The organism is Aliirhizobium wenxiniae (genome assembly GCF_019511445.1).
GTDB classification, from domain to species: Bacteria; Pseudomonadota; Alphaproteobacteria; order Rhizobiales; family Rhizobiaceae; genus Neorhizobium; species Neorhizobium wenxiniae_A.
This window is the reverse complement of the sequence record NZ_JAEUAN010000015.1, coordinates 56,216-167,139: the sequence shown is the minus strand read 5'-3', so window position 1 is coordinate 167,139 and position 110,924 is coordinate 56,216. Positions and strand designations below refer to the sequence as shown.

The following is a 110,924-nucleotide window of genomic DNA, read 5'->3' as shown; positions in this document are numbered from 1 at the left end:
CCCCCAGACCCCCACCCGGGAGCCCGTGTCTACGGAAGGTGCTAGAGCCGCCGGCACTCTCCAGGCCGGCCTCCGCCAGCTATTTGGGAGCGCTGCGTCCGGCCTGGAAAGCGCCTTCCCTCAGCATGCGCATCGACGTAGCCAAGGTCGGTAGAGTCGGTGCAGACTGTCAAGATAAGGCACGAAGTTCTTCGATCTGGCATTCGAGTTCGTAGGTCATCGTCTGATCTCCTATGTGAAAGACGATCAGCGGCGCCGGATAGGGAATGACGTTGTCAGGGATCGCGAGAGCGACCGGCAGCGCCGGGGAGTGGGGGAGCCGATTTCGTGTTGGCCGCTTCGCTGCCAATTCGAAATTGGGGGCACCGCTCATCCTTGACGACGGCGGGCCCGTCGGCATCATCACCGGATACTGAGCAGGTTTTCCTCCTCTCGGTATTGCACCAAAAAAGCCGGACCCGGCTCGATGCCTGGTCCGGCTTTAGTTGCCGGGAATAGGAAAAGGCTCCGCCGGGGGCGGAGCCTCGTGGTATCAATCAGTCCCGGTTCGGACGGGACCAGATGAGCTGGAGACCATCCTCGCCTTCGACCTCGGCGAGCGTTGCGTAGATCGGGGCCGGAAAACTGGGATCGTCGAGCTTGACCGAGAGATAGTCGCGGCCCTCGCCGGAGGTCTTCTGCCAGGCCGCGCCCAGTTCCACGCTACCCGCGTAGACCCGGAACTGCGGGCCCTTGTCGGAAGGGTTCTCGACCCGGGCGATGCGGGCTTTGACGTTGAGGGCGAGAGTGCGGATGGAGCCGGTGAAGCCGTTTTCGGTGGAGGTGAAGGTGCCGATGGTTGCCATTGTCGTATTCCTTTTCGTGTTCGGGCCGCGCCCATCGCGGTCTCGATGGCTGTCGCAAAGACCGGTGACGATCGGACCGCACCCATTCGGGCCGCAATGAAATGGAGGGCGGAAAGTCGCAGATTTGTTAGTGGGAGAGGAGGAGGGCGTAGCCGTCCGGGGTAAAAAATTTGCGAGTTGTCGTTGCGGGAAGACGATCGAGGCGCAGCCGGTCTCCGGTCAGACATGCCTCATCGAGCTCGCAGATGGGTTGCCGGAAACTCTGAAAGGATATGGCAATGGCGTTCCGCGGCATTCGCCTCGGGCACGAATGGCATCCTATAGCACGCCCACTTCAACCGCCGTCGTTGCCTGCATTTCATCAGGGGATAAGCGTCCCTGCCAAAACGGGCTCGGTTGCTGACTGCGCACAGTGGGCTATCGTTACGCCCGCGAATCTGGAGAACCAATGCGTCAGCAGACCAAGCCCTTCATCGTCGAACGCAAACCGTCCCGTAAGCCCAAGCCCGACACTGCAAAACCGTCGATCTGGGGAAGGCTTGACGCTGACATCGCACAGGGTCTCCAAGATCAACGAAATGGAGACCAGCGGGATATGGACCACGCGGCCACCGCCGATGGCGACGACCGCGCCTAACCCTCAGGCCGCAGCCTGCAAAACCGTTTCCGGCTGTAGGGAATGCAGGAAGCTCACGGCGCGCTGCGCATGGGCTGCTGCCTGGAAGATGGCCCGCTTGTCGTTGGCAAGCACCGATAGCCACGACTGCAGGTAAGATGCATGATCCGGCCTCGGCTTAAGCTCCGGCGCGATACCGAGATCTGCGCAGAGGAAGCAACTGCCCAGTTCCGCGATGAGTTCTTCCCTTGCCCGCTCGGTGCGGTCCCTGGCATAGCGCGACAGGTCACGTCCTACGCGGTGCTCCGCCGCCGTCCAGTGGGTTGCTTCGTGACTAAGGACGGCTGCGTATCCGGCAGCATCACGAAACGCCTCAAAGGGGGGCATCTGGATGTAATCCATCACGGGGGAGTAGTAGGCCTGATTACCGCCATGCCGAATGACTGCGCCGGTATTGCGGAAGAAGCGATCGGCGCTCTCGATCCGGTCGATCGGATCAAGGATCTTGGCCGGCGGCGCGTAATAGCCGTCCGGCAAACCGTCGATCTGCTCGACGTTGAACACTGAATAGGCCTTCAGGAACGGGATCTCCCGATCAACCTCATTACCGTTCCCGTCCGCTTCAGATCTGGTGAAGCGGCTGGCGAAAACAACGGTCGAGCCGGTCTCGCCTTTCCGCACGGCCCCGCCAAGTTCGACGGCCTGCTTGAAGGTCATCCACATCGAGGAGGCGAAGCCACGCGACATTTGCTCCGACCACAGGAGCAAAACGTTCATGCCCGAATAAGGAAGGCCGTTGTGGCGCAGCGGCCGCGAGATACGACCATCGGTATTGGCTGCGCTCCACGGTCTCATCCAGGGGCGGACGCCGCCTACCAGATCCTCGACAATCCGGTCGGTAATCCGCGTATAGATGTCCGCGCGCCCCGCTTCTGATTTCTTTGTCATGACTTCTTTCTCCTTTTCATGAACCGCGCCGATCGCGGTCCGTCACGGAGGTCCGAAGTCAGGGGCCGAAGGTGTGGCCATGCACCGTAGGCCGCAACAGCGTGGAGGACGGCAAAGCCGTTGCATGGCCGCCCGGCTCCTGCAGGACCGCCGAGCGGGACGGGCCGTGCTCGGCGCGTCTCCGCTTTTCATTTCGACATGAGAAAAGGCCGGCGCCCGTCGGCACCAGCCTGAAAGGAGGAGAATGGCGGGGTGCGACCCCGCCAAGTTCGTCATCCGAAAGCGGCCATCTGAACCTCGGCCGCCTTGCGGTCCAGCGATGCGCCAGGGTTTTCGACCGGCCGGTCGAAGGGCTTCCAGGTCTCGCCGACGACCTGCTCGTAGGCGGCCACCGCGCCCTCGGCTGCCATGCGCAGCGCATGGGACTGGATACCCATGTCGGCCGCGAATTCCCGCTTGCGCTGGGCGGCACTATCGTAACCCACCGGACCATCGAGATCCTCGTCGCGGGCATCGTTGGATGCCTTGGCAGTTGCGTCGCGCGCTTCGGTGACGGCGCGGGAGTAAAACTGCCCGGCGCCGTGCGCCGATCCGACGAAGGCCCCGACGATGCGCTGCAGGTGGATTTGCATGGCTCTCTCGCCCAGACCTTCGGAGAGGCTGTCGGCGGTCTCGACGATCAGTCGCTCATGCAGGCTGCGGATGCCGTCGCTGTCGACGACGGTTGTGCCGAAGCTTTCCGCGATCTTGAGCGCCTGGGCCGCATCAGGGCATGAAAGGCGGACCATTTCGAGGGTTGCTCCTTTGCGCAGTTGCGATACACGTGCGTTGGAGCGGTTGGGAGTTGCGGGCTTTGCCATAAGCTGTTCCTTCCTTGGCTGGCGAAGTGGTTCCGGCCCGTGCCGGTCTGCCCTTCGATGCGGACGACTAAGAACCGGCAAAGGACGGGCGGCTTCAGAGGTCCGATCCGGCTGAACCAGCAGGGCAGGCTTGCGGGCCAGCAGGTTTCGACCTGCGTAAGGCCCGCGAGCCTGCCGTTGCGCAGAGAGGCTGGGTCGGCCGCCCCGCGGCGCGACAGCGGCCTTGAAACGCCCGGCCGCCGGTTCAGACCGCAGCAAACAAGAAGGGCTGTCCAGCGCGGGTCCGATATCTGTCTCTGGCGGGGAGGAACAGACATCGCCAAGCCCGCCCATGCCGATGACATCCGAGCAGGTAAGCCCATCGCTATCACCACACTCTCGCGCGTCTGCCTATGTCGCCGGATGATGCAGAGGTCGCTTATCGCGATGGCTCAGTTCACCGATGTCACTCTCTTGCGTCGCCAGCCTGCGGTGGATCATATCGAGTTCGACCCAACGCTCGAAGGTGAGGCGGTCGACAAGCTCCTGATGGCAGATACGTGGACCTGATCGGCGACGCGCCCTGCTCCGGGCTTTTACTGTCGTCGCCTGCCTTCCCGCGCGCGCTGTGATTTGGCGGGTCAGACATTCCAGATGCCGCTGGATCTCTCGCCGGGCGACGATTGCTTTTGCCAGCGGTTTCGAAGCGCGGACGCTGATCATCGCCGATCCCCCGAGCTTCGCCAGTTGATGAAGGAGGCCGGCGAGTCGACGGATAATCCGTCCGCACCGGTGGCAAACTCCCCCCCCGAGAAATCGGGGGTGGGTGTTGCCATGTTCGACTGGGAAGACGGCGGTCACGCTGCGTCCCTCTGGTCGAAGCCGGCGTCGTCCTCTTCGTGGTTCGAAAGGTCCGCAGGATGCAGATCGTCCTGGTCCGGAGCCCCGTCGAAGTGCTCTTCCTGACCATCGGCTGGGTCGTCAACATGATCGGGTTCGTCGTCTTGCAAGGCCCCGCCGCGAATATCCGTAATTGAGCTCGCCCGGATCCAGCCGAGCAACTCGTCGGTTGGCGGTGCGAAGCGCGCCGAAGCATGGACGAAGTGTTCGTTCGCGAAGTGCTCGACGAGCGCAGCACGGGTTTCACGCACCTTGGGCCGTGGCTGCACGGACGCCTCGGCGCACGACACTTCCAGCGCCTGACGGGACAGGCAAAGGAGGAAGTCCTCCGAACCCATATTCGGCAGGTACTCGTCAGCGCCGATAGCCTCGCCGGCGATGCGCGAGACCATGCCGCTGTTCGACATGCCGCGGCGGCACGACAGAACATCGATCAGCACCGAGCGAACGGCGACCCGAAGCGTGTCCTGGTCAAAGGCGAGCTTGCCGTGCTCGTCGAACAGTGCGACGGCATGGCGCGAGAAGCGTTTGCCGCCATAGAAGCTCCCATCTGCACCAGAGTCGACGCGGACATTCTGTCCGGCGAAGGCCAGCACCAGCAGCGCCATCAGCATGTCATCCTCGATCGGCGCGTGGCCGAGAGCATCGTGAAGCGCATCGGTGCGGAAATCACCGATCATGTCGAGGCCCTTCTGGGTCACGTCGGGGCGGACCTTCGGCAAGGCAATCGCGTCGCCCTCATCGCTGCCAAAGGCAGATCCGTCGCCGTCCGCGCCCTTGGGCTTGGACGCCTCGGGCATGCGGTAGTGCACGGTCTGCACCTTACCATCACGATCGAGGTAGAGCGCCGTGTGATCGGACTTGGACGGCTTGCCGTAGACTTGGGCGGCCTTCTTCGGCAGCTCTGGCTGCCCCCAGTTGTTGACTTCGACGATGGCCCCACGCTTCGGCAGGTTGGCAGTCATCCACTCATGCTGGGCGCCGAGGAAGCCCTCAACATTCGTCGTGTAGCGGCCGTCCTGGTCGGCCGGCGCGAATAGGTCCTCGACCCACTCGACACCGTAGGCCTGAGCCAGATCGTCACCAAAGCTCGCATCTCGGGCATACATGCGCTTCTTCGTGAGAGCATTGGCGATCTGCCACCATGGAGCGGTGTCGCCCTTCTTCGGCTTATGCGCCTTCCAGACCTCCTTCTGGTCAACCTGACCGGCCGCAGCGATGATCCGCAACTGCTGCTCTGACGGCATATCGCCCAGCGCCATCTGCTCAAGCATCGCGGGAAGGACATTGGCGAGCAGCCGCAGCTTGCGAATCTGACGGACGGGAAGCGCGAGGGCAACCGCAATCGCCTCCTCCGTCCAGCCGAGAGCAACGAGACGCTCGATGCCGCGCCACTGATCGACCGGGTTCAGCGCCTCGCGTACCGAGTTCTCCACCATCGAGCGCATCGCGCCGTTGTCGTTGGCGGCATCCACGACGAGGATCTCAATTTCTTCCAGGCCGGCGGCGATGGCCAGTCGCACACGGCGATGACCTGCGTCGATGATATAGCCATTTCCGCCATCGCTCTCGGGGGCAACCACCGGCGGCTGGACGATGCCGACGGCCTTGATCGTCGCCAGCATCAGCGCATCGGCCTGCGGCGAGGATTTCGACTGGCGCATGCGGTCAGGGTTCTCCTTCAGTGCACGCGGGTCAACCTTCATAATCTGCATGAGATTTGTCCTTATCTAGAGGGTTCGGGACCAGCGCCTTGCCAGCCCTTCCTGTCTTCATTTTTTCTCGAAGACACCTCCCGGCACGCCGAGCGGCCGGACTGCCGCAACTGCGGCCGAGCATCCCTGCTGCGCGGGACAAGCGGGGCTGCCAGCCCTGCGAAGGACAAGCGGCCGGGACCGCGTAGGCGGTGGTTGAGCGACAGCGTCGGCAGGAGGACCGATCTGCGAACACCCCTACCTTCTTCTTCCTCAGGGAACAGCTTCCTCTCCTACCTCCCGGCTAAACGTCGACTGTTCAGAAGAATCCTCCTCACGGTCACCCACCATCACGACCTTCGCTTGGGGCCGATGCTGAAAGCCGGTTCGACAACATCGGATCATCTTCCGCGAGACTGTTTTGAGGCCTCACGTTGCTTCCATCCGGGTAATTTGCGAATATGTGGGAGATAAAAGGGAGCTCCGACATGCAGAATGAGCAAATTCACAGATCGTCGGATCGCAGACGATTACGCATGGTCGAGCTTATTGCATTTCCGTTGAGAACGATGCTCGTCCTCGTTCCGTTGTGGCTCACCTACTGGCTGTTCCAAAGATTTTCGGCCGGGGATGTATCTGGTCTCTACGATTTCACTATATGGCTGACTGTCGGATTAGCATTGCTCAGCGTCGCACGAACTGTTTCAGGGATGCGCGGACTGCCAAGTGGTTCTGTATTTGGCAGCGTCGACCACTCGGGTCGTTTCCTTTCAAACTTGCGACGGCCTTTTGCGGCGTTCCGCGAACATTTTGTCGCCGTTCATTTCTCCGATCCCCTGCCAGACGGGGACCTAAAAGTGCTACGCAGGCTGGAACTGTTCCTCTTAACCCCATTGCGTATTCTCGTGGGCGGCCTTTTTTTCTGGATCGGGAACAGCATCGTGACGGGGATTTTGGTCAATGGAATCGGTTCAGCTCTTCTGTTCAACATACTTTGGGTCACCATTGTTGTGCTTTATGTGATTTATGTTCTGTCTCAGGCCTTTGTCTCAATTTTCGCGCGCGGCGAGACATCGTTTGCTGAGGCACTGAGAGTGCGAGAATGGTTCAGGCGCGTCCGAAGAAAATTCATTTTATAGCCTTGAAGTTTCGCGGCTTCAGATAACTTCCCACAAGGGAAAATGGCGACGCTGCGGCTGCGTTGATACTCAGTCCAGATCTGCCGACAGGTAGGTTTCAATTTCTCGAAGCTTCATCCGCTTTTCCTTCAGGTCATCTGCGAACGCGAAAGCGCCTCCGTCTCGGGAACGGTACGAAACCAATCGCCTCTCGGCCTCTTCCAGACGCCGGCGATACTGCCGCTGTTCGTCGTCGAAGCCCTCAAGAGCATGCTCCAAACGCGAGATGGCGCCGAGCGGTGTAACCGTGATCGCCAGATCGATCTCGTAGTCTGCGCCGGTTCGCTGGAGGAGGGTCTCGTAACGATAGCCGTCGCCCTTGCCGAACCGCTCACCCTCATAGACCAGATCGAAGCCGCCGATCGTCGCCAGATTCACCTCACCTTCTTGCCGCAACTGCAGGAGCGTAAGGATCTCCTTCATCAGTGCGCGCCCGGCATCCTTGCGCTCGGCAAATTCCTGACCGAGCAACATCATCGTAAAGGCATCGCCGCCTGTCGGCTTAAGCCGCACCATGTCTTGGCCGACCTCGCCGATGCGCCGGGTTGAGACCTCGATCTCACGCTCGGCATCGCGAATCTGCCGACGGACGGCATACTGATCGTCTTCATGGGCAGCCCGCAGCCGCTCGAGGCGGGCGATGTCCGCCTCCAAGCCAGCCTTCTGCATAAGGCGCTCGTCGCCAGAGGCGATCGCCTTCGCCATGGCGAACTGATTGGCAGCACCTTCACCGATATCCTCTAATCGCCGGATCGAAGTGTCGCCAGAGAGGGCGGCGGCGATGAATCGCGCCTTGCGCTCATTGTTCTGCCACATGGAGGCGTCCAGCGAGCCTTCCGTGGCATAGGCGTAGATATCGACCTCGTCGTGCTGATTGCCCTGGCGGACGATGCGACCCTCGCGCTGTTCGATCTGCGACGGCAGCCACGGGACGTCGAGATGGTGCAGCGCCTTGAGCCGAAGCTGCGCGTTAACGCCAGTGCCCATAGTCTCCGATGAGCCGATCAGGAAGCGGACCTTTCCGGCGCGGACATCGCCGAACAGACGCTGCTTGGCCTCGGTTTTCTTGTAGTCCTGCATGAAGGCGATTTGCGACGCCGGCACACCAAGCCGGATCAGCTCGTCGCGGATGAAGCGATAGGCTGAGAAGCCTCGTGATTTCTCGACATTGACCGTGCCGAGGTCGGAAAAAATCATCTGGGCGGCACCCGGCAAATCGAAGTCCTTGCCGTCGGGGCGACGATAGGTGGCTTCGCCGGTCTCCTTCCAGATCCGGTGTGCATTGCGGACCAGCAGATTGAGCTTGTTGTCATCCTCATTGTCGGCTGCCGGCATGACGAAACGAAGATCGATGGCCGCATGGCGCCCATCGGTGATGACCGAGAGCAGGATGTCGTCGCCCGGCTTGGCCGGCCCCTCCCTCTGTTCGATCGCCTTGATGCGCGCGTCGAGCACCTGCTGATAGGATTTGAACAGATCCGTCGGCTTGGCCGTCAGGATCTGACGGCGACCGGTCGAGAGGTTGGGCACCCTCACATACTGGCGAAGGTCGTCCGGCATGACGACGTCAGCAAACGAGCGGAACATGGCGATCAGTTCCGGGACATTGACGAAGGAAGCGAACCGCGACACTGGCTTGTATTTGCCTGAGGGCTGGATTTCGAGTTCGGTCGATGTATCGCCAAAGCAGGAGGCCCAGGCATCGAATTCGTGCAGGCCGCGCTCGCTAAGGGCTGCATGGCCGAGCAGGCGCTGGATCGAGAACATCTCGCCCAGCGTATTGGTGATCGGTGTGCCGGAGGCAAGAACCAGCGCCCGGCCGGGGTTCTTCGTTTCGATGTAGCGGGATTTGACATAGAGATCCCAGGCACGCTGTGACCCGTTTGGGTCGATGCCCTTTAGCGTCGACATGTTGGTGGCGAAGGAGAGTTTTCGGAATTCCTGTGCCTCGTCGACAACGATCTGATCGATACCGATCTCCGAAATGGTGAGAAGATCGTCCTTGCGGGTGGCTAGGCCTTCGAGCCTCTCCTGCAATCCCTCCTTCAGCCGCTCGAGCCGCTTGCGCGAAACGCGATCTTCGCTGTCGACCTTGGTCAGCAGGTCCTCGTAGAGCTGCAGCTCATCCTGGATCATCTCCTGTTCAAAGGCCGCCGGCACGCCGATGAAGCGAAACGCGGAATGCGTGATGATGATCGCATCCCAAGTCGCGGTGGCAGCGCGCGACAGGAAGCGAGCCCGCTTGTCCTTGGTGAAGTTGGTTTCGTCGGCGACGAGGATCTTCGCGTTCGGGTAAAGCGCCAGGAATTCGCGGGCGGCTTGGGCGAGGCAATGGCCGGGCACGACGAGCATCGCTTTGGCGATCAGGCCGAGCCTGCGCTGCTCCATGATGGCCGCTGCCATGGTCATCGTCTTGCCGGCGCCAACGGCGTGCGCCAGATAGGTCGAGCCATCCGCGATGATCCGCCAGATGCCACGTTTCTGATGCCCATAAAGAACAAAGGCGCCTGAGGCGCCGGGAAGTTTGAGATGGGAGCCGTCGAATTTGCGCGGCGCGATGTTGTTGAAGCGGTCATTGTAATCCCGCGCAAGGCGGTCGGTGCGATCCGGATCGGTCCAAACCCAATCCTGGAATGCTTGTTTGATCCGCTGCAGCTTGTCGCGCGCCGCCTCGGTATCGACGACGTTCAGCACACGCCGCTCGCCGTCGACATCCTTAAACACGTCGAAGATTTGCGGGACTCGGCTGTTGAGCGCGTCAGCAAGCAGCTCGCCGGCATGGCGGCGGCTGGTGCCCCATTCTGAGGTGCCGGCTGCGGAATAGCCGAGTTGCCGCGCTTCCACCGTCCAGGAGCCGAGTTCCGGCATATGGTGGATGCGGATGTCAGCCTCCATCCTCTCTTTCACAAAAGCGACAACATCGGCGGCCGGGATCCACGGTGCGCCGAGGCGGGCGGTTATATCGGAGGGTCGAAGATCGGCCGGCTGCACATCCTGGAGCGCCCGCACGTTTCCCTCATAGGCTGGATCGAGTTCGGCTGCGGCCTGCGCGGCGGCGAGCTTGGTGCGGACAGCCCCTGAAAGATAGGCATCGGCTGTCTGCCAGGATCCGTCGATCGGGTCGCGAAAAACCTCGTTGCCAAGTTCGTTGCGCACAGTCGCGGGATCGCTGTGGAGAAGCTCCGCGACATGGTCGATATCGACGTGACCACGTTCATTCAGCACGACGGCGAGCGCATCTGAAGAAGATGTGATGTTCGGCGTAGCTGGCGGGGCAATCACGCGTTCGGAAAAGATCGGACCCGGCTTTGCCGTATCGGTCTCGAGATCGTAGTCCTCGATTGAGGCAACCAGCCAGCAATCGAGGTCGTCGCGGAAGGGCGCGAGGTTCGGTTGGCGATGGGTTTCCCTGACCTCGCCGGTCTCGGCATCCTCCTGGATAGACACGGTAGTATGATTGATCGGCCCGAAGTCCCGCACGAAACTCGACCAGGCAATCCGCAGGCGGACCTGGAGGTCTCGCCAAGGCCGGTCGACCTCCTGTGCCTTCAAGACCTCGCGCACGGCGTCTCGGATCGGGATCAGCTTCGAAATGATCCGAACATGTTTCTCAGAGATCCCGTCGCGTGTACGGCCCTTCCGGACCGTCACCGGCACGGCCGAACCGTCGAGCATCTGCATCAGCCCTTTCGACCGGTCGAGGGAAAAGCTACCCTCGCGGATAGCACTGTCCCTCGGCTGCAGATCAACGATCTCGCAGAGCTCGTCCTCCAGATCGACATCGACGGGCATCGGCTCGCCGTCATAGAGGTCAGTCGGCAGGAGATTGATTGCTGAGGTGAGGGCCGCGTCGAGATCGTCTCCGGCGCGGGGCCGGCATGTATGGGTCTCGCCGAACGGTCCAGAGGTCGTCGCATGGGTGCCGAGAACGAAATCGGGGTGCCGGGCAAACCAGCTGTTGACGCGGATCGGACCTTCGTCATCCGTCGCCGGTATGACCTCATCGACATCGAGCCATAGCTGTTCGCCTTCCGGTTCACCGGGCTTGCGCTTGCGGAGGAACAGGATGTCGACGACGACATCCGTGCCGGCGTCCCGGCGGAAGCTGCCTTCGGGCAGACGGATGGCGGCGATCAGGTCAGCCGACTTGGCGATATGCTCCCGCGCCGTCGTATCGGCCTTGTCCATTGTGCCATGCGAGGTGACGAAGGCAGCGAGCGCGCCGGGCTTCAGCAGATCGATGGAACGGGCGATGAAGTAGTCGTGCAATCGCAGGCCGAGTGACCGATAATTTCGGTCTGAGCGGACCGTACGATCGGAGAAGGGCGGATTGCCGATGGCGAGATCGTAGACCGGTGAAAGGTCGGTACGGGAAAAGTCGCGCTCGATGATCCGGGCTTTCGGCTGCAGCAGCTTGACAATCCGCGCGGTGACCGGATCGAGCTCGATCCCGGTCACACAAGCGGTGTCGCGATATGTCTCCGGCATCAGCGCGGGGAAGAGGCCTGTACCGATGCCTGGCTCCAGCACCCGGCCGCCGCGCCAGCCAAGCCTCTCGATACCCGACCAGATCGCCCGGATGATGAATTCCGGGGTGAAGTGGGCATATTGGGTGCAGCGGGCAAGCGACGCATAATCGGCCTCGGAGACGGCGGTCTCGAGCGAGGAGCCGATCTCATCCCAGCCCTGCCGGAAATCGTTTTCACCCGGCCGTCGGAATACGCCGTTGGCCAGCTCGCCGGCGCCGAAGCCGGTGAAACGGATCAGCTCCGCCTGCTCCTTTGGCGTCGCCGGCCGGTCCTGCCTGGAGATATCATTGGCAACGAGGATCGCCGCAACGTTGGCGCGGGCACGATCCTTCCAGGAGGAAGGTAAGCCGCGGTCACCCTCGAGATAGAAGTTTCCCCGAAGCCTCTTGGCTCGGGAGGGTGCGGCCGCCTTCGGAAGTACGGTTGCCGGCGTTGGCGCGGGCGGCGTGGGATCCGGATCGTCGTCATTGGCAGGTTCAATGACTGCCTCGGGCGCGAAGCTCCCAAAGGACGTGACGCCCAGGCCAAAGCCGGACGAGAGTGCGGTATTGCCGAACATGTCGAGCGTGAAGGGATCGTTGCTCATGATAAAAATCTCCTTTTGGAAGCGCGCGTCATCGTTCCGCCATGACGATTGGCGGCGAAGGGACACTGGTTGAGGTTGGGAATCCCGCTGAGGCGGGAGCGTTACGACCACTCGATGACGAAGAGTTCCATCGAGTCTTCGTCAAAGGTGATACCGAGATGCCTGGCATTGGGGGCGGCGGCGATCATTGCTTCCAGCTGCACGGCGTCGATGAACTCGACACCGTCATCTCCGCCAAAGGTCTTCCGCTTCACCTCGAACCAGTCGTCGTTGGTGCGGGGATCGCATTCGAGTGCATAAGCAACGAACGGCTTTTCTCCATCCGGCAAATTGCCGTTCGAGCAAAGGTAGACACCGTGATCGCCCACGAGCCATACACCCGGCAGCTCGTCGCGACCGGGGTGGAGGCCGTAATGGGGATTGCGGTAGCCGCCGTTCGCTTCGGCGTCGGCGCGGCCGCGGGCGATCACCGCCCGCACGGATTCAATCGGAAAGGAAAGCATGGAAATTGCCTCCTCACGCTGCGACTGCAGTATCAGGGAGATGGCGCAGTTGGACGGGCAACTTGATGGCGATCTCGTCGTCGGTCAGGTCGTCGAGCAGCTTCAACCTGGCCGATCCAGCCCCGGTGTAGAGAGCGATGACGCGCTGGCCCGGCAGAAATTGCGGCGCGGTTTCATCCGAGTAGCCCCGATAGGCGTCCGCCGTGGCACTCCAGATGTGCTCAAGACGTTCATCCCGCGTCATCGCTCGCACCGGCCGCGTTTCCCGCTCGATGATCGCCAGCCGCATGTCTTCCACCGACCGCCCGTCGGAGAGATCACAATATCCATGGAAGTGGCGGATGATTCCGTCGATCCGCAGCGCGAAGAAAACCGATGTGACGGATTGCGTCAGAAATTCGCGCATTGCAAACATCGAGCCCCGGATCCACAATGGCGGCAGGATCTCGAACATGTAATCATGCTCACGCTCGGTGATTTCGAACCATTCGCCGGCATAAAGCGCGCTCGCGTCACCGTCGAAACGGTGAGGACGCTGTGCATGCCGATCGAACAGCCGGAACATCTGATGGCGCTCAGAGATGCCCTGGTAGACTTTACGGATTGCGGAAGGGGTGCTCATTGACGGCTCCTTTGGCCCTGTCCGAACCGAAGCGCGGTGGTGCCTGCTGGCTCACCATCCTCTTCAATCCTTCATGACCCCTCCCCTCACGCCGCCTCTCCGTCCGGGCGGGTCAAGGGCCGCTCTTGAGCGGGCGAAGCTTCACCCTTGACGCGGTCGGCGGGCATGCGGCAGACCTCCTCTTTCTGTCCTCATCCTGCTTTCCTGCTTTTCTTCTTTCCGCGCTTTCAGCGCTTCATTCCAGTCCTCGGTCGGCGGCTTCAGGCGGAGCCAGTCGCAGCCGACCTCATCGGCAATGGCACGGAGGCGGCCGGCAAAGGTCTCGCCCTGGCTATTGGCGTCGGTGGCCGCAACCAGAACAGTACCGGGACGCGCGGCCAGTGTGCGGACCGCGGCGTCCGTGGTTGGCGACCACCCACCGCCGGTGCTGAGATAGAGGCTGCCCTCGCGAAGCCCCTCGAATGCCGCAAGGCTCATGGCGTCGATCGCCGCTTCAGTGACGCAAACACGCTTGGCGTCGGAAGAGCCAAAGCGAAAGAGAATTTTAGAACCGCCTGCCGAAAAGCCGCGCCAATCGGGACCGCGCTCCTCCCAGCCAGTAACAACACCATCGTCATTGACATGCGCGGCCCACATGCTGCCATAAGGGCCTTCCCGAACGACATCACTTTGGATGGCCTCCCGGATGATCGTTGCCGGTAGGCAGCGCTCGCTGCGCAGATAGCGCCAGGTCATTGACCCCTGCCACGCCCTACGTCGTGTTGCCCAGCGTTCTGAGATGGAACTGCTGTGAGCGGTCTTTCCGGCCGGTCGAGACCAGGCAGGATCCCTGGCGACGATGCCGACAAGAGCGGCCACCCGGTCGAGTGCCTCGACGAAGCTCACGCCGTCCAGATGCTCCGCGAGACCGAAGACGTCGCCTTTCGCATCCGACAGTGGATCGAACCATCCCCGCCCCCCATGGATTACGATGACGATTTCCGCACCGCGCCTGTATTTCACCGCCTTGCGGGTGCTTTCCTTGACGTCGATGGCAAAACCGGCCTGTTCCAGCACTGCTGCGCACAGGACGCGGTCCCGAAGTTCCTCAAGTTTCTGTTTTTCCATTATTTTTCTCGGCGCTTGGCGCCGCCCTTCTCTCCAGATTCATGTCTCCCGCAATTTGCGGGACCGTTTCTGGCGACCGCGAAGAGCAAAGGGGGCAAGGGCGCGGCTGGCAATCTGCAGATTTGCACCCGCTCCAGATGACATGCTAGCAGCGGCACAGCTTCCCTTGCCGCCTGCCGCTCGCAAGCGGCACCCAGGAGATGAAGGGTCTCAATGAGACCCGCCCGGAACATATTCATGCACGATCTCCAGATCGTCTTCGTCATCGAGTTCGTCGCTCGGCAGAACGCCGAACTCGTCGCCGGACCTGAACAGCGTGACCGGAACCATCAGGGTGCGGGAAAGCTGGAAGGCATGGTTCTGCGCAAGCGAAAGATCGGTGTTCATCTGAGGCTCCATCTTTGGAGCGGGCCATTCCCGCTCGATGGCAACCGTCAGTGTCCGGAACCGGTCGCGATCACCGTGGAGGCGCAGCCGAAGCGGCCGCAGCTTGCTAGCGGACCCCGTCAGCGGGTTGATCGAAGGAGATCCGGGGCTGGACCAGGAAGCCATCCATCAAGAGCGGGATTGGCAAGCCTCCTTAGGTCACCTCCGAGAAACAATGATAATTCTGATGCGGATCTTATCGTCGTCCCGATCCCTCGGCCGTTTGTTCAGCCTTCAATCAGGTCCGAGGACGCACTCGCCTGCTGGGACCGTGTCCGACGTGACTTGACGACAGCTCGACCACTCGTGTGACCATGATCGAGAACGCATGGACCCATCGTGATGCCCGGGCGAGCAATGGAAAGTTCTCGCCCACACCTTGATGATCGACATCGCATGATGACAATCCCAGGATCGACAGGAAGAAGCTGCCACTAAAGCAGCAGCCGCGCCTCGGATGCAGCCTTCTTCTTCGCCCATAGCTCCGTTGTCCGCTCCATCGTCACCAACTCGGACGGAAATGTCCGCTTCTGGAATGCGAGCGCATCATCAAAGCTGCCATGGAGCCATTGTTCGTATTCATCGGCGTGCAGCAGGACGGGCATCCGGTTGTGCACGGGCTGAATGGCCTCGTTGGCGTCCGTCATAACCCCGGAATAAACCGGCCCCCACTCGTCGCTGATACGCCATAATCCTGCCCAGGCGAAGACCGGTTGGTCCTTCAGCGAAAACCAGGTGCGTGTCATCCTGCCCTTTTCACCCTCAGCTTCGGCAAAACCCGTTACGGGGATCAGACAACGCCATTGCGGTTTACGTGCCAGGCCGATCCACATGCCTTTCGAAAGATCCGCGATGTTATTGACAGGCTTTGGCTTCGCTTCCGGTTTCATACCTTTCAGGCGTAGCGGAAAACCCCAGACCATCGAGCGGAGCTCGCGAACACCTTCATTTTCCGTCACCACCATCCCGGGCGTGCCAGGATAGACTTCCTCGGGAGCGTTCGATTGCATAGGGTTCGCCACGCGAAAATGCGCAGCCACTTCCGCGGCGGAAAGACGGACGGTGTACAAATTGCACATATGACAGGCCTTTCAACAGGAAACTCCAACACGAAACCTAGGTTACATAAGCATGTTGTCCCGACGCGGTGAAGCCTTGGAGGGCGAAACGCCGCTTTGCCAGCGATCGCGCGTATGCAGGATTTCGAAGTCATCGGATGACGGTGGATCACGAAACTGGAAGGCGATGACGTCTTCAATCGAACCATGAAGCCAACGATCGTATTCGTCTGGCTCGAGCAGAACCGGCATGCGGTCGTTGAACGGCCTGATCTTCTCATTGGCGGTCATGGTCATGCCTGCGAACACAGGGCCGAAGTCCGGGGTATTCTTGCAGAACCCCGCCCACGCCATCAATGGTTGGCGGTTTTTCGAAAACCACGATCGGGTTTTTGCCCCTTTGACACCGTCGGGATTTGCGAAGTGCGTCAGAGGGATCAGGCAACGATATCTGGGATGCACGACGATGCGGTCCCAGAGCGGGTTGATGAGATCGGCGACCAGACCTATTCTGCTCGGGGGCTCGCCCTCACGTCGCATGTCCCGGGTCTGCCGCGGAAAGCCCCACGGGATTGACTTCAACAGCCTCAACCCATCTTTCTCAAGAACGATCAGTCCGGGGGTGCCTTCGATAGTTTCGCTCGGCACCTCGATCGCCGGCGCCATGTCGACCGCGAATTGCGCGACAATCTCGTCCAGGCTTTTGGTGACTGCAAACAGGCGTGACACACCGGTCTCCTCAGTGGAAGTTTCTGGATTTGATCGTCAGATTATCGATGTGCAGGTCTGGAATATAGATATCCCTGACTTGCGTAGCGGGCTTCGGATTATCACGCGGATCCGGCCCTCCTCCGTGCTTGACCTGGTCGCCGCGACCATGGGGCAGGGGGAAGTCACCGAGTCCGCCGTCACGGTTCCCAACGCTTGCCAGGTCAGTCGAGAAATCGAACAGGCGCTGGGCAACGAGGTGAACGACCTCACCTTCCCGCTGGATGCGGCCGTTGATCGCCATCATGCTCGCCGTCATAAGGACCCGCCGCTGGCGCTCGAACAGCGATGGCCAGACCACCGCATTGACGATACCCGTCTCGTCTTCCAGCGTGAGAAACATCACGCCCTTCGCCGATCCCGGCCGCTGTCGCACGAGAACCAGGCCGGCCGTCCAAAGCCATTTTCCGTCGCGCTGTCCCATCGCCTCGGCGCAGGTGACGATGCCTTTGCGGTCGAGGTCTTTTCGGAGAAACGAAACCGGATGGGCTCGCAGCGTAAGACCGGTGTGTGAGTAGTCCTCGACGACCTCCCTGCCCTCGGTCATGGATTTCAACGCGACTCCGGGCTCCTGCATCTCGGCGATCACCTTGGCTTCGCGCTCAGCGGCCGCCGCCCAAAGCTCCAAGGGTTCATTACGGAGCGCCTTGATATCCCAGAGTGCCTGACGTCGTTCCAGTTGCAGCGATGGCAGGAAAGCATCCGCTTCGGCAAGCTTGACCAGCGAGGACGGTGAAACACCGGAGCGTCGCCACATGTCGTCGGCCGAGACAAATGGATGCTCGGCGCGCGCCAGGATAATTCGTGCGGCGTCGTTGGTGGACAATCCCTTCACGACACGCATTCCGAGACGAACGGCGAACCGGTCGGAATTGCCGATCCGCTCCATCGTGCAGTCCCAGCGGGAGTGGTTTACACAGACAGGTCGAACTTCGACACCGTGGTTTCGAGCGTCCTGGACAATCTGGGCAACACTGTAGAAGCCCATGGGCTGACTGTTGAGCAGGGCCGCACAAAAAACGTCTGGGTGGTGGCATTTCACCCACGAACTCGCATAGGCGATCAACGCGAAGCTGGCGGCATGACTTTCGGGAAAGCCATAGGAGCCGAAGCCTTCGAGTTGGGTGAAGGTTTTTTCCGCAAACTCCCGGCTGTAGCCGTTCTTGACCATGCCCTCGACGAGCTTGTCCTTGAACTTGCTGACTCCGCCGGTGAACTTAAACGTTGCCATGGCGCGCCTGAGTTGGTCCGCCTCGCCGGCGGTAAAACCCGCGCAGGTCATCGCAACCTTCATCGCACTTTCTTGAAACAATGGGACACCGAGCGTCTTACCCAGGACCGCTTCGAGTTCGGGGGTCGGGTACTCGACCTTCTCCTTGCCTTCACGCCGCCTCAGATACGGGTGCACCATGTCGCCCTGGATGGGTCCCGGCCGGACAATGGCCACCTGCACGACGAGATCGTAAAATGTCCGAGGTTTCAGTCGCGGCAGCATCGCCATCTGCGCGCGGCTTTCGATCTGGAACGTACCGAGCGTATCGGCCTTGCGGATCATCGCGTAGGTGGCCGGGTCCTCCTGCTCGACATCGGCAAGGCCCATTGAGATGTTCTTGTATTCCTTCAGCAGCTCGAACGACGACGCCATGCAGGTCAGCATCCCGAGTGCCAGCACGTCCACCTTCATGAATTTCAGCGCCTCGATGTCGTCCTTGTCCCATTCCACCACCTGGCGGTCCTTCATGGTCGCCGGTTCGATCGGCACCAGATCGTCCAACCTGTCCTGTGTCAGAACGAAGCCGCCCGGATGCTGGCCGAGATGGCGGGGCGCTCCCATGAGTTGGGCGCTAAGATCCAATGCCAGCTTCAGGCGGTAGTCGGCGGTGTTCATGTTGTTGTCTACGAGCTGCTTCTCGCCGACACCTTCAGACCAGCCCCAGACGCCGGAGGAAAGTTGGGTAATCAGGTCTTCCGGCAACCCTAGGGCTTTACCGACATCACGCAGCGCACCCTTGGCCCGGTAGCGGGTGACGGTGGAACAGAGCGCCGAGCGTGACCGTCCGTAGGTCTCGTATATCCACTGGATGACTTCCTCGCGGCGGGCGTGTTCGAAATCGACGTCGATGTCCGGAGGCTCGTCGCGTTCCATCGAGACGAATCGCTCGAACAGCAGGTCACCCGTTTCCGGGTTGATGCTGGTGATACCGAGGCAGTAGCAGACGGCCGAGTTCGCCGCCGAGCCCCGACCCTGACAGAGGATACCTTTCGATCGAGCAAACCGGACGATGCTGTAGACTGTGAGGAAGTACGGGGCGTATTTCATCACCCTGATCAGTTCGAGCTCGTGAAGGATCGCCTTGCGGACTTTGTCGGGGATCCCCTCAGGGTACCGGCTTGCTGCGCCCTCCCAGGCAAATTTAGTTAGCGACTGCTGGGCATCGAGGCCCGGCACAAGCGCCTCTTCCGGGTACTGGTATTGCAGCTCACTCATGTCGAAACGACAGCGCTCGACGATTTCGCGCGTTCGAGCCAGCGCCTCCGGATATTCCGAAAAAAGCCGGTGCATTTCTTCCGTTGCTTTCAGGAACCGATCGGCATGCCGCTCGCGATCGAAGCCGACGCTGTCTATGGTGGTGCGGTTGCGAATGCAGGTGACGATGTCCTGCAGCTGCCGGCGGCTGGGATCATGAAACAGCACATCATTGGTGACGACCGTTTTGACCTTGTGTCTCACCGCCATGTTGGAAAGATTGTGAAGCCGCAGTCGATCGTTCGGACGACGGCGCAGGCATAGCGAAACGTAGGCCCTGTCGCCGAACATCGCGGCGATCTTCCTGAGCTGGCCCGCGGTGGTCTCATCGGCCTCATCCGGGACAAGGACGGCAATCAGGCCAGCGCTATAGGCTTCGACATCAGACAGATCGAGGATGCACTTGCCTTTACCTCCCCGGCTTTTTCCGAGCGACAGCAGGCGTGTCAGTCTCGAATAGGCTGGCCGGTCGGTCGGATAGACCAGGATAGACATGCCGTCGGAAAGGTCGAGCCGACAGCCGACGACCAGTCGGATGCCAGTGGTCTTCGCCGCCTCCCATGCCCGCACGATTCCGGCAAGCGAATTGCGATCAACGACGCCAAGAGCGTCGATGCCAAGCGCTGCCGCGGCGGCAAACAGCTCCTCAGCGGAACTTGCCCCTCGCAGGAACGAGAAATGCGTGGTGACCTGAAGTTCAGCATATCTCATCCGAACACCCCATGCAGAAACCAGAGGTGCGACCCTGTGTCGGCATCCACTCCGTCACCGGCGCGATAAACCCAGTAGCGTTCCCCTGCCTCGTCCTCGACGACAAAATAGTCGCGAACGGCGGCATGTTCTTTCGGACGAAGCCACCATTCGCCGAATATCCGCTCCGGTCCGTCTGCCCGCTTCACACGGCGGCGTTTGCCGCGCCAGGTGAACACGGCCGGCGGCTGGTCGGGGAGCAGAGCGGTTACGTCGATCCGTTCGGGGTTTGCCAGTAGCCGCGACGGCCTCGGCCATTTCGCGGCCCATGTCGCTCCGGTTTCGTCGGCCGTCGGCCCAATCCGCTTCACCGACCGCTCGGGAACGTCGGAGGCGACGGGCGTCACGCGGTAAAGCCGCTGGCCACGATTGCCGAGAATGTCGACAAGCGGTGTGACGTCGACCACGGTTTCTTCGATCAGAGAGGATGCAGCCTGTCGCTCCTCGAGTGGTTCTGCCATGATGGCGACAAGCACCAGGCGCTCTATGCCGAAGCCCGGATCGATTTTCTCGATCCGGTCGCAGAGAAGCTTTGACAGCCGGGCGGGGTCACGCACCGGTTTTGCCAGTCCGGCTCGAATGCACTGCCGCGTGTTGTCGACACGGTAGATGACAAGATCGGAACGCCTGACGCCAAGGCCGCGTGTCTCCAGCTTGGCCGTGAGTTCCCCGACCAGTCGGCGCACATATTTGGCGATCGTCTCGGCCGCGCCGATCGGCTCCTGGAAGTTCTTCGCCGCCTCGACAAGCTCCGGAGTGCGCAGGGGCTCGATCGGTTCTGCCATTCGCCCAAACAGTTGATCCAGCCGCCGGCCAACTTCGGGCCCATATCTCAGCGTCAAGGGTGCGCGCGGCATGGCAGAGAGTTCACCGACGGTCTCGACGCCCATCACCCGCAGTCCGTGGATTGTGTCAGCTGGAAGACGCAGACAGTGGATCGGCAGGCCAGTCACCGCTTTCGCAACGCCGCCGACCGGGACGACCGTCGTTTCAGCCGGCGTCACGCGGGTGATCGCATGCGCTGCTCCCCAGGTATCGGCGACAGCAGCACGTGCGGTCAGGCCTCGTCCTCTCAACCCGTTGACCAAGCCGGAGATCAGCAGATCTTCGCCGCCCTGCAAGTGGTCGGCCCCTTCCGTGTCCATGACAATACCGTCCGCACCATCTACGGCGACGACCGGGCTATATTGCCGGAGCGCCCATAGCGCGAGGCGCTCAAGCGCAGACGCGTCGGCGCTAGGATCAGCATCGACCATCGTCAGATTGGCAACGATCGCTTGGGCTTTACTCGCGGGCATACCGAGCTTGAGACCGAGTTTGCGCGCGGCGGTATCGGCAGCCGAGATCCAGCGTTTCGACCCCGATTTCGAGATGACGACGAGCGGTTGGTCAGCTGGCACGGCTCCCTCTCCATGTCGACGTATCCGGTCTGTTGGCAGAGTGGGGAAGTAGACACAAACGACCCTTGGCATCACAGGCTCCTAATTCGAACTCAGCACACTCGCCTGCTTTCACGCGCATCAATTCCAATAGCCATCGGGCGCGCCCGACCCCTGCCACTGGCAGTTCCTCCGACGGAAGCACGCTCACCCTCCACCGTGTCATCGAGGCCGTCGGATTGCCGAAGTCCGACGCTTCCGTTTGCCGCCGCCATCTGCGGACGACGAGCCCCATGGTCCCTGTTTTTTCGCAGGCCAACTGCAGCCGCCGGGATGCGACCATCGGCAATCGAACCAGTTCCCCGACCACCGCTGCTAAACCACCGAAGGAGAGCCCTTCCTCCATGGATGCCAGGACGTCCTCCTCCTTGTCGCCTTCGCAGAAAATCACGCGGTCGGGATGCAAGCCTGCCTGGGCGATGGCAGGGAAAAACAGGTCAGGTCTCGTCAGGCACCAGAGGACCTTGCCTTTAGAGCGTGCGGCAATGCCAGCGGCGAACAATGCTGCAGCCGCGCCATCGACCGTGCCGGCTCCGCCGCCTGCTATCTCGTGAAGAGCGCCGTACGATAGCCCACCACCCGGCAATCGCTCGTCCATCTCGCGGACGCCGAATGGCAGTACGACGGCCTTCTTCGCCGTACTGCCTTCCAGGTGGGAAATACGGTCTCTAAGTTCCTCGATGACCCGAGGATTACGGGCGCGCGACATCGTTCACGGACCTCCTCAGGTTCGCGTTGCATGGACTTCATGTCCCCGAAAAATTGGTGACGTTCCTCTTTTGTTCCGTCGCTTGCAAAGAGTCAAGAGATTCAAAAATGGCAATTTCGCCAAAACTTACACACCGGAAAAAATGCCGAGACGAATCAAGACTCTAACTATTTTGACTTTCGCAATTGTTTTTACGGTGTGATGATCGGCCCGGTACCCCTTTGAATTAACGTCGGATCATAATGCTCTTTCGATCCTTTGCCGCATTTGCCATCGCCGCAGTTTGCCTCGTGATCGTCGCAAGCGGTTCTCATTCGCAGCCAATGCCGCCAGTTGCGACGATGTCCACGCCAGAGCTTCGGCGGCTCTGCCGTGCGGGAAGTGCAGAAGCGTCCGTTCTGCCTGAAGCCGACGCAAATTCGATCCTTCAAGATTATGAGCAGTCACGGGCGGCGTGCGACCGGCTGGTGGAGGCCTCAGGCCTCCAGGGCGACGCACTGGTTGACGCGCTTCTCGACCGCGCGGACTTTGAGGCGCCAGGGCAAGACGACAAATACGAACGGGCCTTGGCCGACTATGCCCGCGCAATCGAGCTGTCCCCCGGCTCCGCTGATGCTTACTGGCGGCGAGGCAAGGCAAACCTTCTCTATGCGCGTAATCTCCCGGCTGCCTTAAAGGATCTCGATGAGGCCATTCGCATCGCCCCCTCCCACGCAGAGTTCTTTGTCACCCGTGCCTCGATCCTGAGCTGGCTTGGGGAGCCGGCACGGGCCCTGGCCGATCTTAATAAAGCGCTTGGGCACGATCCTCATTCGGTACATGCGTTGACCAACCGCGGCCTTGCTCACTCCAATAATGGCGACACCGCTAAGGCCCTTGTTGACTTCGACGCCGCCATAAAACTTTCTCCGAATGATTCAGGACTCTATGGCTTTCGCGCCGCAGCCAGGCGGGCGTCCGGCGACAACACGGGGGCAAAGGCGGATGATGCGAAGATGACCGAGCTGATGTTTAAACAAGCTCAGTAAGGACAAGTGCGGCGGCTCTCGCCGCCCGCCTTTATTATTACGTGCGACCTCGAAAAAGCGTCACGTGACTGCGAGATCAAAGACGATGACGGTTGCGCGGACGGTGCGCTGCCCGGAGTCTCCCCGTCCTTCTCACCCCTTCGAAACCCTCATCGCTCCGACATCGCCGAAAATGCGTTGAACGGCCGCGATTTGATCAGCAGTGATGTCGACCGAGACCTCAATGTCGCCGTCGAGTGCGCCGTCATGGCGGGTCCCATCGGCGTGCGAGGCGTCTCCGCCGGATGCGTGCGAACCGGATGTGTTTTCACTCGTGGCCGACTGTACGAAGATGTCGGGCCGCGACACGCCCTGCTGTTGAACGAGATGTTCGACCGCCAGGTCGGCCGCCTCACGCGTTGAGAAACTCGCGCGGATGGTAACGGTGCTGTCGTCTGCCATGATAATCTCCTTTGGCTTTGATGAGAGTGAAACTCTCAGGGTGCGCCGATGTTGCGAAGTTTTCTGTCTTCTCCCCGGCGAGCGGCCCGCCGGACTGGTCGAAGCTCTTCTATGGTCGGGTGCCACCACTCGGCGCCTTCCGCGTGTGCTACCTTCGCAGGCCATGTGCGTACGAGTTCGTCCAACCTCGGCTTGCGCCACAGCCCCCAGACGTGATCTTCCGTTACACCCGGATAGAATTCTGCCGTCGCCTCTGGATCGACGAGTTCCCCGGTAATCTCAGTGAAGATTACCAGGCCATATTGAATGCCGACGACACTGTCCAAAGGAGGAAGGTCGTCGCTTGCGAGAGGGTATCGCCGCCTTTTCCGCTCAGCCGAGAGTCGTTTCGACTTCGCCTCCTCTTCCGAGCCTTTCCGGGCTTCAGCTCGACGCCGCCGTTCCTCAGGCTCGTTCCTTCTCGCCGCCTCCTCGATTGCCGGCCAGTGGCTGCGGAGCTCTTGATATGAACGGTAGGGGACGTGCCAGATCTTCTGGTCACCATCCCACCGCGAATGGGGGATCTCGCGCAGTTCGTCGACGACCGTGCGCGAATAAGGCGTGCTGATCAGGAAGCCCGCTTTTCCGAGTGCAAGATAGCAGCTCTCGATCGGGTCGAACTCGAATGCATCCCTGCCCTTTGCGTCGGCGAACGCATCAGCCTCTGCTTCGAGTTCGGCAAGCCACCGCCCAACACGTCGTGCAGCAGTCTTGCCTGGCACGAACCATGCCTTCCGGGTGTCGCTCCACCGCGCCCTGGGGAAACGCGTCCGAAATTGCTCGACAGTCATGCGGTCGAACGGAAAGGACACCGTCTCTCCTGGCGCGGCTTCGACATTCTCCGTTGTTTGCTCGTCGCTCATGCTGTGGAAACGGCTATGTTGACCGACAGTTTCAATCTTCCGCGAAAAGGCTGAGCCCGCTTACGGTGTTGTTGGAACTAAATCACGGCTGGACTCTTCTCAGTGTCGAGGTTCCAGGCCGTGTCAACCGGACGTGGCAGGGATGACGAACGCGATGGTTTTTCCGGTTTCTCATCGCGGCCAACGAAACGGCAGTCGAGCGTCCAACCTGTCCGGCCGGGCCTCATCCCGCCCTCATCGGAGGCGGGAGGCGGATTTGTACCGGGGACTGCCATGGCCAGCGACAAGCTCTCGACCTACAAGCAGAAACGCGATTTTCAGAAGACGCAGGAGCCGAGTGGCGCAGCGAAGCTGAAGGCGTCCAACCGCAGGCGCTTCGTCATTCAGAAACATGACGCAACGCGGCTACACTACGACTTGCGGCTCGAACTCGATGGCGTCTTCAAGTCCTGGGCTGTCACCAAGGGACCGTCTCTTGATCCGCACGACAAGCGCCTGGCTGTCGAGGTCGAAGACCATCCCTTGGACTATGGCGACTTCGAGGGGACTATTCCGAAAGGCCAATATGGCGGCGGAACTGTCATGCTCTGGGATCGGGGCTACTGGGAGCCGGAAGGCAACAAGACGCCGGAGGAGGCCCTCGCCAAAGGGGATTTCAAGTTCACGCTGGAGGGAGAGCGGCTGCATGGCAGCTTCGTGCTGGTGCGGATGCGCAATGACCGCGACGGGGGCAAGCGCACAAATTGGCTGCTGATCAAGCATCATGACGACTTCTCAGTCGAGGAGAATGGTGCTGCGGTGCTTGAGGACAACGCGACGTCCGTCGCCTCCGGCCGAACCATGGGTGCGATCGCCGCCGGCAAGGGCAGGAAGCCAAAACCGTTCATGGTGCAGAGCGGCGACGTCCAGGCAGATGCTGTTTGGGATAGCAATCACGGGCTGGCGGCAGACGAACGTGCCGCGGACACGAAGACAAAGCGCAAGCCGGCGCGGAAAAAGCCGGCAAAGTCCGCGATGCCGGAGTTCATACCGCCGCAGCTTTGCGAGACGCTCGATCGCCCGCCTTCGGCCGAGGGCTGGATCCACGAGATCAAGTTCGACGGCTATCGCATTCAGGCGCGCGTCGAAAACGGCGAGGTGATGCTGAAGACCCGTAAAGGGTTGGACTGGACGGGCAAATATCCGGCGATTGCCGCGTCGGCCGCAAACCTGCCGGATGCCATTATCGACGGAGAGATCTGCGCCCTCGACGAAAACGGAGCGCCGGACTTCGCAGCACTTCAGGCGGCGCTGTCGGAAGGCGCGACCGACCAACTGGTCTATTTCGCCTTCGACTTGCTGTTCGAGGGCGGTGACGACCTGCGGCAGTTGCCGCTGACCGAGCGGAAGGAACGCCTGCAGACACTGCTTAATGATGCCGGTGAGGACCCGCGCCTTCGTTTCGTTGAACATTTCGAAACCGGTGGCGATGCGGTCCTCAAATCGGCTTGCAAGCTCTCGCTAGAAGGCATTGTTTCGAAACAGGCAGACGCGCCCTATCGATCGGGCCGCACCGACACCTGGGCGAAGTCCAAGTGCCGTGCTGGCCATGAGGTTGTGATCGGCGCCTATGCCAAGACCAACGGCAAGTTCCGTTCCCTGTTGGTCGGCGTCTTCCGGGGTGATCACTTCGTCTATGTCGGCCGGGTCGGGACCGGCTACGGGGCGAAGACGGTCGATATGATCTTGCCAAAGCTCCGGGAGATCGAGACCGACAAATCACCGTTCACGGGCATCGGCGCTCCGAAGAAGGATCCCAACATCGTCTGGGTCAAACCCGAACTGGTCGCCGAGATCCAGTTCGCCGGCTGGACTGCGGATGGTCTCGTCCGCCAGGCGGCGTTCAAGGGATTGCGCGAAGACAAGCCTGCACACGAAGTTGAGCCAGAAAAGCCGGCATCGCCGGCAAAGACCGACACGCCGACGCCGGCCACCACAAAGCCGTCAAGGCCGGCACGGGGCAAGAACGCCAAGGCCGAGGTGATGGGCGTGATGATTTCCAGCCCGGACAAAGCGCTCTGGCCCGATGCCAATGACGGAGAGCCGGTGACCAAGGAAGATTTGGCCCGCTATTACGAGGCCGTCGGACCGTGGCTGATCGACCACATCAAGGGGAGGCCATGCTCGATCATCCGGACGCCTGACGGCATTGGCGGCGAGCAGTTCTTCCAGCGGCATGCCATGCCGGGAACGTCGAACCTGCTCGAACTGGTCAAGGTATTCGGCGACAAGAAACCCTATCTGCAGATCGATCGGGTCGAGGGGCTTGCCGCCATTGCCCAGATTGGCGGCGTCGAGCTGCATCCCTGGAATTGCGAACCGCGCCAGCCGGAGGTGCCAGGCCGCCTTGTCTTCGACCTCGATCCCGGTCCGGACGTGCCCTTCTCCACCGTGGTCGAAGCCGCCCGGGAAATGCGCGACAGGCTGGAGGAACTCGGTCTCGTCAGCTTCTGCAAGACCACCGGCGGCAAGGGCCTGCATGTCGTCACGCCGCTCGCGGTAGCGAAGGGCAAGAAGCTGTCTTGGCCCGAGGCAAAGGGTTTTGCACACGATGTCTGCCAACACATGGCACGCGAGAACCCGGAGCTTTATTTGATCAAGATGGCCAAGAACCAGCGCAACGGCCGCATCTTCCTCGACTACCTGCGCAATGACCGGATGGCGACGGCGGTTGCACCCTTGTCACCACGCGCAAGGCCCGGCGCCACCGTGTCGATGCCTCTCACGTGGAGCCAGGTGAAGACCGATCTCGACCCGAAACGCTTCACCATCCGCACCGTGCCAGCGCTGCTGGCAAAGACCAGCGCCTGGCAGGATTATTGCGATGGCCAGCGTTCGTTGGAGCAGGCCATCAAACGATTGGCGAAGTCGATCAAACAGGCCGCCTAAGATCGCTGTCGTCAGAAGCCATAGCGCCGGTCAAGCGCTCGAAGGGCAGCCTGAAGCTCATCGATGGAAACCGGCTTCGGCGTTCCGGGGATATGGCGGAACGCCGGCGTGGAATCCAACGCATAGTAATCCGAAGCCCATGCCGCCAGTATGGTCCGTTTGTCGTCCACAGTGAGACCAGTCGCTTTCACCACGTCAAGCGGCCGCTCAATCTGCATGCCCTGTAGCAGGATCGTCGGACCCACCGCCGCGGCATTGCTCGCGGCCTGCTGCAAAGTCTGGTGCATGTCCGCCTCCCTAGCGAACGTGCGGATCTTTGTCGTGCCGGCGACTGGAAGCGGCGATGACATTGGTCTCCGGTGCCAGTAGATCGTGCTTCTCAGCGAAAGCTGCGAACAGGCCGCGTGCGGTCTCCGCTTCGATCTCGCCGCGCAGGGCTGCGCCACAGGCCTTCAGCGCCACCGAATAAGCCGTGTCGCGCATTGATGCTGGCCATTCGACGAGATGCCGGTAGGCGTCTATAACTGTTCGGACCTTAGCGGGAAAGCCAAGACCGACAAGGATGATCACAGGTTCTCTGAACATATCGGGTTTCATTGTCTCTCTCCTTCCCAACCCGGAATGTGCAATAGGGCGCCACGGCCAGCGGCGCCCTTCTCCAAAGTTCAATCAGGCGGCCTTTTGCGCTTCGATCTGCGCCGGGGCGGTCGACTGCACGAGGGCCGGATCCGTCTGGATGTCGATCTTCCGCGGCTTCAACGCCTCCGGGATCTCACGAACGAGATCGATCGACAAAAGACCATTGTTTAAGTCGGCGCCATTTACCCTGACATGGTCGGCAAGCTCGAACCGGTGTTCGAACGGACGTCCGGCAATGCCGCGATGCAGGTAGCCTTCGGATGCCATCTCCTGCTTCTTGCCAGTGACCGTCAGCAGATTGGACTGGAAGGTGATGTCGAGATCATCTCGGGCAAAACCTGCGACCGCGATTGAAATCCGGTAGCTGTCATCACCGGTCTTGACGATGTCATAGGGCGGCCAATCACTGATCGAGCGGGCGCGCTGGGCATTTTCGAGGAGATTGAAGACCCGGTCGAAGCCGACGCTCGAGCGGAAGAGAGGAGCGTAGTCGTAAGATGTTGCCATAGCCATATCCTCCTTGAAGCAACATGGGTACGGAAGCGCCGAAAGACGGCGCTCCCAGCAAGGCCAGCCCTGTTTCAGCGGCTGGCGGCAATCGATTTGGTTTTTGAGAATTTAGGATTCAAGAGCACCAGCCGAAAAAAACTGAGGCCTAGCCGACGCGCTGAAATTCCTGCTCAGTCGAGTTCATAAACAGCGGCATTGTCCTGGATCTCACGCAGTCCTTTGTAAGATGCGTGCCGCAGATTGCCGTCGTCGGTCCAGCCACGGAACTCGATCTCGGCAATCAGCGTCGGCTGGGCGAAGACGTAGTTCTTACCCTTCAGCGGCACGACCGGTGTCCTGGTCTTCAACCTGTCGAGCGTCTTCTTCAGATAGGCTGCGTCCTTTTCCTTGAATCCGGTTCCAACGGCCCCGACATAGACCCAGTCGTGGTCGCGGCGAGCCGCCAGCAGCAGGCTACCGACCCCGCCTCGCGCGGCGGCAGACTGCTCATAGCCGACGATCATAAAGCTCTCGCTCTGAATGCATTTGATCTTCAGCCAGTCGCCGGTGCGGCCGGGTCGGTACGGACTGTCCCGGTGTTTGGCTATGATTCCTTCCAACCCAAGCGAGCGGGCGTTATCCAGCAGTTCGGCGCCCTCTCCTGCCACCTCCTCGGACAGCTGGATTGCTCCAACTGCACCATCCAACAAGTCTGTCAGGAGATGTCGGCGGACGGACAGCTCGGTCTTCGTCAGATCGTGCCCGTCGAAGTATAACAGGTCGAAGGCGAAGAGGACGGATTCGCTCGAAGCTCGTTTGCCGCCGCGCCCGCCAAGCGAGCGTTGCAGCGCTCCGAAGTCGGACCTGCCCTGCGCATCAAGCACAACAGCTTCGCCATCCAGAATGGCAGTCCCGACTCCCAGCTCTTTGGCAGCCGCCGCGATCGCAGGAAATCGGTGTGTCCAATCATGGCCGCCGCGGGTAATAATTCGCACGCCTTTCGGCTCGATGTGCACGGCCAGCCGATAGCCATCCCACTTGATCTCAAAAGCCCAATCCGGACCGATCGGTGGAGCTGCCTTGAGCAAGGCCAGGCATGGCTCAACCCGATCGGGCATCGGATCGAATGGAAGGTTCGGCTGCGCCGGGTCGCGCTTGCGGCGCGGCTGCGATTTGGCAGATAGCCCGTCGTCCTGTAAGAGCGGTTTGGCGCGTCGCTTCATTTGCTGGACCGGGTCTCAGCGGCGACCGACTTTTTCAGAGCGTCCATGATGTTGATGACGTTGCTCGGCGTCGACTTTGCCGGCTCGGACGGTTTCGCCCTGGCCGGCTTTTTCAGCGCCTTCTTCTTGGTGGCGATGATGTCGAGCAGCCGGTCCTGCACCGGGTCAATGACCATCTTCGGGTCCCAGTGCTGCGTCTGCTTCTTGATCAGTTGCTGTACCAGGGGCATCATCTCGCTATCCGCCGTCTCGTCTTCATCGATGCCTGCGAAGTAGGTGTCTTCGTCGCGGACTTCGTCCCCGTAGCGCAAAGTCCAAAGGACAATACCCTTGCCGCGTGGCTCCAGCATGACGGCGCGTTCCCGGCGCGAGATCACCAGACGCGAGATACCAACCATGTCCTGGGCCTCCATCGCATCGCGAATGACGGAGAACGCCTCCTGTCCGACCGGATCGTTGGGCGATAGGTAATACGGCGTGTCGAGCCAGATCCATTCCACACTGTCGCGCGGGGTGAATGTGGAGATGTCGATCGTCTTGGTGCTGTCGAGCGCAACGTTCTCCAGCTCCTCGTCCTCCAGCATGATGTATTCGTTCTCGCCACGCTGGTAGCCTTTGACCTCATCTTCGTCTTTGACCTCTTTGCCGGTGACGCTGTCGACATAGTGGCTGACGACGCGGTTCTGGGTCTCGCGATTGAGCGTGTGGAAACGAACCTTCTCGCTTTCGGAGGTCGCCGGCATCATCTGCACCGGGCATGTGACCAGCGATAGCTTGAGGTAGCCTTTCCAATAGGGACGGACAGCCATGTTCTCCTCCGATCAACCGGCGCGGCGGGTCTGCGACGCCGCGGAATTGGTTTTGGCAGCGGCAGGTTTGGCGGACTTCTGGCGCGCCGTGCCCTTGTTGGCATTGGCCGCACTCCGTTTCGGCTCCGCCTTCTTTCCACCAATGCCGGCACTTTCTCTGAGTGCCTGCAGAAGATCGCTGGGTTTCGACGCCGGCGGCGCCTTTTTCTTCGGAAGCGCCCTACCCTCGATCTTGGCTTTCACCAGCTCCGCGACGGCAGCCTCGTAGCGATCGTCAAAAGTGCTGGCATCGAATCTGCCCGTCTTGGTGCCAATGATGTGCTCAGCCAGTTCCAGCATTTCGCCTTCGATCTTCAGATCGGGTAGTTCCTCGAACGCCTCCTGAGAGGAGCGCACCTCGTAATCGAAGTTCAGCGTTGTGGCGATCAGCCCTTTGCCATGCGGACGGATGAGGACGGTTCGAACGCGGCGAAAGAGAACGGTCCGGGCAATCGCGGCAACCTTGGCTTTCTTCATGCCGTCGCGCAAAAGCAAAAAAGCATCCGTGCCCATCTTGTCCGGTGCCAGATAGTACGGCTTGTCAAAATAGACGTCGTCGATCTCGTGGCAGGGGATGAAGGCGTCGATCTTGAGCGTCTTGTCGCTGTCAGGAACTGCGGCCGCGACCTCCTCGGGCTCAAGGATGATGTATTGGCCGTTTTCGACCTCGTATCCTTTTACCTGCTCGTCCCGCTCGACCGGATCACCTGTCTCGCTGTCAACGAACTCGCGCTTCACCCGGTTGCCCGTCTTGCGGTTCAGCGTGTTGAAAGCAATCCGTTCCGATGATGATGCCGCGGTGTACAGCGCCACCGGACAAGCGACCTCTCCGTATTTGATGAAGCCTTTCCAATTCGCTCTCGGGGCAACCATGACGCAGAACTCCTGACACAACCAATGCGATTCAAGCGAATCAGCATGTAATTGTTCCGAGTCGAAACGAATCAATTTTCAAGGACTTAGCGCGATAATGCCCACTCGTTTTGCGAGTCTGCGCTAGTCTCTTGATTCCCGTGCATCTTTTCCTGGTCACACGCGTTTCTTCATGGAGCGAACCTGAAGGAGCACTGCCATGAGCAAGCGCGAACTGATCGATACCGGAACTGACAAGCGTTATGTCCGCCGTGACAAGGAGGGGAAATTCAAGGAGAGTGTCGACGTCTCCCGCTCGCTGTCGGCCGATGCTCGCCACGACGCGAAGCATGATGCGAAACCAGGTCAGGGCGACAAGGGTGATCGCAAGCACTGACGGAAACGCCGGTGAAGCTCGCTACCTACAACGTCAACGGGATCAATGGCCGGCTGGAGGTTTTGCTCCGCTGGCTCGCCGAGGCAAAGCCTGACGTCGTCTGCCTGCAGGAATTGAAGGCGCCAAACGACAAATTCCCGCGCCGCGAGATCGAGCGCGCGGGCTACGGTGCGATCTGGCACGGCCAGAAATCCTGGAATGGCGTGGCAATCCTTGCCAAGGATCAGGAGCCGCGCGAGACAAGACGCGGACTGCCGGGAGATCCTGACGACAACCACAGCCGCTATATCGAGGCTGCCATCGATGGCATCGTCATTGGCTGCCTGTATCTTCCGAACGGCAATCCAGCCCCTGGGCCGAAATTCGACTACAAACTCCGCTGGTTTGAGCGACTGCATTCCTACGCCGAGGAACTCTTCGAACTCGATGTTCCTGTGGCTCTGGTCGGCGATTTCAATGTGATGCCGACCGATCTCGACGTCTACAAGCCGGAGCGCTGGCGCGATGACGCCCTCTTTCGCCCTGAGGTGCGCGCAGCTTATGCCGAACTCGTTGCCATGGGCTGGACGGACGCAGTCAGGCTGCTGCATCCGGAAGAGCGGATCTATACGTTTTGGAAGTATTTCCGCAACGCGTTCGTTCGCGACGCCGGGCTGCGCATCGATCATTTCCTGCTGAGCCCATCGCTGCGGGAAAGACTGCAAACCTGCAGCGTCGACAAGTTTGCGCGTGCCTGGGAGCATACCAGCGATCATGCGCCGGTCTGGATTGAACTGGATGACTACTAGCCCTGTTGACGCCCGAATTGACTTGTTTGGGCATTGTGCCAAGAACGCTCGAGCAACGGCCATCCGGTATTGCTGGGGCCGTTAAGACCGCTATGTGGGTTCGTACGCTCGGAATCCGTTCAATCTATCCATCAGGTTTAACGGGCTGGCTTTCGCACTCCTGGCCTTTCAAAGAGGGGCTAGAATTCTTCCCAGCTCGCTTCCTTGGTGGCCAGTGCTGCCGATCCACGGCTTACGGACGGAGCAGCGGCACGGGCACGACGCGCAAGCGCCATCGTGACGTGAGGCTGCGCGGTGCGCACCGACGAGGTCGTTGATGGAATTGGGCCATCGAACTTAAACTGCTCCAGTAACTTTGCCCCCGCTTTAAGGAACGACTTACCTTGCGTAGAGAGCCCATGCCCAATGAATTTTGCATGAACTACGATTTCGGAGAAAGTTTTGCACACACGACATCGTGTTGGTGTTCCTGGCTGACCGCTTACAGTGGCAGTCGCCGACAGCGCTTATTCAATTCTCGCTTGAGCGCATACCAAGTGATAGATACACACGTTGGCTTGTCCCCTCCCAGTTGCCAGTGAGCCGCTCACGTGACGGTGGTCAAAGTCGGCTTTTCGGATCTCGACGCCTTCCTCTCTAAGATACTCCCCTCTATTGTGGCCATTTATGCACCCTCTTTTTTCGATCTCCAAACTGGATATCCAAGCTCTGACCGATGAGCAGGCTCGTGAACTCGTCGCTCGGCTGAGCATGGCTGAGCTAGAGCGAAAGGGATATTCCCGATCAGCTGTCTCTTGGGGCGGAAACCAGCGATCTGCGGATGACGGGGTCGATGTTGAAGTCGACATTGGCGGCAAACGCAAACTGAAGGGCTACGTTCCCGCTGCACTCACCTTCTTCCAGGTGAAGGCCGAAAAATTCGGACCGCAGAAAGTAACCGACGAGATGGTGCCAGAGGGCCGTGTCCGAAAGATCTTTTCGGATCTGGCAGTAAGCAACGGCGCGTATATTATCGTCTCCACGCACGACGATGTCTCGAAGAAATATATGACACCTCGTTTGGACGCGATGAAAGCCGTGATTGCAAAGGTCCCGGCTGCTGGAAAAATCACCCTGAATTTCTATGACAGTCAGAAGTTAGCGGATTGGGTTTCGGCGCATCCAACGGTGGCAATCTGGGTCCGAAGCGTGTTAGGCCGGTCCCTCCAAGGCTGGAAGTCCTACGGTGCGTGGGCTCATGGCGAGGTCGATCAGAAGGCGGAGTACCTGCTCGATGATGGCGTCCGAATATTTGGACGCGGGCGAGACAGTGCATTGACTGCGATCCAGGCCATCAACCTCCTGCGGGCGCCCACTCCCGACAACCTTAACGTCCGCATTGTCGGTCTTTCTGGTGTCGGGAAAACCCGCCTGGTCCAGGCGCTCTTCGATAAGAGGTTGAAGACCACCAATCCTGCGCTCGACGCCAACATGGTGACTTATTGCGATTTCCAGGACGACGTCGATCCGCCGCCAAATGTCATGCTCGACTCCTTAACGGCATCCATGAATGGAGGCGTCCTTGTTGTCGATAATTGCTCTTCAGCCCTTCACGCGCGCCTGGCAGCGGAGAACGCGAAAGCCAAGAAGCTCCGGCTGATTACGATTGAGTACGACATCCGCGATGACAAGCCGGAAGACACGAATGTATTTCGATTAGAAGGCGTTTCCGATGAGATCATTAGAAAGATCTTGGCCCGTCGGCATGATATTCTGACGTCCATCGATATATCGACGATCGTCCGCTTTTCGGACGGAAACGCTCGCGTGGCTCTGGCCCTTGCTTCAACGGCCACCAGGGGAGGAGAGTTGGCGGCGCTCGGAGATGAAACGCTCTTCAAGCGGCTGTTCGAACAAGCAAACCAGCCAAACGACGAGCTGATGCGGGCAGCCGAGGTCCTAAGCCTCCTGTATTCGTTCAATGGGACCGACACGACACCGAATTCTGAGCTGGGAACGCTGGCGCGGCTCGCCGAAATGACCGTCAAAGGTATCAATCGGCACATTGCCGAGCTGAACATCCGGGGTCTGCTGCAGTCACGTGCGCAATGGAGGGCAGTGCTTCCCCTTGCGATTGCGAACCGGTTGGCAAAGCAGGCACTGGCTGCTCTGCCCGCCGACGATCTAACGGGCGAGCTCCTACAAGGCCCGGCCCGTGTTGCCCGGTCGTTTTCGCGGCGGCTGGGCTACTTGCATGATTCAGAGGTTGCTCAGCAATTGATGCGTCAATTGACGTCGGACAACGGACGGCTTGCCGATCTCTATTCTCTCGGTGACGACGGCTTCCAGATCTTTCTTAATCTGGCTCCCGTCGATCCGGCTCATTCATTGACCTGCATCGAACGTGCTTGCGCACGTGCGACTGACGAGCAGCTCGGATCGGATCGGTCGCTATCGCTGGCGACAGTCTTGCGAGGGATAGCATATGACGCTTCCCTGTTCGAGAGGGCGGTGGCGGCCTTGATCACGCTTGTGCGCTTTGAAGGCGATGAAGTCCGGCACAACTCGCGACTGGAAGTCTTGCGTTCGCTGTTCCATTGCTTTCACTCAGGGACGCATGCCACGGTCGCACAGCGTCTGGTCACCGTTTCCCGTTTGGTACGGTCCGAAGATGAGCTTGATCAGCGTATCGGTCTGTCATTGTTGCAAATCTGCCTGGCGGACTGGAATACCGCTCAGAATCTGGAGCCGGAATTCGGCGCGCATAAGCGCGATCATGGCTGGTGGCCTGAAAGCTTTGATGAGATGGTTGGGTGGTACCAACCGTTTCTCGACCTCGCCGTCGAAATTATGAATGAAGATGCAGGAGCTGGCCAAGAGATCGACCTAATCCTCGCCGAGGCTATCAGGGGCCTTTGGGTTGACCGTGGGCTCTGGCGGACCGTGAAGGCCGCAATCGAAAAGATCGAACAAGCTCGACCCTGGCCCGAAGGCTGGCTTGCGCTCAAATGGGTGTCGAACCATGGGAGGCGTCATCCTAGGCTCGACGGACAGAAAGCCCTTCCTGCCCTGATCGCGCGTCTGGCGCCAAATGATTTGATGGGCAATATCCGGGCCAAGATCCTGGGCAGAGGCTCCTTCAGTCTGGAGGATCTGGACGACACCAAGACAACTGCGGACATTGACGCTCGCTACGAGTTGCGCCAGGCAGAGGCCGTCAAGTTGGGTCAGCTCGCGGCTGGGGTTCCGGCGACACTTTCATCACTTCTACCGTCGCTTCTGGCGAACCGAACAGGCGGCAACAAAGTCCTGTATTTCGGCATTGGAGTGGGAGAGGCCCATTCAGCACCGAAATCGTTCATTGAAATCTGCCGAGCAGAAGTTGGCAGTCAACAGCCAGCTTCTTTCACAATGCTGATAGGCTTTCTTCAGGGCTGGAGCAAACAGGAGCCGGATGAGATTGAACGGTTTCTCGACGAAGCGCTGACGGATGAAGTCTGGGCGCCATGGTTCCCAATGCTGCAATGCGCGATCGGGCTTGAAGGAATGGGTTACGCGCGCCTAAAACAATGTCTCGATCGCGGCATCGCACCCATTGATCGATTCCGCGCATTGGCGCATGGCCGGGTAACCGATGCCTTGGCCATCGTCGACGTCTTTCAGATCATCGACGAGATCAAAATGAGACCGAACGGCATCCTGGTCGCCGTGGATGTGCTCCACATGGTTATCCATTGTTCAGCGACACAGCCACCGGAGTACCGTGCCGAAGTTGGGGCTGCGACCATCTCCTTTCTCAACAGCCTAAGTTGGAGCGACGTTGCGCAAAAGGGGGGGACCTTTGAAGCGGAAGTCCAGGAACTGGTCGGTTTCGCTGTAAAATCTGCAGAAAGCTTCGATGACGTTTCAATGAGTTTCGACAACCTACTCGCGTTCGGTCGATCAAAAGCTGCGTTGTACAAGGAATTCGGACAATACGCCGGTCCGTACTTCCGTCGTTTCCCGCAGGAAAGCCTGGACCTCGTCTTCCAACCTGATACCGATGGTCGCTATGTTACAAGCTTGCGGCTTGTTGGAAACGCACTTGGCCGTCATGTCGAAACTCCGATCAAGAATATCGACGATGATCTGCTGCTGGATTGGTGTGGGCAGTCAGATGAGCGGAGATTTTTTGTCGCGAGTACGTGCCGATTGTACGACACCGACGACAGGGATGACGGAGATGCCGCAACCAAGTTGTCTTCCATCGCTGTGGCATTGATGAAGGACGCCGCCCACCAAGCCGGTATGTTGCAGATTCTCGTCAGACGAATAGAGCGGAGCTCGATCAACGGTCCGTTTTCTGCAACGCTCATTCGCGAACGCGAAATCCTCGATGCAACGAGCACCGGAGATGATGCGCTTGATGGGCTGATGAGGGCAAGGAGCGATGAGTTGGGCGCAGAGATCGCGACGGCCCTCGCCTCAGAGGCGGAGGAAGAGCGCAATTTAGAAAACGTCAGCTTCGAATAACTCTACAATGGCTTGCTTGCCCGAAGGTACCGCGGAGCGGCAAAGGGCCAGCGCGCCGCGCCATAGCGGACGCTTATGTGACCGCCCATCATCTTCGTGACAAGTCGAAGGCGACTGTTTGAACTGCTCACGGCATGAAGCGCCGAGCGGGCCTTCGTCCCCGCGTTCCCGCCGGTCCTGCTCGTGGCAAGACTTGGAACCGACTGAGCACCGAAACACTTAACGAATATCTGCTGGATCAAAACATTCATGTGCGTTTCATCGCAGACCGAGCTAAACAAACGGGGCGAGCTGGACCCGCCAACGACTGTCGAGCCGTAGCAGAGACCCTTGTTATGAGCGATCACAGGTTTCATCGCGAGCCGAAGCCGCTGGCAAACATGGAGCGAATAAAAAGCTGTTCACAACACCATCTTACTAATCGAACCGTGCACCGAGCCTGTGACAAACTCAACCCGTGGTAGGCTGAGCGCGTCATAGACCTCACGATTGACGAGATTGATGACGAGGTTGAACGCTTCGGCCAACTCTGAAAATGAAGCATTTATGCTCGTTGCGGTCTCTTTTGTCAGATGGGCGGAAACCTTGTTGCCCGCTAAGATGCAAAGCAGAAGAAGTGTCTCTGCGCGGGCTGGAGAAACCCCCTGCCAGTTTTGTGTCGCTTGCGATACTGAAAGCGACGAAAGCCCAAGATCCCTCATCTTTAGGTCGTCGGCGTGATATCGCGTTGGTCGGACTGCTTGGAGCGATCCGCCTTGCACGGTGATGCCGAGGAAAAAAAGTAAGCCCCGCGCCACGAGCACAGCGGCATCCGCCAATGGATGCGTCAGAAAGCGCTGGTCGGAGATGGCGATCTCGAGGCTGGACGTGATTACTTTGAGTGGCTGAACATGTTCCAAGGTTGGACCAAGTTCAATAAACGTATGCATCTCCCGTAATCTCGCAGGAATTCTGTAATTTAAAATATCTGACAAACTAACCTCCCCGGATGCGCTGGCACTCGAAACTTGGGTATTAATACTGAGGAGCTGCTAGTGAAGCCAGTGACCCCCGTGCCTGCTCCGCTGACAAATAGGCCGATAAATCGTTCCTTTGCCAACTCGTGCTCGTCCTGCGGTCTCGTTTGCAGGAAAGTTTGCAAGTCCCGATGGGAGAAGATCGATTCCGCGCAGAATAAGGGGCAACAATACCGTTCGATTCGTAGAGGGATTGTTTTGAAATCCTGTTGCTTTCTGGCATTTTGCTTCCAAGACTTGGGGACGAGGTGAGACGTGCGAGAAATTTGGGAACTGCAGGACAAGCCTGCCTACGGCGGAACGATAGTGGATGCGGGTGTTCATCCCGAGGACGGATCGTCCTTGGTGATAGAGCTAACACCAGACGAGGGAACTCAATATCTGAGCTATTATCTCAGCGAAAAGGGATACAAGCGTGGCAAGGCCGCAGGCGTAAATTTCACGGACGATACTTGGCCTCTCCTGATTGCCGAATACGATTTTCCTACGCGCGTTCTTACAACCTACCCGACATGGCTTCGGTCCAATCAGAGCAATTTCACCAAACCGAAATACGGGTCGATCAAACGTATTTCGTTCGAGGATCAGCTACCGATGGATTCTCAGGTTGGCTTTGGAATGTTTTTTGACCTGCCTACCGGTTTCCACCGCGGGCCGTTCGAGGGCTTCGGTGTCGACCCCCGGATACGCTACATCATCAGCGCGTTCGATGAAGTGGAAGGCGCGGCCGGGCTTACAATATGCAACGACGACGAAATTTCCATCGACGGAGAGGAGATTCGGCTTCCGGAGCATATCTACAACGACATACGGCTGGATATTAATCGAGCTCATGAAGCAGCAGTGAGGTTCGCCAACGGGGAAAAGGTGAGCTACCTACGCAATCGCCTCCTGCCATCCGTCGTGCCGGATTTTGAACCCGATGATTTCGAGCGACCAGCGGTAGACCTGCAAGACACGGTGCGGTCCGCCCTCGTCAAAAAGGGCACGCCACGGTCCCACAACTCCAACACTGCCGCAGCGGTTCGAACGGTAATCCGCGAGGTCGACGAGATCGCCAAAGACAACCCGGTGCAACTGTTTAAGTTGAGCGAAAAAATCGAACTCATCTCGTTGCAAGTCCTTATAGAAAGCATGTCAAAGGAACTTCTTAATCGAAGAAAGGAGGGATTTTGGCAGGAATATTTCGTCCAAAACCCTTTCGTGTTGAAAATGCTCTTCGGCCTGCCGGTGATAATGTACACTGACCAGGCATCGGTCGGGGGCATGGGCCTCAAGCGCTCGGGCGAGAAATATGCGGACTATCTTGTTGAAGCGGGCATGTTGGGCAATCTCGGTATCGTCGAGATCAAAACCACCGAAACCCCACTGTTGACAAAGGAGCCTTACCGCCCGCCGACGCTTTATGGCCCATCCACGGAGTTGTCAGGCGGAGTAAACCAGTTACTCGACCAGAAGCTTAGGCTAATCAAGGGTATCGCGGCAAAGAAGGAAGACGACGACCAGCCGCACATTCAGGCTTGGTCGGTCCCGTGCATCCTGATCATCGGCAGGCTGCCCGCAACACGGGACTTGAAGAGGTCGTTCGAGATTTATCGCGGCGGCCAGCGCGATGTGCTGATCATCACGTTCGACGAACTTTTGGCCAAACTAAAGGCGCTACACGAATTCCTCTCGACCAAGTCGTCCGATTTCTAGGAAGGCGCTCTCTGACAGATCTGCCGATTTGGCCCGGCCGCGCAACACCATTCGCCGCGAAAAGGGCGACAAGCCGGACGATAACGATGCGTCGATCGCTGTCGAGCCCGATCTCAATGAAGACTACTCATTGAGCCAGTGACGATGGGCCACAATTTATTGTTGTGAAATATTAAGCTCGGCCAATATGATAGCAGCAGCAGAGCGCAGCCCGCGTCAGGAGGTCCTTGTCTATGGCGGTTATCCGCAAGCTTGAGATGAGAAATTTCAGGTCGATTAAGCAGTTGGACTGGTGGCCAACCGACGGGATGAACTGCCTGATCGGGGCCGGCGATGCCGGCAAGAGCAGCATCCTCGATGCAATCGACTTTTGCCTCGGCGCCAGACGCTCATTGACGCTAAGCGACTCCGATTTTCACAATCTCGATGTTGAGAATGAGATCTCCATTACGCTTGTTCTAGGGCGATTGAGCGAAAGTCTACGTAACTACGAGGCATATGGCGACTTCCTCTCCGGCTTACGGGCCAATGGGGGCATCGAGGAGGAGCCGGGACATGGTCTCGAAACGGTCTTGCGGCTCAACCTCACCGTATCCGGTGATCTTGAACCTCGGTGGCGCTTACTATCCAAACGGTCGCAGGACCGGGGTATCGACAGAGGGTTAAACTGGGGGGACCGTCTGGCCCTATCGCCTACACGGCTGGGGGACTGGGCTGAAAATAACTTGGCCTGGCGGCGAGGATCAGTCCTTAATCGCTTAAGCGAGGAGAAGCCCGATGCTTCCAAAGCGCTCTCCAATGCAGCACGAGAAGCCCGAAAGACGTTTGGCGCCGAAGCTGAAAGGCAACTGGGTGGAGCACTGGCGATCGTTACTAAGGCAGCACTCGAGCTCGGAGTACCCGTCGGCACTGCCGCAAAGGCTTTGCTTGATACCCACTCGGTATCCGTCAGTGGCGGGACGATTGCCCTTCATAACGACATGGGGGTGCCTCTTCGCAGCCTGGGTCTTGGTTCCACAAGGCTCCTGATCGCGGGACTGCAGCGGGAGGTCGCAGAGAAGTCTTCAATCCTTCTTGTCGATGAAATTGAACATGGCCTTGAACCACATCGCATTATGCGTCTGATCGGTTCGCTTGGGGCAAAAACAACACCGGCGCCGCAGCAGGTATTCGCGACGTCCCACTCTCCCGTTGTTCTCAAAGAACTGGGTCATCACCAGCTCTTTGTGCTCAGGAAAAACAGGGATGGCGCACATCATCCGTATGCGATTCCACCCGAAACTCAAGGGACACTACGCACGTTCCCAGAAGCGTTTCTTGCCCCGTCGGTTTTGCTATGTGAGGGCGCAACGGAGGTCGGGTTTGTTCGCGGAATTGATCAATACTGTGTTGCGCAAGGTCAAACATCCATACAAGCCGCCGGCGTCGCTGTAGTTGACTGTGGGGGTGGCCATTCCGATCGACCATATCAACGCGCCAAGGCGCTCATCAATTTGGGATACCGCACGGCAATATTTCGCGATGACGACGTGAAACCCTCGCAAGCCCTTCAGGCCGAAGTGGCGTCTCTCGGTGGGACCACTTTCACATGGTTCGATGGCCAGGATATCGAAAGCGCGATCGTGTTCAATGTAAGCGATCATATCCTTCTGCAGATGGTGGATTATGCGGTTTCTATCCACGGTATCGATCTGATCGCGGCGCATATCTCATCGGCATCTCAGGGGGCAGACAACCTTCAAAATATTCGCAACGTCCTCTTTTCACCGCAGCATTCAAGCTCGCCTTTACAGCGAAGCATTCTTGCTCGCGCCAGTGGCGGAAAAAATGCCTGGTTCAAGTCGGTCACGCACATGGAGCATGTCGCGCTTCACATCCTCGGTCCGAACCAAGGAGGGATCAACCCGGCGCTAACAAGTAAAATTAACGAGTTGTTAGGCTGGGCACAAACGACCTATGGATGAGGTAAATATCCTCCACTGCAATAGGGGCAGTCTCGCAGCTCCAGCGGGATGCGGCAAGACGCATCTCATTGCAACCAGCCTTCTAGCCCATGATCCCGCCAAGCCGGTTCTGATACTTACGCATACGAACGCCGGCGTTGCAGCTCTCCGTTCACGCCTGGACGCAGCCGGTGTTCCCCGGGATCGATATCGCATCACGACGATAGACGGCTGGGCACTGCGGCTTGTTGGAACGTTTCCCGGACGCAGCGGCCTGGACCCACAAATTCTTTCCCTGAAATTCCCGGCAAATGACTATCCTGCTGTCCGGCAAGGTACCCTCAACATCTTGCAGGGAGGTCACCTCAGCGATGTTATACACGCTACCTATTCCAGGGTACTCGTCGACGAATATCAAGATTGCATTACGCAGCAGCATCAAATGGTTTGCCGGCTGGCCGATATCTTGCCCACATGCGTGCTGGGCGACGACATGCAAGCAATCTTCGGGTGGGGGACGAACGTCCTGGTCGGATGGGCCGAGGTTGAAAGGACTTTTCCGCCACTGCCTCCCATGAGCACACCTTGGCGCTGGAACAATGCAGGATGTTCGGCTTTCGGCCAATGGCTCCTGTGGGTCAGGGGGGCACTGACACGGGGAGAGCCAGTCGATCTGCGGCTTGCGCCGAGTGAGGTATCATGGGTGCCAATCACGGGTCCGGATGACGTTCAGACCCTCACGCGTGCGGCATACACGTCATCGCCGGTCAATGGCGGCGGTGCTTTGATTGTTTGCGATAGCCGAGTCCCGCGAAGGCACAGGGATATTGCGAGCAGGGTGAGAGGAGCGGTCGTCGTCGAAAATGCAGATCTGTCCGACTTTACAAGATTCGCGGAACAGTTTGACTTCGCCGCCCCGGGAGCTGCGAATGCTTTGATCGATTTTGCCGGTGAGACCCTTATCGGTGTTGGGCCAGCACAATTGAAGCAGCGTCTCACCACATTGCTCGCAGGTCGATCCCAGAAGGCGCCGACAGACGCCGAAACGGCTGCGGTCTCCTTTTCGAACGATCCGAACCCAAAGTCTGCTGTAGACTTCCTTGTTGAAATTAATCGACAAGCGGGGGTATCCCAGCTTCGACCAGCAATCTTGCGAGCATGTATCCAAGCTCTCAACGCCTCAAGATCAGCTGAGGAATTTCACGACATGGCATTGCTCGCTCGCGAGCAGTCGAGAGTTCTTGGAAGGAGTGTTCCCAACCGTGCCGTGGGCAGCACTCTTTTGTTAAAGGGTCTCGAAGCCGACGTATCCATTGTAATCGACACCGACACGCTCGATGCTCGTAACCTCTACGTCGCAATGACACGTGGCTCACGACGTCTTGTGATCTGTTCGACCAACCCTATCCTCGTTCGATCTATGTAAGCGCAGGATACAGTTTTCGATCACTACCATTCGTTTGGGATAGGCATCCATTGCAGAATGAAAAGGATGAAAATGACAGTTCCGGTCCAGCTCGTAACCGCAGTTGAGTATCTTTGGCGAATGCCGCCGCTCGGGACAGCTAGCCTCACGAAAAGGCCGGCATTCATCAAGCTCACCGAGGTGTGCGGCGAAATTTACGGTTTTGCCCATGCTGACTACGCTCTTTCAAATGCACTGCGGTCGCTGGGAGCCCCGTTCAATCTGCCAAAGGACACTCGCGACAGGGCCTTGAATGCTGAGTTGGCTGCGCTCAAACTGCACGAAGCAATGACAAGCAAGACAGTTCGCCGGCGCCATTTGTGCCCTCTCGATTTATGCGATGAACTCCCGTCAATCCGGTTCGGAAACAGCGTGGTTGGAGAGTTCGGCGAACCGGAACTGGCGGAATTTTTGGACGTTGCAAGGCTGGCGCGATTCTATCCCACCTATATACCGCCAGTACGCCAACTCACGCAATTTCGCTGGCTGGTCGTCGAAGAGCATGTCGCAGTTGACCCAAGACCGGAAGCGCGGGCCCTCCCCATACTGTTCGCCGATCTCAGCCAGGACTTCGGCGAGATCGATCCCCATCTCGGACGCTTTCCGCCAGTTGTCGAGGCGGCAATCTTTTTTCTGCTCCTTGCACCATGGGAAGATTGGGCGGTCTATCCCGAAGTGAACTGGCGCGCCTTCCGTCTTCCGTGGCTTCATACTGTTGACGACGATCTTTTTGTAAGGCCGATGGCACCTCCAAGCCCAAATACGCTCTCCCTGCAGCCAGACATTGCTTATGACCGATATGGCGATGAGGTTGAAATAGAGCGGCCGACCGTCAACAACCTGGAAGAAGAGGCACGCACTGATTTTACCCGGCTGGACGAGACCCTCTGGCAAAGTGTCCTGGACGCTCGTGCTGGCGTCTTGTTCGAGACACCGATCGTGCATTTCATTGTGCGCGCCTTTCTGGCTGACGGCATGGACGAAGTCATGGCCCATATGACCGCCATCGAGGCGGGGCTAGGATTGGAGATGGATCACAGAAGAGGGCTGCGCCCGAAACCGGACGCGCACCGGGATGTGTCCCCTTCCGATAGAGCTGCAGCACGTTTGGCCGCTCTCCTGAACGACGCGACCGCGGCAACAGCCTATCGCCAGCTGTTTGAGCTGCGCAGCAGTTATGTCCATGGCAGAGCCGGTCTGGCCAAGATTCCCACCACCTTGCGCCTGAGCGCCAGACGTCTCGCACGGAAAATGGCGGAGGCGCTCGTCGCGCAATCACCGGTGCAGCCAGCCACACGTGTCCAAGTCCTCAATGATCTGCTAGATCGGGGAGCCCCGCTTCTGTGATCAATTTCCCTCCAAGAGCAGGTAAAGCATGACTAATTTACAGCGACGCGTCGCGCGTTCGGTTTCGGAATATCGGGGGCAGAACAAGATCAGTGCGAAATCGTACGTTTAGCTTGGAAAGTGAAGCTGAAGGCCGGTATTCATACCATAAACTCAATCATACATTGCATTTAATCGTAATGTTTCATTTTTGAAAGAGGTCGTAAATTACCGAAATTGCTCGGGAATTATGTTAGCGCACGATTTTGCACTGTTCTTGTTGTGACCCCAGGGACGCCCGTCTGCCTCCGACTTTGAGATCGACGCATCTGGACTATCTTGAATTGACAAATTTGGCATCTTGTAAAGTTCGAGTCGCACAAACTTTAATCTTGTGCCATAATGTCAAACATGAATGGACAGCCAGAGACAAAGCTAAAGCAGCTTCTGCAGGAAGTCCCCCCCGGTTTCCTGGTGGACTCGGGGTGGATGAGCCGTCATGCAATCTCGCGGCAGTCTGTTTCAGGCTATGTCAAACAAGGTTGGCTAGAGCCGGTCGTGTCAGGCGTGTACCGTCGCCCATTTTCCTCGGACGCCAATCCAGAAGCTGTCGGCGGCTGGAAAATCCCCCTGCTCTCGGCTGTCTGGCTCATGCGACGCAAATTTCATGTCGGCGGGGCGAGCTCACTCTCCTTGAGGGGACATGCCCACTACCTGTCATTCGGCGGCGAATTTGCCCTCTATCTCTACGGATCCGATGTCCCGACATGGCTATCGAAACTCAGGACGGACGCCGATGTGAAGACCAAGAGTAACGTCTTGTTCGGCGACGGATCGATCGGCGTTGAAGACGTGGATTTCGACCTTTCCAACGGCGACGACCCGGAACTGGCGCAAAGCCCATGGCGCTGGCCAATACCGATGTCCTCACCAGAGCGCGCGATCCTTGAAATGCTCGAAGAGGTCCCGAAGGGGGAAAGTTTCCACAAGGTGGACGTGGCGTTCGAGAGCCTCGCCAATCTGCGCCCGAGATTGCTAACGACACTCCTGACCCAGTGCCGAAGCGTCAAAGCCAAGCGCCTCTTCTTCGTGTTCGCCGACAAGCATAATCATGCCTGGCGCCGGCACGTCGAAACCTCATCCATCGATCTCGGCAAGGGCGACCGGGCGCTTACACCTGGTGGCCGGTTGCACCCCGACTATCGCATCACAGTCCCGGCCGACTTGATGCCAAAGGAGGCCCAACATGGCCCGTGACCAATACAAGCGCCAAGTCGACCTCCTGGTGCGGACGCTTCCTTACATCGCCCGCTACGACGCTTTCGCCCTGAAGGGCGGGACCGCCATCAACCTCTTCTATCGCGACATGCCGCGGCTATCGGTCGATATCGACCTGACCTATCTGCCGATCGAGGATCGCGAAACGACGCTGAAAAATATCGACACGACACTGGAGCGCATTCGCGAAGACGTGATGGGCAATCTGCGCGGCGCGAGCGTCCAACGGATCGCCGGCGGCGGCAACAACGACACCCGCCTCCTCGTCCGTCAGGGCAATGCCGAAATAAAGGTCGAGACATCTCCCGTCGCGCGCGGAACTGTCCATCCACCCGAACGCCGACGCGTGAGCGCGGCCGTAGAGGATGAATTCGGTTTCGCCGAGATGCAGGTCGTTTCGTTCGAGGACCTATTTGGCGGAAAGCTTCATGCGGCAGTAGACCGGCAGCATCCGCGAGACCTGTTCGATGTGAAGATGCTCTATGAAAATGAGGGCCTGACCGACGCTCTGTTCCGGACATTCCTGATCTACGTCGCTAGCTCCGGACGCCCGCCGCACGAGCTTGTGCGGCCGTCGCTCGCAGACCTCGACGAGGCCTTCGTAAAGGAATTCGAGGGGATGACGATTGAGCACGTCGGCCTCGACGACCTGAAAGCCGCGAGAAGCCAGATGACGGCCGATATTCTCGCGAAGCTGGACGACAAGGCGATGCGCTTCCTGCTGTCGCTCCACGATGGCGAACCGGATTTCGAAGCCATCAGGCTGCCACAGGCCGCGGAGCTGCCAGCCGTGCGCTGGAAGCTCCTGAATTTGCAGAAGTTGAAGGAGCAAAACCCCACGAAACACGCCGAGCAGCGGCGGGAGATCGAGGAGATTACCTCGGAGACCCGCAAGGACTCCGGAGGCGACAAGACCTGACCCATGGGCACTTCGATTGAACTGAAGGTGGGTGGCGTCTCCCTTGACTATGCCAAAAACAATATGGGGCACGATTACGGCTACCTTTTTCAAAGCCAGGATTTGGCGCGCCGGCCATGCGATGGCATAGACTACGATTACTATGCCGACCATCCTGAAGAGGAAGACGAGCTCGCTGAGAGCGAGCTTTCCTTCGTTCGTCCACTGTCGCGGGTCGTTCCGAGACTGCAGATACTCGGGCATAGCCTAGAGACCGCCAAGGCGGAATATGAGGCTCTCGCGGCTGAGTCGGCAGACATTACAGCGATGGTCGCGAACGGACGGAGGCCAGAGCACTTAGCCTTCGAGGAATTCTGCGCTCTTGCCAACCACTTCTCCCTTACAAGCCTTGCACAGAAGTATGTGGAGTACGAGACCGACGACCGCGACATCGTTTCGCAAGGGCGCTTCGCCATCCTTGCGGAGAAATTTGCCCGTGTCCCCTGGACCGAGAACTCCAACTCCTATTGGTCTGAAGCGAGCTACCTGTCGTCAAAAATCTGCATCCTGAGCGCTGCTTCGATGCTCTCAATCTTCGCTCAGGATCCGCGGAATGCGGAGGCGGAGGTGGTATGGCAGTTCGGCAATCTCGTTAATGCAGGTTGGGCCGCACGGGGAGACTTTGTCGCCGGCGCGGACAGAAAGCAGACTATCCTGGTCGCGACTGAAGGTGCGTCGGATTCTCGGATCCTGCGCCGTGCGCTCGACCTCCTTCGGCCCGACGTCGCGGATTTCTTTCGCTTTATTGACGGCGATGAGCGGCATCACTTTTGGGGCACCGGCAATATGGTACGGTTTGCCGAGGGACTGGTGCGGATTGATATACAGAACCAGGTGCTGTTCCTTCTCGACAATGATGCGGAAGGTATGGATGCGTACCGCAAGCTCAAGGAGCTGAATATGTCGGCGAACCTGCGCAGCATGGTTTTGCCGAATGTTGAGGAACTGCGGAGGTTTCCGGCACTTGGCCCGGAGGGACTCAGCAACTGTGACATCAATGGCCGCGCCGCGGCGATCGAATGCTATCTTGATCTCAATCTGCCCGGCTACCCGCCGCCGCAGGTGATCTGGAGCAACTTCAAGCGCGAGATAGGATTGTGGCACGGCGCATTGGAGCACAAGGAATCCTATGACCGCCATTTCATGAAGCATGATGCTCAAGAATTAGCGTCAGGGAACTATGATCTCTCCAAGCTCAATCAGGTCCTTGATGCGATCGTCGCTGAGGTTTCATTGTTAAGCGCAGCAGATCAGCACTAACCTCAAGGCATTAGAAGGACGCGATATGAGTGCAGCAGCGATTCTTGATGAGATGGCCCGACGCGACAATATTGTTGATATTTTCGGCCGCGTTCTCGCTCGTCATGGAATTGTGTTGGCCATAAACCGCATGGACTTTCACCTGTGCAAGACGGTGATAATCGAACTCACGTCCCAACCTGCCCGCCTTTCGGCAACCGTACTGGATTTCATGTTTCCCCATGAGCCCACACCGAGCACGGTCTACCATTATACTGGGTTCAGCGGATTTCAGGGGATTGTCTCCTCGGGCGAGCTTCGGCTCTATCCGGTCCGCAACCGGCTTGGCCAAGGTGGAGAGCTTGCGGCATTCGCCAAGTTACACATGCTTGACGGTTATCTAGACAAATCAAAGGGCGAAGAGTTTTATAGCACCCTATCTGATGACCTGTTTTATGCCTCCCTGACGCGGATTCCTCCAAAGGATCCACTGCTGATGTGGGGAGCATTTGGCAGGAGCACAGGAGTACGTCTCGAACTCAAAGTTACACCTAAACCCGCCGCCGCGCTTCGGCCGATCTATTACGAAACCAGCGGGTCGATGACACTCCTACAAGAAATAAACGATGCGCTGCGAGCTGCAGGAGAGCCTCCGTTCAATCCTTGGACGATCTCGCGCGCCGGCGCGTTCTATCTGGATTGGACCGTTGCATTGGAAGACGAGGTCCGCCTTCTCGTCAAACGGCATCCGGATGGTATTGACCTCGCCCGAAACGATGGCGTCTCCGACTACTGGCCGATCCCGATCGACCAACCCAATGACTTTTGCGATCTGCAATTGACCGGCGTCCATGTTGCTCCGGGCGGCAACAGAGACGCGACCATCGCCGCCTTGAAAGGTACGCGCTTCGCCGCCGTTTCAGTCACCGGGCCGTAGTCGCGCGCCCTGCAACCGGCGGGGTGCGAAGGACCTGGTGTGCCTCGGCTAAGCAAATCTGAGGCTGGGCGAGATCGGCCTCAATCTCGAAGTCGCACCTCTGGCAACGTCCTTGCTCGCCAAGTTCGGAGGGCGCGCTATTGGCGACCGCGTATTCCTTTGCTCAAATACAATAAAGATTCGCGCGGTCGATAGTACGCGCTGGGCCGGAGTGAGCATGTATCTCAAAAATCTTAGTCTCAGTAATTTCCGTTCTTTTGGTCAGTCCGAAATTCCTCTTTGCAAAGATCTGACGATCCTTGTTGGAGAAAACAACGGCGGAAAAAGCAACGCCATTGATGCGATACGGCTTTTAACGGCGCCACTTGGGGGGCGCCGGGAACTCTATTGCGAGACGACGGACATCCGATTTGGTAGCGACGAGAGAAAGTTCGAGCTGACCGCGACCTTCACCGAGCTGACTCCGGCACAACAAGGCCGGTTGATTTCAGCGGCGACCGATGCCGCGATCTCCGGCTGCATTTTCGGTCTCAAATATGATGAGACAACGGGCCGCTTCCCCGTGCGTCCGATTTTGTGGGGCGGGCATCAGCAGGGCAATCCGGAGCCCGGATGTCACGACATGGTCCGGCATGTCTATTTGCCGCCGTTGCGCGACGCAAAGCGGGCCCTGGCATCCGGCAATCCTACTCGCATCTACGCACTTCTCAATCACTTCCTTGATGGAGAAAAGCCGGAGGCCTTGGCCAAGGCACTTCGGCGCGGTGTGGAATCGGAGATTCTTGGTAGAGTCGGGGGCGCTGTGGAAGTCGGGCTTAGCGCGTTGACTGATGGCGTGCGGCGGCAAGCTGCGTCCCTGGGCTTCGCAAATGACGAGAAGCTAATCGATATCGCGCGCGACCTCCGCTTCAAGCTCTCCGATCACGGCATCGAGCCCGAGGATATTCGTTATTCGGGACACGGCTACGCGAACCTTCTCTATATGGCGACGATCGCGGTCGAGCTCGAAAAGGTCAACGACGCCGATTTGACGCTGTTCCTGGTCGAGGAGCCGGAAGCCCATCTCCACCCCCAGCTCCAAGCGGCTGTGCTCAGCTTCCTTGACGAGCAGGCCGAGAAATCGCGTAAGCCGCGCGCTGATGTTCAAGGTCCGGCGGGCGAGTTGCAGGTGATCGTAGCAACCCATTCGCCGAACCTTTCGGCGTGGGTGGAAAGCAAGAAACTCGTCTTTTTCCGATCCTTTCTTCCCCCGCCAGCTTTGGCCGAGGCCACTGTTGCGGAGAAAGAGCCGCATGCGCTCGCCGGCGTTCCAGCCGAGATCATGCCGGAAATCGAGCCGAATCCCGTGATGCCGGTGGACAGGCCGAGGCGAGAAACACGCTGCATTCCGCTCAGTGCATTGGCGCTCGATCCGGTCGAGCGTCGCAAGGTCGATCGCTATCTCGACGTGACCAAATCGGCGCTCCTGTTCGGTGGTCGCGTGCTCCTCGTCGAGGGGATCGCTGAAGCGCTTTTGCTTCCGGTCATCGCGAAGAAGGTCGTCCTGAAGGGCGAACCGGAGAAGCTCCGCCTGTTTCGCTCGGCGGTGTTCGTCCCGATTGATGGCGTTGACTTTGAGCCTTACGCCAAGTTGCTCCTCTCACCCTACAATGAGGTGCGGATCGCGGATCGGCTTGTCGTCTTGACGGACGGCGACGGTGGCGAGGTTGCAGGCGGGGCAATGACGCCAGGCGCCGGACGCAAGCGCGATCTGGAGGCAGCCGCCGCAGAACTTGGCGCAAGCGATCTGCTTGAGGTCGTGATCAACGACTATTCGCTCGAGGCAGAATTGGTGCGAGCAGGGAACGGGGCTCTGCTCAAGGGGGCCTATGTCAAGCTCCACCCGCGCTCAGCTGACAAGTGGGAGGCCGCCGTCGGGCAGGCCGGCGCTGCACAGGCGGTAGCAATTCAAAGATTGTTCGAAACGACGCGCAAAGGTGATTTTGCCCAGCTAGTCGCTGATGAAATCAACAACGGCGCGGCGTTCACAGTACCGGGCTATTTGAAGACGGCGATAGAGGCGCTCGTGAAATGATCGCTGCGCCGTTCAAGCCGACTGATGAGCAGAAGCGCGTGATCGAGCATTCGGGATCTGCCTTCATCGCGGCGTGTCCGGGTGCGGGCAAGACCCGTGTCATGGTGGAGCGAGCGCGCAAGCTTCTAAATGGTGGGGGAACGAGTGGCGCAATCGCTTTCCTCTCCTTCACGATCGCTGCGGTCTCGGAGCTGGATGATCGACTGCGCCGCGAAGGCCTGATCGATACGCCGGCTTTTCCTCACTTCATCGGCACATTCGATGGGTTTCTCTGGCAGTTCCTCATCGCACCCTTCGGGATCGATGGCTGCGCCGCGAAGCCGAAGCTCATCCCGGACAAGGATGATCGCATTATTCAGCCGTTTGCCGGGGCGCAGGCCTTGCCGTTGGAGTGCTTCGATCGCACGACGGGGGTGGCAATTCCGGCACTGATTCAGCGCCATGGCTTTCGCGGGAAGCTCAAGGCTCATGAAACTGCGGCCCGGAACGCGCGAGCGCGCTTCCTGGAGCGCGGCGAACTCGATTTTACCGATGCGCGGTCTATGTCGCTTACCCGGTTACGCGATCCGGAGCAGGGCGCGGTGCTTGGCCGGGCGCTGGCGGCGCGCTTCCTTGAGCTCATCGTTGACGAGGCACAGGACTGTAATCCGGTCGACCTGGAGATCATCGACTGGTTGCGCGCAGCCGGCGTACCCGTGAAGGTGATCTGCGATCCCAACCAAGCGATCTACGGCTTCCGCGGCGGCGTGACACGCGAGCTTGCGCAATTCGCTGAGAAGTTCGGCGAAGCCGAGCGTCTTCCTATGAGCGGAAACTTCCGATCAAGCCGCCACATCACGAAGGGTGTGGTCGCGTTGCGCGCGCCCAATATGCGTGCTGCGATCGACGAAGCGCTGGGTGAGCACCGCGACGAACCAAAAGCAATTCAGATCCTGTCCTATTCAGGAAGGGGCGTGTCCTCGACGATTGGGGCGAAATTCCAAGAGCTCGTCCAAGCAATGGGGTTCGCAGCAAAGGATTGTCCGATCGTTTCGGCGACACGACGGACCGGCGCGAACGCACTCGGACATCCCCAGGATACGGGCGTTCGCGATCTGAGCTACAGGCTTGCCGTTGCGGTGAGCGATTTTCACTTCTCGTTCGAGATTGGCGGTCGGAAGGAGGCGCTTGTCGCAATCCACCGCATCATGCTCGAATTGGGTGGCGGCATGGGCGGAAAGACCTATCACCAGCATCTCACGGATACAGACGCAAGCCCGGAGTCGTGGCGCCCTGCAGCCCTCGCGTTGGCGCAGGCCCTGAAGTTCAGTCCGGAGCGGTTCGCAACGGCCGAGGCGTGGCACGATGAGGCCCGTCGTCTTCTCGCGCCGTTGCTGCCGGCCGGCGGCCCGTCAATCAATCAGCGGCTTCGCCGCAATGGCGATCTGGACAAGGCATTGTCCGTCGCGCCCCCATCCGGCCACGCTGCGCGGACAATCCATAGCGTGAAGGGTATGGAGTTTCCGGCGATCTGCGTGGTGATGTCGCCGAGCACCGCGAAAGGCATCGTCGATTTTCTGACCGGGGATGCCGCGGTCGACAATGAGGAAGCGCGCAAGATCTATGTGGGGGCGTCGCGGGCGCAGCGCCTGTTGGCGATCGCGCTGCCGCGAACGCAGGCCCCACGGCTCCGAGATTTGATGGCGGGAATGGGAGGCTCGGTCGACTTTACTGCGCTCTAGTCTGTCTCTCACTCGGTAACTGACATGGGGCGCGGAATGCGTTCGCAAAAGTCCGTTGAACATCTGCCGAGAAGTTAGCGGAGCCGTATATGACGACCGCGGACTTTGGCTTCGGCGTTAAGTCGCGAGGAAGCGTTCTGCCGTGCGGCTTCAGCGCGATATGATTCAAGGCCTTCACTTTTCTTTGTCAGTTTTTTTTCTTAACTTATTGACATTGTCAGGTTTCAAAACGATGATGCAGACATTGGAGGCGATGATGACCGACGGACCTTTCCGAAACTCCGCATTTAACAACAAGTGGAAGCAGTACGGACGGGACCTCGTCAATGACGCCGCCTCGCCGGACGAGCGCGCCAAGCAGGCCTGTCACAGCGTACTCAGTGCCATCGATATGAAGGCATTCGATCGGCTCTATCGTGAACTGGATTCTCGTGCATCGCGTGACCAGATGGATCTGGACTCCGTAGCAGCGACGGAATCCATCTTCGACAACAATGAGCGCTCGTCTTTCGGCGATGCGCTCGAGCGAAATCTTCTTTGCAATCTGCGGGAAGGGATGTCGGAAAGAAAGTCGCTCGACGCGGCCCTCGGAAGCGCTGTCAGCGAGCTTCTCGAAAACGCTAGAAATCGTATCCACGAGGAATGTCTTCGCGCCAGAGATGTTCGAGATATGAGCCAGACGGATTTTGCAAAAGGCGTTCAGCGGAACCGAGAAACCTTCGCGAATATCGATGTCGACAGCATTTGTGCTGCTCTCGAGAACGGCAACAAGAACGCGTTCCGCCGGACCGCGCGAACGGATGTGAACGATGGACCAGATGAAGACTGAAGCGCCCTCTGAGACCCATCAGGAAAAGCACCTCTTTGTTGTTGAGAGAGGCCGGGGTGCTCAACGTCCGGAATTGGATAAAGCTGCCGTTGCCGAGGTCGGCAAGCATATACAGTTCGTTCCAGATATTCTTGATACCTTTGACGTGAAGGGGTTTGCGGCAAAACACTATGACCTGATGGTCTTGGCCGCCGCTATCGAGTTTGCCGACCGCCGGTGGAGGCGACCGGCATCATGGCTGCGCAATCTGCATGTTACGATCCCCGTCATTGACCACGCATGCTGGTCGAGGCCTGAAGTGCAGTCGTCACTGCGAAGCGCCATGAAATTTTTGACCGGCGACAGCTGGCGTTTCACTTTTGTCAAAGCCGCCAACGCGTCTCCGATCGGTTGGCGGCAGGTCCCGCTTATGTTTGAACAGCCGAAAACTTTCGCGATCGCCTACAGCAACGGACTGGATTCGCGTGCAGTGTCCGCGTTGAGCGGACCGCCCTCCGAGGCCTTGTGTATTCGCGTGGCCAGCACCAAACAGCGCCGGATGGAGGGCGACAGCCACTTCACTCAAATTCCGTTCCGGGTGAAGGGCTTCAAGGGCAAGGAAAGTAGCTTCCGATCTCGCGGTTTCCAGTTCGCGGCAATGGCGACGATTGCCTCGCATCTTTCTAATGTAAGCAGAATTATCGTACCCGAAAGCGGGCAAGGCGCACTCGGACCGGTGCTCGTACCCCTCTATAATATCTACACTGATTACCGAAATTTCCCGACGTTCTTTAGAAAGATGGAGCGGTTCACGCGCGCTTTGCTCGACTGCAGCATAAAGTTTGAACAGCCACGCCTTTGGTCGACCAAAGGTGAGACGATGAAGGCCTTCCTGGGATTGCCAGGTAGGAAGCATCAGCATTTGATCAATACCCGTTCGTGCTGGCAGACGCGCAGGATCGTCAATGCCGAGCACCGGCGGCAATGCGGTCTCTGTGCTGCCTGCCTCTTGCGTCGGATGAGCCTTCACGCAGCAGAAATCGTAGAGCCGAGCGACGCCTATGTTGTCTCCGATCTATCAGCTGCAGAAGTCGATTCAGCGCTCGCAAGCATCACTGACGATGCTGATCGTGATATCATGGTTGAATACGGAAGCGTGGGGGCTCGCCATCTCGACCATCTCGCCACGATGTCCGAATTGCCGGATGCAAAGTTAAGGCCATTCGCTTCGCAGATTGCCGCCGCGACTGGTGAGGCCTATGAGCAAACTCTTCGAAACCTGAGAATAATGTTAATGACGCATGCCCGAGAATGGCGGACCTTCTTGTCCGCGCAAGGTGAAAAAAGCTTCTTGAAAAACTGGATGGACGGAGGCCGCTATGACTGCTCTGAATGAGCTGAGCGCGCAGGAAATCGGCCGCCGTCTTCGGATTGCACGCGAGAACGCCGATATTCGCCAAGATGACGCTGCGCAGTTCATCGACGTCTCACGACCGACGCTGGTCTCCATCGAGAAGGGTGTAAGACGTGTTCGCATTCAGGAGATCCAGACTTTGGCTCGCCACTATGGCGTGTCGGTAAATGCACTGTTGCGACGTGAGGCCGTCCATACCGATCTGATGCCGCGATTTCGCAAGCTCCGAGAGACGGAAGACGACCATACGTTGGAGGCAGTACGGCTACTCAATGACTTGATCAAAGCGGACGTGGAGCTCGAAAACATTCTCGGCATACAGCGCCGCCGTAACTATCCTCCTGAGCGTGGCATAAACGAGGGTGACGCAGTCGCGTTGGGTGAATCCCATGCAAAGGAGCTTCGTGATTGGCTCGGGTTGGGATCAGGTCCTGTCGCCGATATCTTTTCCATCGTGGAGCGGGGACTCGGAATTCGCCTTTACCAGCGACGCCTTTCTTCAAAATCAAGGGTCGCGGGCTTGTTCACTTACGATGACAACGTGGGCGCTTGCATTCTGCTGAACGCAAACCATCCGCTACCTCGCAGGGTCCAGACTGCGGCACACGAGACCGGGCACTTCTATGGAACGCGGCAAATACCTGAGGTCCTCGAAGAGGATGAGAAATTTCTTTCGCGGGACGAGCGTTACGCAAATGCCTTCGGCCGCGCATTTGTCACGCCGGCGGAAAGCTTCGGCGAGAGCTTTCGAGAACTGAAGGAGATCACTGGAAAGACGACGCGGCGCCTCGTTATTCTCCTTGCTGACCAATATGGGATATCCCGCCAAGCGTGCGTTCTGCGCTTGGAGGAGCTCGGGCTTGTAAAGAAGGGAACGTGGTCCTGGTTTGAGGATAACGGAGGCATTACGGACGAGCAGGCGCGAGAAGTGCTCGGAAGTGCTGCCGACCGGCGCGACGCTGGGAAAGCTGATGCAGATCGGCTGGTTTCGCAACGAATGAGTTTGATGGCACATGCGGCTTGGAAGCGCGAGCTGATGTCAGAGGGGCAGCTCGCCGAACTCCTGAAAATCACCAGGCTGCAGCTGCGCGAGATCGTCGACGAAATCGAGCTTGAGGAAAAGGAGACGGATGACCTACTCAAATTCCCTGAGTGACGATGCCGTCCCTTTGGTTCTCGATACCAGCGTGCTGATCAACCTGCATGCCACCAGGTGCGGGATCGATATCCTCACCTCGATTCCCAATCCGATCATCGTCGCGAACATCGTAGCTGGCGAGCTTGAAAACGAGACCAGCCGTCGCAACGGCGAGGAGGCATTCCTGGCTGCACTTTCTGCGGCTGGACACGTCTCATTGCTTGATCTGACGGATCAGGAATCTGAGATGTTCTTCGCGCTCACTTCAATATCGCCCACACTCGATGACGGAGAGGCGGCGACGATCGCACTTGCCAGCACGAGGGGCCTCTATCCGGTAATAGACGAGAAACGCGGCCGGAACCGCGCCAATGCAATCATGGGCGTCAAACCTGCATGGTCGCTCGATCTCGTTCTTCATCCGATAACTGCCGAGAGCCTTGGGGAAGAGGATCATAGAGAGGCCGTTTTCCGGGCTCTGCGAGATGGTCGAATGCGCATTCCTCCAGAAAGCACTTCCCATGTGGTCGGTATCATAGGAATCGAAAATGCTAAGTACTGCACCTGTCTCCCGGGTTACAAGCAGCTCTTCTCGCGTCGCGAACCGCAGAAAATGCCTATGAACCAGTTGCTTATTTAGCAATTCACTCCCGCACGAAGCAACGGGAAGGCGGCCAGGTGCCACTAGACAGTCCTAGGGGCAACTCGAGCCCCCAAGAACGACGAAGCATCATTGATCTCCCCTAAAGGCACGCCCGGGTGCGCCATAGGGCGGAAGGAACGGCCGGCAATCTACTATCCCACCTTCCAGCTCTCGAACGGACCGAGCACGAGCGCGGGGCCCTTGGATTTACGTTCTCTCTTAGAGCGTTCGACGGCGCGATTTATGAAGTCCTCCGTCCCAGCGCTCGTCGCGCGGGCAATATCGTCGACAACACGGGGTTGGCCGCCAACAATCCTGATCTCGCCTACTTCGCGTCTCTGTGATTCGACGGGAAGTTCGATGAGCGCGGTATATTGAGCGCCCGCTAATTCAAGAGATAGCGGTGCAAGAACCATGTCCTGCTCAGCAACGACCCCATCCCCCTCCCAAGTCGGAACAAATAGATTCACTCCCGGCAGATAGCCGAGTGCAAGCAACTCCTGATGGTGCTCAACCCAATCGTAGAACTCTGAGAGCAAGACCTTTCGTTGCTTTCGGCCCGCATACCTTTCGATCGCTGTCGCCATTCGCCGTAGCATCGGAGCGACGGGTATCCAGTTGCTGAATGGCCCCTCCTCTCCCTCGGCTGCAGGCAACTCAACGACTCCATTGCCGAAGTCGATTTTCACTCTTCTCTTGGACTTGGCCAATATCGTGCCCACCTCGATGATGGTGACCGCTTCGTCCAAATCGACAGCACGGGATCCCTCGCAGTCAAAAACAATACCCGCCCATTCCTTTTCGAAATCGAGCGTGACCTCAAAGAACGAATTCGCGAAGCGGGTTGGAGCACTTTGACTGCCGTCCACGAATGGTGGCACGGCATACATGTCTGCTGAAAATCTCGCCCAGTTTCCATCCTCCACATCTTCGAGCTCGATCGATACTGACATGAGAGATGGCGCTCGAAACTCAAAGAGTGCTTCGCGGAAGAAATCCATATCGCTTTCTAGGGGAATGCCGAACCGTCGGCGCTGCACGGTCAGATCCACTACATCGATCTCCTGGCGCTTTCCAAGGAAAAGGCTGTGAACCTTCTCTCCCGCGTCTTCGCCTGGGATGAAAAAGTGTCCAGTTATCGAACTGTCATCAAAACCACATGTCCGGCGCTGATGCATCTTGGTTTCGAGATAAGTGGAAAACGGCCCTCCAAGAATCCCATCGAGAGCTTTCGACAGTCCTTCACCATCCCGACCAAGCTCGATAGCCCGCTCTGTAGGAATTCGCACCGTCACTCGATGTAGCTTGCGATTACCGCTGGCTTCCTCCTTCCTAACCCGGCGCAGTGTCTTGTAAATTATCTCCTCATCAATTGGGACGATCATCGCGCGGGTCGGCGACCGCGCTCCATTGCCGTATTCGAGGACAGCAATGGCGGCCGGCAAATCGGCGTCAACGAGATGCTTAAGAGCTGAGAGCTTGATGCGGGGTGGCTCTGCCAGGCGATCCGTAGATTTGACCTGCACGAGGAACTTCGGCAGATCGTTCTGCTGATCGAGCGGCGTGGCGGCCGAGCGGACGGGCTCGCGCTCCAGAAGAAAATCCCATCCAAGACGATCAACGAGTGATTTTTGCGCTCGGAACCCCTCCGGCTGGCACCAGCCGAAGAAATGACCTTCACCCATCCCACCAACGTCACGCGTTTCCATTTGCCCACTGTCTCCAGAACAGATGCATCGGTGGAACGGCTAACCGCGCCGCCTACGATAAGCTCACATCATATCCCATCGTAAAGTTGATTTCTGGGGTCGTTCAATCGAGAGGACTGTGCTCTCAACAGGTTTCAACGTACTACTTCGACGCCGACGTGGCATTGATGTCTACTTTCTGTAGGATTGATCTTTTGCTGACACGAACGCCTTCTGCCGATGACCGACATGTCCAAGATTTTTGCCATCGGATCGCCCCTCAATCTCATCCTTGCCTTCTGGAAATATTCCCGGACCCTCGATCTCTACCTCAGGAATGCTTTCCGAACGTTGCGAGGAAAGTTGAACTTGAAGGTGGTCACATAGTGTTTGGTTGGGCCGTCTGGGAGTGGCCAGGCGTGTACATTGAAGCGGAGCACCATGCGGTGTACGAGAGCCCGGAAGGTGTATGGATCGACAATACCCCCTCACCGTCGAGAGATATCACGCATCGTTTGTTTGTGCGCGATGACTCGGCGATTTATGATTTCGACAATGAAGGCATTCGTCGCGACAATCAGCGGCAAGCCCTTGCACGCGATCCGCTCATCCAGGCATTTTTCGACAGTGCCAAAGAATATAACAAAGCAATGGACAGACTACCGGGTTTCGGGGAGATCCAAGTGAGCGGACCTGTCGCGCGGCAGATCCAGGCGCTTCAGATGGAAAATGCCAGACTGACGATGCAGCTTGCTATGAAATATACGCCGAGGAACGCGCGCTGCTTTTGCGGGAGCGGCCGGAAATTCAAGCAATGTCACGGGAATTCCGCACTTCGCACTTAGATTTCTGCGCCCCGTCACTTTCGCACCCGAGACTGGATCCCGAGCTCTACCAAAATCGAACTTAGAGGATGGCTTTTGAAGATGTTCGATATCCTCAGCGCGAGAGATTTCTATTCCATGCTCGTTGATGATTTTGACGACTTCGCTGTCGAGCCACATTCGGCAAGACGGGCAATGCACTGTGCTATCACCGCCTATCATCTTCACGAGTGGGTTTGGGGGGATTGGCTCAGTAAGGACAAGCTGCGCGCGATGCTATGGGCATAGCGAAAAGAGACCGGGAACAGTTCCTAGAGTGGATCGACCGACACTGCGTCTGGTTCCAAATGATCCAGGAGTTGGCGAACGGCTCGAAGCATTTCGCGAGAAACACAGGCTTTGCGACAGTTTTCGTAGGTGGCTACGGCGAGGGAGGATTTGGCGTCGGGCCATATGGAAAAGGATATCTCGTGATCGATCTGGGCGAAGAGGCTGGCGATCAACGGTGGCTCCCTGCCGCGCACCTTTTGGAAGTCGTAGTGCGCTTTTGGCGCGACTTCTTCCAAAAATATCTCCCTTCGCCCGACCTTCCGGTGAGCGCGCAGCACGTCGATTGACGCAGCTCGTGTCGGGGTGCCTCAAGCCGAACAGGGAAGCGATCAAAGCTCAATCACGGCACTTAAAATGGCCAGGCCTTTGCTACCTCGGCGCGCCTCTTCTTTTCTCTGCTCGCATCTGGGTCGGGCACCGCGACCACATCAAGAATGTACTTCTGGACATATGCGTCGGGGATGCCATGTTCCTTTGCGCCGCTTTCGACAAAGTCTTTGTACCACTGGTACGGCTTCAGCTTGTCGTCGATGGCGGCTTCAGACGCTAGGTAGGTGACCGCATCCACAGCCCTGCCCTCCGCTGTCATGACCGTGATTGTCGCCTCCTCATAGCCGTTGCCAAGCCCCTCGGCTCTGTCGAGCGCCGCTTTCTGTGAACCTGGTATGCTGAAAAGAATGCCGACGACCAAATCGGTGGAGACGCCGGTCAAAAAAGCATCGCACTTCGCTGAACCGTCTTTGCTTGATTTGTGAAAGCGCAGTTCATGACCAACCAAGGTCGCGGCGCCAATGACTTTGCAACCCGACGTTCTGAAGCGTAAACGCTCCGTACGCATATTCGAGCCATATGCAAAATAGACGATCCCTTCTCCTTCCGCGATCATGTCGTGATCTCCCTCCCGATACCTGTGTCGGCTCAGCCCGCGTTCAGAGCGATCATATTTAACCCCTTTGATGCGGAAAACGCTCATCTCATCGACAAGCAGCCGCAAGTACGGCTCCCCAGTCACAGTTAGATCGTCATATGTTTCATCGTCAGGCCAGTCGAACGTGCTGCCAAACGTCCAAGACTTGCGCGCCGACTGGCGCTGAGACGTCGGTCGCATCTTCCGCGGGGGTTGCGGTCTGGGCACCTTCTCCCAAACAGCGATGCTGCTGTCAGACTCATCATCACCCCATCCAAGATTTATACTGACGTCAGTTCCAGGTGGAAGCTCGTATGGTTCGACCGAGCAGGTATGATTGAAGAGCACAATGTTGCGACCCTCATGGTCGGTTTGAGCGGAGTTGAAAATGATACCGTCGAGCTGAGGTTGGACACTCGACGCAAGAAATTCGGACACAGCTTGTGTGACGAGATACTCCGCCTCCTCGTCGCGCGGCATTATTGGCCGACTAATTTCAGCGACCAACCTTTTGAAGAAGGGGGCACGTCCGGCCAGCCGCTGAAAATGTGGGTCGAAAATGCTCACGTCGGTAAAAACTTGCGTGAGCTTGTTCAGATCGAGCAACCTGACTTCGCGGATAATCTCAAACCGACCGAGAACAACGTGGCTTCCGACCGGCGCGCGAATTTCCGCTATGCAGGTTTCCGGCTCCCTGGCCCCATAGAACACCGAAATGCCGGCGGCATTCATCCGACCAGGCCTTGCAAATCGCGGTGGCGGGGGACCTAGTTCGCGAACCGGCTCCTTCAAGAAATGCTCGACTTCGCTTTCGGAAAACGCAATTCGGCCCCGGTAAAGAAACCGCTCCTCACTCTCTGGGCCAATGGGGACAATGACAGGAACATCCGGCCAAACGCGCATGCCTGAAATGTCACCGAAAATTTCTAGCAGACTCTGGCGAGCATGCTCGCTGAAGTAACGAGAACGCCGGCTGATCTCGTTTCTAAAGAACCGCCAACTCTCCTGGTAGTCATAGGTGTCGGCCTTCCTCCCGATATAGCATGTCTCCGAGCCAAATGGATCGGTTTCGCCATTCTTGGCAGCCATGTAGGCTGTTCTGCTCGATAATTCGGACCGCACGGCTTCTGCGATTGAGTCATCGACACCAGCGAGATTTGCAATGAGATCGGCAATCGACTCTCCCGAATCCGCTCCGTATTCATCCTGATGAGGGTGGTAGTTCTCCTCGATAACGCTCCGTACGCGTTCGGCAAGCTCTTCGAGGCGGTAGCTTTTTCGATGCTTCTCGCAAAAACTACAGGCGCGGCGCTTGCCTTCCGATTTGATCTCGCCCTGCAAATACACATCGCCGATGCACTTGTAGCAAATGTCCATACTCAAAATTCCAACCGTTACCTGAGCCTGCTCGATAAAAGTTCTGACTACATCATCGTCAGCAGCATAGTTCTCGCTGTCATGGGGCGCCGCGATCATAATCACTTGTGAAGAGAAGCTGGTCTATCTAAGCATTCATGTATTTTCCCGTGCCCGAAGATTTCGCGATGCTAGATCGTTTCCTGCGCTTCGATGCTGTGGTTTGGGAAACCGAAAGTGCGGCGAAGGTGGCGAATGCCGTAAAGGAGGCAATTCTCAAGGCGCTCGACGTCGCCTCGGCTTTTCGCAGCACATGCAGCCGGGCGATTTCGAGAGGGGGTGGGGTCAGCTCAAGTCGACAGCGAATGCAGCCGATCGAGGAAGGGCCAGATCTCGAGCTCGGCGAGCAGTCGATGCTATCGCAGCGGCTCAAAGAAAAGTCGGATGAGAAAAGCACTGGTTGCGTGCCCGGGCTTTCCTTTCACACCAGACGGCCTTGGCGTGGATTGGTCACGGCGACGAATTCGTCGCTTGGCTTCCGCATATCATCTGTCCATCCATCGACCAGCGCTTCGGGCTTCTCGCGATAGAACTTCCATTCACCGTGACCGAAATAGTCGAGGAAGTACCTCTCGAATGCGTCCTGCATCGCTTTTACATCCGTTACCCTGACCGCATTAAAGATCGACCAGCGGCCGTTGTAGGACGCCTGCGTGTGAAGAAGTTTGCCAGCACGCCGAAGCCCAAATGAAATGAGCCAAGTGTAGGGTTGATACGCTTGGTGAACGATTTCGCTGCACCAATCATAAAGATGTCGAAGCTTACCGACGTCGAACCCCTGCGCCTGAAACAATTCTGGCCGACTGGCTATAAATGTTTGATGGAACCCATGCTTGAGCTTGGGCGAATTTCCGTTCCTATCGATAGGATAGACAGAAATGAGCCTCTCGAAACGCAACTCCATCGCCTGACGTAAAACGCCTATAGAAGCGATCTGGGCCGTCTTGTGTGGGAGCCGTTTGCCTGGATCAGAAATTGTAGATTGCCATGCAAGGTTGTTTGCGAGCAAATAAATCTGCCAACTATCGACATGAGAAGATTTGCCCCCGTCGAAGAACCGCCAGCCATCAACGCCATTCTGGAGCTGGACGAGAATCTCTCGCAGGTCGAATAGATAGTCGGTCAAAAAGTCATTGTACGACCAAATGCCGTCGTAAGTTAGCTCCCCGCCCGAAACCCGTCGGATATCATCAACGAGGATGTCCATCTCCTGCCTCGCTAGGCGAAGCTGGTAGCGTCCGTATGGCAGGAATTGCGCGAAACTTTCGAAGCTGACGTTCTTCTTAAAGACCTGCTCAGCAAGTTGATCATCACTGAGCATTTTGGACCCATTGTGTTTACGGTCCAATTCCCGGATATCAGCCTGAAAATTAAGCAGTGCGGACTTCGCTTCTTCGTCCGTAGGAATCCCGAAAGGTTCGCCATGGCGGTAGGATGAGCCATCAGGCAACAGGGTTTCCGGCCTACGGAACGGGCTCAAAACATGCAAGAGAGTTTGCGCGGGAGTGATATCGTTCAGTGGTGCAGTCATGATACGACCTTTTCGCTTTGGCCCACGTTTGTGTTTCCCACTCAGATCGATCGCTGTCTGCGGTGTTTCGGGATACTTTTCGACGATCGGATGGTGCGCATCCATAGACAGAGCTCCAGCGGAAACTCTCATTAGCACAGCTGACGTGGAAGTTGAAAATCAATCCACGTATACTGGCCGAGACGATAGTACAGCGAAAGGCCGCGCATTAGACCTCAGGCGGAATTGCCGGCAGGTCTACCTCAATAGTTCCTCAGGTCAGGTTTTGGAGGGATACTGCCTAGCAGACTCCGGGTGAAATGCTCACTAACGCAACGGCTAAATTATTCCCCACGCCCGAAACCTCCCCCTCCCCGTCATCTCGCGCAGGCCGAGTTCCAAAACGATCCTCCGCGCCGCCTGCGGCGTCACGTCGAGCGTTTTCGCCACCAACCCGGCCGACACGAGCGGCTTTGCCATGACGAGCTCGACCAGCTCCGGCAATTTTGACGACGTTCGCCGCCCCGACAATTTGCGCTCCATCATCTGCCGAGCGAGCGCCAGCCGGTCGTGCTCCTTCATGCCGATCTCAGCCGCGGCCAAAAGTCCGGCAGCGATGGCCAGCAGCCGCGTCTCTCGATCGCGATGCCGGCGCCGATCGACCGGAATGGTTTTCAGGCCGACATTGATGGCGGCCAGATGGGCGCCGGTAGTGATGCCCGCTTCCCGCAGGATCGAAGCGCAAAACAGCCGGCCGAGCCAGGGCGCATGCTGCAGCACGGACAATTCGTTCCAGGCATCGAGGGCGACGATCGCCTGCAACACCGCTGGCAGGCTTTCAGCCTGCCGCAGCACGCCGCGCCATTCGTCGAGCCGGGCATCCTCGTCCCAGTCGAGATCATAGAGCAATGGATCCTTTTCACTCGCACGGCTGCCGGCGCTGGCGGGCCGTGTTGCTTCGTCGATCGCGGCATTCGACCGGGCCAGCACCGCGTCGATATCCGCAAGATCGACGCCAGGGAGATTGTCGATGTCGGCGTCGTCCCCCTCCCCTTCTGGATCGGTTGCGAATAAGCGCCGGGTGGCGCCGACCGTCGCCGCCTCGGTCATGTCTGACGGCGTGATTTCCGCGGTTTTTCGCAACGTCCGAATGCCGTCTGCCGAGAGCGCCCAGTCCGGTGCCTGAGCGGCAATGCGCCGACGGGTACGCAACACGTCACGGGCGATGGTGAGTTCGTGGGTGGGAGTGCGGACATCGCGGGTGGCATCATGGAGAACGAGGTCTTCGAGATGGACGAGTTCGCCGTCGATCCACAACGAGGCGCAGGAGTCGGCGAAATTTTGCCGCTCGAGGAAGCCGGCGCCGACCGCGGATCGGGCAATGCGCTCGTCGAGACGCGCCAAGGCGATACCGGCGTCGAAAGCCGGCCGCATCAGGGTACTCATGCTGATGTTCGTGAGATCGTAAGCCATTGATTTTATGGTAAACGATTTCTCAAAGGAACTCTATATCAATATTGCAGTTCGCTACATGGTATGATTACAGATTGGGGCTATAACCATCGATAACTAACGTTTATCGATAATAGATCGACAACGGTCACAAAACATGAGAAACTTGGCTCCTGTTCATGATATGGAGCCTGTGGCTTGGCCCAAAACACGCCCCCTCGACTGATATCTTGCGATGAAGCCGGCTATACCGGGCCCAAGCTCCTCGACGACAACCAGCCATACTTTGCCTACGCAGCAGTCGAACTCACGCCGGAGGAGGCAGCCGGCATTGTCAGTGCAATGCGGGCAAAGCACCACATTCAGGCTCCCGAACTCAAGGCCAGCTTGCTGCGTAAGCGCGCGAATTGGCCCGAGATCGCCTTGGACATCCTTAGTCCTTTAAAAGGACGTGTACTGGTCATAGCCGCCGATAAGCGATTGAATCTCGCTGGCAAAACATTTGAGTATATATTCGAACCTGTTCTCCAAAGGTGGAGCACGCTGTTCTACGGTCAGGATCTCCATCGCTTCGTTATGAATGCGCTGCATCGCGTGTTCTTCAGATCTGGCGAGCAAGTCCCAAAGCTCGCCGAGGAACTTCAGGCATTCATGAAGTCTTTTGACCCAAGCGATGCGCCGACCGTTTTCGGTGCCGCCAAGCAAGACCCGGAGACGAACGAAATCCTTTCGTGCGTTCTCCGCTTCGCACGTGGATATGCAAAAATTATCGCAGAGCAAAGCGAGCACCTACAGAAGGATGTAGACCCGACTGGGAAATGGACGCTCGATCTCACAACGACCTGCCTGTTCAGTTTGATCGTCTATGGTTGGGGACACCGGTTCGACAGGCTGGATGTGCTTTGCGATGATTCCAAGCCGTTACAGGCGATGTCGCACATCTTTTCGGGGTTCGTTGGGAACACCGAAACGGTGGAGCTGAAAGGACCAGGTGGTGAACCAGCACCCATCAGGGCCAATCTGTCAAATCCCCTGCGCTTCGGATCATCAGCAGAAAATCCCACATTGCAGATCGCCGATATTGTCGCGGGTGCCACGACCGACCTTCTGCAGAACCAATCGGAGCCATCCTACCGTGACCTGGCGCGGTGGCTGCTTCCCCATATGCATGCTCACTCGATGTTTCCCGACGACGACTTCATCGATTTGGATAAACCGAGGCCGCGAATGAATCTTGCTGCCCTCAAGGAGCTTGCCCGCCGCGCCGACGCAGGTGAGGATCCGCTCGAGGGAATGCCAGAATTCTATCAACGCCTTGTTCTCGCCGAGCGCAAGAAGTTGAGGTGGTATCTGTAATGAATGATGCCCAATTGGCGAGAGCCGTCGAACTCGACACAATTGCCGCCGTCCTGCCGATTGATCGCCGCGACGAACTCGCCGAGCTACTGACCGATAGCGACATAGAAACACTGCGCCATCTCGTCAACGAAGGCATGGGCGCGAACACACTGCGGGCCATCACCTCCGATCTCGCCTACATCGAAGCCTGGGCTCTTGCCGCCACGAAACGATCGCTACCCTGGCCGGCGCCCGAGGCGCTGCTGCTCAAATTCGTTGCGCAGCATCTCTGGGATCCGCAAAAGCGGGCCACCGATCCAGATCACGGCATGCCGGCCGATGTCGATGACAACCTGCGGAGCCAAGGCTTTCTGAAATCAATCGGGCCGCATGCACCGTCGACGGTGCGCCGGCGTCTGGCGAACTGGTCGACGCTGACAAAATGGCGCGGCCTAGATGGCGCCTTCGCCTCCCCTCCTCTCAAGTCGGCGATCCGCCTTGCCGTGCGTGCGGTGCCCCGCAAGAGAGGCCGCAAGAGTGCAAAGGCCGTCACAGGCGACGTTTTGGCAAAGCTGCTGGCGACCTGCGCCACCGAAAACCTGCGGGATCTGCGCGACCGCGCCATTCTCATGGTGGGCTTTGCCTCCGGCGGCCGTCGACGCAGCGAGATCGCCGGGCTGCGGGTCGAGCAGCTGGCCGCCGAACCGCCAATCGACGTGGCCGACGGCCCTCCCCTCCCCTCGCTCGCCATCCATCTCGGTCGGACGAAAACGACGAGTGGCGAAGAGGACGATGTCGTCTATCTCACCGGCCGGCCGGTGGAGGCGCTGCATGCATGGCTGGCCGCGGCGAAGATCGAGAGCGGGAGCGTGTTTCGCCGCATAGCGCGCTGGGGCACAGTATCGCGCCGCGAGCTCGATCCGCAGTCGATCAATCTAATAGTCAAGCAGCGCGCCGAGATGGCCGGGTTGGACAGTGGGGAGTTTTCGGCGCACGGGCTGAGGTCCGGATATCTGACCGAGGCAGCCAACCGTGGGATCCCTTTGCCCGAAGCAATGGAACAGTCACGCCATCGCTCCGTCCAGCAGGCATCGAGTTATTACAACAGTGCAACGCGTAGAAGCGGTCGGGCGGCTCGGCTTATATAACTCTACCTGTCTAATTCGCCTGTTGTAGCTGGTACAGGACGGACCAACAGTTCGGTCTTATTCCCAACTGAGCACGAACATGCAGAGGTTCGTCGCTTTGTGCGACCTCGATGGGAGCGGGGTTACTACACAAGGTTACAGGCGGTCGATCTATCTGCCTCCAAATTCTTTCCAAAACTCAACGAATGCCCGGAGCTTGGGCAGCATCTGTCTCCTGCTCGGAAAGTAGATAAACAAGCCGGGGCTTTCAGGCAGGAAGCCTTCTAGGCATGGCTCGAGCAACCCCTGCCGGACGAGCGGCTCGACGACCGACGCAATATTGTAAGTGAGACCGACGCCGGATACAGCGGCCGATATGCATGTCGCCGGCCCGTTGACTGTCAGCGGGCCTTTCACATCCATGGAAAAACTTCGCGGATCGCCTTGTCCCGATCGCTCCTTGAACATCCAGCGGTAGACCGCGCCCCCGAACAGCCGGACGTTGATGCAGGCGTGCTCACTGAGGTGTTCCGGGCGCAGCGGCTTGCCTCTGCGAGCGAAATACGCCGGAGATCCTACGACAGTCAGCGGCGAGGGTTCAGTGAGCCTTACAGCCACCATGTCCTGCGCGATCATTTCGCCGATGCGGATGCCAGCGTCATATCCCTCAGCGACGATATCAACAAAGCGGTCTTCAAACCGGCGTCATCGAGACCGTGTTGACCTACAATCCCGGTGACAAAACCGCGGTGAGCGCGAGCCCAAGCGAATACTACTTTGACCTAACACGCGGCGGCGGCGTACGTTCGTGGCGCAATGAGTTTGCGGTGATGGGCTGGGAGCCTTGGATCGCCTTTAATCCCGTTGCACAGGCCTCAAAGGTCACGGCGCCCGCACTGGTAATCCATTCGGACGGCGCCGCTTTTCCCGATCAAGCACGCAATGTCTACAATTTGCTTGCGGGTCCGAAGGAGCTGCAGTGGGCAGTTGGCAAGCATTTCGACTTCTACGACCAAGGCGACACCGTGCGGCATGCCGCCGACCGGGTTGCGGCTCACTTCCACAGCAAACTGGGATGATATTCGATGTGGCGTTCGCGCGCCTCAAGCTCGATACGTCGTGACGCTACTGATTCCATAATCCTAAGGCGGCCAGTTGGAGACAGTCCGAGTCAGACCGACGTGCTACTCGATGAGGTAGGTCGTTCGGGTATCCCGTGGCGCTATCAGCGCCTGTTCTGTTGTGATTGGCGAAAATAACGGGTGTTGTTAGGCCCGTTGCGTAGCCGGCCTGTGACAAGGGCGTCGCGATCGGTCGCCCTTCCTCCTCAATAATCGCCCGCTAGCTATGAGGCTGGAGGCCAGAGGACTTTGAAATCGCCCCCTTCCGAAGGCCAAGCAAGACCGAAGCCGTTCTCCAAAGCCAAAGCTTTGTCGTCAGCCTTGGTCACTTCCGTTTCAACTACAATGAGTTGTCTCCCTTCCCACCGTTGTTGCTGGCGATAGTCGAAGAGTTGTCCCATCGCCGTACGGATAGCAAATCGAATACTCGAAACCTCTGTCGGCTTGACTTCGACCATTACCTCCTGGCCTTTCCCATCTATAAATCGCATGTCGTCGCAGAAGGTAGGAAGGAATTGGAGACCGCGTACTGTCCTTTGCAGGTAGTCTTTAAATCGCTTTTCGAGCTTGTTGTGCCGAGGGCTAACCCGCACCTCATGACGTTCAACATACCTGGTGTAGCCGTCAGCTGTAGCCTGCCCCGCCCTGTGTTTGACCCGGCTGCGAACGGGCGGTCGATCAAACGCGGGTATTTCCCCCCTGATGATCGTACGGATACCTTCAACAAAATTCTGCGCAGCCGGATCGGTCGTGTCGTCCGCATACCACCAGCTCGCTTGCCCGCTCCAGCCTTTGCCCCGCCCAAGATAAAGGCCTTCATCGCGCTTACTTACGGGAATTCGATGCGCGTCCTCGGCCCGTGCTCGCACCCGAAAGCTTAAGACGTCGTCGAGCTCATGTTGGCCGGAGGGATATACTCCATCGAACCTCTGCCGCTTGCGATAGACCCGCGCATTTTTGTACCATCCGATTACGCACCGCGGGTCTTTGCCATCGACAGGAGCGGTCCAGACGACGTCAACACCATCGATGAACTCGGCTGAAGTCGACGTCCCCAGTCTTTCGATTTTGACATCCCGATCGACGTTGTCCTTTATCGTTTCGAAGTGGCCATAGACATATCCGTCGTCAGCTTCCACGAAGTTCAACTCTTCCCCGGCTCTTCCCTCGGACACAACATAGCCACCTCCACCTTTCGGAGGGTCTTTGGCGTCGCGGCCTGCGTAATTCTTCATCCACGCAATATTGCAAAAAAGGAGCGGCATAATTCTTCCGGGTCCGATAACCAGCTGCATTAAATACGTCTTTTCATCTGCACGAGAAAATTGCAAACCGTGTCCGCGATCCGCTGCGGCAACCACCATGCGACAGGGGCAAACTTGCGCGACTGAAAATTACAGAAGCCGCGACGATCAGACGATCATTCCCGGAGGGCGCTCATCCGGTTAGCGCAGGTGGGGCAATCGACCACTTCAATCACAAGCGGTCGGGCAAATTCCAACGCTATTCCCAAGTGAGGTAAAGCCGCGCCTTCTTCTCCTCAACCACATCAGCGTTGCGTGTGGAATACGTGCGAGCGTCGATCGCCGGAACCCCCTCGGAGACAACGCTGTCGACCTCTAGCTTGTTTTCAACTAATGCAGGCACTTCTTGCGCGGGCGGTTTGACCAATATCCGCGAATAGAGGCTCAGATCCTCATCGCGACCCAGGACAGCGAACCCGTCTGGAAATATTGCTCCTCCAGATCGCTTTGCTGCCTCGACCAGATCCGCCGGATACAATGGAAATTCCGCCATGAGGTCGACCTCACCTTCGCCCGACTCGATGGAAGCAAAGACACGCTGAGCGATTTGCAGATCAAGCGCCATGCCATTCACGAACCTAACCGGTCCCGACCTGAAGATCAGGTGCTCTTCGGCAGTGCCGACCAGCGGCTCCCACTCTGCATCCTCTCCGACAATCCAGGTTCGGCCGAGCCATTCGACCGTGGTAAAGCTTTGCCCGGAGGGTCGCCAAGTACGATGGCGGGCGGCCTCCCCGACCTCTGGTCCGAAGAGAAGAGTCAGCACTCCACAATAGCTGCCAAACTGCACGTCTTTTGGATCAGAGCGTTCAGACGGGCCTTCGTCCCTGCTTCCCCTGGGTGGTTCATGATTTGCCGTGTGGTCAATGAATATCTCAGCCTTCCTCACAGATTTCATCCAGCTGCCGACCGCATAGCCATGTGAGGCTACCCACGAACCGATTTTGCGACCCAGATAAGGCTCGACCTGCTCCTTGTAGCCTTCCCTGACCGTCTTCGTGAAAGCTGCCCTGTACGCTCCCTTGGTCGCTTTCGACTCCGCAAGGGCGACGAACATATCTCCCGAACGGCTGAAGACGTAATCGGGAGAACGAGAGGTCGGACGTTTGCCGTGGACTTCATGGTTTTCAAAATGATCCACCCAGCGATATCCATCCCGGACCATCTGGAGATAGGCAATGCCGTCGCCGACCAGGCCAGTCATCGTCTTTCCCACGTAGTCCTTGAGGGTGCGGGCAGTATCTAACAACGCAAAACGCTCATTCTTGTCATCGACGTGCCGGGCGATGAGGTGTCGGCACATCTGAACCTGAGCCCTCGCGGCCCGCTGGTCCATCTTCGCCCTGCTGGAGCATTGCGCCATTGCCCCGAACAGCTCGGCGGGTGTGAACAGCATTTCGGTATTCTCCGGCGCCCGACCGGTGATCAAGCGGTTCCTCCTGGGCACGTGACCGTTGATCTGCTCGACGCCGATCTGCTTTTCTTTTGCTCTCCACATAGCTTGACGCCCTAGAAACTGACATTCAGCGCCAGTAACTCCCTGTATCAGAACAGAAAATCACGAAAAAAAACGGCTGACAAGTGACCTTTTCACGGACGGATCAGGGCCAGTTTCCCGCTTGCCGGCCGAGGCGCCTTGCCAACATCACGCAGTCCTCCGATTTCCCTGCTCCTTCGCCTTCATGAGAGCCATCAGCATTGGTCCAAGTGAAAACTCCCCGCGCTCAGAGCGCCTGGTAAGGTCCCGCAGATAGCCGCCCGCCGATGTTATAAAATTCGATCGCTCTAGAATGCAGGCCACCGCTACCGCGGCATTTTCCTGCCCCATGGCGTTGCACGCCTCCTCGTAGGCAGAGGGGCTCACGCCGAGCATCGAGCGCACAACCACGGCCGCCTTCATGAGCTCGCGCCAGTGCTCGATGCGCCCGCCAGGCCCATAATCAGTGATCTGGGGGCACGCACGGAGGACCATTCCGAGGGGGAACGCCTTGATCGGCTCGCGTCTCGTGATCCGTGTTTCCTTCGGCTCGTGCCTCGTCATAGGTTTGTCCGCCGTCTTTTCGCCCTGCTCTTTTCCAGAGCTAGGTTCAAGTTCATTTATGGATTCGGTATTTGAATTCTGTATGTGGCGGTCATTCTGAATGGCATTGCCATGCATTTCTTCCGTTTTGAACTGCATTTCCAGGAGGTTGAGAACTTCTTCCCGCAGCAGCTCCATTTCATCGAGCGTAGTCTCTATTTGGGAGCGGTTCGGGTGGCGGGGGAGGCGAGCGAGAATACTGACATACTCGGACTCCACATGGTGCCAGTTGCCGGCCGCGCCCTCTTCCACGGAGGCCGAGATCAACTTGCGCACATCGCGACGGCAGATTGTCAGCGCTTCCTTTGCACGGCGGAAGCGCGCGCGTTCGGCGGCGACATCCTGCGCCATCAAGGCGAGTTCGGTGGCACGAGCCAGCAGGGGCGTCAGGTCAAACCCGTAGGCCTGTTCGACCTCGCCATCCCTGTTGCGGTGCGCGTAGCGTTTACCGTTCGGGCTGTCGCGCCGGAGAATGAGGCCCGCGTCGACAAGCGCGGCAAGTTGCCGGCGCAGGGTTGTCTCGGTGATCCCGTGGGCCCGAACAGACAGCTGGGCGTTGGATGGGAAGACCACCAGACCCTGGCTCGGATCGAGCTGGGCATGAGGGTGAAACGTCAGAAGGGCATCGAGGACTGCAAGTGCCCGGTCCTGGATCCCCAGGCGCTCCCGTGCCTCACATACGTCTCGAAAGACCTTCCACTTCTCGATACGCGTTTCCGGTCGCGGATCCTCAATCGCCATCTGGCTTTGTACCAGGGCGAGCGACATCGGTCGCCGCCCAAAGGGCGTCGTCACATGTCCTGTCTGCATTTTTCTTTCACCTTGCTTCAGGCAAAGGAAATCCGCTCACCAAATCGGCGCCTAGACTCTTGACTGTGATTCCGGGAAATGCGATTCTCGATCCTGCTAGAGATGACGAGAGAGGCTTCCACGGTTCGCCGTTTGGGGGCCTTTTTCTTTTGCTGTTTAGTCTCCGTTTGTTTCAGTTTTCGATCCTTTGTACTCCTCGTACAAACGACCCATGTGTGAAGACAGCCATTCGCTAAACGGCCTGGCTTCAGCATTGGTAAGTTCGATGGCAACCTTCTTTGCCTTCGCATTTATCACCATGTTCAACGCGCGATCGGTCGAGGTCCAGTCCCGGACAGCGGGTTCAGCCTTCGGCTTCTTGGCGGCTGATCTGGACTTGTATCGCTTCAGGTGATCATGAAGTTTGTCGAAGCGGTCGCCTTCAGGGAGCGCCTGGAAGTCGGCGGACTCCACATGATCGATCGCAACCTTGGACAGGGCAGGGGCAAGGACAAGCTGGCGGAGGCTTAGCCACCGGTCGCGCCCGATTTTCTTGGACGCACCCAAGGCCGTTATAACCGATGCTGGCACTGCCTCGACGACCGCGAGCATCTTTGAAAGCATCGCTTCATCGATGGCAAGCGACGAACGAACAGTCTCCTTCGTCATGCCTGAGCCAATCAGGTTCTGGGCGAAGTAGGCGCGTTCTATGAAGGACAGGTTGGACCGGGCCGCGTTTTCCTGGCCCTGGACGATTGCGGAGGTGGTGTCGTCCAGCTTCTTGACGATTGCCTTGACCGGAATGCCTAGCTCGCGCGCGACCTTGAGGCGACGATGGCCGAACACCACCATATATCGCTTGGCGTCCGTCGAGCTCGGGCGAACCAGAATAGGCGTCGTCTGACCTGATTCCCTGATCGCCTGGAGCAGTTCCTGAAACTCCTCCCCATCGTCGGACAAACGGTCGGAAACGAAGGAGGCATCTATCAAGTGCGGATCAAGATCGACGATTACCTCGCCTTCCATCAGCTTCTTGGTGTTCTCGGCCATATCCTCGATGGAGCGGACAACCGTCTTCGCCGCTCCTGTCATGCCGTAGCCCGGCTTAGTTGGCGTCTGGCTCGCCGAGATGGCAGCCATGTCCAGCTTGGCGAATGGATTTTCACGTGACATGGCCGGCCTCCGGATCAGTGCTCAACTGCGACAAGCCATTCATCGCGCTCTCAAAAACGACAAAAAAGACGGCTGACAAGTCTCTCATTTTCGCCCCCAGACACCATGGATGAGTTCGACGATTTCCGCGTTGGCGGCATTGAGACTTTCCATTGCCCGGTCGTAGGTCGCGCGGACGAATTCGCCCCGCTCGACCTCATACAGGGTCTGCTTCTTGATCGACGCGTCGGAAATCGCCGTGGACTTCAGGACGTGATTTCTCAACATCTGCTGCGCGAACATCGACTGCATGAACCCTACCATCTGGGCTTGGGGGATATCCGTCGGCTCAAAGCGGGTGATGAGATAGCGGAACCACTGCACCCGCATCTCCGCCCCGGCCTCGGCGACAGGCCCCATGATCCCGCCAAGCATCATGAGAAACTGGCTCATCGACATGATGTCGAGCATCTGCGGATGGATGGTGATGAGGATGCCTGTCGAGGCCATGAGTGCGGTGATCGTCAGGTATCCCAGCTGAGGAGGGCAGTCGATGACGACGACGTCATACTTGTCGTCGACCTGCTTCAGGGCGCTGGCGATCCGCATGTAGAACAGCCGGCCGTCCTCGCCCTTCCTGGAGGAGATCGCCAGCGGCACGTCATATTCGTATTCCTGGAGAACCAGGTTGGCCGGGACGACATCCAGTCCCGGGATGTTGGTTTGCTGGATGACGTCCGCGATCGACTTCCGTTCGTCATCAAAGCGAAGCGCCTCATAGAGAGAGGCAGTGTCGTCAAGCTCAGGCTGGATCCCGAACAAGGAGGTGAGCGAGGCCTGCGGATCGAGATCGACGGCCAATACCCGATGGCCGGTGAGAGCGAGATACTGGGCAAGGTGTGCCGCCGTGGTGGTCTTGCCGCTGCCCCCCTTGAAATTGACGACTGAGACAACCTGCATCGGTTCGCCTTCCCGGCGCCTGGGCACGTAGTAGCGCTTGTCGGATTTCTTGTTTGCTTCGAGATAATCCCGGAGCTCCAGCATCTGGTCTGCCGTATAATACCGGCGTCCGCTGACCGACTCGATCTCCGGCCCTTTGCCATCAGAATGGAGTTGCCTCAGATGCGTCTGCGTCACCCCCATGAAATCGGCGACTTCCGCAAGCTGGAACTTGCGCAACCCCTTGCGGGCGTCAGGCGGGTATTGCTGGCTGCGCAGCATATGCAACGCGCTTGAGATCTTCGACCCCTGCTGGGCGATCTCGATATCAAACCTGTTTTGCAGCTCAGTGCTCATTTTGCGAACTATTTCCCGGAGATCTTCACTTTCGAAAAAATGGCTTTGCGGCCATCATTTGCGAAACTATCTCTCGATTCCCATCGCGCCGCAAGACATTTAAGGTTAACAACAGGTTAACGGATATTCCTGGAATCCAGGCCGCTCGCTGAATCTGCGATATCTTTCCGCAAGTTAGGCAGATTCCTGTGATGGCGTATAGACGGTGGAAACTGCAGATCTGCAGAAATCCGGCACCTTTCGCGAACGTCTCGTTGGTTCAATTCCCGACTCTGCCATCCCGACTCACCAGAATCATCGCCTGCAGATCTGCAGATGGCCAGCCGCGGATTGAGATGATCTTCATCTGCCTGACGAAGTTCACGCGGAGATAAGGATGCAGGTTCTCACGATCTCGCCCGACCGATATGTCGAGCATCAAAATCTTCTAAAACAAATGTACCGGCTGCGCGCCGACGTGTTCAGCGGACGGCTCGAATGGGACGTCTCCATCATCGATGGTGGCGAGCGAGATCAATACGACGAACTCAATCCAACCTACATCCTCGCCACCTCCGGCAGCAAGGTGGTCGGATGCGCACGTCTCCTTCCCGCTGTGGGCCCGACCATGCTCGAGCTGACCTTTCCGCAGCTCTTAAGAGATGGCTCGCTCAATGCGAGCGCCGCGATGATCGAGAGTTCGCGCTTCTGCGTCGATACGACCTTGCCTGCGGGCAGGGAAGGGGGACAACTCCACCTCGCGACCCTGACCATGTTCGCTGGGATCATTGAATGGTCGATAGCGCATGGCTACGACAGGATCGTTACCGCCACCGACCTTCGCTTCGAGCGCATCCTGAATCGGGCAGGTTGGCCGATGGCGCGTTTGGGTGAACCTGTGGCAATTGGCAATACCGTCGCGGTAGCCGGCACACTTCCGGCGGACCAGAAGAGCTTCGAGCGGGTCCGTCCATCGATCTACCAGTCAGCCATATTTCGTATTGATAATCACCCGACCAGGAGCGCTGCGTGACCCAGCTTCGCTCCCATCCACGCCTGGTGCGCAAGCTACAGGATGCTCTTGGTGATCAGCTCTGCTTCGCCCTCGACGATGCGTCGGTCGTTGAGATTATGCTCAATCCTGACGGCCGACTGTATATTGAACGCCTCGGCCACGGTGTTGCCGAAGCCGGTGTCATGACATCAGCGGCCGCCGAAGTGGTCATTGGCAGCGTCGCCCATGCGCTGCAGTCGGAAGCAGACGACGAACGTCCGATCATCTCTGGCGAGTTGCCGATCGGCGGCCATCGTTTCGAGGGTCTGCTTCCGCCAATCGTGTCCGGCCCTGCCTTCACCATCCGTCGTCGCGCCTCGCGTCTCATACCGCTCAGCGATTACGTGTCCTCGAAGGTGATGACGGAGGGGCAAGCGTCTGCCATCCGCAGCGCGATTGACGCTCGCATGAACATCGTGATTTCCGGTGGCACCGGCTCCGGCAAAACCACGCTGGCCAACGCAATCCTAGCGGAGATTGTCGCCGCCGCACCCGACGATCGCATGGTGATTCTGGAGGATACTGCCGAAATCCAGTGCGCTGCCGAAAACGCGGTCTGCCTGCATACCAGCGATACCATCGATATGGCGCGGTTGCTAAAAAGCACCATGCGGCTGCGTCCAGACCGCATCATCGTCGGCGAGGTCCGCGACGGTGCAGCCCTGACCCTCCTCAAAGCCTGGAACACCGGTCATCCCGGCGGCGTCACCACAATCCACTCCAACACCGCAATGTCGGCGCTGCGCCGGCTGGAACAACTGACCGCCGAGGCCAGCCAGCAACCAATGCAGGAGGTGATCGGCGAGGCGGTCGATCTCGTCGTCTCCATCGAGCGGACGGGCAAGGGGAGGCGGGTCCGAGAGGTGATCCACATCGAGGGATACCGCAACAATCACTACCAGACCGAACACTATGCCCAGATCGACGAGGATAGCCATGTCGCGTAAGACTTATCCCATTGTCGCAGCGCTTATGTTTGCTGCGGTCTCCTTCAGCCTTTCGGAACCTGCATTGGCGTCCTCGGGTGGAGGCGGCCTTCCGTGGGAATCACCTCTGCAGCAGATCCAGCAGTCGATTACCGGTCCTGTGGCAGGGTTCATAGCGCTTGCCGCGGTCGCGATCGCCGGAGCCATGCTGATCTTCGGCGGCGAACTCAACGATTTTGCTCGTCGCCTTTGCTATGTCGCCCTGGTCGGCGGCGTTCTTCTCGGCGCCACCCAGATCGTCGCTCTCTTCGGTGCAACCGGGGCGTCGATCGGCGGGCACCACGCCGAGGCCGGGGCTGCTCCCATCGTCTCTGCGCCTGTGACGACGCCGCCAGCAGCAGGGGAGGGGGCTCGTGGCTGAAGCCGGTTCCAACCTTATCCGATCGCGGGTGCATCGGGCACTGTCGCGCCCCAACCTGTTGATAGGCGCCGATCGCGAGCTGGTCCTGGTGACGGCGCTCGCCGCCGTCATCCTGATCTTCGTGGTTCTGACCTGGTATGCGGCGCTGTTCGGCGTGGCGGTCTGGCTGCTCGCGGTCGCAGCCCTCCGCATGATGGCCAAGGCCGACCCGCTGATGCGGAGGGTCTACATCAGACATATCTCCTACAAGACCTTCTACCGCGCGACGTCCTCGCCGTGGCGCCGGTATTGAGGGGTACGACATGGTTGCCCTCAAATCCTTCCGCCATTCCGGACCGTCCTTTGCCGATCTCGTTCCCTATGCCGGGTTGGTCGATAACGGCGTCATTCTCCTGAAGGACGGATCGCTGATGGCCGGCTGGTATTTTGCCGGGCCTGACAGCGAAAGCTCGACCGACGTTGAGCGAAACGAGGTGTCGCGACAGATCAATGCCATCCTGTCGCGCCTCGGGTCAGGTTGGATGATCCAGGTTGAGGCTGTCAGAGTGCCGACCGGCGATTATCCAATCGAGGAAGCCAGCCATTTCCTCGATCCCGTCACCCGAGCCATCGATGCGGAGCGACGGGGGCACTTCCAGAAGGAGAGGGGACATTACGAAAGCCGTCACGCCCTGATCCTGACCTGGCGCCCACCGGAGCCGAGGAGGTCCGGGCTGACGCGGTATGTCTATTCCGATGCTGGCAGCCGATCCGCCACGTATGCCGACAGGGCGCTTGAAACCTTCCTCACCTCCATCCGTGAGGTCGAACAGTATCTCGGCAATGTCGTGTCGATCCAGCGGATGATGACACACGAAACGCCGGAGCGTGGCGGCTATCGTGTCGCCCGCTACGACGAGCTCTTTCAGTTCATCCGTTTCTGCATCACCGGGGAAAATCATCCGGTGCGTCTGCCAGATATCCCCATGTATCTCGACTGGCTGGCGACGGCCGAGCTGCAGCACGGTCTGACGCCGCTCGTCGAAAACCGGTTTCTCGGCGTGGTCGCGATCGATGGCCTACCGGCGGAAAGCTGGCCCGGAATTCTCAACAGCCTTGACCTAATGCCGCTGACCTATCGCTGGTCGTCCCGGTTCGTATTCCTCGACGCCGAGGAGGCTCGCGCGAGGCTCGAGCGCACGCGCAAGAAATGGCAACAAAAGGTGCGGCCATTCTTCGATCAGCTCTTCCAAACCCAATCCCGATCGCTCGACCAGGATGCCATGCTGATGGTGGCGGAAACCGAGGACGCAATCGCTGAGGCCTCATCGCAGCTGGTGGCCTATGGCTACTATACGCCCGTGATCGTTCTCTTCGACGAGGACCAACGGAGCCTGCAGGAGAAGTGTGAGGCAGTCCGGCGCTTGATCCAGGCTGAAGGTTTTGGTGCTCGCATCGAGACAATCAACGCGACCGACGCGTTTCTCGGCAGCTTGCCGGGTGTCTCCTACGCCAATATCCGCGAGCCGCTGATCAACACGCGCAATCTCGCCGACCTCATCCCGCTCAATTCGGTCTGGTCGGGAAGCCCGATAGCTCCTTGCCCGTATTATCCGCCAGCCTCGCCCCCGCTGATGCAGGTCGCAAGCGGGTCGACACCCTTCCGGCTCAACCTGCATGTCGACGATGTCGGCCACACGTTGATCTTCGGTCCGACGGGGTCGGGCAAATCAACGCTGCTCTCATTGATCGCAGCGCAGTTCCGACGCTACGCCGATGCGCAGATCTTTGCCTTCGACAAGGGGGGCTCGATGCTGCCGCTGACGCTGGGGATCAACGGCGATCACTATCAGATCGGCGGCGATGCACCGGAGGAGGGGGAGGGAAGAGCACTGTCCTTCTGCCCTCTGGCCGATCTCTCGTCAGATGCCGACCGCGCCTGGGCATCCGAGTGGATCGAGATGCTGGTCGCCCTGCAGGGCGTGACAATCACCCCGGACTACCGCAACGCTATCTCCCGACAGGTCGGGCTGATGGCCGAGTCGCGGGGTCGCTCGCTATCCGACTTCGTCTCCGGCGTCCAGATGCGCGAAATCAAGGACGCCCTGCATCACTACACCGTCGATGGTCCGATGGGCCAGCTTCTCGATGCCGAGGAAGACGGTCTGGCGCTTGGCGCCTTCCAGTGCTTCGAGATCGAGGAACTGATGAACATGGGCGAGCGAAACCTCGTGCCCGTGCTCACCTATCTCTTCCGACGCATCGAAAAACGCCTCACCGGTGCACCCAGCCTCATCATCCTCGATGAGGCCTGGCTGATGCTCGGCCATCCGGTATTCCGGGACAAGATCCGGGAATGGCTGAAGGTCCTTCGAAAAGCCAATTGCGCCGTGGTGCTCGCTACCCAGTCGATCTCGGACGCCGAACGCTCCGGCATCATCGATGTGTTGAAGGAGAGCTGCCCAACCAAGATCTGCCTGCCGAACGGTGCTGCACGGGAGCCGGGCACGCGCGAATTCTACGAGCGCATCGGCTTCAACGAGCGGCAGATCGAGATCGTCGCGACCGCGATCCCCAAGCGAGACTATTACGTCGTGTCGCCAGAGGGCCGCCGCCTGTTCGACATGGCCCTCGGTCCCGTCGCTCTGTCCTTTGTCGGGGCATCCGGAAAGGAAGACCTGAAGCGCATCCGCGCCCTGCATCTCGAACATGGGGCCAGCTGGCCTCTCCATTGGCTCCAGCAAAGGGGGATCGCCCATGCCGACACGCTCTTCCCAACCCAATAGGACATTGCACACCGCGCTTGGTGCGGTCCTCATGCTCTCGTCCGCTCTCCCGCTTCCAGTGCAGGCCGGTGGCGTCACCGGACAGGCGACAGAATGGACGCAGCTTGCCAACAATACCGAACTCATCAGCCTCGTCGGCAAGTCCGCCGAGCAGGTGAACAACCAGATCACCCAGATCTCGCAGCTGGCCGAGCAGATCCAGAACCAGCTTAACATCTACAAAAACATGCTGCAGAACACCGCTCAGCTGCCGAACCATATCTGGGGCCAGGTCGAAAATGACCTGAAGAACCTCCAGAGTATCGTCAACCAGGGCCAGGGCGTCGCCTTCTCCATGGGCAATGTCGACGATGTGCTCAAGCAACGCTTCCAGAGTTTCGCCGACATGAAGAGCAACCTTCCTGAGGGTGCGAGCTTCTCCACGACCTACCAGAGCTGGTCCGACACCAATCGCGACACGATCGCCGGCACGCTAAAGGCCGCCAATCTGACGGCAGAGCAATTCTCCAGCGAGGAAAGCACGATGTCGCAGCTCAGGTCGATGTCAGAATCGGCCGACGGCCAGATGAAGGCGCTGCAGGTCGGACACGAGATTGCAGCCCAGCAGGTCGCGCAGATGCAGAAGCTGCGGGGTCTCGTTTCCCAGCAGATGACGATGATGGGCACCTGGTATCAGTCCGAGCAAGCGCAAAAGGATCTGGCACAGGCGCGGCGCGAACAGTTCTTCAGCGGAACCGAGCGTGACATCCGTGGCGGCCAGACGATGGAGCCGCGCTGGTGAGCCCGCGTCTGATCCTCATTCTCGCGCTCGTCGCTGTCGTCTCCGCGGGCGGCGCGAGCGTCATCACCTGGATCGTCGTCCAGCCACAGGAAACGCCAATCTCTGGATCGGGCACAGCCGCAATGAATTCGTCATCTGATGAGGAAAAACGCCGACATCGCGACGAGTTCTTTAGCGGGAATTCCGAACGCGACATCCGCAGCGGCCAAGAGATGAAACCGCGATGGTAGCCGTTCCTTCTTCCCGTGCGGCCGACCGCATGCTCATCGCGATCACCATCGTCCTGCTGGCGGCAACCACGCCGGCGCTGGCACAACAGGGTCAGGTTCTGACCACACTCGAAAACTCCGTCGTCACCGCCGCCAAGGGCTGGGAGTCGACTGTGATGAATGCGGCCCGCTCACTCTTCTGGATCCTGGCCGGCATCGAGGTCGGGATTGCGGCCGTATGGCTGGCAATCAACGCCGCCTCGCTCGACAGCTGGTTTGCCGAACTCGTGAAGCGGATCATGTTTATCGGCCTGTTCGCCTTCATCCTCGATCAGGGCCCGGCGTTCGCGAAAGCCGTCGTCGACAGCCTCTACCAGATCGGCGCCGGCGGCGGTTCGGCTTCACCTGCCAATATTTTCGACGCCGGCATTCGTGTCGCAACCAAAATGTCGGAACAGGCGAAGTTTGGGCTCTGGGAAGACAATGCACTCGCTATCGCCGCGGTCTTCGCCATGGTGGTGGTCGTTGTCTCGTTTTCGCTCGTTGCGGCGATTTTCGTGGCCGTCATGGTCGAGATGTATGTCGGACTGCTCGCTGGCATGATCATGCTCGGGCTGGGTGGGTCGTCCTACACCAAGGACTTTACGATCAAATATTTGGTCTATGCCTTCTCTGTCGGCATGAAGCTGATGGCACTGGTGATGATCGCAAAGATCGGCTCGGATATCCTGCTCGGTCTGGCAGAGGCGCCAACGGCGACCTCGGAGCAGTTCATCACCACGCTTGCAATTGCCGGCATCTCGGTCGTTGTCTTCGTTATCGCCATGTATGTGCCGCCCATCCTGCAGGGCGTGGTCCAGGGTGCATCGGTCGGCGGCGGCATGGAAGCCATTCGTCATGGCGGGCAGGCGGCGTCCGCAGCGCTCGGCGCCGGGTTTCTAACGATCGGCGCGGCAAACAGAGGGTTTGGGGCCGCCAGTGCCGCGAGGGCAGGAGGCTCATCTCTGGCCAGCGCGGCGTTGCGCGGCATGCAGGCCGGGATCGGCGGAGCGGCTGGCGCAGTCGGCTCGGCAGCAAAGGAAAAAGCGATCGGATCACCCGGCGCTTATGCCGGATCGATGCTCGGTCTTGCCAATGCCAAGCTCGACCAATCATCCGGCCGGCCCCGCACGCCGCCTTCACCACCGCCGATCAATGACAGCAAGTGATGGGACACTGAAAGAATGGCCGGACAGAATATCCCGGATAATCCCTACATCGCTGCGCGCAACGAATGGAACGAGCGTTATGGCTCGTACGTCAAAGCGGCAGCCGCCTGGCGCGTCGTCGGCATCGCCGGCATGACCATGGCCGTGACCGGTTTTGGTTACGCCCTCTACCAGAGCACCCAGGTCAAGCTAATCCCTTATATCGTCGAGGTCGACAAGCTCGGCACATCTGTCGACGCCGGCTTCCCGCAGCAGATCGAATATGCCGATCCACGCGTGGTCCGCGCAACGCTCGGCAGCTTCGTGTCGAACTTCCGGTCCGTCACGCCGGATGCGGTCGTGCAGAAGCAATATATCGACAGGACCTATGGGCTGCTCCGCACCTCCGATCCGGCGACCGAAAAGGTCAATGCCTGGTTCCGCTCGAATTCGCCGTTCGAGAAGGCGAAGAGCGCGACGGTGGCGATTGAGGTCAACAACATCGTCGCGCTTTCGAACCAGAGCTACCAGATCGACTGGACCGAGTTCGAGCGGGACCGGCGCGGCAAGGAAACTGCGACCCGCCGCTTTCGGGGCATCGCCACGGTGACACTGACGCCGCCGCAGGACGAGGGTGTCATCCGTCTTAATCCCATCGGTCTGTACCTCCGCGACTTCGACTGGACTGCGCAGCTTTGAAAGGCATGGCTTCCAACATGAACATACGACATCTTAGAACACGCGCCGTCCTGACTGCGAGCGCAGCGATGCTTTTGATTTTCCCAATGATGGCTCTCCCCACCTTCCAGGCACGTGCCGCCGATGGTGTCACCGCCAACGAGGCGAAAGGCATGGGGATTTCGACACAGTGGCGCGGAAGTCGCGGGCTCGTGACGAAAGGCGCGGACGGCAAAGTCATCTTCCTTTATGGCGAGGTACAGCCATCCGTCGTCTGTTCACCGTTGCAGGTTTGCGACATCGAGCTTCAGGGTGGCGAGGTCGTTCGCGACGTGCTGGTCGGAGATACCGTGCGCTGGAAAGTCGAGCCCGCAACCTCGGGTGCCGCGGGAGGGCAGGCGATCCATCTGATCGTCAAGCCGTCAGAGCCGGGTCTGGTCACGTCGATGGTGGTGACGACGTCGCGGCGGACCTATCATATCCAGCTCAAGTCACATGCAACGCAATATATGGCGCGTGTCGGGTTCGAATATCCTGAGGAGGTCTCGGCAAAGTTTGCCGATGTCAACGCGCGGCTGGAAGCCAGCACCATTCCCGGCGCCGGCGTTCCGGCGGAGCAATTAAGCTTTGCCTACTCCGTCTCGGGCAGTGCCGGCTGGCGGCCGACGCGAGTCTATTCCGATGGGCAGAAAACCTACATCCAGTTTCCACGCTCGATCTCCGGTCAGGATGCACCGGTTCTCTTCGTCGTCTCCGGCGGCCAAAACCGCATCGTCAACTATCGCATGAAGAGCAACATGATGGTGGTCGACTACAACATCGATCGTGCTGTCCTTGTCTCAGGCGTCGGCTGGAAACAGCAGAAGGTGACGATCAGCAGGGGAGGGCGGTGATGCAGAACCTCCTTCGTTACGATCGGAACCGCCTCGGCCCTCTCCGCTCTCTCGCTGCAACCAGTGCCCTCGCCATCCTCCTTTCCGGATGCCAGTCGATGGACACCGGCGGTCTCGACGCCAGCGCAGCTCCGCCTGAGGTTTCCGGACCAGCGGCGGGTGCGATTGCCGGCGATATGGTTAGCCGACTTGCCGAACAGATCGGACAAGGGAGGGCGACCGTTGTGCTCAAGCAGGACGGCTCACCGTTCGGACAGGCGCTTGAAGCCGCGTTGAAGGGATGGGGCTATGCCGTTGCCACCGACCAGAAGACGGATAGCGGCGCGGCCGTCGTTTCGCTCGCCTATGTGATTGTCCCCTATGACGGCCAGATGCTGGCACGGCTTTCGACGAGCAATATCGAACTCGGCCGGGCCTATACCGTGACGACAGCGGGTGCAACTCCGACAAGCGCTTTGTCGCTCATGCGGCGCGGGTAAGGGAGGACATCATGGTGCAGTCTCTCAAGCTTGGTGGCACAGCGAACAGTCAGGCCACGTCGGGCATCAAGCGGGTGAACCGCGTGCCGGTCATCGTCGTGATCGTGCTGTTGGTCGCCTTCCTCGGAATCATCTTCTTAGGGCTCGCCTCGCGCGGGCTTTACTTCGGCCGCGACAGAGGTCCTGACACCAGTTCGGGCAATCCGGCCTCGACCTATGCCGACCAGATCAAGCGGGGCGTCACCGACGGCATCATTGGGGAGCCACAGCAGCAGGAAACGTTCCAGCCGACCCCGGTCGAGACGAAGCAGGCCGAAGAGAAGCCGGCCAATCCGTTCAGGCAGCCCGAACAGACACAAGTGCAACGGAACGGATCGGAACTGGAGCCGGAACAGGTGTGGCGGGCGCGTCTTGCCCGTGAGCAACAGGAGCAGCTTCTGCGCGAGCAGCAGCGTCAGCGGATGGCGCGGATGCAGGCACGAGAGTCCGCCTATGACGCGCCGCTGGCGATCAATCGCGGCAAGCTGGAAGCGCGGTCGGAGAAAGATGAAAGCGCCGCGGCCCAAATGACGACAGCCGCCACGAACGCAAACGCGTCCGACCTATACGCCGCGGCCTTGCGCGCGGGTCTGGGTGGGCAGAACGTCGATCCGAACGGTCAGAACTCCAAGGAAGACTTCTTCAATGCCGATCTCAAGGATCTTGGATATTTGCCGAACCGCGTCGTGACCCAACAGTCCCTGTACGAACTGAAACGAGGCTCGGTCATTCCGGCGACATTGATATCAGGCATCAATTCCGACCTTCCAGGTCGCATTACCGCCCAGGTCAGCCAAAATGTCTATGACAGTGCGACCGGCCAGCGTCTGTTGATCCCGCAGGGCACGAAACTGTTCGGACGTTACGATAGCAAGGTTTCGTTCGGCCAGAGCCGTGTGCTCGTCGTCTGGTCCGATATCGTCTTCCCTAATGGATCGACGTTGCAGATCGGTGGCATGGCCGGCACGGATGCGGAAGGATACGGCGGCTTCAATGACAAGGTGAATAACCACTATCTAAAAACCTTCGGCTCGGCAGTCATGATCGCGCTGATCGGGACTGGCATCGATATGGTGGTGCCGGAGAGTTCAACCCTGGCCACGCAGGACACGGCGTCGGATGCGGCGCGACGCAATTTTGCCGAGACCTTTGGACGGGTGGCCGACCGGACAATCCAGCGGAATATGGACGTGCAGCCGACGCTGCAGATCCGGCCTGGGTATAAATTTAACGTTCTCATTGATCAGGATATTGTTTTTCCGGGCCAGTATCGTTGAAGAGCGTGCCTTACCTATGGGCGATCAGCTCCGATAGTGCCCAATCAAACCTGATTTGCGCAACCCCATCAGGCCTATCGCGGCTGGTCCTTGGTCCGGCTTGCCAATCGCTCTCGTAATGTTGGGCTTTGTATAAAGGGCACCAGCGTTGTACATGGCTGCGCCGAGCCGTGCGCACGTAGGTATCCGACCGCCGATATGTTAGGCACGAAAAAGCTACGCAAACAGCCACCAGCTCGCAGCCAGCAATTTGCACGTGACCGCGGCAACGCCCTTTAACGGCATCCTACTTCTTCTTGCTTTGAAGTGCATATGCGACTGCATCACTCAAGTGCGGGCGCTGCCTGCTGCGGAGTGTGAAATCACTGCGGAAGGGTGGGCATAGTCATTCAGACATAGCTCGAGATCGAGGCGATTAGGTACCGGCCTTTCAAGTATTGTTTGCCGCGTGTAGTGACTTGCGTCCAAGTAACTCGCGGTGCACGTTGCTCGCCTACTACCCTATCAGCTTGCGGATTGCGCGCAGTGACGATCCATGTCGCGCCGTTGATCATCACCGACCGTTCACCGGCGCAGACCGCTAAGGCGGCACGAACCGCAGCCGAGGCGCTGGCGCGCATGTCATCCGGCTGATCCGCAAGAGCGCGCGCCAGTGGGCCGACCTCGAGTGTCATGTTCACTGCGTCGTCGAGCTCCGCGTCCCGCGTCTCCCCCTTGCCGAACGGGACTGAAGCATTGAAAGGCGCGCTAGCGACATCGGTGAAGCCTGCCTTCGTCAGGATAGACGCCACACGCTCCCGGTCGCCAAAAGAGAACGGGCCGGGCGCTTCAGGACCGGGCTGCGTCATCGGCCGGGCGATGCCCTTCATTGCCCCCATCGGCAAACGCATCCAGTCGTTCTCGGCCATGCCGCGCCAGCAGACAAAAACGCCCCGCCCGTCCGGCATGAGCGCACGGCGCATATGGGCGAACGCTGCGGTGCGCTGCCGTCCTTCGCCTCAACCGGCGCCTGTCACGAAGATCAATGCAGCACTCAAGAGCCACGAACTCACGGGAGAGCAGGCGGTGGTGCTTGAAACGATCGCCGCGTTGGATAGCCCGCGGGTGACAGACCTGCGCGTTGCGCTCGGTCTTGATCCATCGACGGTTTCGGCCAACCTGAAACCCTTGCTAAAACGCCAGTTCGTCGTCATCACGGAAGATGTTTCTAACCGGCGCGTGAGGCGCGTGAAGCTGACAGGGGAGGGGGAGATGCGGCTTCAATGGTCCCGAAAAATCCTGACCACAATGGATGAGGCGATCAAACAGAAGCTGGCAGCGCATGGTGTTCTTGAAGATGTGGTGGCCGCGCTGCGCTTGCTGTCCCGACCCTGAGCTCCAAGGGAAGTTTTATCGTTACGAGGCCCGCTCAGAGCTGTCAGGAACAAAGATCGAGCTCATCGCTGGAGCCATCAGTCCGGGTCACCGCGCTCCGTCAGGATTGCCACTCTCTTTTCGAGGCTCGCTATGCGCCCCTCCAGGCTGAGGGAGATGGTCTCCTCGTAGGTCATCCAGACCGCCGAGTGCTTCTTCCCAAATGCGCCATTTTGCCCAAAAACGCTTCCACATCGTCATGCTCCGTCTCGGTCGAAATTCCTGAATGCCAGCGCGACGACGATGCGCTAGGCGACGCGCCCGATGGCAATCTCTTCAGACTGCAAGCCTGTCGCCACGATCGACACACGCATCGTGTCACCAAGACCAGGGTCGAGGACGGCGCCGAAGATGATCTCCGCCTCGCTGTCGACTGTTTCGCGAATGCGGCTGGCGGCCTCATCAACTTCGTGCAAGGCCAGGTCCCGCCCAGCCGAAACCGAAACGAGAACACCCCTTGCGCCGCTGAGGACGGCGTCGCCGAACAGCGGGTTTTCGACCGCCGCCTTTGCGGCCTTAGCCGCGCGGTCCGGTCCGCCTGCCTCGCCTGTGCTCATGATGGCTCTACCCATGCCGTGCATGACTGCGCGGACGTCGGAGAAATCGAGATTGACGATGCCTTCCTTCAAGATCAGGTCGACGACCGAGCTGACGCCGGCATGCAGCACCGCATCCGCCATGGCGAAAGCGTCTGCCAGGGTCGTGTGCGGATTGGAAAGACGAAACAGGCTCTGGTTCGGCACAACGATCACGGTATCTGCGCTCTGGACAAGCGCCTCGGTTCCAGCTCGCGCCTGGCGCAAGCGGTGAGACCCTTCGAACACGAATGGTTCGGTGACGACAGCGACGGTCAGGATGCCTGCCGCGCGCGCCGCGCGTGCGATAACCGGCATGGCGCCTGTCCCTGTCCCGCCACCCATGCCGCCAGCCAGAAACAGCATGTCGGCGTTGGTCAGATACCCCATCAGGTTGTCCATCGATTCTTCGGCGGCCGCTCGTCCGATATCCGGAAGCGAACCGGCACCAAGCCCCTCGGTAAGATGCGGACCAAGCTGGACGATCTGCGGCGCCAATGATTTGACAAGCGCTTGCGCGTCGGTATTGGCTGCCAGGAATTCTACCCCGGCCAGCGCCTGCGCAATCATGTTATCGACCGCGTTTCCACCACCGCCGCCGACCCCGATCACGGTGATTTTTGGCAATTGGTCGGCCATCCCGTATTGAGCATTCATCATCGCTTTTATCCTCTTGCTGGCGGAAGCTACGAAAGGGACCATTGGCTGACCCAGCCCCTACGACCAGCGTTTGAACACGGCGCTGGCATTGACCCCGCCAAAGCCGAATCCATTCGAAATAGCGTAGTTCATCAGATGCGGGCGCGCCTGCTTTGCAACGATGTCGATCCCGTCGCTGGCGGGGTCGGGCGCATTGAGGTTGAGTGTCGGCGGTGCGATCTGGTTCCTGAGTGCCATGATCGTAAAGATCGCTTCCAGGCCGCCGGCCGCGCCGAGAAGGTGACCGGTTGCCGATTTCGTGCCGCTCACCGCAAGATCCGATCCCGTACCGAACACCGATTTGACCGCTTCGATCTCGCCGCGATCCCCGACCGGGGTCGACGTCGCATGGGCGTTAAGGTGCTGGATCTCTTCCGGCGTGATCCCCGCCTGCTTGATGGCGATCTGCATAGCGCGGGCGGCTCCCGAGCCGTCCTCCGGACCTGACGTTATGTGATGGGCATCGGCCGTCGTGCCGTAGCCGACCAGTTCAGCAAGCGGCTCTGCACCGCGCGCAAGGGCGTGGCTGAGGGCCTCGATGACCAACACGCCGGCACCTTCGCCCATGACGAAACCGTCGCGGAGCATGTCGAACGGCCGCGAGGCCAGCTCAGGCGTATTGTTGAAGCCCGCTGACAGCGAGCGCGCAGCTGCAAAGCCTCCGAGGCTAACGGTATTGATGCAGGCTTCGGTGCCACCGCAGACCGCGATGTCGGCCTCGCCAGAGCAGATGAGGCGGCCGGCATCCCCTATCGCCTGGACCCCGGCCGCACAGGCCGTGACTGGCGCGCCAAGCGGCCCCCTGAAGCCATGCCGGATGGAGACGTGGCCGGCCGCGAGATTGACCAGAAATGAGGGGATCGTGAATGGGGACAAACGTCGCGGTCCTTTCTGATCGACGGTCCTGACCGCCTCGGTAATCGCCGGAAAGCCACCGATCCCGGAGGCAATAATCGTTGCCGTTCTCAGGCGATCCTCTTCGGACGCGGGCTTCCACCTGGCCTGCGCCAACGCTTCGTCGGCTGCGGCAAGCGCCAGCAGGATAAACCGATCCACCTTGCGCTGATCCTTCGGCGCCAGGATGAGGTCGGGGTCGAAACCTGCTTCCGGATCATCTTCGATCGACGGGACAACGCCCCCGACTTTGGCGGGCAGATCGCCGACGATCTCGTCCGGCAGGCGACGAATGCCCGATTTTCCGGCCAATAGTCGAGCCCAGGAACTGTAGACGCTGGCACCGAGCGGGCTCACCGCTCCCATGCCTGTGACGACGATACGACGCATGATGAATTCACCTGTTTATTTTGAAAAGAGACGGCTGGGCGCCTGACCTATTCGGTCGAAGCCAAGCGCTTCACCTCGTTCGATGCGGCTTCGAGAACACGATCGGACATTGCTTCGTCCGTCATGATCCGCGAAAGCGTGACCGCGCCGACCATCAGCGACAGCACGACCATGGCCTTTTCGGCTGCATCGGGCGCACCATCGTTCGGGATGAGTTCTTCCAGCACCTGAAGATGCGCCTTGATCCCGTCCTGAAAGGGCGCGCGGACTTCCGGACTTTGACGAGCCGCATCAGAGCCGAGTGCGACGAGGGGGCACCCATCGCCGGTCTCGCCGCGATGGCCTGCGGAGAGATAGAGATCGACCACCGCCTGAAGTGGATCGTTGCTTGAGGCGGCAACGGACGACCAGCGTCGCGTTGCGCTCTCCATCGCGCGCCGCGATGCCAGTGCGGCAAGATCGTCCTTGGACTCGAACTGCTTGTAGAAGCCGCCCTGGGTCAGGCCGGCTCCTTTCATCAGATCCTTGAGGCCGATCCCGTCAAATCCATGTTCGCGAAAGAGGCGGCTTGCGGCGTTGATCACGGCTTCCCGGTTGGCTTCGGCTTGGACGCGACTGACTCTCATCGTGCTCTCCTTTTAGATTTCTTTTGACATCTATATATGTTTTAGAGTTAACATGAAATCTATTCCGAATGCCTCGACCGTCAAGAAGGGTCAGCACATGAAAACCAACTTTATTCTCACCACTGCGGTGATCATCGCCGGAGCCGCACCGGCGGCGGTCATGTTCTGGCCGACGGAAAAAGTTTCGGCTTCGGCCGATCCTCGAACGGCCGTTCCGCTTGTCAGTGTCGTCAAAGTCAAAACGCCGGATAGCCTGTCTCGCAGCTTCACGGGAACGGTTGCCGCGCGTGTCCAAAGCGATCTCGGGTTCCGCGTACCAGGCAAGATCGTCGAGCGGCTCGTCAATGTCGGTGATAGCGTCAAAGCGGGCCAGCCGCTGATGAAAATCGATGGAACAGATCTGCGTCTTGCGCTGACGGCAAAGCGCAACGCCGTCGCTGCAGCACAGGCCACATATATACAGGCCGTCAGTGACGAGAAGCGTTTTGCGGCACTGGTGAAAATCAACGCCGCATCGACACAGCAGTACGAAAGAGCCAAGGCAGCACTCGACACTGCGACGGCACAGCTTGCCGCGGCGAAGGCCGACGCGACGGTCTCCGAGAACGAGGCAACATACACCGTCCTCTTGGCCGACGCCGACGGGACGATTGTTGAAACCCTTGGCGAACCGGGGCAGGTGGTGACTGCGGGCCAGGTCGTTGTCAGGCTGGCTAGATCCGGAGCGCGTGAGGCCCTGGTGTGGATGCCGGAGAACTTCAGACCTGAGCCCGGCTCGACCTCAAGGGCGAGGGTATACGGTAAGGATGCTGAAGATAACGCTGTTCTGCGCCAGATCTCGGATTCTGCCGATCATCAGACACGTACCTTTGAGACGCGCTGGGTGTTGCAGGGCGCAGCTGCCGACGCGCCGCTCGGCGCGACCGTCACCATCAAGATCGCCAACAAGGACGCCCTTGCGCATGCCGAAATACCGGTCGGGTCAATCCTCGACGATGGAGTCCGCACGGGCGCATGGGTGGTCGATGAGAAAGCGTCCAGCGTTCAGTTTCGCGACGTCAAGGTCGAGCGTTTGAGCGAGGAAGCGGCGATCGTCTCTGGCCTGAAAGCCGGGGAAACTGTTGTTGCGCTCGGAGCCCATCTTCTCACCGACGGCGAAACGATCCGCACCACCGTCGAAAAAGCAGAGGCGGCCAACTGATGAGCTTCAATCTTTCCGCGCTGGCCGTTCGTGAGCGGGCCGTCACCCTGTTTTTCATCGTTCTCCTGGCGGCTGCTGGCGTTTATGCTTTTTTGAGCCTCGGGCGAGCGGAGGATCCGTCCTTCACCATCAAGACGATGACGGTGACGTCCGTCTGGCCCGGTGCGACGGCCCGCGAAATGCAGGACCTTGTCGCCGAGCCGCTGGAAAAGCGTCTTCAGGAACTGACCTGGTATGACCGTGTCGAGACGACCACACGTCCCGGTTACGCCTATCTGACCGTGACGCTGAAGGATAATACACCGGCCAGCGCCGTCGAGGAAGAGTTCTACCAGGCGCGCAAGAAACTCGGTGACGAGGCGCGAAACCTGCCGCCGGGGGTCTTCGGGCCTTTCGTCAACGACGAATACTCCGATGTCAGCTTCGGGCTTTACGCGCTGAAGGCCAAAGGCATGCCGATGCGCGATCTGGTGCGTCAGGCCGAAACCATCCGGCAGGACCTCCTGCACGTGCCCGGCGTCAAGAAGATCAACATTCTCGGCGAACGTCCCGAACAGATCTTTGTCGAGTTCTCCTTTGCCAAGCTTGCGACACTCGGCGTCTCGGCCCAGAGCATCGCTGCTGCGCTCCAGAACCAGAACACTGTCACGCCGGCCGGCTCGATCGACACGCGCGGACCCCAAGTGTTTATCCGGTTCGATGGCGCCTATAACAGCGTCCAGGCGATCGCCGATACGCCGATCGTTGCCGGTGGGCGCACCTTGAAACTCTCGGACTTTGCCGACATCCGTCGCGGATATGAGGACCCTGCCACCTACATCATCCGCCATAACGGCGAGCCCGCGATCATGCTTGGCGCCGTCATGCAGGCGGGATGGAACGGTCTCGAACTCGGCAAGGCGCTCGAGGAAAGATCGGCGACCATCGCGCAGTCCCTTCCGCTCGGCATGACCCTTGAGAAAGTCAGCGACCAGGCCGTCAATATCCAGGAAGCGGTCGGCGAATTCATGCTCAAATTCGCCATGGCGCTCGGCGTCGTGCTGTTCGTCAGCCTTATCGCCTTGGGCTGGCGCGTCGGCATCGTTGTTGCGCTTGCCGTTCCGCTGACGCTCGCTGTCGTCTTTGTCATCATGCTGGAGACGGGACGGTTCTTCGACCGCATCACGCTCGGCGCCCTGATCCTCGCGCTCGGGCTTCTCGTTGACGATGCCATCATCGCTATCGAGGTGATGGTGGTGAAGATGGAAGAAGGCATGGACCGCATCAAGGCCGCTGCCTATGCCTGGAGCCACACGGCAGCACCGATGCTGTCAGGCACGCTTGTCACCATCATTGGCCTGATGCCGGTCGGCTTTGCCAAATCGACTGCCGGCGAATATGCCGGCAACATCTTCTGGGTGGTTAGTTTCGCCCTGATCGTGTCGTGGATCATCGCGGTGGTATTCACGCCTTATCTTGGCGTCAAAATGCTGCCAGAGATCAAGCCGGTCACCGGCGGCCACGAAGCGATCTACGGCACGCCGAACTACGAGCGTCTGCGCTCCGTCATCAAGTTTGCGGTCCGCCACAAGTTTCTGACCTGCGCCGCAGTAGTCGTCATCATGGGCCTGTCGGTCGTCGGAATGGGCAGCGTCAAGCAGCAGTTCTTCCCGACATCAGATCGTCCTGAAGTGCTGGTCGAGGTTCGCTTGCCAGAAGGCACCAGCATCGAAACCACGACGGCTACCGTTGCAAAGCTCGAAAAGTGGCTGCAGCAGCAGCCGGAATCCAAGATCGTCACCAGCTATGTCGGCCAGGGTGCGCCGCGCTTCTTCTTCGCCATGGCGCCGGAACTGCCGGATCCCGCCTTTGCCAAGATCGTCACACTGACGCCGGATGCGCATGCGCGAGAAGAGCTCAAACACCGCTTGCGCGCCGCCATCGCCGAAGGTCTCGCGCCTGAAGCCTCGGTGCGCGTTACCCAACTCGTATTCGGTCCTTACACGCCATTTCCGGTCGAGTTCCGCATCATGGGACCTGACCCGAAAAAACTCTATGACATCTCCGAACAGGCGCTCGCCGTCATGAACACCGTGCCGGACGTTCGGCAAGCCAATCGCGACTGGGGCAACCGCACGCCCGTCGTCCGCTTTGTCCCTGACCAGGAGAGGCTCAATCTCATAGGTCTATCACCGGCCGAAGCGGCTCAGCAGATCCAGCTCCTGTTGTCGGGCGTTCCGATCACCCAGGTCCGCGAGAACATCCGCAATGTTCCCGTGGTTGCGCGCAGCGGCGGCGACATCCGCCTTGATCCCTCGCGGCTTGGAGATTTCTCCCTGATCAGCAGGGACGGACGCGCCGTTCCTCTCGACCAGATTGGGCACTCGGAGGTGACGTTCGAAGAACCGATCATGAAGCGCCGAGACCGCACGTCCGTCATCACTGTCCGCTCTGACATCAACGAGGCAACGCAACCGCCCGAGGTTTCGCAAGCCGTCATGACGGCGCTCCAGCCGCTGATCGCCTCGCTTCCCGTCGGCTACCGGATCGAGATGGGCGGCAATATTGAGGAGTCACTCAAGGCGAACGTCGCTCTCGTCAAGGTCTTCCCCTTGATGATCGCCGCGACATTGATCGTCATCATTCTTCAGGTTCGCAGCCTGTCGACCATGACCATGGTCATGCTGACAGCTCCGCTCGGCCTTGCCGGTGCAGTACCAGCGCTGCTCTTGTTCAATCAGCCGTTTGGCTTCAACGCCATCCTCGGATTGATCGGGCTCGCCGGAATTCTCATGCGAAACACGCTCATCCTGACCGAGCAGATCAAGGACAACAAGGCGGCAGGTCTCGATGATTATCACGCGGTGATCGAGGCGACGGTACAACGAACCCGCCCGGTCATCTTGACGGCACTAGCCGCGGTGCTCGCCTTCATACCACTGACCCACTCGGTTTTCTGGGGATCGATGGCCTACACGTTGATCGGTGGCACAGCCGTCGGCACCTTGATGATCTTGCTGTTCCTGCCGGCACTCTATGCGGCATGGTTCCGGATCAAGCCGACCGAAGACAGCGCGATGCACCACGACCATCGGCATTCCCAGGAAAACAATAACCTAGAACCCAATATGCGTCTCGCGGCGGAGTAGTGGACAGGCTTGGACAACGACCGTGAGGTTTCGCGACGGGCGATGTCCCCCTCTATCCCGGCCATGCCGGGATAGAGGCTTTACGGCCAGAGGAATAACAGGAGCAACATGACACCGATCGTATCTGTCTTCAAAAATCCGCCCGACGGCGGCCGCGGTTTCCATCGCGATATCCGTGTGCGATGGGCGCTCGAGGAAGTCGGTCAGCCTTATCAACTGCGCTTGCTGACATTCTCCGAAATGCGCCGTCCAGAATACCGACAACTTCATCCGTTCGGACAAATGCCGACCTATGAGGACGGGGATCTGGTGCTGTTCGAGTCAGGAGCGATCGTCCATCACATCGCTCATCAATATCCAGGCCTGGTGCCGGCCGATCGCAACAGCCGGTCGCGCGCGGTCATGTGGATGTTTGCTGCACTGGACACGATCGAGCCAGCGATCTCTTCAGGCAGCGTCTCGCATTTGCAACAGCGACTCCATGAACTCTCGACGGCGCTCGGTGACAGTGAATGGCTCGACGGCGCGTTCAGTGCCGGTGACCTCCTGATGGTGGCGGTACTGCGCGCGCCGCACGGGGCCAACCTGCTTGAGGCGTACCCGAATCTTTACAGCTACGTCGAACGCGCCGAGGCGCGCCCGGCTTTCCAGAGGGCGCTCATCGCATCTTCCAACCGCGTTCGTTCAGCCTGAACCGCAAACAGCGCGTGTCTATCGCCTTTCTCACATCGACCATATGAAGGAGCCATCCATGTCATCTCAACTCAAACGGATTTTCGTCATCGGCGCCACCGGAGCGCAGGGCATGACTGTGGTCCGGGGACTGGTCGCGGATGGGAAATACGAGGTCCTGGCGCTCACTCGAGATCTGGCGTCAGAACGGGCGCAGCGGCTTCAGGCTATGGGGAACGTTACCCTGCTAGAGGGTACGTTTGCGGACGAAGCGCTTCTTCGATCAGCCTTCCGCGCGTGCGATGGGGCATTTGTGAACATCGACGGGTTCAATACCGGGGAAAAGACAGAAACCTTTCTCGCCATGCGGACCTACGAGATCGCGCTTGAGGAGGGGATCAGGTTCTTCGTCTATGGCAATCTCGACTATGTTTTCAAAAAATCCGGGTACGATTCCCGCTTCCTCACCGGTCACTACGATGGCAGGGGCCGCGTTGCCGAATGGATTCTCGCGCAGAACAGGTCAAATGCCGACCGGATGGGCGCGGCAATCTTTACCACCGGCCCCTATATGGAGATGGCTTTCTCGCCCTCTACGCCGATGACACCCAGGATCGAGGATGGCGTGGTGACCTGGAGGGTGCCGCTAGGGCAGGGGGCAGTCGTTCATGTCTCACTGGAAGATTGCGCATATTACGTCCGTTGGCTGTTCGACAACCCGGAACGGTCTGTGGGAATGGACCTCGAGGTTGCGATCGAGCATGTGCGCTACGACGAACTGGCCGCCGCATTCGAGCGTGTGACGGGACATCCGGCCCGCTACATCGATACCGACATTGATCGATATTTCGGCGGGCCTCTCAAAAACGCGGCAGACCGGCCGGCCGGCTACAACGCGGATCCCGCTGACAGAAGCACCATGAGCTTCCGGGACAATTTTACCGGGTTCTGGAACATGTGGAAACACGATGTCATCACCCGCAATTACCAGCTGCTTGATGAAATCCATCCGAACAGGCTGAAAACAGCGGAGGAATGGCTAAGGCGGCATGAGAATCTCGCGCGCCTTAGCAATACGCCGTCACTCTGGGACAAGCTCCAGCCGGAGGCACTGAAAAACAGCTTCTCTGTTCTGAAAAGCAGCGAGGACCGGCAGCGAGGTCGCCTTGGCGGCCTCTGATACGCGTTCGGTCGTTACAGAGGGCGCGTACATCGAATGACGGAGGAGAAAACCGGAGAGGCCGAAACCAGAGACCTTATTCTCGACCAGGCTGAAGCGCTCATCCGCCACGTCGGGCGCAAGAAGACCAACGTCGAGGATATAGCGGAAAAGCTGGGCATGAGCCGCGCCTATATCTATCGCTTCTTCCCAAGCAGGGCGGCAATCGATCGAGGTGTCTATGCCCGCCATGCCGATCAGTCCTTGTCGGAGGCGATTGCGCGCTCTGGAACTTGCTGCCAAGCGTCTACGCAGCTAGTGACCCTTCTTGAACACCTTCACAAGCGCATACGGAACGACGCCGCGCACGCGGCGAACGTCCATGCGCTCTCGGTCGCCGCCCATCTGGAGGACTGGCTCGAAACGCGCCAGCACCTTCAGCTCCTGAAAGACGCAATTGAAACTATCCTTGGAGATGTGCCAAATCCTGCAGAGTTCGTGCTGGATCGACACGGTGCAGCTCAGGCCGTTGTCGAAGCCATGACCTCATTCCTCCACCCGGTTTTGGTCGGACAGCGTCTCGAGGAAGGCCAGGAAGACGCGATGCGTTTGCAAACCGCGTTCGTGTTGCGTGCGCTAGGAATGAAGGGCTAGGGGCCGGATTTGCAGCGGATTCAGCTGATCGCTCATCCATACTCATGATCAACGTGCACGGCCGCAAGCGCATCGGCCTCGGAAGGAAAGATGAACGGGTAGATCGTCGAGCCGCGCCACAGCACGACGCCCAGACATGGGCCTCCTCTACGCTGGCGACTGAACATCGCGTTCCCAGCCGGCAAATTTACGTTCGGCACTTCCGTGTAGATTTCGGTATCGACATCCAGCCAGAATTCAGACGGCACCTTCTTTGCGGCAAGCGCTTGAGCCTCATCCCAGTACGCATGCGGCTCGATTTCGCCACCGACTGTCTGAACCGCAACCACATAGCGTCGGCCTCGTGTCAGCCTGAGCAGCTTGAACGCGCTGACGTCCATATTTGTCTTCAGGGACACGCTCACCCGAGTGGCCGGTGACGTCAACTTCAACGTGTCAACAACGCCAGCCGTAGCCTCGAATTGCGCAATTATCGGAAGATCAGTAACAAACTAAGGAGTGATTTGCATTTTGAAGCCCGTTTTTACGGCCCCACATATGAGAAAGGAGCTTTCGAACCGAAACCTAGATCCAAGAGTACAAAAAGGTTCATGTCACTTCGCTTGACCATGGAGCTTCTTGGCCAGCTCAACGAACCGCCTCACGGTCATCGTCTCATCGTCTGAACGCTTCGCAATGTACATTTCGGCCGTTGGTGTTTCTTTGCCATCAAGTGGCCGAAACACAACGCCGTCAAGCTGTAGGGACGTGATAGATCGAGGAAACAGGGCGATACCAAGTCCGCCGGCGACCAACCCAAGGATCGCATGTAATTCGTTGACTTCCTGCACGGTCCTCAACGTCACACCGGCACGCTTTAAAAACGGTCGGAAATTTTCCTCTACATAGCGCGCCTTGACGCGCCTGGTGGTAATCAACCCTTCGTCGGATAGGTCCGCAAGCCGTATCGTATCGCAGTCTGCCAATTTGTGTGTCGCCGAAACGGCGACCACATAGGGTTCGCGTAAAAGCAACGCGGTATCAAAGTCCCCATCTTCGAATACCGGGCGCAAAAGTGCGATCTGGATCCGCCTGGCGCGCAGTGCTTCGACTTGTTCTGCTGAAATCATCTCGTGGAGAATGATGTTTACTCCGGGATAACGTTTCGAAAATTCCGAGGTCAATTTTGGCAAAACATTGAGGGCTGCAGCATCGGCAAAACCGATCGTAAGACTGCCAACATGCCCATTCGCTGCCCTTTTAGCCATGTCGATCGCGAGGTTGAGCTGCCTGAGCGCCAAGCTGCCCTCCTCGAAAAGGCTCTGACCCGCATCGGTCAACGACACTCGGCGACGGCTGCGGTCGAAGAGCTGTACTCCGATTTCCTGTTCCAGACGCGAAATCTGTTGGCTCAGGGCAGACTGGGTTATTCGCAGCCTTCCCGCGGCTCGAATGAAGTGCAGTTCCTCTGCGAGGACCACGAAAGAGTTGAGAAGCCGTTTATCCATATTACCTATTATAAGCAGCTCTAATTTCTAAATCAGTAAAATATCGAATATCTAATACGTCAGTCCGCGATTTTCGTGGCATGCGGCCTCTGAGGAGGGGCGGCTTTGGTAAAAGGGGAGGACTATGAAAAAAACGATCTTTGCAGTGGCTACGGCCGTTATTTCGTTCGGATGCAGCGTATCCGCTGGACATGCCCAGGACGCCTGGCCGGCGAAGCCGATCACCTGGATCGTGCCATTTGCACCGGGAGGCAACACCGATCTTCTCGCCCGCACGATCGCGCCCAAACTTAGCGAAAAGCTAGGCCAGTCGGTTATTGTCGAAAACCGGCCAGGTGCAGGCGGAACCATTGCGACCACCGAGCTCGCCGCAGCTGCGCCGGATGGTTACACGATGCAGATCGGCGACATCAGCACCCATGCGATCAGCCCTTATGTCTACAAGAAACTGACGTATGATCCGATCAAGGATTTCAAGCCTGTCGTTCAGATCACATCCGTGTCCCTGCTGCTTGTGATAAATCCGCAAGTGAAGGCGAACTCCGTGGCGGAACTCATTGCGCTGGCCAAGGAAGATCCGGACAGCCTTGCTTACGCCTCGTCCGGTAATGGTTCTCCGCAACATCTCGCATTCGAGTATTTAAAGAAGCTAGCAGGCATAGAAGCAGTTCATATTCCCTATAACGGCGCCGCGCCTGCGTTGACTGACGTCGTTGCCGGTCATGTACAGATGATGATCGACGGTACGGCGGTCCCGCAGGTAAAGAGCGGCAACCTCCGTGCGCTTGCGGTAACAGGTACCGAGCGCTCCAAGGTCATGCCCGATATTCCGACCATGGCTGAGGCAGGTGTAAAGGATTATTCCTTCGCTTCCTGGCATGGCGTCTTCTATCCGGCGGGAGTTCCCGACGAAATCGTTGGCAAGGTGAACACGGCGATCAACGAGATCATCAACCAGGATGAGGTCAAAAACCGGTTCGCCGAACTGAATATCGGCATTGCCGGGGGCTCTCCGCAGAAATTTGTCGAATTTATTGCCGCTGAAAACGAGAAAATGAAGGCTCTCGTTGAGAGCTCTGGCGCGACCCAAGACTAACAGGTCCCAGTCCCTATGAAACATTCCATGCCCGGCGCTGTCTCTGCGCGCCCGAACGTGCTTTTTGTGACCGTCGATCAATGGCCCGGCAACCTTCTGGGCTCTGCCGGTCATCCCGTGATCGAAACGCCAACCCTGGACCATCTGGCATCAGTGGGGACGCGCTTCTCAAGGACCTATTCGGAATGCCCGATCTGCATCCCCGCGAGGCGCACGATCATGACGGGCACCAGTCCGCGCCGGCATGGTGACCGCGTCTTCCAACCTTCCTTGCGTATGCCGGAAGACCTGCCGACGCTTGCCGAAACCTTTGGTCGTCATGGCTACCAGACCCAGGCGATCGGCAAGCTGCATGTCTATCCCCAGCGTGACAGAATAGGTTTCGACGACGCACTTCTGGCGGAGGAGGGGCGCGGTGCGCTTGGTGGCACGGACGATTATGAAATGTTCCTGGCCGACAAGGGATATGCCGGCCAGCAGTTCATGCACGGGATGAGCAATAACGAATACAGCTGGCGCACCTGGCATCTGCCCGAAGAGACCCATGTCACGAACTGGACGACCTGGGCTGCGGCACGCACGATCAGGCGTCGCGACCCGACGAGACCTGGCTTCTGGCATGTGTCTTATACACCGCCGCATCCACCTCTCATTCCTCTTGCGAGTTACCTGGAACGATACCGGGCGCGGCAGATGGACGAGCCCTACATCGGAGACTGGGCAAAAGACGATGAAGGATTACCACTTCCACTGGAATTGACCCGCGATTATTGGGCCAGGCTACCCTCCGAGCAGCTCGCCGACATGCGTCGCGCCTTTTATGCATTATGCACCCATATCGATCACCAGATCCGTATTCTGGTTGGCACCCTGCGTGAAGAGCATATACTCGACAATACGGTTATCATGATTACCAGTGACCATGGCGACATGCTCGGAAATCACGGTTTTTACGCCAAACGCCTGATGTATGAGGGATCGGCCAATGTGCCGATGATTGTCGTCGGCACAGAATCCGATCGACGCGTGCAAACGGGGAGCGTCGATGATCGCCTAGTGGGACTGCAGGATGTCATGCCGACGCTTCTGGACCTTTGCGGTCTTCCGGTCCCGAAAACCTGCGAGGGGCGGTCAATGGTCTCTGAGGACCGCCGGGATTTTCTGTATGGGGAAGCTCTATCGGGCCCCAAGGCGATGAGAATGCTGCATGACGGACGCCATAAGCTGATCTGGTATCCGGCCGGCTCGCGTTTCCAGCTTTTCGACCTCGAGCTCGATCCGAACGAGATGGTCGATCGCATCGATGACGAGGCTTATGCAGGCGTCACCATGGCGCTGAAGAGACGTCTTCGCCAAGAACTTTATGGGGAGGATCTCGAAGCGCTTTCGGGAGATCATTTTGTCGGGGTTTCCGTTCCCGCAAAGGCTGCCTCGTCAAATCGCGGGCTGTCGGGGCAACGGGGGCTGCATTTTCCAGCTCCGCCGCTGCAGGATCCATCGGCCGTCGTCGGCGGCGTCTGATAAAAAAGCCGACAGGCAGCATCTGGGGAGGTTGAGAATGAATATTTCGTTGGGGATGGATCGCCTTGCCGGGCTAATCTTCGTCGCGATCGGGTCTGGTTTTTTATGGCTCGGCCTCGATTTCGGATTTGGTTCTATGGTCAGGATCGGTCCCGGCTTTTTCCCGATCATTCTTTCATGCGTCCTGATTGCCCTTGGCGCTGCAGTTCTGGTCTGGAGCTTCATTGCCGATGAACACGTAAGCATGCCGCGTGTCGGACCGATCGTCAGGGTCATCGGATCGATGGCCATCTTCGCAGGTCTGATGCAGCCGCTCGGTAGCTATCTTGTCCTGCCGATTGTCGTTGTCCTGCTCGCGTCCGCCAGCCCGCTTTTTCGCTGGAAAGCCACGCTTCTGCTGGCTGCAGGAATAACGCTTTGTTCCGATCTAATTTTCCGCGTCGCCCTCGGCCTGCCGCTTCCGGCCATCGGTCATTGGTTCGGAGGTTGACATGGAACTCCTGTCGCATCTCGCACTCGGCTTCGAAACAGCCCTGTCACCGCTCAATCTGTTCTATTGTTTCGCCGGGGTTCTGATCGGTACTCTGATCGGCGTTTTGCCGGGTTTGGGGCCGGCTCCCACCGTTGCCATGTTGCTGCCGTTGTCTTTCGGCCTGCCGCCTGTCTCAGGCTTCATCATGTTGTCGGGGATCTTTTACGGCGCCCAGTATGGCGGATCGACGACCGCGATCCTGATCAATACGCCAGGTGAATCGTCTTCGGTAGTCACGGCCCTTGATGGCTACCAGATGGCCAAACGCGGCAGGGCCGGCGAAGCGCTTGCCATGGCGGCGGTCGGATCGTTTATCGCCGGCACCATCTCTACGGTCATCATTGCACTGCTTGCGCCGCCGCTTGCCAGAGCCGCGCTTCTGTTTGGCCCGGCGGAATATTTTTCACTGATGGTACTCGGTCTGATTGCCGCAATCGCGCTGGCCAACGGGTCCGTGTTGAAGGCAGTCGCTATGGCCGTTGTCGGTCTGCTTCTGGGGCTAGTCGGTACGGACGTCACGTCCGGTGTTCAGCGCTATACGTTTGGCGCACTGAACCTGTTCGACGGCATCGCAATCGTTGCACTCGCCATGGGTCTATTTTCCGTCGCCGAGGTGCTCCGCAATCTCGAAGACCGCTCGGACAAACCGCCAACGGTTGCCCAGATCAGCGGATTGGCCGCCGGTCTTTCCCGCCTGCGCGAAGCACTGGGGTCCATTCTGCGCGGTACGGCTATTGGATCAATCCTCGGAATCTTGCCGGGCGGAGGCGCGACCCTTTCATCCTTCGCCTCCTACGCCATCGAGAAGAAGATCTCAAAGGAGCCGGAAAAGTTTGGGACAGGCGTACTTCAGGGACTGACAGGGCCGGAATCGGCGAATAACGCAGGAGCACAGACATCGTTCATTCCGATGCTGACACTTGGATTGCCATCAAACCCGGTCATGGCGCTGATGATCGGGGCTTTGATGATCCACGGCATCCAGCCCGGGCCGAATGTCATTTCCGAGCAGCCAGCGCTGTTCTGGGGGCTGATTACCTCAATGTGGATCGGCAACGCCATGCTTGTCATCCTCAATCTTCCGCTCGTCGGGCTGTGGGTGAAGCTGCTGACATTCCCTTACCACCTTCTTTTCCCGGCGATCGTCGTCATTACCTGCATTGGCGTCTTCAGCTTTAACAATTCGATGTTCGATGTGTGGATGCTGCTGCTGTTTAGCGTCATCGGCTATATCCTGGTAAAGCTGCGATGCGAACCGGCGCCGATGCTTTTGGGCTTCATCCTCGGACCTATGATGGAAGAGCATTTGCGTCGAGCGCTGTTGCTGTCACGCGGAAATGCTTCGGTCTTTATCGAGCGGCCGATCAGCGCGGTCATGCTGGCAATCGCAGTACTGCTTATCGTGGCGCCGGCATTCTCGATCATCAGGGCGCGCCGGGAAGAAATTTTCGTCGAAGATTGATCAGCCATCATTAGGTCGGTCCGGTGCATATTTACCTGCCCATAGCCGAGCTTTCGGTGAATATTTTCATCATCCTCGGCATGGGTGCGGCCGTCGGTTTCCTGTCCGGCATGTTCGGCGTCGGCGGCGGGTTTCTGATCACGCCGCTCCTGATCTTCTACAATATTCCGCCCGTCGTTGCGGTCGCGACCGGAGCGAACCAGGCAAGCATCGTCTTCCGCAAGGATTGAGTCCTTCGCACATACCAACCTTGAAACACAAACTATCAATGCTGCAAAATGCTTATCAGAATGCGGAATATATGATCGGGAAATCAGGCATGAACGGATGTTGTTCTGGAGCGGCGCGAGGCGGGGAGGGGCAGGCGGCGCCCGAGAGCCACGGTTACAAGGGGCGCGGTCGGAGGGCTGAGACGATCTTGATGAAGGGAGGAGAGACCTTTGTGGGAACCAATGATCCGGTCATCACCGGCGATGGCGAGGGCCCGGAGCGCAAGGTATTTCTGCCGGACTTTCATCTGGAGGTCGAGACCGTTACCGTGCGCCGGTTTACCGAATTCGTTGGGGCGACCGGCTATGTGACGGAATCAGAACGGTTCGGCATGTCGGCCGTATTTTCTCCGCTTCTCAAGGATCAGGCAATGGTCACCGGTGGCGTGGTCGATACCCCCTGGTGGATACGGATAGACGGGGCGACCTGGAAGCAACCTGAAGGGCCTGGCAGTTCGATTGCGGAGCGGCTCGATCATCCGGTCACGCAGGTATCCTGGAACGATGCGATGGCCTTTGCCTCCTGGGTTGGTGGCCGCCTGCCGAGCGAGGCGGAATGGGAGCACGCCGCGCGCGGCGGCAACTGTCGTCGACGATATCCATGGGGCGACGTGGAACCGACGGATGCAGCGATTTTCTGCAACATCTGGCAGGGTGCGTTCCCACGCCACAACACATTGGCAGACGGCTATTTCAGCACGGCGCCGGCCCGTAGTTTTAATCCGTCCGATACCGGATTTTACAATCTGGCGGGCAATGTCTGGGAATGGAGTGCTGATGCCTTCAAGGTGCGGTCGATGACGAGGGCGGCCAAGGCGCGTAACGACCAGGCCAGGAAATTTTCTGACAAAGTGCTGAAGGGTGGCTCGTTCCTTTGCCACAAGAGCTATTGTTACCGTTACCGCATCGCATCCCGCATGGGGTTGTCTGCCGACAGTTCGTCCAGCAACACCGGCTTCCGCATCGCGTACGACTTTTAGTCGGCCGTGACAGCAACTACCAGAGAAGGATCTGGTCATTACATCTGCTCAACATGTCGGTTTGATGCGGACGGGAATCGTCAAAGATTCGCGTTGCATTCAACAATGGTGGATAAAGTCAGCAGAATCGTGAGAAAGTGAGGCTCAGCTTAGGCTACGCTAACTCGTCTCAGCACCACTCGTTTGGTCTTGGAAATCAGGGCTTAAATCGCAGTGGAAGGTCCAGGTTCCTCTGCCCTGAAGCGTAATCGCCCATTACCGCAGACTGAAGACGATAGAAGATGCTGGCTTGAGGCGAGCGGCGTGTATCGCTACTCCGTTTCTCTGACGGTAGTGAGCCGGATCCAGTATAATAACAGTCACGCCTTCAGGAGGCGCGCCAGTGTTCCTGCGGGCGACCATAATGCCTCCGAAGTCGCTTACGCTGGAAGCTATGAAATCACCTCTCAACCAGTATTTGCAGCAACTCGGAACTCCGCCCGTTCAGGTTCACTGGCCACTCCAGAAGGTGTGAGACGCAACATTACTCAATGGACAATCAAGCGGCCGCTGTCATTTTGGTTTCGATCCATCCGGCCAGAGCTTTAACGCTAGGATTTTGCCTGAGATGGTGAGCTATCCAAAGCTGCAGCCTATGGGGCCCGAGAGTAAAGCCGAAGGGAGCGACCAACTGTCCAGCATCGATCTCTCTCTGAACCAGATATTTTGGGGCAATCGCAATGCCTGCAGCAAAAGTAGCGGCTTGGAGCATAAGATAAAAATGCTCATATTCCTCAGCGATCTGGATCTCCGGAATTTCATCACCGATTGTCAAAAGCCACTCCTCCCAAGCCCTCCTCCGCGTCGCGGTTCCAAGGGCTCGCGCCGTGGTCAGATCGGCGAAGGATTCAACGGGATGTCGTGAGAGATAGTCCGGGCTACAGACAGGGCCGATCTCCTCGCCGATCATGTCTAAAACCACGACATCGTCCGGCGGGTTGTACATCGTGTTTCGAATTGCGACGCTGATGCCGTCCCTGGCAAAGTCGACTTCTCCATAATTCACGTTGAGACGGAAATGGATGTCTGGATTGAGCGCTCTGAACTCAGGTATTTTCGGGATCAGCCAGTGCTGCATGATCGTTGCCGAACACGACAAGGTCAGCGGGCCAGCCGAAAGACGCGCCACGGCCAGGTTGAGCGACCGAAACCCTTCGCTGAGGGTCTGCGCCATCTCGGCCCCTGCCGGGGTAGGCTCGGATGATTTCGAAAGGCGCCGGACGAGGGTCGTCGCGTAAAGGCGTTCCAACTCGCGAACGTGACGGCTTATGGCGCCGTGGCTCACATCGAGCTCCTTTGCCGCTTTCGTCATGCTTCCCAGCCGTATCGTTGCTTCGAAAGCGCGAAGAGCATGCAAAGGAAGATTTGCATAGGACATTGATACCTCCTGACATACTGCACCAAGCAGGATCTTTGGACGATGTCAGCTTGACGCGCATCAATCGGTGTAAGCAGACGTTCGACATTTACACGGAAATATGCCGCGGTCACAGCGATTGGATTTGCATGGAACCAAAGTTCCACCTCAGCTTTCTGATGTGAGTCAAACTCACATCATTCGGATTGTTTTGTGCCTGTTCTTGGGCACGTGCCTATGTATCTTTGCTTGAACGATCAGGGCAGTACGGAGGAGGGTCCAGTACGCTTTCGATCGAGGAGGAAATATCGTGAGTAATTCAATGCGCCTCGAGGCTGACTATATCCTCGAGACACCCATGCCGCCCGAACAAGCCGCGGAAATTATTGCCGGCGAGCAATCGAGTGGTACATTCGTTGCGGTACCGGGCGAAACGCCAGAGTTGAAAGCATTGGCGGCTGCAAGGGTGGAATCCCTCGAGGCTATCGCTTCTTACAATGCTCTTCCAGCCCTCGACGGTCGATATCCAGCTGACGCCACGATGCCTTTGCATCGGGTAAGAATGACGCTGTCCTGGCCCCTTGCGACTGTTGGAACGTCTCTTCCCAATATTCTGGCGACAGTCGCTGGCAATCTTTTTGAACTTGCCTGCGTCACTGGCCTCAGGATCGTCGATATTCGCTTTCCACCATCGTACTTCCAAAAATACAGAGGCCCTGCTTTCGGTGTCAAAGGCACCCGGGAACTCACCGGTGTTCAGACCGGCCCGATCATCGGGACCATTATCAAGCCGAGTGTCGGCCTGACAGCAGATCAAACCGCTTCTCTGGTCAAAGACCTCGTCGACGGCGGCATTGACTTCATCAAGGATGATGAGCTGCAAAGCGACTCTACAGTCTGCCCGTTTGACGACCGTGTAGATCGCGTGATGCGAGTAATCAACGACGCCGCGGACCGTACGGGCAAAAAGACGATGTACGCGTTCAATCTGACCGGCGATATGGATGAGATGCGGCGCCGTCATGACAAGCTTGTCTCAACGGGTGCGACATGCCTGATGGTCAGTCTCAATTCGGTCGGCATGGCAGGCTTCGTTGGTCTCAGATCCTTCAGTCAGCTTCCGATCCACGCTCACCGAAACGGTTGGGGTTACCTGAGCCGTCATCGTTCTTTGGGTTGGTCTTATATGGCATGGCAGAAGCTTTGGCGTCTTGCCGGCGCCGACCACATGCACGTCAACGGCGTCGACAACAAGTTTTCCGAAGACAATGAATCTGTCATTCGCTCAGCGCGTGAATGCCTGACACCAATGTCGCAAGAGAAGCCTTGTGTCGTCATGCCGGTATTTTCGAGCGGGCAGACCGTGCGTCAGGCTCATGCTACGTATGCAGGTTTGGAGTCCGATGACCTGATTGTCACGGCTGGCGGCGGGATCGTGGCTCATCCGAAAGGTCCTGCAGCGGGTGTCCAAGCCCTTAGGGACGCTTATCAGGCCGCTACATCGGGGGAAAGTCTTCAGTCCGCTGCCAAGCAAAGTGAGGCATTGGCGCTCGCTCTGGGACGTGGCGCATGAATAGCCCGCTGACTTCGCTCCCTGCGGGGCCGTTGGTTTCCTTCTACGGCGACGACTTCACGGGATCGTCTGCATCGATGGAAGCGTTTGCCTGGCAAGGGATCAAGACGGTGCTTTTTCTGAATGTTCCGTCGGCAGAGAGGCTCGAAGAATTTTCTGATTACAGATGCATCGGCATTGCGGGGATAGCGCGCTCCAAAAGCCCGGCCTGGATGGACGCTCATTTGCCCGCCATCTTCGAACGTCTAAGACAGACGGGCTCCCCCATCGTGCACTACAAGGTTTGTTCGACCTTTGATTCCTCGCCAGAGATCGGCTCCATAGGAAAAGCGGCTGAACTCGGTGCAGGCATGTTTCCAGGTCCAATACCGATGCTGGTCGGTGATCTCGGGATGGGCAGGATTCAGGTTTTCGGACATCTCTTCGCTCAAGCCAATGGCCAGTACTATCGGCTGGATCGTCATCCAACGATGGCCAACCACCCCGCGACACCGATGCAGGAATCCGACCTGGCGCGACATCTGGCTGCGCAGACCAGTGTGCTGCCCATATCGAATATTGACTTTCTTCGGCTGAAGGCGGGTGATGCGACAGGGACTATGCGCCTGACCTCGACAAACAAGTCGCATATTTACTCGATTGATCTGCTCGATGAAGAGACGTTGCGCGCCGCTGGGCAGGCGATCTGGATGACGGGAAGGGCCCAAACGTTTGTGCTTGGCTCTCAAGGCGTAGAAGCAGCTCTAGCGGCTTATTGGCGTTCACAGGGTCTTCTAACTGATCCTCAGGTCGAGACATCGGTAAAGGCGATTGATAGGATCGCTGTAGTGTCGGGTTCGGTTTCGCCGATGACTGCCGCACAGATAGACCATGCGACGTCTCAAGGTTTTGAGGCGATCCGGCTCGATCTAGCTCGGTTGTCAGACCAGAATGCCTGGAACGCTGAGATCGAACTTGCGGTGACTAAATCCAAGTCCGCTCTGTCCGAAGGCCGCGATCCGCTGGTGTTTACAGCCAGAGGTCCCGACGACCCTGCCGTCCGGCAGTTCAAAGAGAAGTTCTACCACGACCGGGCGACGGCTGAGGCTGCCAATGATCTCATTGGCAGCAGTCTTGGACAAATACTCGACAGGCTGATCATTGAATCGAACTTAAGTCGAGTTGTCTTGTCAGGGGGAGACACGTCTAGCCATGCTGCGTTGAAGCTCAGAATCGACGCATTGACCAGCGTTGCAAAGCTGGCTCCTGGCGGCCCGTTGTGCCGGGCTCATTCCGCAGACCCGTCAAGAAATGGAATTGAGATCGCAATGAAGGGCGGGCAGGTGGGATCTGTAGGATACTTCGCGGCGGCAAGAGACGGACAATGACAGTTTTGCCCCGCTCACATCCGTAAGGATGGAGCGTGTGCCAGTAGATTTTGAAGTTAGGGAGAACATATGCCACAGCAGAATGAACCAAGAGTTGCACTTGTCACCGGTTCCGCAATGGGCATCGGGTTTGCGATTGCAAACCAACTCGCCTTGGATGGCTTTGCGGTTATCATCGCCGACATTGATGAGGGAGCCGCAGAAAAAGCTGCGAACGAACTGAAAGCCGCCGGGCTTAGAGCGCAGTCAGTTGTGATGGATGTCGGCGATCAGGCGTCGATCGCGGAGGCGTTTAAAGCTGTTGAGGCCGAACATGGTCGCTGCGATGTTCTCGTGAATAATGCCGGCATCGCGAAGACATATCCATTTATCGACTTTCCTTACGACAATTGGGCAGCAACGATCAACATCAACGTGACAGGGTCCCTGCTGTGCAGTCAGCATGCCGCCCGGCTTATGCAGCGATCCGGTTGGGGCAGGATTATCAACATCGCGTCTGTGGCAGGCGAACGTGCCGTGGGTCATGGCCGTACTGCATACGGTGTGTCAAAGGCGGCTGTCATCGGCCTGACCAGGCAGATGGCCGCCGAGTTGGCCGCATACGGCATCACAAGCAACGCCGTTGCGCCCGGTCCCGTGGACACCCCCCTGACGGAAGTGCTGCACTCTGCCGAGTTCAGGGCGACATACACGGCAGCCATTCCGGCCAAACGTTATGGCAAGCCGAGCGAGATCGCGTCGGCCGTCTCGTTCCTTGCGTCTGAGGGCGCTAGTTACGTCAACGGCGCGGTCATCCCCGTCGACGGCGGCTTTCTCGCGGCCGGGGCACTCCCGGCTTAAGACGGTAGTTTGGAATAAGCATCGGTGCGGTGTGCGGCCATTTTGGGACGAGGAGCCCTGGGTTTCCGGTACATCGCTCGACGTAGAATACGCATGAAACCAACATTCAACAGAAAGTGACGTGCTATACCTGGGAGGTAGGGCGCGCAGGAGGAGTGTGCCGTATGGAAATGCAATTCAGACAAGGTCCTTCGTCGATTCCTTTCTTCAAGACCATGCAGAAAGTGCCAGCCGGCATGATGTTGATCCCGCTCATATTGGGTGTTCTCATCAACACGTTTGCTCCGGACGCACTAAGAATTGGCGGTTTCACTCAAGCCTTGTTCAAGGACGGGGCGCTGGCTCTGATCGGCCTGCTTATTTTTGCAACCGGGGCTCAAATTACGGGGAGCCATAGCGGCAAGGCGGCAGCTGCCACGACGGGCGTTGTACTACTCTGCAAGACCCTGATCCCCGCGGCGATCGCTGTTGTTCTGGGCCTCATATTCGGGCTCGAGGGGTTCTGGGGAATATCCATTCTGGCCTTGCTTGCGATTATGGGCAACAGTAACGGTGCGCTGTGGCTGGCTTTCGCCGGTGAATACGGCGACGAGCGAGACACAGGCGCCTATGTCGCCAGCGCCTTCGATGATGGTCCTTTTCTTGCCATGATCTTTCTCGGCGCATCCGGCCTCGGGCAGATCCCGTTCATAGCTCTCGTTGCAGCGATTGTCCCGTTTGCTCTGGGTCTGATCGTCGGGGCGGTTGATCGCGAGTGGACCCGTGTTCTCGATAGCGTGCCGAGCATCACGATCCCCTTCATGTCCTTTGCTGTTGGAACAGGCGTCAGCTTGGGCACAGTGCTCACCGGTGGAGTTCAGGGCCTGTTCCTTGGTGTTGGCGTCGTTGTTTTCACAGGCGGGCTTACTTACCTCGGTTATCGGTTTTTGTTGCGCCGTGGCTCAAAGAGCGGCATTGGTTTTGCTGCAGGTACGACAGCAGGTAACGCTGTCGCCGTGCCCATGGCCGTGGCCGTTGCCGATCCACGGTTTGCACCCTTCGTTGAATCAGCCGCCGCGCAAACGGCGACAGCCGTTCTGGTAACCGCCATTTTGGCACCGATCGTCGCCTCGTGGATCCTCAAACGCTCAGGTGGCCTTTCCGTGAACGATACAGTCGCGGCAGGTGTGGCATGACGATCTTCTGCAGGAGTAAAATAATGGTGTTCTGCCTCAAGTCTATCCTGACATAGGACGGGCTA

The 110,924-nt window shown here is 58.6% G+C and carries 94 protein-coding genes and 3 pseudogenes; 56 read left to right on the top strand and 41 right to left on the bottom strand.

Going from position 1 to position 110,924, the window contains the following annotated elements; all coding sequences use genetic code 11:
- Positions 1-536: 536 nt before the first annotated feature.
- Positions 537-845: a DUF736 domain-containing protein gene (locus JNB91_RS18955; protein ID WP_003585013.1), complete on the bottom strand. Its 309-nt coding sequence runs from the start codon at positions 843-845 to the stop codon at positions 537-539.
- Between the two features lie 448 nt (positions 846-1,293).
- On the opposite strand from JNB91_RS18955, the gene JNB91_RS18950 reads away from it, so the two are divergent.
- On the top strand, positions 1,294-1,482 hold the full coding sequence (locus tag JNB91_RS18950; protein ID WP_220327043.1) for a hypothetical protein: 189 nt from the start codon (positions 1,294-1,296) through the stop codon (positions 1,480-1,482).
- 3 nt (positions 1,483-1,485) lie between these two features.
- Here JNB91_RS18950 and JNB91_RS18945 read toward each other — a convergent pair whose 3' ends face one another.
- Both JNB91_RS18945 and JNB91_RS18940 read right to left on the bottom strand, forming a co-directional pair.
- Positions 1,486-2,409, bottom strand: coding sequence for an ArdC family protein (locus JNB91_RS18945; RefSeq protein WP_220327042.1), 924 nt, complete (start codon positions 2,407-2,409; stop codon positions 1,486-1,488).
- A gap of 272 nt (positions 2,410-2,681) precedes the next feature.
- Complete coding sequence (locus tag JNB91_RS18940) at positions 2,682-3,269, bottom strand: hypothetical protein (protein WP_220327041.1); 588 nt, start codon at positions 3,267-3,269, stop codon at positions 2,682-2,684.
- Positions 3,270-3,695: 426 nt separating this feature from the next.
- Between JNB91_RS18940 and JNB91_RS31205 the strand changes: the two genes are divergently transcribed.
- Positions 3,696-3,818 carry a hypothetical protein gene (locus JNB91_RS31205; RefSeq protein ID WP_262928017.1) on the top strand — a complete coding sequence of 41 codons (123 nt, stop codon included), beginning with the start codon at positions 3,696-3,698 and terminating at the stop codon, positions 3,816-3,818.
- Between the two features lie 287 nt (positions 3,819-4,105).
- Here JNB91_RS31205 and JNB91_RS18935 read toward each other — a convergent pair whose 3' ends face one another.
- Positions 4,106-5,863: a ParB/RepB/Spo0J family partition protein gene (locus JNB91_RS18935; protein ID WP_220327040.1), complete on the bottom strand. Its 1,758-nt coding sequence runs from the start codon at positions 5,861-5,863 to the stop codon at positions 4,106-4,108.
- Between the two features lie 467 nt (positions 5,864-6,330).
- On the opposite strand from JNB91_RS18935, the gene JNB91_RS18930 reads away from it, so the two are divergent.
- Positions 6,331-6,981 (top strand): hypothetical protein, encoded by a 651-nt coding sequence (locus tag JNB91_RS18930; RefSeq protein WP_220327039.1) that lies wholly within the window; start codon positions 6,331-6,333, stop codon positions 6,979-6,981.
- A 69-nt stretch (positions 6,982-7,050) separates the two neighbouring features.
- Here the strand turns inward: JNB91_RS18930 and JNB91_RS18925 are convergent, their stop codons facing one another.
- From JNB91_RS18925 to JNB91_RS18880, 10 genes are all read right to left on the bottom strand, one after another.
- A complete protein-coding gene (locus JNB91_RS18925; protein WP_220327038.1) occupies positions 7,051-12,135 on the bottom strand; it encodes a DEAD/DEAH box helicase family protein in 5,085 nt (1,694 codons plus the stop codon).
- Between the two features lie 101 nt (positions 12,136-12,236).
- On the bottom strand, positions 12,237-12,638 hold the full coding sequence (locus tag JNB91_RS18920) for a DUF3085 domain-containing protein (RefSeq protein WP_220327037.1): 402 nt from the start codon (positions 12,636-12,638) through the stop codon (positions 12,237-12,239).
- A 13-nt stretch (positions 12,639-12,651) separates the two neighbouring features.
- Positions 12,652-13,260, bottom strand: a complete 609-nt coding sequence (locus JNB91_RS18915) for a DUF1419 domain-containing protein (RefSeq protein WP_220327036.1) — start codon at positions 13,258-13,260, stop codon at positions 12,652-12,654.
- Positions 13,261-13,401: 141 nt separating this feature from the next.
- Entirely contained in the window at positions 13,402-14,367 is a 966-nt protein-coding gene (locus JNB91_RS18910) for a DUF3991 and toprim domain-containing protein (protein WP_220327035.1), read from the bottom strand.
- A 210-nt stretch (positions 14,368-14,577) separates the two neighbouring features.
- Positions 14,578-14,754 carry a hypothetical protein gene (locus JNB91_RS18905; RefSeq protein ID WP_165422072.1) on the bottom strand — a complete coding sequence of 59 codons (177 nt, stop codon included), beginning with the start codon at positions 14,752-14,754 and terminating at the stop codon, positions 14,578-14,580.
- A 473-nt stretch (positions 14,755-15,227) separates the two neighbouring features.
- Entirely contained in the window at positions 15,228-15,872 is a 645-nt protein-coding gene (locus JNB91_RS18900) for an SOS response-associated peptidase (RefSeq protein WP_220327034.1), read from the bottom strand.
- A gap of 42 nt (positions 15,873-15,914) precedes the next feature.
- Complete coding sequence (locus tag JNB91_RS18895) at positions 15,915-16,580, bottom strand: SOS response-associated peptidase family protein (RefSeq protein ID WP_220327033.1); 666 nt, start codon at positions 16,578-16,580, stop codon at positions 15,915-15,917.
- Between the two features lie 10 nt (positions 16,581-16,590).
- Positions 16,591-19,857 (bottom strand): error-prone DNA polymerase, encoded by a 3,267-nt coding sequence (locus JNB91_RS18890; RefSeq protein ID WP_220327032.1) that lies wholly within the window; start codon positions 19,855-19,857, stop codon positions 16,591-16,593.
- Positions 19,854-21,368 carry a Y-family DNA polymerase gene (locus JNB91_RS18885; protein WP_220327031.1) on the bottom strand — a complete coding sequence of 505 codons (1,515 nt, stop codon included), beginning with the start codon at positions 21,366-21,368 and terminating at the stop codon, positions 19,854-19,856. Before JNB91_RS18885 ends, JNB91_RS18890 begins: the two co-directional genes overlap by 4 nt.
- Positions 21,286-22,044, bottom strand: coding sequence for an ImuA family protein (locus JNB91_RS18880; RefSeq protein ID WP_220327030.1), 759 nt, complete (start codon positions 22,042-22,044; stop codon positions 21,286-21,288). The genes JNB91_RS18885 and JNB91_RS18880 overlap by 83 nt, the downstream gene beginning before the upstream one ends.
- 242 nt (positions 22,045-22,286) lie before the next feature.
- Between JNB91_RS18880 and JNB91_RS18875 the strand changes: the two genes are divergently transcribed.
- On the top strand, positions 22,287-23,072 hold the full coding sequence (locus JNB91_RS18875; RefSeq protein WP_220327029.1) for a tetratricopeptide repeat protein: 786 nt from the start codon (positions 22,287-22,289) through the stop codon (positions 23,070-23,072).
- A 132-nt stretch (positions 23,073-23,204) separates the two neighbouring features.
- Here JNB91_RS18875 and JNB91_RS18870 read toward each other — a convergent pair whose 3' ends face one another.
- Both JNB91_RS18870 and JNB91_RS18865 read right to left on the bottom strand, forming a co-directional pair.
- Positions 23,205-23,513: a hypothetical protein gene (locus JNB91_RS18870; RefSeq protein WP_111841074.1), complete on the bottom strand. Its 309-nt coding sequence runs from the start codon at positions 23,511-23,513 to the stop codon at positions 23,205-23,207.
- Between the two features lie 35 nt (positions 23,514-23,548).
- Entirely contained in the window at positions 23,549-24,415 is an 867-nt protein-coding gene (locus tag JNB91_RS18865; RefSeq protein WP_222857558.1) for a hypothetical protein, read from the bottom strand.
- A 273-nt stretch (positions 24,416-24,688) separates the two neighbouring features.
- On the opposite strand from JNB91_RS18865, the gene ligD (JNB91_RS18860) reads away from it, so the two are divergent.
- On the top strand, positions 24,689-27,343 hold the full coding sequence (gene ligD, locus JNB91_RS18860; RefSeq protein ID WP_220327028.1) for a DNA ligase D: 2,655 nt from the start codon (positions 24,689-24,691) through the stop codon (positions 27,341-27,343).
- An 11-nt stretch (positions 27,344-27,354) separates the two neighbouring features.
- On the opposite strand, the gene JNB91_RS18855 is transcribed toward ligD (JNB91_RS18860), so the two are convergent.
- The 6 genes from JNB91_RS18855 to ku (JNB91_RS18830) all read right to left on the bottom strand — a co-directional run bounded on the left by JNB91_RS18855 (position 27,355) and on the right by ku (JNB91_RS18830) (position 31,415).
- A complete protein-coding gene (locus JNB91_RS18855) occupies positions 27,355-27,630 on the bottom strand; it encodes a hypothetical protein (protein WP_220327027.1) in 276 nt (91 codons plus the stop codon).
- 10 nt (positions 27,631-27,640) lie between these two features.
- Complete coding sequence (locus JNB91_RS18850; RefSeq protein ID WP_111841071.1) at positions 27,641-27,940, bottom strand: DUF982 domain-containing protein; 300 nt, start codon at positions 27,938-27,940, stop codon at positions 27,641-27,643.
- Positions 27,941-28,012: 72 nt separating this feature from the next.
- Complete coding sequence (locus JNB91_RS18845; protein WP_220327026.1) at positions 28,013-28,489, bottom strand: Hsp20 family protein; 477 nt, start codon at positions 28,487-28,489, stop codon at positions 28,013-28,015.
- Positions 28,490-28,662: 173 nt separating this feature from the next.
- A complete protein-coding gene (gene ligD, locus JNB91_RS18840; RefSeq protein ID WP_220327025.1) occupies positions 28,663-29,694 on the bottom strand; it encodes a non-homologous end-joining DNA ligase in 1,032 nt (343 codons plus the stop codon).
- Positions 29,691-30,503, bottom strand: a complete 813-nt coding sequence (gene ku, locus JNB91_RS18835; protein WP_220327024.1) for a non-homologous end joining protein Ku — start codon at positions 30,501-30,503, stop codon at positions 29,691-29,693. The genes ligD (JNB91_RS18840) and ku (JNB91_RS18835) overlap by 4 nt, the downstream gene beginning before the upstream one ends.
- Before the next feature lie 12 nt (positions 30,504-30,515).
- A complete protein-coding gene (gene ku / locus JNB91_RS18830; protein ID WP_220327023.1) occupies positions 30,516-31,415 on the bottom strand; it encodes a non-homologous end joining protein Ku in 900 nt (299 codons plus the stop codon).
- A gap of 199 nt (positions 31,416-31,614) precedes the next feature.
- Between ku (JNB91_RS18830) and JNB91_RS18825 the strand changes: the two genes are divergently transcribed.
- Both JNB91_RS18825 and xth read left to right on the top strand, forming a co-directional pair.
- Complete coding sequence (locus JNB91_RS18825) at positions 31,615-31,791, top strand: hypothetical protein (protein ID WP_010974312.1); 177 nt, start codon at positions 31,615-31,617, stop codon at positions 31,789-31,791.
- Between the two features lie 11 nt (positions 31,792-31,802).
- Positions 31,803-32,579, top strand: coding sequence for an exodeoxyribonuclease III (xth, locus tag JNB91_RS18820; protein WP_220327022.1), 777 nt, complete (start codon positions 31,803-31,805; stop codon positions 32,577-32,579).
- A 179-nt stretch (positions 32,580-32,758) separates the two neighbouring features.
- On the opposite strand, the gene JNB91_RS31200 is transcribed toward xth, so the two are convergent.
- A complete protein-coding gene (locus JNB91_RS31200) occupies positions 32,759-32,881 on the bottom strand; it encodes a hypothetical protein (RefSeq protein WP_262928016.1) in 123 nt (40 codons plus the stop codon).
- A gap of 364 nt (positions 32,882-33,245) precedes the next feature.
- On the opposite strand from JNB91_RS31200, the gene JNB91_RS18815 reads away from it, so the two are divergent.
- Positions 33,246-37,070: a hypothetical protein gene (locus JNB91_RS18815; protein ID WP_220327021.1), complete on the top strand. Its 3,825-nt coding sequence runs from the start codon at positions 33,246-33,248 to the stop codon at positions 37,068-37,070.
- Positions 37,071-37,471: 401 nt separating this feature from the next.
- Here JNB91_RS18815 and JNB91_RS18810 read toward each other — a convergent pair whose 3' ends face one another.
- Positions 37,472-38,044, bottom strand: a complete 573-nt coding sequence (locus tag JNB91_RS18810) for a hypothetical protein (RefSeq protein WP_220327020.1) — start codon at positions 38,042-38,044, stop codon at positions 37,472-37,474.
- 297 nt (positions 38,045-38,341) lie between these two features.
- Here JNB91_RS18810 and JNB91_RS31460 point away from each other — a divergent pair, with 297 nt between their 5' ends.
- The 14 genes from JNB91_RS31460 to JNB91_RS18740 all read left to right on the top strand — a co-directional run bounded on the left by JNB91_RS31460 (position 38,342) and on the right by JNB91_RS18740 (position 56,725).
- The gene (locus tag JNB91_RS31460) at positions 38,342-39,784 is read left to right on the top strand and encodes a Shedu immune nuclease family protein (RefSeq protein ID WP_220327019.1); all 1,443 of its coding nucleotides are present in this window, start codon (positions 38,342-38,344) and stop codon (positions 39,782-39,784) included.
- 233 nt (positions 39,785-40,017) lie between these two features.
- Positions 40,018-41,748 carry an ATP-dependent nuclease gene (locus JNB91_RS18800; protein ID WP_220327018.1) on the top strand — a complete coding sequence of 577 codons (1,731 nt, stop codon included), beginning with the start codon at positions 40,018-40,020 and terminating at the stop codon, positions 41,746-41,748.
- Entirely contained in the window at positions 41,741-43,153 is a 1,413-nt protein-coding gene (locus JNB91_RS18795) for a UvrD-helicase domain-containing protein (RefSeq protein WP_220327017.1), read from the top strand. The genes JNB91_RS18800 and JNB91_RS18795 overlap by 8 nt, the downstream gene beginning before the upstream one ends.
- A gap of 72 nt (positions 43,154-43,225) precedes the next feature.
- Complete coding sequence (locus JNB91_RS18790) at positions 43,226-44,539, top strand: hypothetical protein (protein WP_220327016.1); 1,314 nt, start codon at positions 43,226-43,228, stop codon at positions 44,537-44,539.
- Positions 44,540-44,920: 381 nt separating this feature from the next.
- Positions 44,921-45,775: a type IV toxin-antitoxin system AbiEi family antitoxin domain-containing protein gene (locus JNB91_RS18785; RefSeq protein WP_346269367.1), complete on the top strand. Its 855-nt coding sequence runs from the start codon at positions 44,921-44,923 to the stop codon at positions 45,773-45,775.
- Positions 45,765-46,715: a nucleotidyl transferase AbiEii/AbiGii toxin family protein gene (locus JNB91_RS18780; protein ID WP_220327014.1), complete on the top strand. Its 951-nt coding sequence runs from the start codon at positions 45,765-45,767 to the stop codon at positions 46,713-46,715. The genes JNB91_RS18785 and JNB91_RS18780 overlap by 11 nt, the downstream gene beginning before the upstream one ends.
- A gap of 3 nt (positions 46,716-46,718) precedes the next feature.
- Positions 46,719-48,014, top strand: a complete 1,296-nt coding sequence (locus tag JNB91_RS18775; RefSeq protein WP_220327013.1) for a HEPN/Toprim-associated domain-containing protein — start codon at positions 46,719-46,721, stop codon at positions 48,012-48,014.
- 25 nt (positions 48,015-48,039) lie between these two features.
- Positions 48,040-48,930, top strand: a complete 891-nt coding sequence (locus tag JNB91_RS18770) for a hypothetical protein (protein ID WP_220327012.1) — start codon at positions 48,040-48,042, stop codon at positions 48,928-48,930.
- A gap of 217 nt (positions 48,931-49,147) precedes the next feature.
- Positions 49,148-51,004, top strand: a complete 1,857-nt coding sequence (locus JNB91_RS18765; protein ID WP_220327011.1) for an ATP-dependent nuclease — start codon at positions 49,148-49,150, stop codon at positions 51,002-51,004.
- Positions 51,001-52,725, top strand: a complete 1,725-nt coding sequence (locus tag JNB91_RS18760; protein WP_220327010.1) for a UvrD-helicase domain-containing protein — start codon at positions 51,001-51,003, stop codon at positions 52,723-52,725. Before JNB91_RS18765 ends, JNB91_RS18760 begins: the two co-directional genes overlap by 4 nt.
- 142 nt (positions 52,726-52,867) lie before the next feature.
- Entirely contained in the window at positions 52,868-53,554 is a 687-nt protein-coding gene (locus JNB91_RS18755; protein ID WP_346269366.1) for a hypothetical protein, read from the top strand.
- Positions 53,535-54,929, top strand: a complete 1,395-nt coding sequence (locus JNB91_RS18750; protein ID WP_223218266.1) for a 7-cyano-7-deazaguanine synthase — start codon at positions 53,535-53,537, stop codon at positions 54,927-54,929. The genes JNB91_RS18755 and JNB91_RS18750 overlap by 20 nt, the downstream gene beginning before the upstream one ends.
- Positions 54,913-56,103, top strand: coding sequence for an XRE family transcriptional regulator (locus tag JNB91_RS18745; RefSeq protein WP_220327009.1), 1,191 nt, complete (start codon positions 54,913-54,915; stop codon positions 56,101-56,103). The genes JNB91_RS18750 and JNB91_RS18745 overlap by 17 nt, the downstream gene beginning before the upstream one ends.
- The gene (locus tag JNB91_RS18740) at positions 56,078-56,725 is read left to right on the top strand and encodes a PIN domain-containing protein (RefSeq protein WP_220327008.1); all 648 of its coding nucleotides are present in this window, start codon (positions 56,078-56,080) and stop codon (positions 56,723-56,725) included. Before JNB91_RS18745 ends, JNB91_RS18740 begins: the two co-directional genes overlap by 26 nt.
- 155 nt (positions 56,726-56,880) lie before the next feature.
- Here JNB91_RS18740 and JNB91_RS18735 read toward each other — a convergent pair whose 3' ends face one another.
- Positions 56,881-58,437 carry a hypothetical protein gene (locus JNB91_RS18735; protein ID WP_220327007.1) on the bottom strand — a complete coding sequence of 519 codons (1,557 nt, stop codon included), beginning with the start codon at positions 58,435-58,437 and terminating at the stop codon, positions 56,881-56,883.
- 398 nt (positions 58,438-58,835) lie between these two features.
- Here JNB91_RS18735 and JNB91_RS31195 point away from each other — a divergent pair, with 398 nt between their 5' ends.
- The 3 genes from JNB91_RS31195 (at position 58,836) to JNB91_RS18720 (ending at position 59,857) form a co-directional block, all read left to right on the top strand.
- Positions 58,836-59,261 (top strand): SEC-C metal-binding domain-containing protein, encoded by a 426-nt coding sequence (locus JNB91_RS31195; RefSeq protein WP_220327006.1) that lies wholly within the window; start codon positions 58,836-58,838, stop codon positions 59,259-59,261.
- Between the two features lie 81 nt (positions 59,262-59,342).
- Positions 59,343-59,528, top strand: coding sequence for a hypothetical protein (locus tag JNB91_RS18725; protein WP_220327005.1), 186 nt, complete (start codon positions 59,343-59,345; stop codon positions 59,526-59,528).
- 59 nt (positions 59,529-59,587) lie between these two features.
- Complete coding sequence (locus tag JNB91_RS18720; protein WP_220327004.1) at positions 59,588-59,857, top strand: hypothetical protein; 270 nt, start codon at positions 59,588-59,590, stop codon at positions 59,855-59,857.
- Between the two features lie 62 nt (positions 59,858-59,919).
- On the opposite strand, the gene JNB91_RS18715 is transcribed toward JNB91_RS18720, so the two are convergent.
- From JNB91_RS18715 to JNB91_RS18705, 3 genes are all read right to left on the bottom strand, one after another.
- Positions 59,920-61,953, bottom strand: coding sequence for an RES domain-containing protein (locus tag JNB91_RS18715; protein WP_223218272.1), 2,034 nt, complete (start codon positions 61,951-61,953; stop codon positions 59,920-59,922).
- A 361-nt stretch (positions 61,954-62,314) separates the two neighbouring features.
- A complete protein-coding gene (locus tag JNB91_RS18710; protein ID WP_220327002.1) occupies positions 62,315-63,529 on the bottom strand; it encodes a hypothetical protein in 1,215 nt (404 codons plus the stop codon).
- 213 nt (positions 63,530-63,742) lie between these two features.
- Positions 63,743-64,876: an RHE_PE00001 family protein gene (locus JNB91_RS18705; RefSeq protein WP_220327001.1), complete on the bottom strand. Its 1,134-nt coding sequence runs from the start codon at positions 64,874-64,876 to the stop codon at positions 63,743-63,745.
- Positions 64,877-65,053: 177 nt separating this feature from the next.
- Between JNB91_RS18705 and JNB91_RS18700 the strand changes: the two genes are divergently transcribed.
- The gene (locus JNB91_RS18700; protein WP_111841044.1) at positions 65,054-66,211 is read left to right on the top strand and encodes a DUF3800 domain-containing protein; all 1,158 of its coding nucleotides are present in this window, start codon (positions 65,054-65,056) and stop codon (positions 66,209-66,211) included.
- Entirely contained in the window at positions 66,211-67,341 is a 1,131-nt protein-coding gene (locus JNB91_RS18695) for a site-specific integrase (protein WP_111841043.1), read from the top strand. The genes JNB91_RS18700 and JNB91_RS18695 overlap by 1 nt, the downstream gene beginning before the upstream one ends.
- A 150-nt stretch (positions 67,342-67,491) precedes the next feature.
- Here the strand turns inward: JNB91_RS18695 and JNB91_RS18690 are convergent.
- Positions 67,492-68,001 (bottom strand): annotated as a pseudogene (locus JNB91_RS18690) (LysR substrate-binding domain-containing protein); the annotation flags it as partial.
- 38 nt (positions 68,002-68,039) lie between these two features.
- Between JNB91_RS18690 and JNB91_RS18685 the strand changes: the two are divergent.
- Positions 68,040-68,399 (top strand): alpha/beta hydrolase family protein, encoded by a 360-nt coding sequence (locus JNB91_RS18685; protein WP_223218264.1) that lies wholly within the window; start codon positions 68,040-68,042, stop codon positions 68,397-68,399.
- Between the two features lie 266 nt (positions 68,400-68,665).
- Here JNB91_RS18685 and JNB91_RS18680 read toward each other — a convergent pair whose 3' ends face one another.
- From JNB91_RS18680 to repA, 5 genes are all read right to left on the bottom strand, one after another.
- Positions 68,666-69,805: a hypothetical protein gene (locus JNB91_RS18680; RefSeq protein WP_223218263.1), complete on the bottom strand. Its 1,140-nt coding sequence runs from the start codon at positions 69,803-69,805 to the stop codon at positions 68,666-68,668.
- A gap of 139 nt (positions 69,806-69,944) precedes the next feature.
- Complete coding sequence (locus tag JNB91_RS18675; RefSeq protein WP_220327000.1) at positions 69,945-71,243, bottom strand: hypothetical protein; 1,299 nt, start codon at positions 71,241-71,243, stop codon at positions 69,945-69,947.
- 147 nt (positions 71,244-71,390) lie between these two features.
- Positions 71,391-72,635 (bottom strand): plasmid replication protein RepC, encoded by a 1,245-nt coding sequence (gene repC / locus JNB91_RS18670; protein ID WP_220326999.1) that lies wholly within the window; start codon positions 72,633-72,635, stop codon positions 71,391-71,393.
- Positions 72,636-72,791: 156 nt separating this feature from the next.
- On the bottom strand, positions 72,792-73,787 hold the full coding sequence (repB, locus tag JNB91_RS18665) for a plasmid partitioning protein RepB (protein WP_111841039.1): 996 nt from the start codon (positions 73,785-73,787) through the stop codon (positions 72,792-72,794).
- Positions 73,788-73,871: 84 nt separating this feature from the next.
- Positions 73,872-75,062: a plasmid partitioning protein RepA gene (gene repA, locus JNB91_RS18660; protein WP_111841038.1), complete on the bottom strand. Its 1,191-nt coding sequence runs from the start codon at positions 75,060-75,062 to the stop codon at positions 73,872-73,874.
- A gap of 376 nt (positions 75,063-75,438) precedes the next feature.
- Here repA and traI point away from each other — a divergent pair, with 376 nt between their 5' ends.
- The 12 genes from traI to trbI are packed head-to-tail and all read left to right on the top strand — an operon-like array spanning position 75,439 to position 85,750.
- Positions 75,439-76,074, top strand: a complete 636-nt coding sequence (gene traI, locus JNB91_RS18655) for an acyl-homoserine-lactone synthase (RefSeq protein ID WP_111841037.1) — start codon at positions 75,439-75,441, stop codon at positions 76,072-76,074.
- A complete protein-coding gene (trbB, locus tag JNB91_RS18650) occupies positions 76,071-77,042 on the top strand; it encodes a P-type conjugative transfer ATPase TrbB (protein ID WP_111841036.1) in 972 nt (323 codons plus the stop codon). Before traI ends, trbB begins: the two co-directional genes overlap by 4 nt.
- Complete coding sequence (gene trbC, locus JNB91_RS18645) at positions 77,032-77,442, top strand: conjugal transfer pilin TrbC (protein WP_111841035.1); 411 nt, start codon at positions 77,032-77,034, stop codon at positions 77,440-77,442. Before trbB ends, trbC begins: the two co-directional genes overlap by 11 nt.
- A complete protein-coding gene (locus tag JNB91_RS18640) occupies positions 77,435-77,734 on the top strand; it encodes a conjugal transfer protein TrbD (protein ID WP_111841034.1) in 300 nt (99 codons plus the stop codon). Before trbC ends, JNB91_RS18640 begins: the two co-directional genes overlap by 8 nt.
- Before the next feature lie 10 nt (positions 77,735-77,744).
- Positions 77,745-80,207: a conjugal transfer protein TrbE gene (locus tag JNB91_RS18635; RefSeq protein WP_220326998.1), complete on the top strand. Its 2,463-nt coding sequence runs from the start codon at positions 77,745-77,747 to the stop codon at positions 80,205-80,207.
- Complete coding sequence (gene trbJ, locus JNB91_RS18630) at positions 80,179-80,988, top strand: P-type conjugative transfer protein TrbJ (RefSeq protein ID WP_093002170.1); 810 nt, start codon at positions 80,179-80,181, stop codon at positions 80,986-80,988. The genes JNB91_RS18635 and trbJ overlap by 29 nt, the downstream gene beginning before the upstream one ends.
- Positions 80,985-81,218 (top strand): entry exclusion protein TrbK, encoded by a 234-nt coding sequence (trbK, locus tag JNB91_RS18625; protein ID WP_111841031.1) that lies wholly within the window; start codon positions 80,985-80,987, stop codon positions 81,216-81,218. The genes trbJ and trbK overlap by 4 nt, the downstream gene beginning before the upstream one ends.
- Positions 81,212-82,405 (top strand): P-type conjugative transfer protein TrbL, encoded by a 1,194-nt coding sequence (trbL, locus tag JNB91_RS18620; RefSeq protein WP_111841030.1) that lies wholly within the window; start codon positions 81,212-81,214, stop codon positions 82,403-82,405. The genes trbK and trbL overlap by 7 nt, the downstream gene beginning before the upstream one ends.
- A gap of 15 nt (positions 82,406-82,420) precedes the next feature.
- Entirely contained in the window at positions 82,421-83,083 is a 663-nt protein-coding gene (locus tag JNB91_RS18615) for a conjugal transfer protein TrbF (protein WP_220326997.1), read from the top strand.
- A gap of 17 nt (positions 83,084-83,100) precedes the next feature.
- Positions 83,101-83,955: a P-type conjugative transfer protein TrbG gene (trbG, locus tag JNB91_RS18610; RefSeq protein WP_046801840.1), complete on the top strand. Its 855-nt coding sequence runs from the start codon at positions 83,101-83,103 to the stop codon at positions 83,953-83,955.
- Positions 83,955-84,434 carry a conjugal transfer protein TrbH gene (trbH, locus tag JNB91_RS18605; RefSeq protein ID WP_220326996.1) on the top strand — a complete coding sequence of 160 codons (480 nt, stop codon included), beginning with the start codon at positions 83,955-83,957 and terminating at the stop codon, positions 84,432-84,434. The genes trbG and trbH overlap by 1 nt, the downstream gene beginning before the upstream one ends.
- An 11-nt stretch (positions 84,435-84,445) precedes the next feature.
- The gene (gene trbI / locus JNB91_RS18600) at positions 84,446-85,750 is read left to right on the top strand and encodes an IncP-type conjugal transfer protein TrbI (RefSeq protein ID WP_220326995.1); all 1,305 of its coding nucleotides are present in this window, start codon (positions 84,446-84,448) and stop codon (positions 85,748-85,750) included.
- 512 nt (positions 85,751-86,262) lie between these two features.
- On the opposite strand, the pseudogene JNB91_RS18595 reads toward trbI, so the two are convergent.
- Positions 86,263-86,730 (bottom strand): annotated as a pseudogene (locus tag JNB91_RS18595) (SAM-dependent methyltransferase); the annotation flags it as partial.
- Between JNB91_RS18595 and JNB91_RS30820 the strand changes: the two are divergent.
- Positions 86,657-87,124: a MarR family winged helix-turn-helix transcriptional regulator gene (locus JNB91_RS30820; protein ID WP_346269369.1), complete on the top strand. Its 468-nt coding sequence runs from the start codon at positions 86,657-86,659 to the stop codon at positions 87,122-87,124. The pseudogene JNB91_RS18595 and the gene JNB91_RS30820 sit on opposite strands and share 74 nt — an antisense overlap.
- Positions 87,125-87,411: 287 nt before the next feature.
- On the opposite strand, the gene ftsZ is transcribed toward JNB91_RS30820, so the two are convergent.
- From ftsZ to JNB91_RS18580, 3 genes are read right to left on the bottom strand one after another with little or no spacing between them, the layout of a single operon-like run.
- A complete protein-coding gene (gene ftsZ / locus JNB91_RS18590; RefSeq protein ID WP_220326994.1) occupies positions 87,412-88,398 on the bottom strand; it encodes a cell division protein FtsZ in 987 nt (328 codons plus the stop codon).
- Between the two features lie 57 nt (positions 88,399-88,455).
- Positions 88,456-89,721 carry a beta-ketoacyl-ACP synthase II gene (gene fabF / locus JNB91_RS18585; RefSeq protein WP_220326993.1) on the bottom strand — a complete coding sequence of 422 codons (1,266 nt, stop codon included), beginning with the start codon at positions 89,719-89,721 and terminating at the stop codon, positions 88,456-88,458.
- A gap of 47 nt (positions 89,722-89,768) precedes the next feature.
- Positions 89,769-90,347 carry a TetR/AcrR family transcriptional regulator gene (locus JNB91_RS18580; protein WP_220326992.1) on the bottom strand — a complete coding sequence of 193 codons (579 nt, stop codon included), beginning with the start codon at positions 90,345-90,347 and terminating at the stop codon, positions 89,769-89,771.
- Between the two features lie 97 nt (positions 90,348-90,444).
- On the opposite strand from JNB91_RS18580, the gene JNB91_RS18575 reads away from it, so the two are divergent.
- The 5 genes from JNB91_RS18575 (at position 90,445) to JNB91_RS18555 (ending at position 97,161) form a co-directional block, all read left to right on the top strand.
- Positions 90,445-91,548 (top strand): efflux RND transporter periplasmic adaptor subunit, encoded by a 1,104-nt coding sequence (locus tag JNB91_RS18575; RefSeq protein ID WP_220326991.1) that lies wholly within the window; start codon positions 90,445-90,447, stop codon positions 91,546-91,548.
- Positions 91,548-94,676 (top strand): efflux RND transporter permease subunit, encoded by a 3,129-nt coding sequence (locus JNB91_RS18570; protein WP_220326990.1) that lies wholly within the window; start codon positions 91,548-91,550, stop codon positions 94,674-94,676. Before JNB91_RS18575 ends, JNB91_RS18570 begins: the two co-directional genes overlap by 1 nt.
- Positions 94,677-94,784: 108 nt before the next feature.
- Entirely contained in the window at positions 94,785-95,369 is a 585-nt protein-coding gene (locus JNB91_RS18565) for a glutathione S-transferase family protein (protein WP_220326989.1), read from the top strand.
- A gap of 58 nt (positions 95,370-95,427) precedes the next feature.
- Positions 95,428-96,528 carry an NmrA family NAD(P)-binding protein gene (locus tag JNB91_RS18560; RefSeq protein ID WP_220326988.1) on the top strand — a complete coding sequence of 367 codons (1,101 nt, stop codon included), beginning with the start codon at positions 95,428-95,430 and terminating at the stop codon, positions 96,526-96,528.
- Positions 96,529-96,564: 36 nt separating this feature from the next.
- A complete protein-coding gene (locus tag JNB91_RS18555; protein WP_220326987.1) occupies positions 96,565-97,161 on the top strand; it encodes a TetR/AcrR family transcriptional regulator in 597 nt (198 codons plus the stop codon).
- A gap of 32 nt (positions 97,162-97,193) precedes the next feature.
- Here JNB91_RS18555 and JNB91_RS18550 read toward each other — a convergent pair whose 3' ends face one another.
- Positions 97,194-97,541, bottom strand: a complete 348-nt coding sequence (locus JNB91_RS18550; protein ID WP_220326986.1) for a hypothetical protein — start codon at positions 97,539-97,541, stop codon at positions 97,194-97,196.
- Positions 97,542-97,754: 213 nt separating this feature from the next.
- Positions 97,755-98,648, bottom strand: coding sequence for a LysR substrate-binding domain-containing protein (locus tag JNB91_RS18545; protein ID WP_220326985.1), 894 nt, complete (start codon positions 98,646-98,648; stop codon positions 97,755-97,757).
- Between the two features lie 124 nt (positions 98,649-98,772).
- Between JNB91_RS18545 and JNB91_RS18540 the strand changes: the two genes are divergently transcribed.
- The 6 genes and pseudogenes from JNB91_RS18540 (at position 98,773) to JNB91_RS18515 (ending at position 104,508) form a co-directional block, all read left to right on the top strand.
- Positions 98,773-99,744 carry a Bug family tripartite tricarboxylate transporter substrate binding protein gene (locus JNB91_RS18540; protein ID WP_220326984.1) on the top strand — a complete coding sequence of 324 codons (972 nt, stop codon included), beginning with the start codon at positions 98,773-98,775 and terminating at the stop codon, positions 99,742-99,744.
- A gap of 27 nt (positions 99,745-99,771) precedes the next feature.
- On the top strand, positions 99,772-101,265 hold the full coding sequence (locus tag JNB91_RS18535; RefSeq protein ID WP_220326983.1) for a sulfatase-like hydrolase/transferase: 1,494 nt from the start codon (positions 99,772-99,774) through the stop codon (positions 101,263-101,265).
- 37 nt (positions 101,266-101,302) lie between these two features.
- A complete protein-coding gene (locus tag JNB91_RS18530) occupies positions 101,303-101,755 on the top strand; it encodes a tripartite tricarboxylate transporter TctB family protein (protein WP_220326982.1) in 453 nt (150 codons plus the stop codon).
- Between the two features lies 1 nt (position 101,756).
- The gene (locus JNB91_RS18525) at positions 101,757-103,259 is read left to right on the top strand and encodes a tripartite tricarboxylate transporter permease (RefSeq protein WP_220326981.1); all 1,503 of its coding nucleotides are present in this window, start codon (positions 101,757-101,759) and stop codon (positions 103,257-103,259) included.
- Positions 103,260-103,282: 23 nt separating this feature from the next.
- Positions 103,283-103,462, top strand: a pseudogene (locus JNB91_RS18520) (TSUP family transporter); the annotation flags it as partial.
- Positions 103,463-103,527: 65 nt separating this feature from the next.
- Positions 103,528-104,508: a formylglycine-generating enzyme family protein gene (locus tag JNB91_RS18515; RefSeq protein WP_346269365.1), complete on the top strand. Its 981-nt coding sequence runs from the start codon at positions 103,528-103,530 to the stop codon at positions 104,506-104,508.
- Between the two features lie 538 nt (positions 104,509-105,046).
- Here JNB91_RS18515 and JNB91_RS18510 read toward each other — a convergent pair.
- On the bottom strand, positions 105,047-105,925 hold the full coding sequence (locus JNB91_RS18510; protein WP_220326979.1) for a LysR family transcriptional regulator: 879 nt from the start codon (positions 105,923-105,925) through the stop codon (positions 105,047-105,049).
- A 301-nt stretch (positions 105,926-106,226) separates the two neighbouring features.
- Here JNB91_RS18510 and JNB91_RS18505 point away from each other — a divergent pair, with 301 nt between their 5' ends.
- From JNB91_RS18505 to JNB91_RS18490, 4 genes are all read left to right on the top strand, one after another.
- The gene (locus JNB91_RS18505) at positions 106,227-107,477 is read left to right on the top strand and encodes a ribulose-bisphosphate carboxylase large subunit family protein (protein ID WP_220327052.1); all 1,251 of its coding nucleotides are present in this window, start codon (positions 106,227-106,229) and stop codon (positions 107,475-107,477) included.
- A complete protein-coding gene (locus JNB91_RS18500) occupies positions 107,474-108,844 on the top strand; it encodes a four-carbon acid sugar kinase family protein (RefSeq protein ID WP_220326978.1) in 1,371 nt (456 codons plus the stop codon). The genes JNB91_RS18505 and JNB91_RS18500 overlap by 4 nt, the downstream gene beginning before the upstream one ends.
- A gap of 69 nt (positions 108,845-108,913) precedes the next feature.
- Entirely contained in the window at positions 108,914-109,684 is a 771-nt protein-coding gene (locus JNB91_RS18495; RefSeq protein ID WP_220326977.1) for an SDR family NAD(P)-dependent oxidoreductase, read from the top strand.
- A 164-nt stretch (positions 109,685-109,848) separates the two neighbouring features.
- Positions 109,849-110,859 (top strand): 2-keto-3-deoxygluconate permease, encoded by a 1,011-nt coding sequence (locus JNB91_RS18490; RefSeq protein ID WP_220326976.1) that lies wholly within the window; start codon positions 109,849-109,851, stop codon positions 110,857-110,859.
- Positions 110,860-110,924: the final 65 nt, after the last annotated feature.

Excerpts from the sequence above, each read along its gene's own strand:
- JNB91_RS18870 (WP_111841074.1), bottom strand. The coding sequence starts at position 23,513 with ATGGCAGACGACAGCACCGTTACCATCCGCGCGAGTTTCTCAACGCGT.
- repC (WP_220326999.1), bottom strand. The coding sequence starts at position 72,635 with ATGCAGACAGGACATGTGACGACGCCCTTTGGGCGGCGACCGATGTCG.
- JNB91_RS18535 (WP_220326983.1), top strand. The coding sequence starts at position 99,772 with ATGCCCGGCGCTGTCTCTGCGCGCCCGAACGTGCTTTTTGTGACCGTC.
- JNB91_RS18765 (WP_220327011.1), top strand. The coding sequence starts at position 49,148 with ATGTATCTCAAAAATCTTAGTCTCAGTAATTTCCGTTCTTTTGGTCAG.
- JNB91_RS18740 (WP_220327008.1), top strand. The coding sequence starts at position 56,078 with ATGACCTACTCAAATTCCCTGAGTGACGATGCCGTCCCTTTGGTTCTC.
- JNB91_RS18725 (WP_220327005.1), top strand. The coding sequence starts at position 59,343 with ATGTTCGATATCCTCAGCGCGAGAGATTTCTATTCCATGCTCGTTGAT.
- JNB91_RS18565 (WP_220326989.1), top strand. The coding sequence starts at position 94,785 with ATGACACCGATCGTATCTGTCTTCAAAAATCCGCCCGACGGCGGCCGC.
- JNB91_RS18540 (WP_220326984.1), top strand. The coding sequence starts at position 98,773 with ATGAAAAAAACGATCTTTGCAGTGGCTACGGCCGTTATTTCGTTCGGA.
- JNB91_RS18800 (WP_220327018.1), top strand. The coding sequence starts at position 40,018 with ATGGCGGTTATCCGCAAGCTTGAGATGAGAAATTTCAGGTCGATTAAG.
- JNB91_RS18885 (WP_220327031.1), bottom strand. The coding sequence starts at position 21,368 with ATGCCAAGGGTCGTTTGTGTCTACTTCCCCACTCTGCCAACAGACCGG.
- JNB91_RS30820 (WP_346269369.1), top strand. The coding sequence starts at position 86,657 with ATGCCGCGCCAGCAGACAAAAACGCCCCGCCCGTCCGGCATGAGCGCA.
- ligD (WP_220327028.1), top strand. The coding sequence starts at position 24,689 with ATGGCCAGCGACAAGCTCTCGACCTACAAGCAGAAACGCGATTTTCAG.
- JNB91_RS18855 (WP_220327027.1), bottom strand. The coding sequence starts at position 27,630 with ATGCACCAGACTTTGCAGCAGGCCGCGAGCAATGCCGCGGCGGTGGGT.
- JNB91_RS18890 (WP_220327032.1), bottom strand. The coding sequence starts at position 19,857 with ATGAGATATGCTGAACTTCAGGTCACCACGCATTTCTCGTTCCTGCGA.
- repA (WP_111841038.1), bottom strand. The coding sequence starts at position 75,062 with ATGAGCACTGAGCTGCAAAACAGGTTTGATATCGAGATCGCCCAGCAG.
- JNB91_RS18955 (WP_003585013.1), bottom strand. The coding sequence starts at position 845 with ATGGCAACCATCGGCACCTTCACCTCCACCGAAAACGGCTTCACCGGC.
- JNB91_RS18720 (WP_220327004.1), top strand. The coding sequence starts at position 59,588 with ATGATCCAGGAGTTGGCGAACGGCTCGAAGCATTTCGCGAGAAACACA.
- ku (WP_220327023.1), bottom strand. The coding sequence starts at position 31,415 with ATGGTTGCCCCGAGAGCGAATTGGAAAGGCTTCATCAAATACGGAGAG.
- JNB91_RS18780 (WP_220327014.1), top strand. The coding sequence starts at position 45,765 with ATGGCCCGTGACCAATACAAGCGCCAAGTCGACCTCCTGGTGCGGACG.
- JNB91_RS18530 (WP_220326982.1), top strand. The coding sequence starts at position 101,303 with ATGAATATTTCGTTGGGGATGGATCGCCTTGCCGGGCTAATCTTCGTC.
- JNB91_RS18790 (WP_220327016.1), top strand. The coding sequence starts at position 43,226 with ATGACAGTTCCGGTCCAGCTCGTAACCGCAGTTGAGTATCTTTGGCGA.
- JNB91_RS18735 (WP_220327007.1), bottom strand. The coding sequence starts at position 58,437 with ATGGAAACGCGTGACGTTGGTGGGATGGGTGAAGGTCATTTCTTCGGC.
- trbC (WP_111841035.1), top strand. The coding sequence starts at position 77,032 with ATGTCGCGTAAGACTTATCCCATTGTCGCAGCGCTTATGTTTGCTGCG.
- JNB91_RS18750 (WP_223218266.1), top strand. The coding sequence starts at position 53,535 with ATGGACCAGATGAAGACTGAAGCGCCCTCTGAGACCCATCAGGAAAAG.
- JNB91_RS18710 (WP_220327002.1), bottom strand. The coding sequence starts at position 63,529 with ATGGATGCGCACCATCCGATCGTCGAAAAGTATCCCGAAACACCGCAG.
- JNB91_RS18845 (WP_220327026.1), bottom strand. The coding sequence starts at position 28,489 with ATGGCAACATCTTACGACTACGCTCCTCTCTTCCGCTCGAGCGTCGGC.
- trbJ (WP_093002170.1), top strand. The coding sequence starts at position 80,179 with ATGCCGACACGCTCTTCCCAACCCAATAGGACATTGCACACCGCGCTT.
- JNB91_RS18505 (WP_220327052.1), top strand. The coding sequence starts at position 106,227 with ATGCGCCTCGAGGCTGACTATATCCTCGAGACACCCATGCCGCCCGAA.
- ftsZ (WP_220326994.1), bottom strand. The coding sequence starts at position 88,398 with ATGATGAATGCTCAATACGGGATGGCCGACCAATTGCCAAAAATCACC.
- JNB91_RS18910 (WP_220327035.1), bottom strand. The coding sequence starts at position 14,367 with ATGGAAAAACAGAAACTTGAGGAACTTCGGGACCGCGTCCTGTGCGCA.
- JNB91_RS18675 (WP_220327000.1), bottom strand. The coding sequence starts at position 71,243 with ATGTGGAGAGCAAAAGAAAAGCAGATCGGCGTCGAGCAGATCAACGGT.
- JNB91_RS18775 (WP_220327013.1), top strand. The coding sequence starts at position 46,719 with ATGGGCACTTCGATTGAACTGAAGGTGGGTGGCGTCTCCCTTGACTAT.
- JNB91_RS18580 (WP_220326992.1), bottom strand. The coding sequence starts at position 90,347 with ATGAGAGTCAGTCGCGTCCAAGCCGAAGCCAACCGGGAAGCCGTGATC.
- JNB91_RS18550 (WP_220326986.1), bottom strand. The coding sequence starts at position 97,541 with ATGGACGTCAGCGCGTTCAAGCTGCTCAGGCTGACACGAGGCCGACGC.
- JNB91_RS18680 (WP_223218263.1), bottom strand. The coding sequence starts at position 69,805 with ATGGTGGTTGCCGCAGCGGATCGCGGACACGGTTTGCAATTTTCTCGT.
- ligD (WP_220327025.1), bottom strand. The coding sequence starts at position 29,694 with ATGAAGCGACGCGCCAAACCGCTCTTACAGGACGACGGGCTATCTGCC.
- JNB91_RS18940 (WP_220327041.1), bottom strand. The coding sequence starts at position 3,269 with ATGGCAAAGCCCGCAACTCCCAACCGCTCCAACGCACGTGTATCGCAA.
- JNB91_RS18525 (WP_220326981.1), top strand. The coding sequence starts at position 101,757 with ATGGAACTCCTGTCGCATCTCGCACTCGGCTTCGAAACAGCCCTGTCA.
- JNB91_RS18555 (WP_220326987.1), top strand. The coding sequence starts at position 96,565 with ATGACGGAGGAGAAAACCGGAGAGGCCGAAACCAGAGACCTTATTCTC.
- JNB91_RS18495 (WP_220326977.1), top strand. The coding sequence starts at position 108,914 with ATGCCACAGCAGAATGAACCAAGAGTTGCACTTGTCACCGGTTCCGCA.
- JNB91_RS18635 (WP_220326998.1), top strand. The coding sequence starts at position 77,745 with ATGGTTGCCCTCAAATCCTTCCGCCATTCCGGACCGTCCTTTGCCGAT.
- fabF (WP_220326993.1), bottom strand. The coding sequence starts at position 89,721 with ATGCGTCGTATCGTCGTCACAGGCATGGGAGCGGTGAGCCCGCTCGGT.
- JNB91_RS18715 (WP_223218272.1), bottom strand. The coding sequence starts at position 61,953 with ATGATCGCGGCGCCCCATGACAGCGAGAACTATGCTGCTGACGATGAT.
- repB (WP_111841039.1), bottom strand. The coding sequence starts at position 73,787 with ATGTCACGTGAAAATCCATTCGCCAAGCTGGACATGGCTGCCATCTCG.
- JNB91_RS18500 (WP_220326978.1), top strand. The coding sequence starts at position 107,474 with ATGAATAGCCCGCTGACTTCGCTCCCTGCGGGGCCGTTGGTTTCCTTC.
- JNB91_RS31205 (WP_262928017.1), top strand. The coding sequence starts at position 3,696 with ATGGCTCAGTTCACCGATGTCACTCTCTTGCGTCGCCAGCCTGCGGTG.
- JNB91_RS18945 (WP_220327042.1), bottom strand. The coding sequence starts at position 2,409 with ATGACAAAGAAATCAGAAGCGGGGCGCGCGGACATCTATACGCGGATT.
- JNB91_RS18745 (WP_220327009.1), top strand. The coding sequence starts at position 54,913 with ATGACTGCTCTGAATGAGCTGAGCGCGCAGGAAATCGGCCGCCGTCTT.
- JNB91_RS18850 (WP_111841071.1), bottom strand. The coding sequence starts at position 27,940 with ATGAAACCCGATATGTTCAGAGAACCTGTGATCATCCTTGTCGGTCTT.
- JNB91_RS18880 (WP_220327030.1), bottom strand. The coding sequence starts at position 22,044 with ATGTCGCGCGCCCGTAATCCTCGGGTCATCGAGGAACTTAGAGACCGT.
- JNB91_RS18950 (WP_220327043.1), top strand. The coding sequence starts at position 1,294 with ATGCGTCAGCAGACCAAGCCCTTCATCGTCGAACGCAAACCGTCCCGT.
- trbH (WP_220326996.1), top strand. The coding sequence starts at position 83,955 with ATGCAGAACCTCCTTCGTTACGATCGGAACCGCCTCGGCCCTCTCCGC.
- JNB91_RS18510 (WP_220326979.1), bottom strand. The coding sequence starts at position 105,925 with ATGTCCTATGCAAATCTTCCTTTGCATGCTCTTCGCGCTTTCGAAGCA.
- trbL (WP_111841030.1), top strand. The coding sequence starts at position 81,212 with ATGGTAGCCGTTCCTTCTTCCCGTGCGGCCGACCGCATGCTCATCGCG.
- JNB91_RS18575 (WP_220326991.1), top strand. The coding sequence starts at position 90,445 with ATGAAAACCAACTTTATTCTCACCACTGCGGTGATCATCGCCGGAGCC.
- JNB91_RS18545 (WP_220326985.1), bottom strand. The coding sequence starts at position 98,648 with ATGGATAAACGGCTTCTCAACTCTTTCGTGGTCCTCGCAGAGGAACTG.
- ku (WP_220327024.1), bottom strand. The coding sequence starts at position 30,503 with ATGGCTGTCCGTCCCTATTGGAAAGGCTACCTCAAGCTATCGCTGGTC.
- JNB91_RS18695 (WP_111841043.1), top strand. The coding sequence starts at position 66,211 with ATGAATGATGCCCAATTGGCGAGAGCCGTCGAACTCGACACAATTGCC.
- JNB91_RS18560 (WP_220326988.1), top strand. The coding sequence starts at position 95,428 with ATGTCATCTCAACTCAAACGGATTTTCGTCATCGGCGCCACCGGAGCG.
- JNB91_RS18615 (WP_220326997.1), top strand. The coding sequence starts at position 82,421 with ATGGCCGGACAGAATATCCCGGATAATCCCTACATCGCTGCGCGCAAC.
- JNB91_RS18760 (WP_220327010.1), top strand. The coding sequence starts at position 51,001 with ATGATCGCTGCGCCGTTCAAGCCGACTGATGAGCAGAAGCGCGTGATC.
- JNB91_RS18770 (WP_220327012.1), top strand. The coding sequence starts at position 48,040 with ATGAGTGCAGCAGCGATTCTTGATGAGATGGCCCGACGCGACAATATT.
- JNB91_RS18515 (WP_346269365.1), top strand. The coding sequence starts at position 103,528 with ATGCTGCAAAATGCTTATCAGAATGCGGAATATATGATCGGGAAATCA.
- JNB91_RS18935 (WP_220327040.1), bottom strand. The coding sequence starts at position 5,863 with ATGCAGATTATGAAGGTTGACCCGCGTGCACTGAAGGAGAACCCTGAC.
- JNB91_RS18705 (WP_220327001.1), bottom strand. The coding sequence starts at position 64,876 with ATGGCTTACGATCTCACGAACATCAGCATGAGTACCCTGATGCGGCCG.
- JNB91_RS18815 (WP_220327021.1), top strand. The coding sequence starts at position 33,246 with ATGCACCCTCTTTTTTCGATCTCCAAACTGGATATCCAAGCTCTGACC.
- JNB91_RS18785 (WP_346269367.1), top strand. The coding sequence starts at position 44,921 with ATGTCAAACATGAATGGACAGCCAGAGACAAAGCTAAAGCAGCTTCTG.
- JNB91_RS18825 (WP_010974312.1), top strand. The coding sequence starts at position 31,615 with ATGAGCAAGCGCGAACTGATCGATACCGGAACTGACAAGCGTTATGTC.
- JNB91_RS18900 (WP_220327034.1), bottom strand. The coding sequence starts at position 15,872 with ATGTGCAATTTGTACACCGTCCGTCTTTCCGCCGCGGAAGTGGCTGCG.
- traI (WP_111841037.1), top strand. The coding sequence starts at position 75,439 with ATGCAGGTTCTCACGATCTCGCCCGACCGATATGTCGAGCATCAAAAT.
- trbG (WP_046801840.1), top strand. The coding sequence starts at position 83,101 with ATGAACATACGACATCTTAGAACACGCGCCGTCCTGACTGCGAGCGCA.
- JNB91_RS18865 (WP_222857558.1), bottom strand. The coding sequence starts at position 24,415 with ATGAGCGACGAGCAAACAACGGAGAATGTCGAAGCCGCGCCAGGAGAG.
- JNB91_RS18875 (WP_220327029.1), top strand. The coding sequence starts at position 22,287 with ATGCTCTTTCGATCCTTTGCCGCATTTGCCATCGCCGCAGTTTGCCTC.
- JNB91_RS18925 (WP_220327038.1), bottom strand. The coding sequence starts at position 12,135 with ATGAGCAACGATCCCTTCACGCTCGACATGTTCGGCAATACCGCACTC.
- JNB91_RS18920 (WP_220327037.1), bottom strand. The coding sequence starts at position 12,638 with ATGCTTTCCTTTCCGATTGAATCCGTGCGGGCGGTGATCGCCCGCGGC.
- JNB91_RS18930 (WP_220327039.1), top strand. The coding sequence starts at position 6,331 with ATGCAGAATGAGCAAATTCACAGATCGTCGGATCGCAGACGATTACGC.
- JNB91_RS18490 (WP_220326976.1), top strand. The coding sequence starts at position 109,849 with ATGGAAATGCAATTCAGACAAGGTCCTTCGTCGATTCCTTTCTTCAAG.
- trbI (WP_220326995.1), top strand. The coding sequence starts at position 84,446 with ATGGTGCAGTCTCTCAAGCTTGGTGGCACAGCGAACAGTCAGGCCACG.
- JNB91_RS18795 (WP_220327017.1), top strand. The coding sequence starts at position 41,741 with ATGGATGAGGTAAATATCCTCCACTGCAATAGGGGCAGTCTCGCAGCT.
- JNB91_RS18570 (WP_220326990.1), top strand. The coding sequence starts at position 91,548 with ATGAGCTTCAATCTTTCCGCGCTGGCCGTTCGTGAGCGGGCCGTCACC.
- JNB91_RS18905 (WP_165422072.1), bottom strand. The coding sequence starts at position 14,754 with ATGAACACCGATCTTTCGCTTGCGCAGAACCATGCCTTCCAGCTTTCC.
- JNB91_RS18915 (WP_220327036.1), bottom strand. The coding sequence starts at position 13,260 with ATGAGCACCCCTTCCGCAATCCGTAAAGTCTACCAGGGCATCTCTGAG.